This is a genomic window from Clostridium sp. AF50-3, from assembly GCF_003477445.1.
GTDB lineage: Bacteria > Bacillota > Clostridia > Lachnospirales > Lachnospiraceae > Otoolea > Otoolea fessa.
This window is the reverse complement of the sequence record NZ_QUDH01000001.1, coordinates 288,358-403,700: the sequence shown is the minus strand read 5'-3', so window position 1 is coordinate 403,700 and position 115,343 is coordinate 288,358. Positions and strand designations below refer to the sequence as shown.

105 protein-coding genes and 6 pseudogenes (3 of these 111 cut by a window edge) are annotated in these 115,343 nt (G+C 47.7%); 47 read left to right on the top strand and 64 right to left on the bottom strand.

The window, feature by feature from the left end:
- The 19 genes from DW085_RS01830 to DW085_RS01735 form a co-directional block, all read left to right on the top strand.
- On the top strand, positions 1–302 hold the 3' portion of the coding sequence (locus DW085_RS01830) for a hypothetical protein (protein WP_118490950.1). Its footprint begins 22 nt before the window's first position; the window shows 302 of its 324 coding nt (coding positions 23–324); its start codon lies beyond the left edge, outside the window; its stop codon occupies positions 300–302.
- Positions 303–365: 63 nt separating this feature from the next.
- Positions 366–839, top strand: coding sequence for a hypothetical protein (locus tag DW085_RS01825; RefSeq protein ID WP_118490948.1), 474 nt, complete (start codon positions 366–368; stop codon positions 837–839).
- 180 nt (positions 840–1,019) lie between these two features.
- A complete protein-coding gene (locus DW085_RS01820) occupies positions 1,020–1,937 on the top strand; it encodes a hypothetical protein (RefSeq protein WP_118490946.1) in 918 nt (305 codons plus the stop codon).
- 63 nt (positions 1,938–2,000) lie between these two features.
- The gene (locus tag DW085_RS01815) at positions 2,001–2,546 is read left to right on the top strand and encodes a hypothetical protein (protein ID WP_118490944.1); all 546 of its coding nucleotides are present in this window, start codon (positions 2,001–2,003) and stop codon (positions 2,544–2,546) included.
- Between the two features lie 15 nt (positions 2,547–2,561).
- Complete coding sequence (locus tag DW085_RS01810) at positions 2,562–3,020, top strand: hypothetical protein (protein WP_118490942.1); 459 nt, start codon at positions 2,562–2,564, stop codon at positions 3,018–3,020.
- On the top strand, positions 3,020–3,361 hold the full coding sequence (locus DW085_RS01805) for a hypothetical protein (RefSeq protein ID WP_118490941.1): 342 nt from the start codon (positions 3,020–3,022) through the stop codon (positions 3,359–3,361). Before DW085_RS01810 ends, DW085_RS01805 begins: the two co-directional genes overlap by 1 nt.
- Positions 3,361–4,587 carry a hypothetical protein gene (locus DW085_RS01800; RefSeq protein WP_118490939.1) on the top strand — a complete coding sequence of 409 codons (1,227 nt, stop codon included), beginning with the start codon at positions 3,361–3,363 and terminating at the stop codon, positions 4,585–4,587. The genes DW085_RS01805 and DW085_RS01800 overlap by 1 nt, the downstream gene beginning before the upstream one ends.
- 8 nt (positions 4,588–4,595) lie before the next feature.
- Positions 4,596–5,210 (top strand): hypothetical protein, encoded by a 615-nt coding sequence (locus DW085_RS01795; protein ID WP_118490937.1) that lies wholly within the window; start codon positions 4,596–4,598, stop codon positions 5,208–5,210.
- 5 nt (positions 5,211–5,215) lie between these two features.
- A complete protein-coding gene (locus DW085_RS01790; protein WP_118490935.1) occupies positions 5,216–5,956 on the top strand; it encodes a hypothetical protein in 741 nt (246 codons plus the stop codon).
- A gap of 431 nt (positions 5,957–6,387) precedes the next feature.
- Complete coding sequence (locus tag DW085_RS01780) at positions 6,388–6,801, top strand: hypothetical protein (protein WP_118490931.1); 414 nt, start codon at positions 6,388–6,390, stop codon at positions 6,799–6,801.
- 37 nt (positions 6,802–6,838) lie between these two features.
- Positions 6,839–7,159: a hypothetical protein gene (locus DW085_RS01775; RefSeq protein ID WP_118490929.1), complete on the top strand. Its 321-nt coding sequence runs from the start codon at positions 6,839–6,841 to the stop codon at positions 7,157–7,159.
- Between the two features lie 75 nt (positions 7,160–7,234).
- The gene (locus DW085_RS01770; protein ID WP_118490927.1) at positions 7,235–7,465 is read left to right on the top strand and encodes a hypothetical protein; all 231 of its coding nucleotides are present in this window, start codon (positions 7,235–7,237) and stop codon (positions 7,463–7,465) included.
- 1 nt (position 7,466) lies between these two features.
- Positions 7,467–7,907: a DUF1064 domain-containing protein gene (locus DW085_RS01765; RefSeq protein WP_118490925.1), complete on the top strand. Its 441-nt coding sequence runs from the start codon at positions 7,467–7,469 to the stop codon at positions 7,905–7,907.
- Positions 7,904–8,446, top strand: a complete 543-nt coding sequence (locus tag DW085_RS01760; RefSeq protein WP_118490923.1) for a hypothetical protein — start codon at positions 7,904–7,906, stop codon at positions 8,444–8,446. The genes DW085_RS01765 and DW085_RS01760 overlap by 4 nt, the downstream gene beginning before the upstream one ends.
- 51 nt (positions 8,447–8,497) lie before the next feature.
- Positions 8,498–9,028 (top strand): hypothetical protein, encoded by a 531-nt coding sequence (locus tag DW085_RS01755; protein ID WP_118490921.1) that lies wholly within the window; start codon positions 8,498–8,500, stop codon positions 9,026–9,028.
- A 12-nt stretch (positions 9,029–9,040) separates the two neighbouring features.
- Positions 9,041–10,978: a phage tail tape measure protein gene (locus tag DW085_RS01750; protein WP_118490919.1), complete on the top strand. Its 1,938-nt coding sequence runs from the start codon at positions 9,041–9,043 to the stop codon at positions 10,976–10,978.
- A gap of 367 nt (positions 10,979–11,345) precedes the next feature.
- Positions 11,346–12,272 carry a hypothetical protein gene (locus tag DW085_RS01745; RefSeq protein WP_118490917.1) on the top strand — a complete coding sequence of 309 codons (927 nt, stop codon included), beginning with the start codon at positions 11,346–11,348 and terminating at the stop codon, positions 12,270–12,272.
- A 4-nt stretch (positions 12,273–12,276) separates the two neighbouring features.
- Positions 12,277–12,678: a hypothetical protein gene (locus tag DW085_RS01740; protein ID WP_147353915.1), complete on the top strand. Its 402-nt coding sequence runs from the start codon at positions 12,277–12,279 to the stop codon at positions 12,676–12,678.
- A 719-nt stretch (positions 12,679–13,397) separates the two neighbouring features.
- Complete coding sequence (locus DW085_RS01735) at positions 13,398–13,892, top strand: hypothetical protein (RefSeq protein ID WP_118490913.1); 495 nt, start codon at positions 13,398–13,400, stop codon at positions 13,890–13,892.
- A 215-nt stretch (positions 13,893–14,107) separates the two neighbouring features.
- Here the strand turns inward: DW085_RS01735 and DW085_RS01730 are convergent, their stop codons facing one another.
- From DW085_RS01730 to DW085_RS01720, 3 genes are read right to left on the bottom strand one after another with little or no spacing between them, the layout of a single operon-like run.
- A complete protein-coding gene (locus DW085_RS01730) occupies positions 14,108–14,887 on the bottom strand; it encodes a hypothetical protein (RefSeq protein ID WP_118490911.1) in 780 nt (259 codons plus the stop codon).
- Positions 14,888–14,906: 19 nt separating this feature from the next.
- Positions 14,907–15,623: a DUF2513 domain-containing protein gene (locus tag DW085_RS01725; protein WP_118490909.1), complete on the bottom strand. Its 717-nt coding sequence runs from the start codon at positions 15,621–15,623 to the stop codon at positions 14,907–14,909.
- A complete protein-coding gene (locus DW085_RS01720; RefSeq protein ID WP_118490907.1) occupies positions 15,590–16,090 on the bottom strand; it encodes a hypothetical protein in 501 nt (166 codons plus the stop codon). Before DW085_RS01720 ends, DW085_RS01725 begins: the two co-directional genes overlap by 34 nt.
- 437 nt (positions 16,091–16,527) lie before the next feature.
- On the opposite strand from DW085_RS01720, the gene DW085_RS01715 reads away from it, so the two are divergent.
- The 4 genes from DW085_RS01715 (at position 16,528) to DW085_RS01700 (ending at position 24,290) form a co-directional block, all read left to right on the top strand.
- Positions 16,528–17,541: a hypothetical protein gene (locus tag DW085_RS01715; protein ID WP_118490905.1), complete on the top strand. Its 1,014-nt coding sequence runs from the start codon at positions 16,528–16,530 to the stop codon at positions 17,539–17,541.
- A gap of 427 nt (positions 17,542–17,968) precedes the next feature.
- Positions 17,969–22,969 (top strand): hypothetical protein, encoded by a 5,001-nt coding sequence (locus tag DW085_RS01710; RefSeq protein WP_118490903.1) that lies wholly within the window; start codon positions 17,969–17,971, stop codon positions 22,967–22,969.
- A 52-nt stretch (positions 22,970–23,021) separates the two neighbouring features.
- Positions 23,022–23,276: a hypothetical protein gene (locus tag DW085_RS01705; protein WP_118490901.1), complete on the top strand. Its 255-nt coding sequence runs from the start codon at positions 23,022–23,024 to the stop codon at positions 23,274–23,276.
- A gap of 15 nt (positions 23,277–23,291) precedes the next feature.
- Positions 23,292–24,290 carry a hypothetical protein gene (locus DW085_RS01700; protein WP_118490899.1) on the top strand — a complete coding sequence of 333 codons (999 nt, stop codon included), beginning with the start codon at positions 23,292–23,294 and terminating at the stop codon, positions 24,288–24,290.
- A gap of 2 nt (positions 24,291–24,292) precedes the next feature.
- Here DW085_RS01700 and DW085_RS01695 read toward each other — a convergent pair whose 3' ends face one another.
- Positions 24,293–24,574, bottom strand: coding sequence for a pyocin knob domain-containing protein (locus DW085_RS01695; RefSeq protein ID WP_118490898.1), 282 nt, complete (start codon positions 24,572–24,574; stop codon positions 24,293–24,295).
- A 53-nt stretch (positions 24,575–24,627) separates the two neighbouring features.
- Between DW085_RS01695 and DW085_RS01690 the strand changes: the two genes are divergently transcribed.
- The 10 genes from DW085_RS01690 to DW085_RS01650 all read left to right on the top strand — a co-directional run bounded on the left by DW085_RS01690 (position 24,628) and on the right by DW085_RS01650 (position 32,749).
- Positions 24,628–25,692: a hypothetical protein gene (locus DW085_RS01690; protein ID WP_118490896.1), complete on the top strand. Its 1,065-nt coding sequence runs from the start codon at positions 24,628–24,630 to the stop codon at positions 25,690–25,692.
- Positions 25,689–26,579, top strand: a complete 891-nt coding sequence (locus DW085_RS01685) for a hypothetical protein (protein WP_118490894.1) — start codon at positions 25,689–25,691, stop codon at positions 26,577–26,579. Before DW085_RS01690 ends, DW085_RS01685 begins: the two co-directional genes overlap by 4 nt.
- A 7-nt stretch (positions 26,580–26,586) precedes the next feature.
- Positions 26,587–26,970, top strand: a complete 384-nt coding sequence (locus tag DW085_RS01680; RefSeq protein WP_118490892.1) for a hypothetical protein — start codon at positions 26,587–26,589, stop codon at positions 26,968–26,970.
- Positions 26,970–27,755 (top strand): hypothetical protein, encoded by a 786-nt coding sequence (locus tag DW085_RS18875; protein ID WP_182430727.1) that lies wholly within the window; start codon positions 26,970–26,972, stop codon positions 27,753–27,755. Before DW085_RS01680 ends, DW085_RS18875 begins: the two co-directional genes overlap by 1 nt.
- A complete protein-coding gene (locus DW085_RS01675; RefSeq protein WP_118490890.1) occupies positions 27,658–28,146 on the top strand; it encodes a DUF5048 domain-containing protein in 489 nt (162 codons plus the stop codon). The genes DW085_RS18875 and DW085_RS01675 overlap by 98 nt, the downstream gene beginning before the upstream one ends.
- A gap of 8 nt (positions 28,147–28,154) precedes the next feature.
- Positions 28,155–28,820 (top strand): hypothetical protein, encoded by a 666-nt coding sequence (locus DW085_RS01670; RefSeq protein ID WP_118490888.1) that lies wholly within the window; start codon positions 28,155–28,157, stop codon positions 28,818–28,820.
- 14 nt (positions 28,821–28,834) lie between these two features.
- Positions 28,835–29,500, top strand: a complete 666-nt coding sequence (locus DW085_RS01665) for a hypothetical protein (RefSeq protein ID WP_118490886.1) — start codon at positions 28,835–28,837, stop codon at positions 29,498–29,500.
- Positions 29,500–30,336 (top strand): hypothetical protein, encoded by an 837-nt coding sequence (locus tag DW085_RS01660; protein ID WP_118490884.1) that lies wholly within the window; start codon positions 29,500–29,502, stop codon positions 30,334–30,336. The genes DW085_RS01665 and DW085_RS01660 overlap by 1 nt, the downstream gene beginning before the upstream one ends.
- A 23-nt stretch (positions 30,337–30,359) precedes the next feature.
- A complete protein-coding gene (locus DW085_RS01655; RefSeq protein ID WP_118490882.1) occupies positions 30,360–31,712 on the top strand; it encodes a hypothetical protein in 1,353 nt (450 codons plus the stop codon).
- Between the two features lie 80 nt (positions 31,713–31,792).
- Positions 31,793–32,749 carry a hypothetical protein gene (locus DW085_RS01650; RefSeq protein ID WP_118490880.1) on the top strand — a complete coding sequence of 319 codons (957 nt, stop codon included), beginning with the start codon at positions 31,793–31,795 and terminating at the stop codon, positions 32,747–32,749.
- A 108-nt stretch (positions 32,750–32,857) separates the two neighbouring features.
- Here DW085_RS01650 and DW085_RS01645 read toward each other — a convergent pair whose 3' ends face one another.
- Entirely contained in the window at positions 32,858–33,097 is a 240-nt protein-coding gene (locus tag DW085_RS01645) for a hypothetical protein (RefSeq protein ID WP_118490878.1), read from the bottom strand.
- Between the two features lie 23 nt (positions 33,098–33,120).
- On the bottom strand, positions 33,121–34,593 hold the full coding sequence (locus DW085_RS01640; RefSeq protein ID WP_118490876.1) for a hypothetical protein: 1,473 nt from the start codon (positions 34,591–34,593) through the stop codon (positions 33,121–33,123).
- A 221-nt stretch (positions 34,594–34,814) separates the two neighbouring features.
- Between DW085_RS01640 and DW085_RS01635 the strand changes: the two genes are divergently transcribed.
- Positions 34,815–35,729 (top strand): hypothetical protein, encoded by a 915-nt coding sequence (locus DW085_RS01635; protein ID WP_118490874.1) that lies wholly within the window; start codon positions 34,815–34,817, stop codon positions 35,727–35,729.
- Positions 35,730–36,012: 283 nt separating this feature from the next.
- On the opposite strand, the gene DW085_RS01630 is transcribed toward DW085_RS01635, so the two are convergent.
- Together DW085_RS01630 and DW085_RS01625 are read right to left on the bottom strand one after the other, a co-directional pair.
- Complete coding sequence (locus tag DW085_RS01630; RefSeq protein WP_147353913.1) at positions 36,013–36,480, bottom strand: hypothetical protein; 468 nt, start codon at positions 36,478–36,480, stop codon at positions 36,013–36,015.
- 342 nt (positions 36,481–36,822) lie between these two features.
- Positions 36,823–37,620, bottom strand: a complete 798-nt coding sequence (locus DW085_RS01625; RefSeq protein WP_118490870.1) for a tyrosine-type recombinase/integrase — start codon at positions 37,618–37,620, stop codon at positions 36,823–36,825.
- Positions 37,621–37,709: 89 nt separating this feature from the next.
- Between DW085_RS01625 and DW085_RS01620 the strand changes: the two genes are divergently transcribed.
- From DW085_RS01620 to DW085_RS19490, 5 genes are read left to right on the top strand one after another with little or no spacing between them, the layout of a single operon-like run.
- Positions 37,710–38,072: a hypothetical protein gene (locus DW085_RS01620; RefSeq protein WP_118490869.1), complete on the top strand. Its 363-nt coding sequence runs from the start codon at positions 37,710–37,712 to the stop codon at positions 38,070–38,072.
- Complete coding sequence (locus tag DW085_RS01615; protein ID WP_118490867.1) at positions 38,065–38,715, top strand: hypothetical protein; 651 nt, start codon at positions 38,065–38,067, stop codon at positions 38,713–38,715. The genes DW085_RS01620 and DW085_RS01615 overlap by 8 nt, the downstream gene beginning before the upstream one ends.
- Complete coding sequence (locus tag DW085_RS01610; RefSeq protein WP_243033886.1) at positions 38,675–39,115, top strand: putative ABC transporter permease; 441 nt, start codon at positions 38,675–38,677, stop codon at positions 39,113–39,115. The genes DW085_RS01615 and DW085_RS01610 overlap by 41 nt, the downstream gene beginning before the upstream one ends.
- Positions 39,116–39,124: 9 nt before the next feature.
- Positions 39,125–40,108 carry a CHAP domain-containing protein gene (locus tag DW085_RS01605; RefSeq protein ID WP_118490863.1) on the top strand — a complete coding sequence of 328 codons (984 nt, stop codon included), beginning with the start codon at positions 39,125–39,127 and terminating at the stop codon, positions 40,106–40,108.
- Between the two features lie 9 nt (positions 40,109–40,117).
- On the top strand, positions 40,118–40,741 hold the full coding sequence (locus DW085_RS19490; protein WP_243033885.1) for a histidine kinase dimerization/phosphoacceptor domain-containing protein: 624 nt from the start codon (positions 40,118–40,120) through the stop codon (positions 40,739–40,741).
- A 303-nt stretch (positions 40,742–41,044) separates the two neighbouring features.
- On the opposite strand, the pseudogene topA reads toward DW085_RS19490, so the two are convergent.
- From topA to DW085_RS01570, 6 genes and pseudogenes are all read right to left on the bottom strand, one after another.
- A pseudogene (topA, locus tag DW085_RS01595) lies at positions 41,045–43,113 on the bottom strand (type I DNA topoisomerase).
- A 9-nt stretch (positions 43,114–43,122) separates the two neighbouring features.
- Positions 43,123–44,355, bottom strand: coding sequence for a DNA-processing protein DprA (gene dprA, locus DW085_RS01590; protein ID WP_347474946.1), 1,233 nt, complete (start codon positions 44,353–44,355; stop codon positions 43,123–43,125).
- A gap of 102 nt (positions 44,356–44,457) precedes the next feature.
- Positions 44,458–46,101, bottom strand: coding sequence for a YifB family Mg chelatase-like AAA ATPase (locus tag DW085_RS01585; RefSeq protein ID WP_118490861.1), 1,644 nt, complete (start codon positions 46,099–46,101; stop codon positions 44,458–44,460).
- Positions 46,102–46,443: 342 nt separating this feature from the next.
- Positions 46,444–48,755, bottom strand: a pseudogene (locus DW085_RS01580) (molybdopterin cofactor-binding domain-containing protein).
- The gene (locus tag DW085_RS01575; protein ID WP_118491184.1) at positions 48,752–49,228 is read right to left on the bottom strand and encodes a 2Fe-2S iron-sulfur cluster-binding protein; all 477 of its coding nucleotides are present in this window, start codon (positions 49,226–49,228) and stop codon (positions 48,752–48,754) included. Before DW085_RS01575 ends, DW085_RS01580 begins: the two are co-directional and overlap by 4 nt.
- A gap of 59 nt (positions 49,229–49,287) precedes the next feature.
- Positions 49,288–50,151, bottom strand: coding sequence for an FAD binding domain-containing protein (locus DW085_RS01570; RefSeq protein ID WP_118490859.1), 864 nt, complete (start codon positions 50,149–50,151; stop codon positions 49,288–49,290).
- 148 nt (positions 50,152–50,299) lie between these two features.
- Here DW085_RS01570 and DW085_RS01565 point away from each other — a divergent pair, with 148 nt between their 5' ends.
- Positions 50,300–51,424: an NTP transferase domain-containing protein gene (locus tag DW085_RS01565; RefSeq protein ID WP_118490857.1), complete on the top strand. Its 1,125-nt coding sequence runs from the start codon at positions 50,300–50,302 to the stop codon at positions 51,422–51,424.
- 146 nt (positions 51,425–51,570) lie between these two features.
- On the opposite strand, the gene DW085_RS01560 is transcribed toward DW085_RS01565, so the two are convergent.
- The 4 genes from DW085_RS01560 to DW085_RS01545 all read right to left on the bottom strand — a co-directional run bounded on the left by DW085_RS01560 (position 51,571) and on the right by DW085_RS01545 (position 60,025).
- Positions 51,571–52,968: a nucleobase:cation symporter-2 family protein gene (locus DW085_RS01560; RefSeq protein WP_106999933.1), complete on the bottom strand. Its 1,398-nt coding sequence runs from the start codon at positions 52,966–52,968 to the stop codon at positions 51,571–51,573.
- A 145-nt stretch (positions 52,969–53,113) separates the two neighbouring features.
- Positions 53,114–54,037 carry an alpha/beta hydrolase gene (locus tag DW085_RS01555; protein ID WP_106999934.1) on the bottom strand — a complete coding sequence of 308 codons (924 nt, stop codon included), beginning with the start codon at positions 54,035–54,037 and terminating at the stop codon, positions 53,114–53,116.
- 287 nt (positions 54,038–54,324) lie between these two features.
- Positions 54,325–57,861 carry a pyruvate:ferredoxin (flavodoxin) oxidoreductase gene (gene nifJ, locus DW085_RS01550; protein WP_106999935.1) on the bottom strand — a complete coding sequence of 1,179 codons (3,537 nt, stop codon included), beginning with the start codon at positions 57,859–57,861 and terminating at the stop codon, positions 54,325–54,327.
- A 346-nt stretch (positions 57,862–58,207) separates the two neighbouring features.
- On the bottom strand, positions 58,208–60,025 hold the full coding sequence (locus DW085_RS01545) for a VanW family protein (RefSeq protein ID WP_243033884.1): 1,818 nt from the start codon (positions 60,023–60,025) through the stop codon (positions 58,208–58,210).
- Positions 60,026–60,356: 331 nt separating this feature from the next.
- Between DW085_RS01545 and DW085_RS01540 the strand changes: the two genes are divergently transcribed.
- On the top strand, positions 60,357–61,211 hold the full coding sequence (locus DW085_RS01540; protein ID WP_117795479.1) for a PHP domain-containing protein: 855 nt from the start codon (positions 60,357–60,359) through the stop codon (positions 61,209–61,211).
- Positions 61,212–61,319: 108 nt separating this feature from the next.
- On the opposite strand, the gene hemC is transcribed toward DW085_RS01540, so the two are convergent.
- The gene (hemC, locus tag DW085_RS01535) at positions 61,320–63,746 is read right to left on the bottom strand and encodes a hydroxymethylbilane synthase (RefSeq protein ID WP_243033883.1); all 2,427 of its coding nucleotides are present in this window, start codon (positions 63,744–63,746) and stop codon (positions 61,320–61,322) included.
- A gap of 25 nt (positions 63,747–63,771) precedes the next feature.
- Positions 63,772–64,254 (bottom strand): bifunctional precorrin-2 dehydrogenase/sirohydrochlorin ferrochelatase, encoded by a 483-nt coding sequence (locus tag DW085_RS01530; RefSeq protein WP_117795481.1) that lies wholly within the window; start codon positions 64,252–64,254, stop codon positions 63,772–63,774.
- A 493-nt stretch (positions 64,255–64,747) separates the two neighbouring features.
- Here DW085_RS01530 and DW085_RS01525 point away from each other — a divergent pair, with 493 nt between their 5' ends.
- Both DW085_RS01525 and DW085_RS01520 read left to right on the top strand, forming a co-directional pair.
- The gene (locus DW085_RS01525; RefSeq protein WP_022359554.1) at positions 64,748–65,005 is read left to right on the top strand and encodes a hypothetical protein; all 258 of its coding nucleotides are present in this window, start codon (positions 64,748–64,750) and stop codon (positions 65,003–65,005) included.
- A gap of 185 nt (positions 65,006–65,190) precedes the next feature.
- Positions 65,191–65,425, top strand: a pseudogene (locus DW085_RS01520) (polya polymerase).
- 202 nt (positions 65,426–65,627) lie between these two features.
- Here the strand turns inward: DW085_RS01520 and DW085_RS01515 are convergent.
- Complete coding sequence (locus tag DW085_RS01515; RefSeq protein ID WP_118490855.1) at positions 65,628–66,794, bottom strand: alanyl-tRNA editing protein; 1,167 nt, start codon at positions 66,792–66,794, stop codon at positions 65,628–65,630.
- A 207-nt stretch (positions 66,795–67,001) separates the two neighbouring features.
- Here DW085_RS01515 and DW085_RS01510 point away from each other — a divergent pair, with 207 nt between their 5' ends.
- Entirely contained in the window at positions 67,002–67,253 is a 252-nt protein-coding gene (locus DW085_RS01510) for a hypothetical protein (protein WP_022359551.1), read from the top strand.
- A gap of 82 nt (positions 67,254–67,335) precedes the next feature.
- On the opposite strand, the gene DW085_RS01505 is transcribed toward DW085_RS01510, so the two are convergent.
- The 13 genes and pseudogenes from DW085_RS01505 to DW085_RS01445 form a co-directional block, all read right to left on the bottom strand.
- Positions 67,336–67,971, bottom strand: a complete 636-nt coding sequence (locus DW085_RS01505; protein ID WP_118491181.1) for a precorrin-8X methylmutase — start codon at positions 67,969–67,971, stop codon at positions 67,336–67,338.
- Between the two features lie 16 nt (positions 67,972–67,987).
- A complete protein-coding gene (locus tag DW085_RS01500; protein ID WP_118490853.1) occupies positions 67,988–69,601 on the bottom strand; it encodes a cobyric acid synthase in 1,614 nt (537 codons plus the stop codon).
- A 148-nt stretch (positions 69,602–69,749) separates the two neighbouring features.
- On the bottom strand, positions 69,750–70,937 hold the full coding sequence (locus tag DW085_RS01495) for an aminotransferase class I/II-fold pyridoxal phosphate-dependent enzyme (RefSeq protein ID WP_118490851.1): 1,188 nt from the start codon (positions 70,935–70,937) through the stop codon (positions 69,750–69,752).
- A 152-nt stretch (positions 70,938–71,089) separates the two neighbouring features.
- On the bottom strand, positions 71,090–72,106 hold the full coding sequence (cbiB, locus tag DW085_RS01490; RefSeq protein WP_243033882.1) for an adenosylcobinamide-phosphate synthase CbiB: 1,017 nt from the start codon (positions 72,104–72,106) through the stop codon (positions 71,090–71,092).
- Between the two features lie 23 nt (positions 72,107–72,129).
- Complete coding sequence (locus DW085_RS01485; RefSeq protein ID WP_118490849.1) at positions 72,130–72,588, bottom strand: bifunctional adenosylcobinamide kinase/adenosylcobinamide-phosphate guanylyltransferase; 459 nt, start codon at positions 72,586–72,588, stop codon at positions 72,130–72,132.
- Positions 72,589–72,603: 15 nt separating this feature from the next.
- Positions 72,604–73,389, bottom strand: a complete 786-nt coding sequence (locus tag DW085_RS01480; protein ID WP_118490847.1) for an adenosylcobinamide-GDP ribazoletransferase — start codon at positions 73,387–73,389, stop codon at positions 72,604–72,606.
- Positions 73,390–73,460: 71 nt separating this feature from the next.
- Positions 73,461–74,102: a bifunctional adenosylcobinamide kinase/adenosylcobinamide-phosphate guanylyltransferase gene (locus DW085_RS01475; RefSeq protein WP_118490845.1), complete on the bottom strand. Its 642-nt coding sequence runs from the start codon at positions 74,100–74,102 to the stop codon at positions 73,461–73,463.
- A gap of 87 nt (positions 74,103–74,189) precedes the next feature.
- Entirely contained in the window at positions 74,190–75,332 is a 1,143-nt protein-coding gene (gene cobT / locus DW085_RS01470; protein WP_118490843.1) for a nicotinate-nucleotide--dimethylbenzimidazole phosphoribosyltransferase, read from the bottom strand.
- Positions 75,333–75,627: 295 nt separating this feature from the next.
- Positions 75,628–76,299 carry a TolC family protein gene (locus DW085_RS01465; protein WP_118490841.1) on the bottom strand — a complete coding sequence of 224 codons (672 nt, stop codon included), beginning with the start codon at positions 76,297–76,299 and terminating at the stop codon, positions 75,628–75,630.
- A gap of 11 nt (positions 76,300–76,310) precedes the next feature.
- A complete protein-coding gene (locus DW085_RS01460) occupies positions 76,311–76,988 on the bottom strand; it encodes a hypothetical protein (protein WP_118490839.1) in 678 nt (225 codons plus the stop codon).
- Positions 76,989–77,002: 14 nt separating this feature from the next.
- The gene (locus DW085_RS01455; protein WP_118490837.1) at positions 77,003–78,193 is read right to left on the bottom strand and encodes a TolC family protein; all 1,191 of its coding nucleotides are present in this window, start codon (positions 78,191–78,193) and stop codon (positions 77,003–77,005) included.
- A gap of 57 nt (positions 78,194–78,250) precedes the next feature.
- Positions 78,251–81,258: pseudogene (locus DW085_RS01450) on the bottom strand (efflux RND transporter permease subunit).
- A 19-nt stretch (positions 81,259–81,277) separates the two neighbouring features.
- Entirely contained in the window at positions 81,278–82,561 is a 1,284-nt protein-coding gene (locus DW085_RS01445; RefSeq protein ID WP_182430726.1) for an efflux RND transporter periplasmic adaptor subunit, read from the bottom strand.
- Positions 82,562–82,872: 311 nt separating this feature from the next.
- Here DW085_RS01445 and DW085_RS01440 point away from each other — a divergent pair, with 311 nt between their 5' ends.
- A complete protein-coding gene (locus DW085_RS01440) occupies positions 82,873–83,550 on the top strand; it encodes a response regulator transcription factor (protein WP_118490835.1) in 678 nt (225 codons plus the stop codon).
- Positions 83,547–84,614: a HAMP domain-containing sensor histidine kinase gene (locus tag DW085_RS01435; RefSeq protein ID WP_118490833.1), complete on the top strand. Its 1,068-nt coding sequence runs from the start codon at positions 83,547–83,549 to the stop codon at positions 84,612–84,614. Before DW085_RS01440 ends, DW085_RS01435 begins: the two co-directional genes overlap by 4 nt.
- Before the next feature lie 268 nt (positions 84,615–84,882).
- On the opposite strand, the gene DW085_RS01430 is transcribed toward DW085_RS01435, so the two are convergent.
- The 9 genes and pseudogenes from DW085_RS01430 to DW085_RS01390 all read right to left on the bottom strand — a co-directional run bounded on the left by DW085_RS01430 (position 84,883) and on the right by DW085_RS01390 (position 92,228).
- Positions 84,883–85,287: a GerW family sporulation protein gene (locus tag DW085_RS01430; protein WP_022360264.1), complete on the bottom strand. Its 405-nt coding sequence runs from the start codon at positions 85,285–85,287 to the stop codon at positions 84,883–84,885.
- 1 nt (position 85,288) lies between these two features.
- Complete coding sequence (locus tag DW085_RS01425) at positions 85,289–86,386, bottom strand: hypothetical protein (RefSeq protein ID WP_118490832.1); 1,098 nt, start codon at positions 86,384–86,386, stop codon at positions 85,289–85,291.
- Between the two features lie 122 nt (positions 86,387–86,508).
- The gene (locus DW085_RS01420) at positions 86,509–86,847 is read right to left on the bottom strand and encodes a hypothetical protein (protein ID WP_118490830.1); all 339 of its coding nucleotides are present in this window, start codon (positions 86,845–86,847) and stop codon (positions 86,509–86,511) included.
- Between the two features lie 103 nt (positions 86,848–86,950).
- Positions 86,951–88,204, bottom strand: a complete 1,254-nt coding sequence (locus tag DW085_RS01415) for a competence/damage-inducible protein A (protein ID WP_106999954.1) — start codon at positions 88,202–88,204, stop codon at positions 86,951–86,953.
- A 1-nt stretch (position 88,205) separates the two neighbouring features.
- Positions 88,206–88,748: a CDP-diacylglycerol--glycerol-3-phosphate 3-phosphatidyltransferase gene (pgsA, locus tag DW085_RS01410; RefSeq protein WP_118490828.1), complete on the bottom strand. Its 543-nt coding sequence runs from the start codon at positions 88,746–88,748 to the stop codon at positions 88,206–88,208.
- Positions 88,732–90,074 (bottom strand): annotated as a pseudogene (gene rimO / locus DW085_RS01405) (30S ribosomal protein S12 methylthiotransferase RimO). The gene pgsA and the pseudogene rimO overlap by 17 nt, the downstream one beginning before the upstream one ends.
- Before the next feature lie 274 nt (positions 90,075–90,348).
- Positions 90,349–90,603 carry a DNA-directed RNA polymerase subunit omega gene (gene rpoZ / locus DW085_RS01400; protein WP_022360270.1) on the bottom strand — a complete coding sequence of 85 codons (255 nt, stop codon included), beginning with the start codon at positions 90,601–90,603 and terminating at the stop codon, positions 90,349–90,351.
- Between the two features lie 17 nt (positions 90,604–90,620).
- Positions 90,621–91,241 carry a guanylate kinase gene (gene gmk, locus DW085_RS01395; protein WP_022360271.1) on the bottom strand — a complete coding sequence of 207 codons (621 nt, stop codon included), beginning with the start codon at positions 91,239–91,241 and terminating at the stop codon, positions 90,621–90,623.
- A 108-nt stretch (positions 91,242–91,349) separates the two neighbouring features.
- Positions 91,350–92,228, bottom strand: a complete 879-nt coding sequence (locus DW085_RS01390; protein WP_118490826.1) for a YicC/YloC family endoribonuclease — start codon at positions 92,226–92,228, stop codon at positions 91,350–91,352.
- A 143-nt stretch (positions 92,229–92,371) separates the two neighbouring features.
- Here DW085_RS01390 and DW085_RS01385 point away from each other — a divergent pair, with 143 nt between their 5' ends.
- Entirely contained in the window at positions 92,372–94,114 is a 1,743-nt protein-coding gene (locus DW085_RS01385; protein ID WP_118490824.1) for an NFACT RNA binding domain-containing protein, read from the top strand.
- Between the two features lie 109 nt (positions 94,115–94,223).
- On the opposite strand, the gene serS is transcribed toward DW085_RS01385, so the two are convergent.
- Positions 94,224–95,501: a serine--tRNA ligase gene (serS, locus tag DW085_RS01380; protein ID WP_022360274.1), complete on the bottom strand. Its 1,278-nt coding sequence runs from the start codon at positions 95,499–95,501 to the stop codon at positions 94,224–94,226.
- 280 nt (positions 95,502–95,781) lie between these two features.
- Positions 95,782–96,405, bottom strand: coding sequence for a PfkB family carbohydrate kinase (locus DW085_RS01375; RefSeq protein WP_243033881.1), 624 nt, complete (start codon positions 96,403–96,405; stop codon positions 95,782–95,784).
- Entirely contained in the window at positions 96,378–96,617 is a 240-nt protein-coding gene (locus DW085_RS19485) for a hypothetical protein (RefSeq protein ID WP_243033880.1), read from the bottom strand. The genes DW085_RS01375 and DW085_RS19485 overlap by 28 nt, the downstream gene beginning before the upstream one ends.
- A gap of 460 nt (positions 96,618–97,077) precedes the next feature.
- Positions 97,078–97,680 carry an ECF transporter S component gene (locus tag DW085_RS01370; protein ID WP_022360276.1) on the bottom strand — a complete coding sequence of 201 codons (603 nt, stop codon included), beginning with the start codon at positions 97,678–97,680 and terminating at the stop codon, positions 97,078–97,080.
- 117 nt (positions 97,681–97,797) lie between these two features.
- Positions 97,798–98,457, bottom strand: a complete 660-nt coding sequence (locus tag DW085_RS01365) for a thiamine diphosphokinase (protein WP_333491426.1) — start codon at positions 98,455–98,457, stop codon at positions 97,798–97,800.
- Positions 98,454–99,119 (bottom strand): ribulose-phosphate 3-epimerase, encoded by a 666-nt coding sequence (gene rpe / locus DW085_RS01360; protein ID WP_022360278.1) that lies wholly within the window; start codon positions 99,117–99,119, stop codon positions 98,454–98,456. The genes DW085_RS01365 and rpe overlap by 4 nt, the downstream gene beginning before the upstream one ends.
- Before the next feature lie 32 nt (positions 99,120–99,151).
- Complete coding sequence (gene rsgA, locus DW085_RS01355) at positions 99,152–100,045, bottom strand: ribosome small subunit-dependent GTPase A (protein WP_106999960.1); 894 nt, start codon at positions 100,043–100,045, stop codon at positions 99,152–99,154.
- Positions 100,046–100,070: 25 nt separating this feature from the next.
- The gene (locus DW085_RS01350; RefSeq protein WP_347474945.1) at positions 100,071–101,666 is read right to left on the bottom strand and encodes a PASTA domain-containing protein; all 1,596 of its coding nucleotides are present in this window, start codon (positions 101,664–101,666) and stop codon (positions 100,071–100,073) included.
- Positions 101,579–102,139, bottom strand: coding sequence for a protein kinase (locus DW085_RS20340; protein ID WP_347474944.1), 561 nt, complete (start codon positions 102,137–102,139; stop codon positions 101,579–101,581). The genes DW085_RS01350 and DW085_RS20340 overlap by 88 nt, the downstream gene beginning before the upstream one ends.
- Positions 102,094–102,315 (bottom strand): hypothetical protein, encoded by a 222-nt coding sequence (locus DW085_RS20335; protein ID WP_347474943.1) that lies wholly within the window; start codon positions 102,313–102,315, stop codon positions 102,094–102,096. The genes DW085_RS20340 and DW085_RS20335 overlap by 46 nt, the downstream gene beginning before the upstream one ends.
- Positions 102,312–103,058 (bottom strand): Stp1/IreP family PP2C-type Ser/Thr phosphatase, encoded by a 747-nt coding sequence (locus tag DW085_RS01345; RefSeq protein ID WP_118482172.1) that lies wholly within the window; start codon positions 103,056–103,058, stop codon positions 102,312–102,314. Before DW085_RS01345 ends, DW085_RS20335 begins: the two co-directional genes overlap by 4 nt.
- Positions 103,055–104,119 (bottom strand): 23S rRNA (adenine(2503)-C(2))-methyltransferase RlmN, encoded by a 1,065-nt coding sequence (gene rlmN, locus DW085_RS01340; protein ID WP_022358690.1) that lies wholly within the window; start codon positions 104,117–104,119, stop codon positions 103,055–103,057. Before rlmN ends, DW085_RS01345 begins: the two co-directional genes overlap by 4 nt.
- Positions 104,120–104,190: 71 nt before the next feature.
- Positions 104,191–105,522 (bottom strand): 16S rRNA (cytosine(967)-C(5))-methyltransferase RsmB, encoded by a 1,332-nt coding sequence (rsmB, locus tag DW085_RS01335; RefSeq protein ID WP_118490822.1) that lies wholly within the window; start codon positions 105,520–105,522, stop codon positions 104,191–104,193.
- Positions 105,515–106,224, bottom strand: a pseudogene (locus DW085_RS01330) (zinc metallopeptidase). The gene rsmB and the pseudogene DW085_RS01330 overlap by 8 nt, the downstream one beginning before the upstream one ends.
- Positions 106,225–106,290: 66 nt before the next feature.
- Entirely contained in the window at positions 106,291–107,235 is a 945-nt protein-coding gene (gene fmt, locus DW085_RS01325; RefSeq protein WP_106999965.1) for a methionyl-tRNA formyltransferase, read from the bottom strand.
- Positions 107,236–107,284: 49 nt separating this feature from the next.
- Positions 107,285–107,758 (bottom strand): peptide deformylase, encoded by a 474-nt coding sequence (gene def, locus DW085_RS01320; protein ID WP_022358693.1) that lies wholly within the window; start codon positions 107,756–107,758, stop codon positions 107,285–107,287.
- Between the two features lie 18 nt (positions 107,759–107,776).
- The gene (gene priA / locus DW085_RS01315) at positions 107,777–109,993 is read right to left on the bottom strand and encodes a primosomal protein N' (RefSeq protein ID WP_118490820.1); all 2,217 of its coding nucleotides are present in this window, start codon (positions 109,991–109,993) and stop codon (positions 107,777–107,779) included.
- A 161-nt stretch (positions 109,994–110,154) separates the two neighbouring features.
- Complete coding sequence (gene murF, locus DW085_RS01310; protein WP_117795534.1) at positions 110,155–111,564, bottom strand: UDP-N-acetylmuramoyl-tripeptide--D-alanyl-D-alanine ligase; 1,410 nt, start codon at positions 111,562–111,564, stop codon at positions 110,155–110,157.
- A gap of 18 nt (positions 111,565–111,582) precedes the next feature.
- Positions 111,583–113,046 carry a UDP-N-acetylmuramoyl-L-alanyl-D-glutamate--2,6-diaminopimelate ligase gene (locus tag DW085_RS01305; RefSeq protein ID WP_118490818.1) on the bottom strand — a complete coding sequence of 488 codons (1,464 nt, stop codon included), beginning with the start codon at positions 113,044–113,046 and terminating at the stop codon, positions 111,583–111,585.
- 42 nt (positions 113,047–113,088) lie between these two features.
- Positions 113,089–115,343: the 3' portion of a DNA translocase FtsK gene (locus DW085_RS01300; RefSeq protein ID WP_243033879.1), read on the bottom strand. It continues 25 nt past the right edge of the window; 2,255 of the gene's 2,280 nt are visible here — the last part of the coding sequence; the start codon falls outside the window, past its right edge — the gene reads right to left on this strand; the stop codon is at positions 113,089–113,091.
- Positions 115,311–115,343, bottom strand: partial view of a hypothetical protein gene (locus DW085_RS19480; RefSeq protein ID WP_243033878.1) — the final stretch only. The gene runs 267 nt beyond the window's last position; only the last 33 of its 300 coding nucleotides appear in the window; its start codon lies off the right edge, out of view; it ends in the stop codon at positions 115,311–115,313. The genes DW085_RS01300 and DW085_RS19480 overlap by 58 nt, the downstream gene beginning before the upstream one ends.

Here is a 115,343-nt window from a genome sequence, read left to right as displayed (position 1 = left end):
TCAAAGATTTCAAAGAAAATGCAGAGAAAAATGAGCTTCATTCCAAGAAAGAAACTCTTCTGGCAGATGAAAAATATTCTATGCTGGCAGACAATGAACAGTTCCAGGCGCTCGTCGCAGATATGGACAAGTATGATCTGACCGAGCTGGAAAATCGTGCAAAAATCATCAAGTGTGATTATGCCGATTCCATTAATGCGTTCAGTTTAAATGAGCCGAAAAATAAACCGGCGGGCAAAGTTGGCTATTCTCTGGAAAAGCCGAAAAGCACTGATAAGTATTATAAAACTTTATTCAAGTAAAGATCCCGATGAGAAGGGCGCTTAGGCGCTCTTTTTTATTGCAAAAAACAAGGAGGAAAAACAATGGCTACAAGCTTTTTGAATTTTGATACCAAACATACGGTATGCGAAAGCACAAAACTCAAAGCCACAATTGCCGGTCATATCTGGAATATCAAGATGGCGGCAGATGCCGACAATGGCATCATCGTTGGCAAGGGCGATTATGAGGCTCCGGAGTATTACAAGGAGGCTGCGGCTTCTGCTACTTTCGCCGGAAAGATTATTGGCAAGAGTTCTGCTGGTAAATACCTGGTAGAGGTTACGGCTGTCGGTGCTGGCGACGCGCTGGTTCTGCAGGTCCCGCTGATCTACGAGACATATACCACTGCAATGCAGCATGAGTCAAACTTCTACAACAAGAAAGACGATATTGTTCGTGCTTACGAGCTGTATGTGGGCGATGTATTTGCCATTTCTGAGGAGGGCTTCACTGGCACACCGGAGGTTGGCAAGACCGTTTCTGTTGCCGCTAAGAAGCTGAAGATTGGCGAGTAATTACGAAAGGAGTAATCACGAAATGAAAATCGTATTTAGCAATGAGAACACACGCAAAGTGTTCGCAGACAGAGATATTCATGAGTTTTCTCAGTTGATGTATGAACTGCTAAAGGCGTTACCAGGGATGGTCACAGCAAAGAGCAGTGCAACGATGAGATTAGAAAAGTATTTTATGACGTGTTGCAGGTTGCGCCGGGCTGTTCCCGCAAAGAGCTGCGCCGTGCTATCCGTAGACATAAAACAGACGTCTTCGAGGTTATCGAGGAGACCGTAGAGAATCTGCTTGTTTCGGGCTGGGGCGAGAATCCGTTCTTCAATGAGTTCGTCGAGATTAAATCTATGGCTCTGGGCGATACCAACGAGTTCTATGTGCCGGACGAGTCTATCTTGACTGTTTCAGAAGTTTCTGGTAATCATCACGATCTGTTCCGTCAGAGACTTGGCGAAGGAAGAACTTTCGCTGTAAAGACTTCCTGGTATGGGGTTAAAATCTATGCGGAATATGAGCTTTTTATGGCTGGCAAGGTTGACTGGGCTAACTTCGTTCAGAAAATCTACGAAGCATTCGATAAAAAGGTCAATGACATGGTATATGCCGCTGTTATGGCAGCAGGCAACAAGGTTCTTCCGACCAGCCAGTTTACTAAGACCGGTTCTCTGAACAAGGACACTCTGCTTACTCTGGTTGAGGATGTCCAGGCTGCTAACGGCGCCGAGGCTGTTATCATGGGTACAAAAGCGGCTCTGTCAAAACTGACTGCTTTATCTGACGTTTCCTGGATTTCCGATTCCATGAAACAGGAAAGACACACTACTGGTCGTCTGGCTCTCTGGGAGGGTGTTCGTCTGGTAGAGATCCCGCAGTCTTTTGCGCCGAATGATACCATGACAAAGCTGGTTGACAACAACAAGCTTCTGATTATGCCGGTTGCTGATAATAAGTTCGTCAAGATCTATGATGAGGGTGATGCACAGGTTCGCGAGATTAACGACAGTGCAACTAACATGGATATGACGATCGAATATGAGTACCAGCAAAAAATGGGTGTCGCTACTATCATTGGTAGACGCTTTGGCATGTACACAATCGAGTAATCGAAATACAGAGGAGTGGGCGGTCAACACCGCCCTCTTCTATTATAAAGGAGATTTTTGGAAATGGCTGTTACAAAGAAAAATACTGCCGCAGTGGTGGCAGAAAAGATTGCTACTACAGGGGCAGTTGCTCCGGTTGCAGAGGAAAAACCGGCAAAAGTATATAAAGCGGATTCATTCATCCCGTGCCGTTCTCTCACTCGCGGCGAGTTGATTTATGTCAGCAAGAAAACCGACAATACGTATCGTTGGAATGATTTTGGCGACGTAACTGAGGTTGAATATCAGGATCTTATGGGGCTGAGAGCTTCAAATTCTGGCTTCCTGTTCAAGCCGCTTTTTGTCATCGAAGACGAAGAACTTCTGGCTGATGCACGTTGGAAAGATGTCGAAGCACTGTATGAGAAAATTCAGGCGAATGATGTCGAAACTGTTTTGAATCTTCCATCTGATCGTTTTGATTCCGTGTTTGCTGGGTTGCCGGTAGGCATTCAGAACGCTGTAAAATCCGAGATTGCAACTCGTATGGAAGCTGGTACTTTTGATTCCATTCAGAAGATTAAGACCGTAGATCGTGTTTGCGGGACTGACTTGATCTGTCTGCTCTAATAACGGAGGTGTCGCATGACAACTTCCTACAAAACTGTGTTCGAAAGGTTTTTAGGCAGCATTGACGATCCGATGCTGTTGCGCCTAGACTACAACTCGTTGCTTGAATTTATAAGGGATTGGCTGCACGCAGCGGCGTCGAACCCTCGTTTTCGCCATAAATTTAAAACCTTTTCTATGGACGATGAACTCATGACAATCACCTATGAACTCAATTTCCCGGTTGATGATGAAGCCGATGAGGGGTTTGTGGTTGGCGTCCTATCTCTTGGCATGGTGATCCGCTGGATGGAGCCGAAGGTTAAGAGTGCAAAACAGCTTTCTATTGCTGTCGGTGAGGGAAAAGAAAAGGTGCTCGTGAACAACTATAAACAGTCTGTTCAGGAGTTGGCGGCAATGAAATCCGAACTGAAACAACTGATTAGTGATTATGGCTATCTCCACAATTCCTATATCAGTAGAGGAGAAACCTGATGGATTATCGTTATGGAACCTTTTCCGATGAACAGATGCGACAGGCTGCGCTGTTAATGCACAACGAAATTCATCGTCTTCTTTTATATAAGGATTCCCAGATTACCGAACTGATTTTTGCGGACGACGAGGAATTCTTCGCTCATTTCGAACGGTTATTGTACCGCTTTGGTGGCATGAACTCTATGTTTAATGAACCACCGCTTATGATTGCATTTATGTCTTCTCTCGAAGCCGCCTATCTGGAATGCAAAAAGCCGGATTTTCAGTTTAAGAGATTTCGGAAATTGATTCTGGACTGTCATGGCTATTTGAGGACAATGTTTGGGGAGGTGCGTTGATGCCATCGCTAGAAGCTTGCCGGGCGCTGTCATCTTTAAGCGGAACTACCGTTGGACAGGCGCTCAAAATTCAGTCTGATATGCTGATGGAATCCGAATGGGATACTGGTATTGGTTCAAAAGTGTGTTACCTCTACGACTACTTTCATGACGACCAGCCGGAAAAGAAGTGCCATATGAGTTACTTCCAGACCTCAAAAACCCGGATTGATGCTCGATTTATTGTGTCGCGTGATCAGTCTTATGACAAGGATCAGGTCGAATATTATCTGATGTTCCGCCCGTCGCAGAAAATTGAGTTTGAACCGGAAGATGATCTGTATTACTACGAGACCGATTATCGACTACGTTACATGGCAGATTTTCCAATTGGTCTGTATGTGGATATTCCTGATAATAAGGATGTATACCGACGCTGGCTTGTTCTGGGGCAGGAAATCAGCAATCAGTTTACCAAATATCTGATTCTTCCATGCAATTATCGCTTCATGTGGATCGAACAGGATGGCAACCGCCGAATTAAACGAAAAATGTGGGGCGTTTTGCGTGATCAAAGTTCTTACAATAGCGGTATCTGGCGCGACTATCTGTTTGCATCGGTTGAAAATCAGGAAAAACTCTGTCTGCCAATGAATTCAATTTCGGAAAAGGTTTTCTATACCCATGAAGACACGGGAAAAAATATGCGTATGATTGTCGGTACTCCTACGAAACACCCGAGTACCTGGATTGTCAGTAAGGTAGAAAATGCCAAGCCATTCGGCATACAGAAGCTTACTCTTTATCAAGATCTTTTCAATCCGGCGACCGATTATGTAGATCTGAAAACCGGCGAAATGTTTGCCGATTACCACGATGCATCGGTAGATCCAGAGGATGTTCCAGATCTTGTGATGGGAGAAATCTGCAAGATCACGGCGAGCACCAATGTTATTAAAATCGGCGGAAGCTATCGTCTCATCACCGCTACGTTTTATGACGCACACAATGAAGATACAACGGATAAGCATTCGTTGACATTGGAAAATTGGACGGCTGAGATTTCGCAGGGTACTTCCTGGGTCGAATGCGATACAGACTTGCTCATTACAAAAATACCAGATAATACATCGAATAAAATTCGGGTCAAGTTTTTAGGCGATCGAAGTTACATCGGTCAAAAGTTGAAATTGACCTGTAAAGATAAAAATACCGTGGGGGAAATTCTGTTTGAAATTATTGTATAGGAGGAGCTATGGAATTAAGCACAAAAAATGAGCTGTTGCAGAAACTCCGTTCCTATGCGACGGCTCCAGACGAGCACGGTATTCTTTGGAAAGAAAAAATCAAAAATAATCTCATGAATTGCCCTGAACTGCTATTTGCCTTAAACAATCCGGATTACGAAGATCAGCTTTTTGATGAACAAGGCAATATTATGTGGGACGGGGAATGGGACAGATATTTTGGTCCTTCATCCAGTATTCGCCCTTTCATCTTTTATCCGGCAACACAAACCGAGGTCCGTCATTACCTTTCTTACACCGTTTCTTTCGATTCGATTCCGAGTAAAAATAGGATTGAAAAGTATGCTGAAATTACTTTTAAAATTTATGTGGACGGACGCGATGGTTATGTTGGAGATGTCGGCGTTCCGCGTCACGATCTGATTGCTTCGATTATCCGCGAGCGATTCAACTGGTCTAATATCTTTGGCGTTCGCTGTAATCTTATCTCCTGTAAAGAAGGTTTATCCGATAACTTCTACATCACAAGCACTCTGGTTTTTCAGACGATTGCTTTTAACTCCATCGTAAACACTGTCAACGGCGAAACGCGGATCATTACTCACGACGCCTGGAAGGAGTGATTCAGATGGGTGATGCACTGGAATTTGATGAACTTCAAGCATATTTTGGCGAAGATTACGTCGTGACAGATAAAATTCGGGTTCACTCTCCTACCCTAGGCGACGTTATCAAATATGGGGAGCGGCGGTATTACTCGCTCCTCTATCTTCTGACAGCGATTCCGAGTGATATGAAAAGCTACCTTTTCGATGCCGGGATTGACTATGAAGAAATATCTGATTTCGATCTCTTCTGCTCACTGACGCGGGGATTGCCGCCTGAACGCACTTCTATTTTTCTGGACGGTGTAGATTTCTCTCACATGGAACTGTGTCAGTTTGAAAATGGCGAACGCGCGCTGGCAGATCCCGAAACCGGGACTGTTATCGACAAATTTGTTTATCTGAAAATCGTGACATTTCTCAGAAAAATTCATGGCTTAAAGCCGAAGGTCGAACACGCGGCGAATAAAACCACCAAGCGAATTCTAATTGAATTGGATCGCCAGAAGCATAAGAAAAAATCCAAAGAAGAATACACATCACAACTGAAACCCTTGATTTCTGCCATGATGCGGTATCCGGGGTTTAAGTATAAAAGCGCCGAGCTACGCGAATGCAGTCTATATGAATTTATGGACACTGTTCGGGGCGCACACATTTATGTTCAGTCTACCGCACTTCTGAAAGGAATGTATAGCGGCATGATTGACACAAGCAAAATCAATAAAAAACAATTCGACTGGGCTAGGGACTCCAACGAATAGGGGGTCCTTTTTTCGTGTCGAAAATAATCCAAAGGAGGAAAGAAAATGGCTGTTTTTGACATCAACAACTTTGCCATTGACCATGTACTGAGAGGTTTGATGGTTTCTCAGGCTGATGGTTCTGTTATGTGGTCTATCAACCAGATCACCGAGCCGTCTTTGAACCTGACTTCTGAGACATCTGAGGTTACTGACGTAATCGGTTCTACCATGCAACATTCAACCGTGCGAAGAAAGCCGAGTTTATCGCCAATAACTCTCTGTTTGATCTGGGACTGCTTGCAGCTCAGGGCGGTACAGAAAAGGTTGTTGCTACGGCGGAGTCCAAGATTGCCGCTCCGGTATTTGAGACCTTAACTGTTCCGTCAACCGTAACCAATCCGGTTGCTCTGAAACATACTCCGCTCTCAACACCGGCTGAGATCTATCGCTTGAAGGGCGACGGTACTCTGGGAGAGAAACTGCTTTACAGCGCTACAACCGGTGCTGGCAAGTTTACATACGACGAGAGTTCTCATAGCATCACATTCCCGACCGGTTCTGTTGCTGGTTCTCAGTATTTTGTTGTATATGACTATGAGACAGAAAGAGCGGTTTCTGTAAGCGGCGATGCTATCAACTTCCCGAAAGCTGGTAAGTTCATTATGGAGGTTCTGGGAACTGATGTTTGTGATCAGTCTACATTGATCCATGCTTATGTCATTTTTCCGAATGCAAAGCTGGATGCCAACGTAGATATATCCTTCGCGACCGATGGCAACCATCCGTTCACTATTCAGGCACAGCAGGCTTACTGCGATAAGGAGAAGAGACTGTTCCAGATCGTTGTTCCGGACGAAGAGTAAGGGGGATTTCCCCTCTCTTCTTTTATAGGAGGCAATTATGAATCTGAATAGAAAATGCTTTTTCTGTGGCACAAGATACCACTACTGCCCGTCTTGCCCGGATGATGAATTGAAGCCGGTCTGGCACGTTCTGTTCTGTAAGGAAACTTGCAAGCAGATGGACAAGATCTTGTCTGACCACACTTTCAAAAAGATCGCGGATGCCGAAGCCTATGCGGCTCTGTCTGCTTTGACCTACGATCTTGATAAAATTGACAACCCGGATAATGTCCGGCACATCAAGGAGATTCTTGCGTCACATAAGACGAAAAAAACACCTCAGAAGACTCCGGATGCGACTGCGTCCGAGAAGCAATAGTGGATGAAAATTTTTTAGGACATATCTACTATCACACAATTTGGCGGATATGTCCTTTTTTTACTAGGGAGCGAAATGGAAAATAAAATCAAATCAAAATTAAGAAATGTTGAATATAACGCGAGCGAAGCTATTCGAATTCTTGATCCGTTTCAAGCGGCGCTGTATTGGAACCATGATGTTGAGCCGCTGGACATTTACCCCAGCCGGGACTTCAAAACTCAGAAGGCGTTGATCGTATTTGTGTTCCGTCGCAGCGAGACAAAAGAGGTCTTCGATCTCTGGTGTAAAAGGGAATTAAAATAGCATGGCGCAGCGAAGTAAATATAACGTAAGTAAAAATACTGCCAGCCGAACATATGAGGGGATCGTGTTTGATTCTGCAATGGAAATGCACTATTACCGCGATATCGTAATCCCGGGACTGAAATCCGGGGAGATTGTTTCGGTGGAAATGCAGAAGCCGTTCGAGTTGCAGCCCAAATTTATCTACAATGGGAAAACCATCCGTAAGGTTGAATATGTTGCCGACTTTGTGTTGGCATTCAAAGATGGAACGTCGCAGGTGGTCGATGTTAAGGGGATGGCTGATGCGGTTGCTTTATTAAAGAGAAAAATGTTTTGGTATCGCTATCCAGATCTGGATTATGTGTGGATGACCGAATCGAAAATAGATGGCGGCTGGCTGCCGTATGAGAATGTTCAGGCGGCGCGGAAAGCCAGAAGGAAGGAAAGGAATTTGAAATGACAGTTTTAGATTTTGTATCAAATTATGAGCAGTTGACCAACCCGGAACTCAAAGAAAAATTTCTAAGCAGCAATTTAAAGGTAAAGTCCTACCTGCCGGTCACGCAGAAGATTTTCCTGGCTGAAACGATTTGTAAGCATTCTATGTGGGATAAGGATGAAAAGTGTATTGAAATTAATTCCCCGGTAAGATCCATCCTGACCGCCCGTGCTATCATCTCGGCTTATACCGATTTAACTGGCACGACCGAGTCTTGGTGCGACGAATATGATGCGCTCTCCCGCTCTGGGCTGATGCGCGCGATCATGAGCCAGATTCCAGAACTTGAACTAGCTGAATTTCATTCTATCGTAAACATGACCTGTTGCGACACCATTACCAACTTCACCGAGCCGCATAATTTTATTTCACACAAAATCAGCGAGCTAAAAGAAACTTTCGTAAGGGTGTTTGAGCCGTTGGTATCCGCCGTAAAGACGTATATTGAAAAGGCTGACACATCAGAAGATAATACCGATACCACTGACGTCGCAGAGTAAATATTAGGTTCCGGAGCGGTCAAATGCTCCGGGATCATTTCAAGGAGGCATATGGGAAAACTCAAAATCAATAAAAGTGCTTTGAACCGTGCCATTGACTCTGCCGCCGATAAAGCGACACAGAAACTTATCTCCGCCGGGGATAAAGCACAAAAGGAGATACGAAAAAAATACACAGAGAACTGGTTTCTAAATAAATCGGATACGATGAGTTCCGCCTTACGGTACAAACATCGAATTCGAAAGCACCATGACAAGACGGTGATTTCATTCAATTCTTATGTTGATATGGGAAGTTTTTCCGCGAACGTCCTCGCAAACGACCGTTCTATTTATGAATGGAAAGAACGATATGGGGCGGGCATTGACCCGCCTGCATATCTTCTGGACTTACAATGGAATCAGGGAATTCACGGTCTTCCGGCGGTTTGGACAAGACCGAATTATCGTTTTGGACAAATGGCAAACGGCGTTCAGAAATACTGGTATAATCCTTATTTTAATCAGGGTGTCCCAATGAGCGCCTATGTTCGTTCTGGTTTCGCAAGTGAGTGGGAAAATACAGTTCTATCTTATTTATAAAAGGAGGGAAGCATGGCAAATCAGGTTGCCAGTTTGACGGCTACAATAACCGTCGATAAGGGAAATCTGCAGAAGGAGGTTTTGCAGGAGTTTTCAAGCGCTCAACAGACCCTCGATGGTAAAAATCTTAAAGTCAAGATTATTGGTGATACATCAGAAATCGAAAAGGCAATTAAAAAGCTTGAAAACCTGAGAAAAAGTGGTGTCAAGGTTAAATTTGACACCTCTTCCGGCGGAAATTCTGGCGGTAAATCATCGAATAATGCCTCACCCGGAAATTCAAAAATTTCCAAAGAACTTCGCGACAATCTTGCCAAAGAACTTCGTCTTACTAAAGAAATAGCGTCCGTAAAGGAAAAAATGGCGAAGACGAATGATTCAAATGTGATTGCGGCAAATGAGAAGCGAATCGAGCAGCTTGAAAGAGAACGTATTGGAGTTCAAAAGCTTATTGCTAAAACTAACGAACAGTACGATGCTCAAGCTAGGATAGCGAAGCTTAACTCTGTTGCCGAGACCAGTCAATCCAAGTTAAAAACCGTCTATACTGAACGGGCAGGTAAGTTATATAGTGAAGCCCAGGCTTTACAGGAAAAATATAAAAATATTCCAGAAGGAAGTCGCACTTCAAACTATTCGGCAAATCTTACGGCAATAAATGGGCTTGTCGCGAATTTAGAGAAAATCCAAGGTATTGAAATCATTTCTAATGCAGAGATGTCGAAGGTTAGACAATTTGCGGTCGAGCTTCAGAAGGTGAAGAAAAACCTTCCCGATTCGAAGGGTTCAAAAGCCGTTTCTCGTATAAACCTTATCGACTCCATCTCAGAGTACCAAAGCAAAAACACCCGTCTTACTGCGGATTTTCAAAAGAAATTGGATGACCTAAAAGCGTCTATCCGTTCTCTCGGCGCCGATGCCGATGTCTCACAACTTGCCAGTGAATTCGGCAATCTGAAAGTTAAAATTCATGAAGCTGGTCTGGAAGGACGCTCTTTCGCCGATGTTATGAAGGAGAAAATTTGGTCGCAGTTTTCCGGGCAGCTTGCCAATCTCTTCTCGTTCCAGCAGATGTTTCAGTATATGCGCGAAGGCATTGATGTAGTTCATGACTTGGACAATGCTTATGTTGAAATGCTGAAAGTTTCCAATGATGCTTTAAGTTCATTGCAGCAGTATAAACTTGAAAGCTTCTCTCGTGCCGATGAAGTTGGTACAACTGGCGAAAAGTTGATGAATTCTACGGCGGATTGGATGCGAATTGGTGAGAGCCTAGAAAAAGCCGCCGCTTCTGCAAAGACCACGAATAAATTATTGAATGTGTCTGAGTTCACAGATGTCAACGAAGCCACCGAAGCGATGGTTTCTATGTCACAGGCATATGATACTCTGAGCAAAGATGATATTGTTGATAAACTGAATAATGTTGGTAACAACTTCTCTATCTCGACTCAGGGGTTGGCTGAGGGTCTACAGAGATCGGCAAGCGCATTGAAAACCGCAGGAAATGATATGGACTCTGCCATCGCTCTGATGACTGCCGGTAATGCCGTTGTACAGGATCCTACATCTGTCGGTGCAGGTTTGAGAACAATCGCGCTTCGTTTAACCGGAACAAAAGAGGGCGCACAGTCTTTACAAGATTCCGGCGAAGATATTGATGGTATGATCACTACAGTCTCCAAACTGCGGGATACTATCAAATCTGCGACGGCTGTGGCTTCCAATGGCTTTAAAGGTTTCGATATTTTCGATAAGAACGGAAACTATAAATCTACCTATGAGAATTTATTGGGGATTTCACAGGTATACAAAGAAATTGTTGAGACTGACGCTAAAACCGGAAGTAATAATAAGAACTTGCTTCTTGAAACAATAGCAGGTGAACTTTTGCCTGGAGGATGCGAAAGCATTTCTCATAGAACATATTTAACTGCAAGGGCAGCCTAAAATTTCATGCCACAATATAGGGGAAACCACTATATGAAGGATTAAAAAGTTGAAAATGTAACAATGGCTTGTTTGCAACGAAGCACCCTAACGTATCCCGTGGACCACACGGTACTTTAGCCGAGGGTGAACGCTCAACGATCATCCCCACGTCGGGATCTGGAAATGTCCTCGGACTATCAAATAAGGGTGGAAATCCCGAATATCCAGATCATTAGGAGTACGACCCAACCGCAAATGGGGTCGGTGAAAACCCGTTAAATGGAAAAGGTATGAGTCCTAACGTAAAGTCGAGGATTTAAAACATGATCTGTGCTCTGTCGAAAGATGGAGAAATAAATATTATGTAATCTCATTTAAGGAGTGCATGAGAAATACTTGGACCTGTGATGAACTAATTTTTATCCGAAACAATTATAAAACCATGAGTGATAGTGAAATTTCTGCTCATTTAAAAACGCATAGTGAAACATCAGTTGCTACAAAGCGTAAGCGAATGGGGTTATGCCGCGAAAAATTAAAGCATAGCTTTTCAGATGTTTTGCTTGCATTTTCTAAAACCAATTATGAGCTGTTGTCAGATTCAAGCGATTTTAAAGATACGGCTACGAATTCATTAAAATACATCTGTCCCAAGCATAGAGATAAGGGTGTTCAAATAATTAGCTTAGGACATCTTGAAAATGGACGCGGGTGTTATTGGTGTGGTCGAGAAAAAACAGAATCGGCGCGAAAAACTGGCTTGACTTTAGAAAAAATCGAAGCCGATAAAGCACTTTGTGAACAAAAAAATTTTCAATACATAGAAACGACTCGATTAAATGGGAAAATCACTATCACCTTTATCTGTAATTTACATCCTAACGCTGGTATTCAATATATGCGGCGTAGTAATATGGTCAGAAATATTGATGCTGGATGTAAGCATTGTCTTGAAAAGACGAAATATCGGTTTTCAAAGGGCGAACGTCGTATCGAAGACTATTTGAAAAAGAAGGGGTATGATTATATAATGCAGTATGCTTTTGATGACTGCAGAGATAAAATTCCTCTTCCTTTTGATTTCTATATTACATCAAAAAATATTCTAGTGGAATATGATGGAGAGCATCATTTTAGACCGGTGAATTTCAATGGTATTTCAGATGAGGAGGCGCTTGCCAATCATCAGAACACATTGAAACATGATGCCATGAAAAATGATTACTGTTCCAAAAACCAGCTTCCTCTAATCAGAATCCCTTACACAGATTATAATAACATTGAAAGTATATTAGACAAACAGATTACATAATAAATTGGCGAGAGCTTGCGACTCTTGTTTAATTGAACAGAAAAATCGTGCAAATATCGCTGCTTCTATCTTGGAAAATCCGTCGCTGTTGGAAAAGGCTTATAAATCTTCCAAATATGACTCAAAAGATTCCGCGCAGCAAGAGCTTGACCGTTACCTTGATAGTATTGACGGTCGGCTTACCAAACTTCAAAACCATGCTGATAAATTTTGGAATGCGTTTCTTAATACTGGCTCTGTGAAAAATGGTATCTCACTGATTGATGGCTTTGTTAATCGTGTGACGACGTTAGTTTCAAAATTTGGTGCTCTTCCGACAATTCTCGGTTCAATGGGTGCAGCATTAACTCTTCAAGACGTAGGTAGGGCAAAAAGTTGTCCCTCAGAATATGCCTACATAGTATAGTCTTCGGTGCGAAGTGCCGTTCTTTATATTATCCTCCGTGAGATACACGGTTGAATTTGCAGATATGGCAACCCTCTGCATATGGTTGCTTCTTTTAGTGTTTAGAGAACTTGGATGCGTGTAAACCTCCGGCTACTCTCCCATTCCGGCGACGGGGTGCGGATCGTGACAATGCCGAAACTCACGCTACGAGCAGACGACAGCGCAGAAATGCACAAGTCTTTTAAGGCGGAAACTCTTTGAGTGCTAGTCTCATCGACTGCCAGGGCAAGCGGCAGCGGGTGAAATTCCCGATGCTGTAATGAACAGTCAGGACTTTGCCGAGCATAGCGGTTAGTAAACACAGCAGGGATTTGCCTCTGTCTTCTATGTGGTTTGACCCCAGCCGTAGGGGTTGCAAAAGCGGCGAAAGAACATTTGTTCTGAAAAATACGTTGATTTCTCTGACAATTTGATGTATGATCTTATATATCAAAAAAACGGAGGAATTTTATTATGAGTACAAAAGGCAACGATTCGACGCGCGGAACCTTTTCTTCGGAATTAGTAAAGGTCCCTGTTAGAAATCACGGAGAGAAGAGTGATCGGCGCAAAACGAATGGAGGTGCAGGAAAATCGAACAGTTCACAGAATTAATATCAAATCTGCCAACGCTTTTTCAGTATATTGTTCCCGGAAGTGTCGCCGTTGTTATTTTTCGTCGGGTACGAAGTCATGTGATGCCAGAGAGCAATGTCCTGATTCCGGGATGCTTGGTAAGTTATTTGCTTATTGCGATGGTTAGAGTTATGTATATCATCTTAGGCATTGAGTTTAGAAATGGCTCTGCGGCAGCATCACTCACTGCAACATTAATTGGAATCATCATGACCATTGCTATTATTGCCATATTGGAATCTGGACGCTTTAATCACGCGTTTGCCAAGATAACAAAGGGGACTCTGCACGAAGATGCCTTAAAAGACAATCTCGATTATGAAAATGGTACTACTCTTCGGGTTTATTTGAACAATGAAGATTACTACCTGGTAGGTGCATTTTGTTATAAAGAGGATATTGGAGACGACCGCTGGCTGGTTCTCGCCGCATATACAAAGTTCATCTGCGACGATGCCGGAGACGCTAATGTATACAATGGGGCGGATTATGAGGGCAAGGCTTTTGAGCGAATTATGGTCAGAATGTCAGACGTCAAACATATAGAAATTTTCTAATGGAGGTGTTTATGAAAAATCGACCTATTCCAGATAACCGAATAGTTCTCGTCAAGGCGCAGGATTTACCGGAATTCATCAGTTCCTTCAATGAGAACAAAATTTCTAAGGAACTTTTGGCATCTTGCCGGAAAGCCGGAAAATTGTTTAGACATAATAAATAAAATCGTCGAAATAAAACACGGGAGGACGGTTCTCCACTCTCCCGCTTTTCTTTACACATCCAGCAACATTTCGCCAAGCTCTTTGAAAGCATCATACGAAACCCAGTTCGGGTAATCTCTATACTTTTCCTCGAAAACACTCTGGACTCTTTTCAAATATTCCCCGGAGCTTTCGTGCGCGGCGGCAAATTCGGCTATGCAATCCTGAACCTTTTTACTGTGAAGCCGTGAATTGTTTGCAACAAGAATAACCGCATTTTGAATATGCGGGTGTGCTATGGTTTCATACAGCGTGATCCAATCGTCCGCGTCACCAGTCAGATTCGTGGCTCTTTCATAAAGATCGCCCAGCTCCGCTATCGACTTATAGCAGGATTCATAAATGGTGCAAGAATTGTAATGTGCATAAAATTCTCCCCATTGCCGGTAGCCCAGATTCGTGCATAGCTCATCAATGTTATGTGAACTATGCTCAATTTCACTGAGGTCTAGCATCGTCCCGATGAGATCTATATCTTTGCAATGATATAATTCGTGCTTGATAACCGATTCGGCAAATCGGGTGTTGTCGGGGTTGTCCTTATACAAAAACAAGGGAATCGCCTGATAAAATAAAATGTCGTATCCGGGTGGATCGTAGCTTACCCGCTTGACCTCACCGAAACGCGGCTCATTATGTATCGCGACGTCCCTGATATGGTTCTGATCGGCGCCGATTTCGGCACAATACTCTTCGATTTTTCTTTTAAAATCAAGGCAAAATTCGGCATCCGACGGAAAGCCGCAAAGCTCGCCGATGGATTTCGCGCCTTTTTGGATTGTGATATTCATTGTTCCTCCGTGTCTCTTATTACGCCCAAGGGATGAAACTCATTATCTTGTCTATAATCTCTGGTCTGGTGGCGATGTTTTTGATTATCTCGAATGCGATCGTGCTAAGGGTGGCAATCGACATTGATCCGATTTTCGCGGCGCCTTTCTTGGTTGCCTCCCAGATTTTCGGTTCGCGGACTCTATTCAGAAATTCGAAGCCGTCCCATGTTATATCGTCAACATATCCAACTGCAATATATCTCTGACTATTAAGACTAACGCCAGTTAAATGAATATACCCTGCTTCGTACAGCTTTTCTATGGTATATTTAACTTCTTCTTCCGTATACTTTGGCAATTCCTGTGCGAGTGCTCCTATGCCTATCTTTTTATGTGTCATATCTGTCGTACCTTTTGCGTATGATAGATTTTCTTCTAAGTACAGCAATAAATCTCTTATACAATCGGCATTTAACGTCATAATTGTTCTCCTTTCGAAAGTAGGTGTAAAATGGAAACTAAAACTGAAAATAAAATCATAAAAGCCTGTCAAAAATATGATGACTGCTCCCATCCGACTAATGGTAAGCCAACGGATGAAGATCTTGAATATATCAGCTATTTTTGTTTCGAGCTGGCAAAAAGCATCATTGAAGAAACTAGCGATTGGTTTGCCAAACGGCTTGCACAGGTGCTTCTTGGCTTCATTGATTGCGAAGTTTAAAAGTCGCTCCCGCAATCCTCGCAATGCCATTGCTTCATCGCCTTCCTCATACCCAGCGGTCCAAACAGCGCCACACCGCCAGCTTTTGTGACTGCCGAAATCTTCTTAATTCTGGGTGAACCGCAGATCGGGCAGCGAGGAGTGTACTTTGCCCGGCGATCCCATTCGATTTGCTGCTTTCTTAGGTATTCTTCGTGTTCTTTGGCATTTTTTTCTTTGAGTTTTTTATCATCCTCAATCCACTTCTGCTCCTTTTCGAGCCGGTGCTGGTAAGCTTCTTCGGAAAAATCCGGATCTGTCTCTCGCAGGAACGGGATGAAAGACTCCTCTTCTATTTTTCGGCGCTCTTCATAGGTGAGTTTGAACCACTCATCGTTTTGAAGACCATAGTCTTTGTCGCTCCATTCCGTCGGAGTATCCTTTACAGTTCTCGTTTTACAATAATAGCATTTTCCAAAAAGCGTGCTCTTTCTTCCTCCACATCTAATACAATACATAGTGCTACCTCCCCATTTGTCTTTAAACACATTTTATCATTGTTAAAATATATTTACAAGTTGTATGTTGTTTTCAAACGACAGCATATTTTCTGATAAGTTCGATATTCAAATCTCGGAATGATAAATTCACAGCGGGTGGCGTATCCATTGGAGATTGGAAAACTATTCTGAAAAACAGTTTCGATGCGGGTGCAAATGAGAAGGGTGTCTCAAATAAAATTGGCACTTTCTTCTCTTCTATCGGTTCCGGCTATAAAGATACCCGGAAAAATGAACTCGTCTCCGTTTTCCAGAAATTACAGGAAGGCGCGAAAAATGCGGGCGAAAGCCTGACCTCTTATATTGATAAACAGGGCAAGGTTGATGCACAGATCCGCGAATTTGTTCACAACACCGATGAGGCTGGACAATCGGCGGAGAATTTTGGCGCACAGTTGGAGTCTACTGTCGGCATAGGTACACAGCTCGGCGGCGTCATGAAGTCTCTTGGCGCGGCGGCTCTGAATATGGGCGTTTCTTTCTTGGCAGGCATGGCGATCAGTGCTGTCATCAAAGCGTATGATAATTATGTAAACCGCGTCAAATACGCTAAAGAAGCCTTGCAAAATTCTCTGGACGCATACGATAGCGCAGGGAACGAGGTTAAGGATCTGACTCAGCAGCTTAAAGAGTGTGAAGCTCAGATGCGCGAGCTAGAAGGTACGAATGGCATTACCATTGTCAGCGATGAACAATATCAGCGTTTGAAGGAGACGAAAGCTGAACTGGAAGCCCAGCTTAAAATCAAGCAGGCAGAACAACAGATTGCGGCAATGCAGGCTGCCAACGACGCCCGCGATCTGTATAGACAGGGTTTTGATTCTGGAGTAGATGATTCAACGGGTGGTGCTTCCGCTCATAGAGATCCATATGCTCAGGATCATGGTCCAGCAGCTAACGAAAGACAGAGTCCAGACAAGGCTCTGAATGAAGCGATTGCAGATTATAACGAGAAAGCGTCGGCAAAGAAAGATGTTGACGCAGACCTCCTCAAAGTCTCTGATGAGATGAATAAGATGACTGATAAGCAGTCGTCCGCATATGGTAAGCTTGTTGAGCAGTACAATGATTTGATGGATCAGTCGAAGGAGTATTCGAGCCAACTTGCTGATTCGGCTCAGAATATACAGGGATTATACAGCGCTGTTGAACAAGTTATAAACGGCTACGATGTCTACATGGCTGCCGGAGGACAGTTGCTTCCCTATGAGCAAATTATTTATAATAGCTTAAAGAAAAGTTCAGATGGTTTCTTAGATTTTGCAGATTCATTAGGAGTTGCGACCGATGCCGAGGAAGAGAATGCCCTCGCGGCGGTGGGACTTGCGCGGTCGTATACAATGTCCTCTAGTGATATGGACACGCTCAAACTGAGGTTGATGAGGTCTGCTCTTCCTATGAATCTCTAAACGCGGCTCTGACGGCTCAGACCACTGGCAAATCTGTTACGCTGACGGATGATCTGAAACAGTATGCGAATTGCCTGGAATACACCAATGGCGTAATGCAACTTAATACGGAGCGGGTACGTGAACTTGCCAAGCGAAAGCCGATGATAAGCTGGCAACCATCGCGGCGTATGAAGAGCAGGAACGCTACCAGTACAGTCAGAATAGTGTCACCATTGAAAAGTACATCGCGGCTCTGGGCGATAAAAAACAAGCGATCGTAGATGGTATTACAGTCACCAAGGACACGATTGATGCTCTTCGTCGCGATAATGAGCAGATTGCGCTTAATGCCAAAAACTATGAACTTCTCTCCTCTCAGATTCGACAGGCAACCGGTGACTACCAAGCATGGCTCGCAGGTCAAAATGCGCCGACACAGGGAACGATGTTTACCGATGCTGGAAACGCGATTAAAGCGGTCATGGAAGGTTTGGCAAACGGTAAGGTTGGTACAGAGAAATTCAAATCTGCGGTTGGATTTATTGTCCCGGACGATATTGACTCCGAGGACAAAGCCGCAGTTAAAAAATATGTTGAAAAGCTGAAACGATATCTAGCAGATAACGGTAGCGGTGTTTCAAACTTTATCAATGATGCGGTAAAGAAAGGGTTGATGACCGGAAGTGCCGCAAAGGGCGCGGATATTGTTGAAGGTACAAGAATTCAGGATTTCGTTGATAAGTTGGGGCTGACCGAAGAGGTTGTCCGGGCAATTTTCGGCGAGCTGGAAACCTACGGCTCAAAATTTGATTGGTCCTTGGAAGGATTAGAAGATCTGGACGACGCCCTGTTCGAGGCGCGCACTCAGTATGATAACCTGCGGAATGATTTGGAAAAGCAGGGAATCAAAGTTGACGTAGACGACACTGATGTTAAGAACGCGGAAACGGCGCTGAAAAAACTGAGTCAGTACGGAAATGTTGACCTGACAAATCGACCGCAAATTTCTGCAGATAAGATGCAGGCGGCTGGCTACACTGATTTCAAGGATGGCGACGTAGCGACCACCTACACCGCCAGCGATTTTGTATGGCGTGGTGGCAAGGACGATGGCAGTTATGTCATGGTTCACTACACTCCTATCATGCCAAACGGCGAAGTATTGTCTCCAGAAGCTTTACATGAGTATTTGAATGAGACGCTTGCTAAGTCGGAAGATATGCTGACAGCCGATAAGATCGAAAACGGCGGCAAAGGTATTCTCATGAAAGTCGATACTGGGCTTACTCATGAGGAATCCGCGAACTACCGGGATAACGGCGTGGCATCCGACGCGATAGAGAACATGATCGCACAGGCTGATACATGGGATGAAAAGGTCCATAATTATCAGGCGACGTTCTACCAACTCATCGATCAGGACTTGAAGAGAATTTCTGCGGAATTTGGCGAAGCCAGCGACCAAATGCAGACATTGAGCCAGCAGCGCTATGAAATGTTTAATCAGACATATTCCGATACTGATTTCCAGCAGTTGAAGCAGGAATACGAACTGGCGCAGAAATATGCCGATCTGAAAGTGCAGGCTCGTGATATAAGCGTTCGAAATACCGACGGAAAGAGTTGGGCTGCCCTGCAAGACGTTCAACAGCAAATGTATGATATTGCCGATGAACTTTCAAAGACTTACGGGCTTGACATTAATGCTGACGGCGCAGAACAGGTTATTGGCGACTTAAAAGAGCAGATGCTTTCTCTGTCCGGTCTGAGTAGTATCAATATTGACATCATAGACGAGCAGGCGAAGAAGGAACTCCAAGATTTGCAGTCGCAGTTAGATCGGGTCAATGAACGACTGAGTCATGAAAATATAAAGGGTTCCAACTATTATTATAAACTGCTTGACGACAAGAGTAATTTAGAAGAACAGGTCAAGAATAAGCAAGACGAAATTGACATGATTGCCACGCTGAAAGTTACTCTGGATGAAAGCGTACAGGATGCTCAGGATAAAAAGGACGAGCTGACTTCCGACAAGGAGTTCAACCTTACGGCGAATACGTCGCAGGCGGAAGCCGCGTTGAAGCGTGTTAAAGCACTCCTCGACGGCATCATGACCCAACAATCTGTCACGATGGCAAATATCGGTCTGACTTCTGGCGGAACCGAACCGAAACCAGCCAAGGCGGCTGGAGATCCATACGTCCCGAAAACTGAAACAGCGCTTATTGGCGAGCTGGGACCAGAGATTGTTGTTGACCCGAAAAACGGCTCTTGGCGTACATACGGCGATAACGGTGCTGAGTTTGCTACTCTTCCGAAAGGTGCTATTGTCTTCGATGCTAAAAAGTCGAAAGCTCTGTTGGAACGCGGCTTTGTCAATGGTCGCGGTACAGCTTATGCGGCGGGTACGGCTTATCCGGGTGGTGGTATTGTAAGTGGACATACTGAAGGTATTACCACATACGGTAAAGACAGTATTTCCGAATACAATAAACAGCTTGCCAAGAACGCGAAAGCTACCAAGGATTCTGCCAAGGCGGCGAAGGATGCGGCAAAAGCCGAATCTAATTTAACCGACTGGATTGAGCGTCGGATCAAATTGCTTGATGAACAGAAATCCCGGATGTCAAACATCTCCTCTAACACCTTTACTCAGTATTTCGGTTTACCAGCCGATCAGTTGCAGGAAATTAGCGATTTATTCGCGACGGATCCTACCTCTGACACTTACTGGCAAGGCATGGTTAAGTTGGGCGAGCTTGCGACCTCTACTGGAAAATCGGTGCAGGAATTATATGATATTATTCAAAGTGGAGCTTTCGAACAATCGCGTGAAAATGCCATCTTAACATCGCTGGATATTCAGAAAGAAAAATTAGCCACACTCAAGGACGGATTACAGACTTATAAGGATACCTATGAGAGTTTCGCGGCAAAATTACCAGACGGCTACCGAGATAAAATCGAGCATGGCGCTAATTCTGTTGAAGCGTTTGCCAAAGAAACCGGCGGCAAAGATTCGAAATCGGGCAGCGACACCCTCTCACAAAGTATTCAGGACGCGATTACTTGGTACGACAAATACCAGGGTGCCATCGCTGATGCCGAGGATGCCGAGCGTGAGTATTATAAAACCGTTGAAGAGCTTCATAACAACCGGCTGACCGCTCTTGCGAAAGAAGCCGCACAGCTTGAAAATAATAACAGCCTCGTCCAGAAAAGCATCGATCTGGCAAAGGCTTCCGGACATGTTGTTGGCGCATCCTCTTATAAGAAGCTGATCTCTAACACTTCCGGTCAAATTTCAAATAAGCGTAGCGAAATTTCTGAACGTGAAAGCGAACTAGAAGATCTTGTTGCCAAAGCCAAAGAGCAAGGTAAGGACATTACTGGAACCGAGGAATATCAGAGTTTAAAAGAAAATATTTCCAAGGCAAAGGGCGAGCTTATCGATCTGAAAAAGTCACAAGCTGAATACAACAAGCAGTTGAAAGAAATGCCGATAACCAATATGTCCACGGTTATCGGTATGTACAAGGATATTTCGACTGCGATTCAGAACTGGGGCGCAGAATTGGAGGCTTCCGGCACAACTTTAAGCGCCGACTATTACCAAGAGCTTATCAAGAATGGTTCTACCATCATCGACCAGTATAAAGAGCAGTCCCGCGTCATTCAAGACGTCATGGACAGTTATCAAGTCGGCTCTGACAACTGGAATGAATTGTACGGTCAGCTTCAAAGTGTCAATTCAGAAATGTCGAGTATGGTGCAGAATCTTAAAAAGTGGAATGAGGAAATGCTCAAGATCCCACTGGATAAGATAAATACCTACTCTTCTGATTTAAACACGGTTAAAGAAGCACTGACAGATTTACAGAAGGACTATACGACTGTTATCAGTGCGGCGACGACGGCGATCGAAGACCAGACTAAGGCTATTCAGGATCAACAAAAGGAGTTTCAGAAGTCTATTGAAAAGCAGAAAGAGGCTATCCAAGACAAAATTGATCTGCTGGACAAACAGAATACAAAACTCCAGTTGCAGCAAGAGCTTGAACAGGCTGTTTATAATTTACACGTTGCTACCACACAGAAAACCGAGGCGGTAATACGAAACGGTCAGAAAGTGTATGAGGCAAATGCGGATAAGATTCGCAACGCCCAGAAATCGGTGCAGGATGCGACGTTTAATATTACAAAGAACAACTTGCAGGAACAGCTCGATGCGTTGAACGATCAACTCGACGATTACAACGATAAGGTTGAAGAACAGATTGATGCCCTTGACAAAATCAAGGAAAAGTGGTCTGAGATCGCGGAAAATGTTCAGAAGGCGCAGGATGCTGCGGTTGCCAATCAGTATCTCGGCGACGGCTGGAAGGATAAGATTCTTTCCGGCAAGGACGATGATATTTACACCTCATTCAAGCAACTGTACGAGAAAAATGCCGATCAGATTCAGGCATATGAGAAACAGATTGATTCTACTGAAAAAATCTATAATCTCCTGAATGAATATATTACGGCGTATAAATCCGGACAGATCAGCTTTGAGGCGGCTCAGGCAGGTGTGCAAGGACTCCTCGCGCAACTCAACCAGAACATGACCGCAGTCGGCAATCTGGATAATGTATTGAAATATATGCAAACGACGACCGGCGCGGTTGGGGCGACTGCAGAACAGGTGCTTGCCGGTATCCAGGCTGACCTTTCAAAATCTGCTGACAGCCTCCTCTCTTCTTTGACTCAGTATCAGAAAAACGCTGGACTAATCTCAGAATATACTTCTAGTTGGCAACAGCTTACGGATAATGTTTCCGAGATGTTGAAAGTCTTGAAGCAGGTTCGGAATAATCTGAAAAATATCAAGCGTAAGAGCGACGATGAGGACGAGGAAGAGGAGTTTGACGAAGAGGAAACGACTAGCAAACCGAGCAGTTCGTCTTCAAACTCTTCCGGCGGCAGTTCATCTTCCAGCTCTTCATCTTCTTCAAAGCCGAGTGGTCCCGCATCCGATCCGGATTTAAAAAATCGCAAGCACAACGAAGCCACAGGTCCCGCAAAAGAGATCGAGGATAAGAAAAAGAAGTATCACAGTGGATTGGAAGTCGGCACAGTTGGTGAATCCGGCGGTGCTTCCGATACTGACGCGAAACTTAAATTGCTTGGTCTGCGACGTCTTGAGCCAGATGAGGTCCCGGCACTTCTACAGATTGGCGAGCAGGTTATCAATGAGCCTCAGCGTGAAATGGTTCTGTCCAATATGAAATCAGCATTTGATGCTGGCGCGCAACGGGCTATTCGAAACACGTCTCAAAATGTAGTTGTCACGATCGATAAGATTGTCATGCCGGATGTTACTGATGCGGACGGTTTTGCACGGGATTTATACAAGAACATCGAGTCTTCGTTCTCTCAGCAATTTTCAAAAACTAGATAGTTTCATGGCGGCTCTGCTCATCACGGGGTCGCCATATTTCTTTGGAGGTATCATGGAAAACCAAACAATCATAAATAAACTTGTCGCAACGATACTCTCCTACGCGCAGAAATTGATTGACAAGGCAGCATTTGACCGCACATTTCGAGCGCGAATCACAAGCATTATCAGCGACGGAAAGTATCAAATAGAATGGAAAGGCGCGAAATATACCGTCAAGAGTTCGCAGACTCATGCTGTCGGCGACTGGGTATGGATCTGCGCGCCGATGAATAAATGGGAGGAATTATTTATTCTTTCCGCATAATCAGAAGGAGAAAATATGTCTATTTATCATAACGGGCAGAAAATCGCTGGCTATACAAGTGGACGAAATTCTGCAATTTTAAGCAATGTTACTCTCCTGCCGGGGGAATTTAAAACGCAGGAAGATGGAACATATATGTGTACACTTGATAATACTCTGGTTTTAGATGAAAGTATCGTGGATGTATATTTTGCATCAAGTAGTCAAAAGGCTGGAAGCAAAGCTAATATCTGGGTGTCTTCTGCTGCTGGCAAGATTTATTTTCATGCGAAAAAGGTTCCAACACAAGGGTTGGTTGCAGAAACTATCCGTATCGTAAACCCATCTCAGGACGATTCATATAACGCAGATCAAAGTGCTGCTATTACTGGATTACAACAGCCAGCCTTTGAAGATTATAATGGAATTTATCCTACTACTACAGATACGAATCATACAGATGTAGATACTTCTAAATTACCAAATTATACAGAAACCCCTGAAAATGATGAACCTCTCAATTATATTATTCCCTCTCTTGGAAAAGTAAAATCAAAAAATCCATTGGCAACTGTACTTGAAGGTGTCAAAGGAGCATTGAGTTGGAGCGCATTTTTGATTAGTAATTTGAAAGCTAATGTGACAAAATTACAGACTGATTTGACCAAGTTACAGGCTGATTTAACTTCCCATATTTCAGATTATGAGAACAAACTTTCAAAAGTTAATAAAACCACGGACTATATTAAATCTTCATATAAAAAACGTACTGATGGTAGCGTGAGTAATGGACATGGATTTAATGAATTTATTGTACAAGGACAATACAATGTTGCAAGTAATGCTGGAACAGGTCAAGGCAATCCTCATGACGGTTATTGTTACGGCATATTACTCGTTTTTGTTAATACAGGAGATAAATATAATGGGCGAGATAACTGGCTATGGCAAATTTTTCTTCAAACGGATACGACTATTTTGCAAAGAACCAAGATTAATGATGCGGCGTGGTCTACATGGAAACAGATTGATTAATTTTAAACAGATTTATATTCCTTCCAATTTTGCCACTTCTCAATTGAACCTCCAAGCAAGGTCGAAACTCCGGCTCTTAAATAAAAATGTCCACTATTACTATATGAAAATGCCATTTGAACAACTGTATCGTAACCGCCAGCAATTACCAGCATTTGTCCATATGATAGATCTGAATTTGGAAAATTAGTATAATCACTAGATGCGTTTAACCTATAAAATCCGCTTTTGACAACATTATTAAGATCAGTTCCTTTTGGTATAATAGCCTTTATATTACTCATGTTCTCATAATCTGAATTTTACACACAAAATATTATAAAAAGGAGGTGTTAAATTGGTAGCACAAATACATCCTATTGAGCCTTTTGACGCCTCTAAGGGGGCGACAATAAATTTCACTTGGAATGGCAACCAGATTAGATATGTTCATTGTATCATTAAAGAAAACGATAGCGGCGAAACCGTATATGATGAAACTGTCGAAAACATGAAGCAACAGTATAATGTGCCAAGCGACTCTACTCTTTTGAACGGAAAGTATTATGTTGCTTACATTACTGTACTCGATGTAGATCATATCGAATCCGAGCAGCAGGCAATTGGAACGCCATTCTACTGTTTCTCTACGCCAAATTTTTCCTTGTCGGTTCAGGAAAACGCCATCGTGCGAGCGTCTGCTTATTCCGTTTCTGCCATATACTCGCAAACTGAGGATGAGCCACTAGACTCATATCGTATTATGTTATACGATCACGCAAAAAAAGTCCTCCAGGATTCCGGTTCGATCTACGACACAACATCGCTACAATATATCGTATCCGGATTGGAAAATGCCAAGCAATATTATGTTCGATCCATCGGCGTTACGTTGCATGGCATGAACATTGATACCGGATTTATTCCCTTTTCTGTATCTTATAACCAAGCCCAAGTCTTCTCTCCGCTTGAATCCAATAATATGCCCGATATCGGTGCAATAGAAATCAAATCAAACATTATCTCCACACAGGCGACATCGGAAAAGCCCGTTGATTTTCTGGATGGAGAGCGAGTCGATCTACGCGACAACTCTATCGCATACGATGTTGGTTTTGAAATTGAAGGCGATCATTCTTCTATCTATCTTTTTGAAAAACCAAATTTAAACACGTCGCTGGTAAGATTTTTTGGGGAACAGACAGAAGCCATGATTGTATATCGCGAGGGCGCATTTTCCGACTCTGATGGCAAGAAGGCTTATTTTGAACTCCGAGTAAAGGCGGGCGGCAGGTTTTACGTGCTTATGAGTAACTATGTGGACATCCCCAGCGACGATCAGCAATTTTCTCTGTTGGTCAATCGCGAAGGGAATTTATATGAAGTGAAAGCTGTATTGGTTAAGAAAAGAGGTACCGCATGATTCTGGGAAGATCCTTTGCCGGGGAGCCATCAACTCTCTCATCGACGCTCCCTGCTGCCGACACAATCGAACGGTTGACACTGGAAAATGCGATTTATGACGAGACATACGTTTCCGTCGCAATAACCAAGCCTGATAATTTTGACGGTTCTATTCCTAGCATTTGGACTTTTGATACCCGTCTGCACGCTGTTTTTGCTGGCGATCTTTATGGCGGCAATGTAAGCTTCACAGAGTCTATTGTCGAATCAGTTCGTATTAAAAAAAGAACCAAAAAAGACAACCGCTTCCAAACCATTTATGAAAAGAAAATTAAGACCAATGAGGATTTTGAAATTCACATCACTGACTATTTGGAGCCTGTCGGCGAAGTGGAATATGCTTACGTCCCGGTTATTTCCGGCGGTGAGAGCAAATATATCATAAGTAGTGTTTGTTCTTCTTTTGACAAATACTTTATGTGTGAGCGCGATGTTTCCTACCCGCTCATGATGGATATGGATTTCTCCCGAACCTTAAACCAGCAAGTCGGTACGGTGGAAACTTGGGGGCGGCAGCGTCCGGTCATCATTAAGAATGGAAACCTTAAATACTATTCTGGCGACATCGAATGTACTTTTGCCGATATATCGAAGTGCATGATTGACTGGGATAATGCCTGGAATTACCGAAATACCATTAATAATTTCTTAACAAATGGAAAGCCAAAGGTTTTCAAAGACTTTGAGGGTAATATTTATATGATTGCGGTCACTTCCAGTCCTTCGGAGTCGCATGATTATTGGAACCATGTCACAACGAAATTTTCGGTAACAGAATGCGGCGATGCCTATGCAACCGGCGATCTGTATGACAATGGTTTTATCGACGTGGATGTAGATCGGTAGGTGAAACATGGCATATACAGCAACTCAAGCCGATCTTAACATCTTGCGTCAGGGTGAGCAGGAAGTTTTTCTCAAGGTCGAGCTTTTAAACAGTAATTTTAAGGTTATTGACTCTCTGACCGGAAACATCAAGAGCGATACTTACTCTGTGGATTCCGAAAGTATCCAACGTCGCAGCTACAAAGCGGATATTGTGGTTACTGACGACAGCTTTCAGATTGGGCGCGACAAAAAAATATGGCTGGATAAGCGTATTCGTGTTTTCTATGGCGTTTACTCTTTGCGCGAGCGGCAGATCTTATGGTATCGGCTCGGAGTCTTCGCCTACACGACACTCAACTATTCCTACAGTGCTTCTGAACGGCTGCTCTCTGTTACCTGCCTGATTTGATGGCTCTGTATGACGGCACTTTGAACGGGGAACTGAGCGGCTACGGTTCTTCTCATGTGGGTGATACAACTCAAAATATCACGGCTCATGGTTTGTTGATTCCTGCGGGCGAAGACATGAGGCAAAGTATCATCGCGACGTTAAAGGATGCTGGAATCACGCGATATGTCATCGAAGACATGAACTATGTGATTCCGTATGATTTGGAATTTGACACCGGTGTGACCTACGCAGACGTTTGGACAAAAATCCGCGATCTGTATGATTCATGGGAGTTTTTCTTTGACGTAGATGGAACTTTTGTTTGGCGTAAGGTCCCCACTTGTTTAGAAGATCCTATTGTTCTCGACAATGAGCTGATGCGGAGCATTGTGACAGAAACCGAGTCTACTAACGTTGATTTTACCAGTATATACAATGTAACCGAAGTTTGGGGCAAGGTTTTGGAGTTAAGTAACAGCGACCGCTACGCCGAAATGTCTACCTACGCAGACAATGTTTACCATATCACACTGGCAAATCTTGAAAAATGGAGCGACATTGATAATCTCACACAGATCGGTATTAAAATCTGCTCTGATAATCTAGCGAATCCCCAGTTTTCGGTCAATGACTGCTCTCCTATTCCGATTTATGATGGAAACCAAAAACCGCTTACTGCCGGGGTGTTAAAGGCAGACACGATTTATGTTTTCCGGTATCGACGGCTCAATGCGCTGGATTGCCGAGACGTTGGAGGCAGGGCTGTTTCTGCTTGGACAATATCAGTGCCACGGTGTCTATGAGGAGAAATCCGCGGACTGCCCGTATAGCACAACGAATCTGGGATATATCATCAAAAGATCTGTAGACTATTCTAACCTCAGCGACGATGCAGCGTGCTACAACCAGGCTGAATATCTGACCTATAAGAGCACCGCCATGCTCGACACAATTAGTTTGAAAACTTTGGTTATTCCCTGGCTGGATGTAAACATGAAAGTCGAATATGTGCCGTATAGCCTTGAAGATAAAAACATGGATATGCGTCGTGTGGAATCAAAGAAAAAGTATCAGTATATAGTAAAATCCTTTAGCTGGTCAACCGGCGACGGGACAATGAGTTTGGTCCTCTACCGTTTTTCAGAGGACTTTTCTTTTGTTTATAACAAGAAAAATAACACTACAACAAGATAGGAGGAATCATGTCTCTTAATCAAGAACAAGGGATTTATGAAGAATATCCTCGTTCGCAATTTCCGGGCAAAGTAGATAACTGGGCGAATAAGCAGGACATCCCGGTTACTATGCAGCCGATCGTAGCCCAGTATCAAGAAGCTTGGGACAATATGGACATCGCGACAATTGAAACTTTGCGATCGAAATACCCACAAATTATGCCATGTCTGTTTACTGCCGATGACATAAACAAGATTTCCGACGGACTTAAAGCAACCCAACAATTCTTCAAAGATGATGTTGAAACTTATTTGAAGAAAATTGCTCAATATAAGGTAGGAATTGTGGATGAGCCGTCCAGCGAAGGTGAAAAGAAAACTTCTACATATTCTGCCGAGAAAATTGAACAACTAACCGGCATTACTGTCGGAGAAAACATTATTATTCCGACCTCTGATTGGCAAACGGTTGAGCGCGAAGATGGCTTTAAATATAAATGGACTTATTCGAATGACAAGGTTCTGCAAACAGATCGGGTCATGGCATGGTTCGACAATGCTTCTATGATTCCAGCATCTAAGGCAAGCGTTTCTATTGATGATAATAGTGACGAGCATACCATTTCATTTATCTCTGTCAAAATCCCCAAAAAGGATTTGAATATTAGGTTACTTAAAATTTATCGTGAATAAGAAAGGAGGGTGAAATGTTTGAGGTTTTGGTTCAGAATGATAATACCGTCGCGGTAGTCAAGCGTCAACGAATTATGCAAAATTCTAAACTGCTTGATGTTTTGCAAATTATTATCCCGCGACTGTACGACGAACTTGATATGTCTCGATACGTCGCACGGCTAGAATACCTAACACCTATCAGCCATAATCACGGATTTGTTGAATTGGAAATTGCAGACGCGGAATATAAAACCGATTATATTCTGTATAAACTGAAAATCGACACCAATCTCACATCGGAAGTCGGAAATGTTGAATTTGCGATGACATTCATAGATGTCGATATGGATGAAGATGGCACTGTAGAAACAATCGTTCGAAAAACGGATACGTTCATTATGCCAATTATTCCAGTTTCAAATTGGTTTGTCGCATCCAATTCGGCTTTAACGGCATTAGATCAACGTATTGCTGCGACTCAACAGGTAGTTAAAGCTATGGCAGATCTTCAAAATAGTTTAGTACAAGACAAACTAGACGACATCGTTTTAGACACAGATTCCAGCACTATTTATGGAACGTCTGGTGGGGTTAAGAAGGGAACCGGCATCAAAGTCAGTGACCTTGGCGATGCGATTGCCAATGACACAGCCGATGGCATGGTTCTTGTCAATACTTATGAGGAGGACGGCGAATAATGGCTTCTGCAAAAAATACACACAGAGCCAAATTCTCCTATGTTAAACGCAGTGATATTGAGCGGCTGATTGCAGCCGGGCAGATCGATGCAAATGACATCGTTTATACAAATGACACTCATGAGAATATTTTTATTGGCTCTGATTTATCCATTCATCCAATTCAATCTAAAATCTATCGGTTCTCAGATATTTCCACAGCAGAATCAGAATTGAATATTGCGACGGATACCTATGAGGGGCAGATTGTTGCCATTTTAACCAATGATACATATGTTGCGTATATTGTCAACAAGCGCGGCGATGCATATTATGTTTCAAAACTTGATGAGGGCAATGCCGATGTTAATTACGATGCGTTAGGTAATCGCCCTATTTACAATTTAGTTGGCACGCTAGATAAGTTTGTTATCGTCTCGGAATTATCCGACGGTGTATACAAAATTCGAGGGCAATATAAGATTTGTCTGGGCGACGCAACAGTTTATTCGTCTGCTAATGATAATTTCTTTTTGGTAGGGCATTCGGATGGCGTGGCAACGATTCGCAAAATCACTTCTTCTGACATCTTTGATTACACGGTTATGGATAATGCCATCGCTTCTGAATCTAGCATTCCAACAAAGAAATGGCTCGCAGAGCAAAAATATGCAACCGAATCTTATGTGGACGCAAAGCTCGCGGCGATGAACTTCATAACAAAAGAAGAAGTCTCCGATTATGTTGCCGATGCGATTTCAAAAAATCTGGAATCACTCATAGATCAACAGATTGAAACTAAGCTAAATGAACGTCTCACTTCTGCTGAGGCTTCAGATATTACTAATTTATTTTAAATTTTCCAAAGGAGGAAATATTTATGGCAAACACAACAAAAATCACCCTTATTACTCTTGAAAACCAGCGGTTATATGATGGTTTGATTAAAAAGTATATCGGTACACAAATTTCCAATGCTACAAAAAGTTCTTTGAAATCCGTGTCTATCAACGGTAATACATTAAAATTCTATACGGAAGCCAAGCCATCAGCCGAGAGTGTTGCAGCATTTACCATTGAGTTACCAGAAACCGATCTCAGCGACTTTATGCATCTGATTAAAAATGCAACCGCTGGTGATGTTATTATCGCTAATGCCAATGGTTCTGTTGCTGATGGTGGCGTTAAACTGGCTGATCTGGCTAAGTCTGCTGATGTAACCAAAGAAATTGGGGACGCTAAGACAGAGTTGAACAAAAAGGTAGAAGCCAACACTACTGCTATTGCTAAACTGAATGGCGCAGAGGATGCGGAAGGTTCCGTAGCAAAGGCTGTTAAGGATGCAAAAGACGCATTACAGACGCAGATTACAGCTAATAAAAAGGTGTTGGATAAACTTGATGGCGCTGATACCGTTAATGGTTCTGTAAAGAAACAGGTTAAAGATGCCAAGGCTGCTGTTGAGGCAAAGATTGGCAATCTTGAAGGTTTAACAACTACTGCAAAAAATGATCTTGTAGGCGCAGTAAACGAAAACAAGGCTGCAATTGATTCTGCAAAAACCGCTGGTGAAATCACAGTTGATACTGCCACAACTACTGAGGGTATGGCTAAGTCTTATACAATCAAACAGGGTGGCAAGGCTGTAGCAACCATTGATATTCCGAAAGATATGGTTGTTAAATCTGGTGTGGTTCAGGAAAATCCAAAAGGTCAGGAAGCAGGTACATATTTAGTTCTTACTCTGGCTAATGCTACAGAAGACACCATTTATATTAATGTTGGTAAACTGGTAGATATTTATTCTGTAAAAGCTAACGCAACTCAGATTCAGCTTGCTATTGATTCTTCTACAAGAGAAATCAGCGCAACTATCGTAGCTGGTTCTGTAGGCACTGCTGAGTTAGCTGATGGTGCTGTTGTAACAGCTAAAATTGCTGATGGTAATGTAACCAAAGCTAAATTAGCAAAGACTGTTCAGGATTCTCTGAATAAAGCTGACAGTGCTCTTCAGGAGGCTGATGTTGCCACTCTGAGAACTGATGTTGCAGCAAACAAGGCTTCTCTGGCTGAAGGTGGTGCTACCGCTAATGCTATCAAAGCTAATAAAGAAGCTGCCGCTAAAGCACAGGGCGATGCAAATGCATTGGCTACCAGAGTTAAAAACCTTGAATCCGTAGAGTATGTAGAGGCTACAGAAGCAGAGATTAAGGCAATGTTCCCGACTGCTTAATTTAAGTGAATTTTATTTTTAATTAGGTCTGTGAGGATGAAATATTCCTCATGGACTTTTTAAAATTATGGAGGTATTAAATGAAGCTGATTAATTTTATTAGTCCTGGGAAATTGAAGCTTTTTCTCGCAGAATGTAAAAAAATATTTGCTCCTATTTCTCATATTCACAAAACTTCTGATATTGAGAATTTAGATGAGAATTTAAATAACAAATATGATAAAACGGCTGTTCAAACACAAGGTACTGTTCTTGCTGCACCATCGTATAAGGACGGCATTGCAGATTTTAGAAAACTAACAAAAGAAGATATTGGTCTTGGGGACGTAGCTCAAATTGTTCATCTTACTAAAGCGGAATATAAGGAATTAGAAAAAAAAGGTCAATTGAATCCAGATATAGATTATGCTACCACCGATGAATCAGATAATATTACCGATTCTTCCGTACAACTTTGGAATACTTCATCTTCTCTCGCGCAACAAGGTAAATATCTCTCCTATTCGGATCAGAATGGTGGTAAATACTTATCTCTTATGAATAGCAGTGATAATACCGCTGTAGCTCACGCAAAACTTATGGATGGGGAATCTGGTGAGGGAATGGATGTAGACGCGGATAAAGTAAAAACTGTGGACTCAAAAGGGATTCTTGTTGAAGCATTAGGTGAAACCACGGCACAGGCTTTGATTGATGAAGTTGCAAAAAGAGTGATAGATCTTACTGGTAGAATGTCTACTACTGAAAATGGACTGCAAAGTGCTAATGATGCCATTACTTCGTTAAATAGCGACTTGCCCGGAAGAGCAAAAATAGCAAACATTTCTTCGCTTGCCAGCATCGGCGATATATTTAAAACATATAGCAAAAATGGCAGTATCCCTGTGATTGGAATTATAAACTGGGATACAACTCTAGCTCCGGATCGAAATGTTACTATTGCCTTTATTTGGAATTATCTGATAGTGGCAATCAGTTCTAGTGGATGTATTTATACCGCTAGTCCAAATGCAGCCACGTGGCAAAAGAGAAACTAAAAACCATTTTCACGGGGCGCGAAAATGATGGGATATATCTAAAATTGCTATTTTATTGTATAAAATAAGAAGCTGCCGAATATTATTTCAAACAGCTTCTTACCATTATTATCTCTTAACGAATATTCCTTTTATGTTTACTTTTTCTCGTTCTTCTAGTTCAAATTTTTTTACAAATTGCAAATCTTCCTGCCATTTGCTAATTGCAACTTCATATTTTGATTGAGTTTTTCTGGTTTGGATGAGCCAGTTTAAGAAGCTAATCAGGTCATGTATTTCAACTGTTTTGTTTTGCAAAGCGGTTCCTAAAATCTGTTGTCTTTCTTCGGCTGGTAAGTTCAACTCCATTCCCACCGAGTATCCCATTGCATTCAAAACAGATTGACTTTTATAACAGAATGCTTCGCCGTTTTTTTGTTGCTTATATCGCTCTCATTATATACGGCGCATAGTGGCGTTCCGTGTTTGAGCATTTCCTTATAATCCTCATTGAAGCAATAATATCTGTTACATTCTGAGCAATATCCAACATATATCTCATATTCGATCTGTTTGTTATCGTCGCTGAGAAGATAAACAATACCTCTTAGCGGTTCGATATAATGGTCGTGGCAAATCATAGAACGTGCGGTTACAATCACATCGGTGTGACTAATCACTTTTTTATTTAGTTCAGAAATAAATTTGTCATTCTCCTCGTCAACTCTATGCGAGTCGATTGTTTGAGCTAGGACAACGGCTTTCTTATCGCACTTCACATCGTCTCTATTTTTATATGCATCTCTGAAGCAAGTTCCTAGTCCACCTTCGCGATTTCTGATATACAGGTCTGTGCCGCTATATGTTACCGGTTTTCCGGATGCCGACCATACCACTTCCATATCATTTGAGATATTCTCCTGAAGATCAGACTTGTTTTTAAGTCCACCGTTTATATGTAAGAACACTTCTGTCCGTTCATAAAATGTATGGTATTTAACAGTTTCATTATCATCGAATTTTTCCCATCGCAATAATCTTTGTCTTGTTGCGGTAAGCAGCTTATCGATCCAGATTCTATATCTACTATCACTAAGCGGCAGGTCTTGAATCAAGCCATCATCCATCCACGATCGACTTAGTTCTTTTTCAAATATCTTTTCGAAAATACCGTTGCAATCTGATGCTAATAAAAATTCTGTTGGCGAAACAGAGATCATATCACTAAAATAATATGTACGAGCATATGGATATATTTCCTTTTTGTAGCCTTCTTTATATTCTTGTGTAATCGTTATGGACGTTTTTAAATATAAGTTATATATCCAGCGGTCTTCGCCAGTTCTCTTCTTGGATAAAATATAAGAAGAACCTTGTAGAGTTGGTATTACATAGTCGTCTATAGTTTCTATCTTTTTATATTCGGCTATTTCTGTGGAAAAGTTAATACTATCTACTCTTCCGTCGTCGCTAAAAGTCAGAAAAGGGTTTTCTAAATATGACGAAGACATTAACTTGGCATATTTTTCTACAGTCTTTTGTGGCTCTCTGAAAAATTCTCGGCTTGAACATTCTAATGAAACAGCAAAGTATTCTATTGCATTTTCAATCGGTAAAATTGTATTGAATGACTGCGACAAATCATATGCCTCTTCATTTTGTTCCGCAATTTCTAGTAGTATCTGTAAAAAATTTACATTCTTCTCTATACACTTTAACAATATATTTCCAATTAAGTGATTTTTTTTATGGTAATTGGTGTATTTATTCAGTTTTTTTTCAATTAATGGACACATCTTTCCGTTATGCTTCTGTCCACACGCGAGACAAGCTCTGTTTGTGTAGGAAATGTTTTGTTTAGCCATATTCAATCCCCCTAATCATTTGATATCAACAACTTTATTTTACATTTAGACATATGGAATATCAAGCGCTTTGTTCCTAACTCTTGAAACAAATCCTCTACTCTCCCGTTATAGGAAGACACAAGGATTTCATAATAAATTTCTGAGCGGATAAAGAATGACCTTTGTCTGCTTTTTTATTACCTAAAACCTTATTAAATTCAACACAAGGAGGACTTTAAATGATAGGATCTACAAATTTAAGCGGTGGTGGCGGTGTCGGCTCCGATGAATTGACTGCTACCGCCGCGAATGTACTCGAAGAAACTACATATGTCGGCGCGGATACTGATGACGAGCTGGCAGAAGGTACAATGCAACATCTCACCAACCGCGCTACGATTACTCATACAGCAGAAAACGCCACGAAAGTAATCGAGGGTGATGCAGCTTTTACATCTATTAACAGCGATGGAACGGCGCGTGCAGAAATTAGATATAATGGCACTGAAGGATTTATTACTCCTAATACATTATTCGCCGTACCACAGGGAGATATGGCTACTGCTGGTGGATTGACTGCCGAGAAATTATTAGAAGGACAAAGTGCATTTGGAATCGCTGGTGCTGCCACTTCTGATGCGACTGCGATAGCAAATCAAATTTCAAGTGGAAAAATTGCTTATGTCAAAGGTTCTAAGATTACAGGTACTCTTGCAGAACGTGGACAAGCTCAATTTGGTAGATTTGGACAGGGCAATGGATATGTAGCCATCAATGCACTTCCAGAGGGCATTTATCGGTCAAATGGAGCTGCTTGGGCACCAGAGGCACGTATCGCAACCTCAACATTAGCAAGCGGAATTGGGCTTAATGCCAGTGTTATTAAGAAGGGTGTTTCCATATTGGGTATTACGGGAAGTTATGAGGGTTATTATTCTGGTAATGGAACTATATATAATCGTGGTTCTTGGGGCAGTGGATATAACATTGGATGGTTTACTTCGTATGTTCAGGGTATTAATGACTCTGGTGGAGTTTCAATTACGCAACAACAAACTTCTATTGCTATTACTACAAAAAATAAATACAGACAATCAACTGAAGCAGTTGATATTGGAAAAAAAAAAATTAATCGTGGGAAATCCATGGAATAACTTAACTGTCATCATGTTCTCGAAGAGAAACGTTAATTGCACATTAGAAGCTAAAATATATAACAGCTCTGGAAGTATAATTGCTCAATCTGGTCAAGTTGCTGATGGCACAGAAAAAACTATCTCAATAAACCTTTCTAATATAAACACAAGTTTTTATATTCGTCTGGAAAATAAATATGTTAGTAGTTCTTCTTACTACTATAGTGAAGATTTTACAATATTAAAAATACAACTATCTTAATTAGTTGAAAGATATACTTGAAATATAGATACAACTATCTTAATTAGTTGAAAGATATACTTGAAATATAGATACAGATTTTATACTACTTCCAAAAACATTACCAACAGATATATAAATCCAATAAATTTCCAGAAAAAGAAGATATATCACAAATACAAACACCATTTCCTGATATAACCTCAGAATTGCCCCAGTATGCTTCGGCTTTATATGATGATATATATACTTCATTATTTTAGTAGAAACTCCACCGCCGATTCTAGCCCACATTTCGACATTACCATATATTTTTAAGTAATTCCAACCAGAAAGATTTTGAATATTATTAAATCGTATTATAATATCTCCCTTATATAACTTAGAACCTTGTATAGAGGAACCAAAAGAAACAGAACCATAAGCAGTGTGGTTGCTCATTATACTAATCCCCGATTGTCCACCACCATAAGAACCATTATTGAATAGATAAAGTGGGTTGCTTACATATCCTTCAAAACTTCCCATAATACCCATTATCTAAATAGCACATTCAGGAACATATGTTCTGTAAAATTCTTGACAACTTAACTAGCCTGTATTATGATATATTTAAAATCATAACGCAGGAGGATCGAATAACGTATGAGAACATCGCACCAAATAAAGAATTGTTCTAAATGCGGTCAAGTATATATAAATTCTACGGGACAGAACCTTTGTCCAAATTGCAGAATAAAATATTATCAACCAAATTACAACAGACACCCCATCAAACGCACAGAATTAGTCCTAGAACGCGGCAAAATACTCTCATTGAATATTTTTACGTCTAACGAATAAATCCCTCAAATAAGGCATTCTGAGAGCTTACCATGTCACTACCCTGTCTATGATTGCCCTTTGTTCGGTTGATGTCTTTCTGAGATATATTCTGGTTGTATCAATGTTTTCATGCCCCATCAAATCCGCAAGTAAAGCTAAATCATTATGTTTATCCAAAAAATTCTTAGCATATCTGTGCCGGAATGAATGCGGATATACTACTTTGGTTGACACTTTTGATTTTTCAGCATATCTTTTAATCTGCTGTGCCAATCCACGCGTTGTAATTTGATTCCCAAAACGGTTCAGAAAAATAAAGCCACTCCTTCTTCCTGTCTTTTCAATCCATATCAATGCTTCTTTTTGAAGTTTTGCTGGAATAAAAATTCTGCGGAGTTTGCCACCTTTGGTATATAAATCCACATATCCCATCTCGACATTCTCGCCCTTAAACCTAACAAGTTCACTAACACGCGCACCTGTCGCAGCCATGAACCAAATCGCAAAATACCATTGTTTGTTCTCCATTTTCTTAAATTTGCGTTTTAAATAGATATAATCAGCGTTACTGATTACATTCTCAAGAAATGTCTTGCGCTGGATTCGAACGGTCTTTAATCTGAGCTTTTCTTTTCCAAGATACTGTAAATACTTATTGATTCCCAAAATTCTGACGTTGACAGTGCTGGGCGCATAATGCTCCATTAAATACTCTTTGTATGATAAAAGATTGGTCTTATTTACTTCTGGATAATGTCTATCAAAATAATTTGCCGTCCAAACATAGTTCTGGATTGTGCTGTCGGTTAAATTTTCTCTTCTTAAAAATGTCTCGTATTTCATAAATGATATTCTCCTTTTTCTTCCGTATATCATTTATGTTCTCTTATTCTCATTGCAATGTAGGCGAATCGCGCCAGAAAGGAAACCATATGAAAATTTATGTTAATGAACGATATGAAATTGTGGATGTAAATACCACAACTGATGAAACCCTGAAAGAATACGAAATTTCCGATGAACAGTTTAAAGGAAAATGCATCGGATTTATTCGCGGCTATAAATATGAACCAGTTTGGAAAATTGCCATTGATCCTGAGACGAACCTGCCACAGGTCGATGAAGAAGGTAATCAGGTTTATGAACTGGATGAAGATGGAAACAAAATCAACGCTGGATGGAGTTTGTATCCGTACTGGGATTATAACCAGCTCTGTCAGATGCAGCTTGAATACGAAAATAAACAACTTGTGCTGGCTATGGCAAATATGATTGGAGGCGTTGCAAATGATTAATGATATGCAAAAAAAGATTCTGGTAAAAGCAATCGAAATCGGTGTGGAAAGTGGTGAGAATGCGCTGGAAATTTTGAAGTCTTATCCAAACCTATCCATCGCAGAGAAACAGGAAATTGGCAAAGAAGTTGGCATTGAATACTCTCCTACTCTTGCGGAGGCTCTGACGGAGAAAATCGCGGAATTATCTAGTGCTTGCAATAAAGCCATTGAGGACGGTGTAACAATTCAAATTAACGGAGTAGATGAGCATTTTTCTTATGGTATCGCATCTGGAGATCAGAGTAACATTGATTCCTTGTTTCTAATGGCAAAAACGAGCGGCTTGTCTCAGCCATATCACTGCTCTGGCGGTGGCTCTTGTAAGCTGTATACCCCGGAGCAGATGTCGGCTATTTACGTTGCAGAAAAGATGAATACGACAGCGCAGACTACTTACTTCAATCAGTTAAAGGAAATGATTACTGATACCTATAAATCTGAGAACGATGTCGATGTTGTTCTTGGTATTACATGGGGAACGCCTCTGAGCGGCAAATATCTCGATAACTACAATTTGATCATGGCACAGAGTAACCTTATCGTAAAGGCGGTGACGAAAAATGAGTCAAAGGATGCAGAAAACACTGAAGTTACTGCTTAAATATGGTTTCTTATACTGTGTAGGTGGGAGTATTTATTATGGCATAGAAATCTTGTGGCGCGGTTTCAGCCATTGGACGATGTTTTGTCTGGCTGGAATGTGTTTTATTTTTGCTGGACTTTTGAATGAGATTGAATCCTGGGAAACACCGTTCTGGCGGCAGGTTCTGCAGGCTTGGGCTTTTGCGCTCGCGGGGGAATTCGTCTGCGGCTGCGTCGTCAACCTCTGGCTTGGATGGGACATCTGGGACTACACCGGACTTCCATTCAATCTGTTGGGGCAGATCTGCTTGCCATATGCGCTGCTCTGGTTTCCGCTGGTAGTCATCGCGATTATTCTGGATGATTACCTGCGATTTTGGTTTTTCGGGGAGGAACAGCCCCATTATAAGATGTTCTAAGGAGAAAAGATGAATACATACTATTCTGTTCTTGCCGCGATTGATGCGGTAATTAATATTGCCCTGGCAGAGGTCGGCTATCTGGAAAAGGCTTCCGGCGTCGATCTATACGACAAAACTGCCAATGCGGGCGACAAAAACTACACGAAATATGGATATGAAATGAATAAGCTGTATCCGGCAGTCATGGATTATCCGGCATATTGGTGCGATTGCTTTGTGGATTGGTGCTTTTATAAGGCTTTCGGCGTCTGCAATGCCAAAAAAGTGCTTGGCGGGGATTTCGACGACTACACCGTAGCATCGGCTCAGTTGTTCAAAAATAAGGGTGCTTGGCACACGTCGCGACCACAAAGAGGCGACCAGGTGTTCTTCACCAACGGCACACGGATCTGTCACACTGGGCTTGTCTACGCCGTGGACTCAAAATATGTCTACACCATCGAAGGAAATACCTCTGACGGATCTGCGGTGATTCGTAATGGCGGCGCCGTTTGCAAGAAAAAATACGCACTTTCAAACCATCGTATTGTAGGCTACGGTAGACCGTTCTATAGCCTTGCCGTCGCAGAAGGCAGTCAGTTGTCTACCTTCGACATTAAAACCGGCGCAGGCGGCGTCCTGGTGCGTGTAGATGGAGGGTTAAACATTCGCTCATTTCCAGTTTCAGGTTCGGTTGTCGGGACCTTGAGCAATGGCACGGCGGTGTATCCGACCAAGAAAACCTTTGCTTCTAACGGCGATCCGTGGTATTATCTGCCAGACAAAGGTTGGATTTCAGCCAAATACCTTGACGGCGGCTGGGTCTACGAGTCTTCGATTGCATCAGCGCGGAAATGGTGGTACATCCATAAGGGCTATTCCTGCACAACGAATGGGATTGAGGTAATCGGCGGACAGATTTACGCGTTCGACAGCGACGGCTATATGTACGAGAACGAATCTGTTCTTGCATATGCCGACGGCGGCGGCGTTATAAAACTGAAAGCTTGAGGTGATTAAATGGATGCAATACGTGAGTTGTTAGAATTTGATTTTGTGACGTGGGTACTCGGCGCCTTCATCGTGATGTCGGGAGTAACTGCGGCAGTAAATATCATCGGGAAGTTTTCGGAGATTGTTGGTAGACCGTTTAAATGGTGGTCTGCCAGAAACAAGGATCATGATTCGTTGGGGCAGACGATAAGTGCTCTGGCGGCGTTGCAGGCGCTTCATGAGAAAGACGCGGCGGAGAATAGAGAACGCGACGAAGAATTGCAGAAGCAGGTTGCGGCGTTGATGAAAGAAGTACGAGAATATACTGCTACAACAAAACAAGATCTGAACCGATTTGCAGAAAACCGGATGCATGATCGTCAGCAAAGCCTTGAAATTCAGAAAAGCTTAACCGGCTCCATCGACTCTCTGATGACCGGCGTCCGGGAATTGCTGGGGCACGAAATCGATCAGTGTTATGAACGATATGTCAATCTTGGCGGCGTGCCGGAATCTGAGGCGGCAGAATTTGACAGTATTTATGAGGCATACCGGGAACTGCGCGGAAATCACGGCAGAGAAATTAAATACGGATATGTTAAGAAAAACTTACCGATCCTGCCGGTATCGACGAAATTGCGGGAAGAATAAATTTTAAGGGATAGTTGGCTGCGGCTAGCTATCCCATTTTTTACACCCAAAAAAGGCGCAACATGAGGCTTAATATGGCTCAATTATTGCGCTTGTTTTCTGATTTATTCATTTTTTTTTGATTGTTTCTACATAAGGCTTTTCAATTTTCATGTACCAATCATGTACCATCTGGTGTATTCTAGTGTAGATTTATAACGATTTACGTGAACCCATGCTATTCCTCTCAGCCCCTTGTATATCAAGGGATTCAAGAGATTTATATGACATTTTGGCAACCATCACAAAACCCCGGTTGAAAAATTATGAGTTTTTTACAAAACCGCAGGCTTCGTTAGAACAAAGAAGCTTATTTCCCTTTTCGAGCATAATATGTCCACATTTCGGACACATTTCTTTTGACGGTTTCTGCCAGGTCATAAAATCGCAGTCCGGGTTATTTTCGCAGCCGTAATATCTTCTGCCCTTTTTCGATTTACGGATGACAATCTCACCACCGCATTTCGGGCACTTCACGCCGATCTTTTCCAGGTACGGCTTCGTGTTTTTACAGTCTGGGAATCCCGGGCAGGCAAGGAATTTGCCGTGCGGGCCATACTTAATTACCATGTTGCGCCCGCACTGGTCACAGATCACATCCGTCACCTCGTCAGCAATCTTGACGCTCTCAAGCGTCTTCTCCGCTTCTTTAACCGCCTTGTCAAGATCCGGATAAAAGTTTTCGATAACGGTCTTCCAGCCGATCGTGCCGTCCCCGATGCTGTCGAGCAGGTACTCCATATTTGCCGTAAACTGCAAATCGACGATGGATGGGAACGCCTTCTTCATCATCCGGTTGACTACCTCGCCAAGCTCCGTCACATAGAGGTTCTTATTTTCCTTCGCTACATAGCGGCGCGCGATGATTGTCGTGATGGTCGGTGCATAGGTACTTGGCCGTCCGATGCCCTGCTCTTCCAGCGCCTTGACGAGCGACGCCTCTGTATAATGTGCCGGTGGTTGTGTAAAATGCTGTGCCGGTTCTAACTGGTTTAAATCCAGCTTCATGCCTGCTTCCAGCGACTCGTTCAGAACGCCGTCGGTCTCCTTATCCTCGTCCTGTGAATAGACGGACATGAAGCCGTCAAATTTGATTTTGGACGCCGAAAGGGTGAAAAGCTCCTCTCCGGCTGCTACCTTGACGGAGGTTGTCTCGTAAACCGCCGGGCGCATCCGGCTCGCCGTGAAGCGCTTCCAGATAAGCTGGTACAGACGGAACTGGTCTCTGGAAAGCTGTTCTTTTACCTGTACCGGCGTCAGTGTAATGTCGGTCGGACGGATCGCCTCGTGTGCGTCCTGGATCTTGGCGTCTGATTTTGCCGCCGCCGGCGCCTCGGACACGTAACTTGCCCCAAACTGGTCGCCGATATAGCTTCTCGCCGCCGCATCTGCCTCTGCCGCGATGCGGGTGGAATCGGTACGCAGGTAGGTGATCAGACCGATTGTGCCGCGTCCCTTGATATCCACGCCCTCATAGAGCTGCTGGGCAAGGCGCATCGTCTTCTGCGTTGAGAAATTCAGCGTCTTGGATGCCTCCTGCTGCAGCGTACTGGTCGTAAACGGGATCGGCGCCTTCTTCACGCGTTCGCCCAGCTTCACATCGCGCACTTCGTACTCACAGCCCTCCAGACGCTTCATAAGCGCCTCCACTTCCTCTTTGCTGTGAATTGCCTTCCTGCCGTCCTTATCGCCGTAATAATGGGCGGTCAGCTTCTTTCTGGAGCCATGTACGTGGAGCTGTGCATCCAGCGTCCAGTATTCTTCCGGTATAAACGCATTGATCTCTTCCTCACGGTCGCAGATCATACGCAGCGCGACCGACTGCACACGACCGGCGCTGAGTCCTCTCTTGACCTTCGCCCAGAGAAGCGGCTGATGAGGTAACCCACCATACGGTCAAGCATACGTCTCGCCTGCTGTGCATCCACCAGATTTTCATCGATGGCACGCGGCTCTTTTAAAGATGCCTTGACGGCGTTTTTTGTAATCTCATTGAAACTGATACGGTAAACCTTTTTATCTTTCTGTTCATCCAGCTTTAATGCTTTCATCAGGTGCCAGGAGATCGCCTCTCCCTCGCGGTCCGGGTCAGTTGCGAGATAAATCTTATCCGCTTTTTTAACCTCTTTACGAAGACGCGCCAACACATCGCCCTTTCCCCGGATGGTGATATACTTCGGCTCATATCCATGCTCTACGTCCACTCCCAGCGTGCTCTTAGGGAGGTCGCGCACATGACCGCCGGAGGCGTCCACCTCATAGTTGGAACCCAAAAATTTTTTAATTGTCTTGACTTTCGCCGGAGACTCTACAATAACCAGATTTTTTGCCATAACAGACCTCTATACAATCTTCCTAACGTAATATTGATTCATTGGCTGCAGGATCAATCCCTGCATTTCCAGATTCAAAAGCGCAGTCATGCATTCCCCTGCTGTCACCCCACAGCTTTTCATGACCGCTTCCAGATGTTTCGGTTGTGAATCTAGGCAACTATACACCATTTTTTCCGACTTGGCAAGTGCATTTACTGATTTTATTGTTTTTTTACAAGAATTTTTACATTTTATATGGAAGAAATCCAACACATCCTCCGGTTTCGTCACGATCCCCGCTCCCTGTGCAATCAGCCGGTTGCAGCCCTCACTGAGCGGATCGATGCGCCGTCCCGGCAGCGCAAATACCTCTTTTCCCTGCTCCAGCGCCAGATCCGCCGTAATCAGGGAGCCGCTTCTTTTTCGTGCTTCCACGACCAGCACCAGGTCGGAAAGTCCGCTGATGATCCGGTTCCGGATTGGAAAATGGGATGCCGTCGGCGGTACACCCGGTCCATATTCTGACAATATGCCGCCTTGTTCACGGATGCGCGCATGCAGCCGGATGCCGGATGGCGGATAACAGGTGTCAATCCCACAGCCCATCACGGCATACGTCAGTCCGCCGCCATCCATCGCGCCCTTATGCCCCGCCTGATCGATCCCCAGCGCCATGCCGCTCACTACCTGCACGCCATTTTCTGCCAGAATCCGGCCGAAATACTCTGCCTCCTGTCGTCCATACGGCGTACAGCTGCGCGCCCCGATGACTGCCGCGGATGGTTTCGCATCTTCTGGAAGCGTTCCACGCACAAACAGCCACATCGGTTTATCATAGATATGCATCAGGCGCTTCGGATATGCCGCCTCACCGCACAGAATGAAACGTACCCCCTGTTTCTCCAGCCTATCGTATTCTTCCACGCGCTGTTTGAAGAGCAAAACCGCTTCCTCCAGCCCCTTTTTCACAGCCTTTCCGAGAAAGGAACATATAAACGGATCCAGTTTCTTCCTATTATATAAAACCCGCTCATAGATTCTCTCAAAACTGCCGCAGGATTCATATAATTTAGCCGCCGTCACCGCGCCGATTCCATCCACCCGCGATAGCCAGTAGGCATGGATGCGCTCACGGTCGGAATACTGCATATTTTCTGTCAGAGGCACTTTTTTATGTGGCGGTTCCTGTGTTTTTCCATATAGTTCCTGCATAGAAAGCTGAGCATTCTGTACATTGCTCTCTTCTTTTCCTATTTCCATATCTTTCCCCCTATATATGTCAGATCGGCTGCCTTTTACCTTATAACAATTACAACCCTTGTTAAACTTTTTATTCTTTCAATCTTTTAGACATGCTTCTTTTCAGAGACTCCCCCAATATTTTTTTTCAAAACTCCGGAATCCTATCGCCTCCGCCAACTGCGTCCGCCCGATCTCCGCCTGTCCATCCAGATCGGCAAGTGTGCGCGCTACTTTTAAAATCTTTCCGTGTCCCCTGGCACTGATTCCCTGCTGCCGTTCGACCTTTTCCAAAAATACCGCATCTTCCCCGGATAGACAGCAATACTCTTCGATCTGGCGGCGGGTCATCTGGCTGTTGTAGGAGATAGATTCGTCTGCAAACCTCTTTTCCTGTCGAGCGCGCGCCTCCATGACGCGGGCGCGCATGACAGCGGAGGAATTCCTCTGCTCTGTCTGTGGAAAACTCCCCTCATCTATGCTCTTCTCTGCAGCCATCATCCCCAAATCCTGCCGCGGTACTTCCACCCCAATATCGATCCGATCTAAAAATGGTCCCGAAACGCGGTTCAGATACCGGCGAATCTGGGTTGGAGTACAACGGCATTTTCCCAAATCTGGGAAAAAACCGCATTTGCAGGGATTCATCGCCGCCGCAATCATCGTTTTTGCCGGAAATACAACCGTCTGGTTGAGACGGGAAACCGTGATGCTTCCTTCCTCCATCGGCTGACGCAGCAGATCCAAAATTTTCGGCTGAAACTCCGTTAACTCATCTAAAAAGAGAGTTCCATAACTAGCGAGTGAGATCTCCCCGGGCTTCGGATTTCGTCCTCCGCCCGCCATCGCCTGGGCGGTCGTGCTGTGATGCGGGCTGCGGAACGGACGCTGCAAAACCAGCGGTGTGTCTGGCTTCAGGAGACCGCAGATACTGTATATCTTCGAAACTTCAATGCTTTCCTCCAGCGTAAGCGGCGGCAAAATTGTCGGAATACGCCGAGCTGCCATCGTTTTTCCCGTTCCAGCCGGTCCGATATAGAGAATGTTGTGACGCCCCGCTGCTGCCGCCTCGGTTGCCTGCCGCACCAGCGGAAGTCCGACGATCTCATCAAAATCGACGTCAAATTCTTCCTGTCCCGCCTGAAACAGATCTGGTGTGAACCATTGTCCGTGAATCTGTTCCGGATGCTGCAGGCAAGCCGTCAGCGCTTTCACATCCCGGACTCCGACGATCTCGATTCCATCCACAGCCCGTCCCTCCTGTACATTCTCTTCGGATAGAAAAACCCGTTTCATTCCGCAGCGGCGCGCTTCATAGACCATCGAGAGAACACCGGTCAACGGCTTGATGCTGCCGTCCAAACCCAGTTCACCCATAAACGCCCATTGGTCCCAATCCGGTGCAGAATTGTTCTCCTCATCTTCCACCCCATCCATTTCCGGGCAGGTTTCATCCGTCTTTCTTATTTTTGCCTTTTCACCCTGTTCCCACAAGCACCTCAAAATTCCTGCCGCGATCGCCAGATCACACCCCGTTCCCTCTTTCCGCACCCCGGCTGGCGATAAATTGACCGTGATCCGCTTAGGCGGCAGGCAAAACCCCGCATTCCGAAGTGCGGTCCGAACGCGCTCCTGCGCCTCCCGCACCTCCTCCGCCAGGTAGCCCACCATGACAAAACTCGGCAATCCGTTGCTCACATCAACCTCCACCGTGATCCGGTAGCCATCGATGCCGCGGGTGCTGAAACTGTTTATTTTACTGAACATATATTTCCCCCTATTATTGATTTTTTACCTTGCCTTGTATTTTTCATATCATACAGGCTTAAAATTTGAATGTTTTTAACGATATACTGAGATAAAAGAGATTCTACTTGAATTTGATTTGAAATTAAAATAAATAGATTTGAATCATGAAATCAGATTTACCAGACCTAAAATAGATATTCACTCTTTCATTATATATAGACCTGCGGCAGAATGCAAGCCAAAACAGCTTAGAACTATGACACTAATTAATTGACATTGTGCGCACACAAAAACAAAACGCTGCAGCAAAATGCTAACATATAACATTCTGCTGCAGCGTTTTGTTTTTAATCTATCTCTTTAAATAAAATCTTCTCCCAGCTTCTCTGCCGCCGCGCGTGCAATCTGCTCCGGCGTGATCGGAAGCTCATAAAATCGTTTTCCGACTGCATTGTACACTGCATCGGCAATTGCCGGAAGCGGCGTGTTGATAACGATCTCACCGATCGACTTCGCTCCGAACGGACCAGATGGCTCATAACTGCTCTCAAATTCGACGTTTAAATGTCCATAGTCAATCCGGGTCGGAATCTTATACTGCATCAGGGAATTTTCACGCACACCCCCCTGTGCATTGCGGGTAATATTTTCCGTCAGCGCCATGCCGATTCCCTGCATCAGACCGCCCTCAACCTGCAGGCGGGACAGATTCGGATTGATCGGTGTACCGCAGTCTACCGCTGCCGCATAATTAATAACGCTGGTTTCGCCTGTCTCCATATCAATCTCAAGCTCAACCGCACCTGCCATAAACGGAGGCGGGGAAATGTGGGCGGTTCTCGACTCGGTTACCTCCAGCGGAATTTCATGCCCGTACATGGACGCCGTTGCGATATCAGCCAGAGCGATCTTCTTCGTCTCATCCCCGGCTTTTTCGGTTGTGAATACCTCTTTTCCGTCAAATTCCACTGCATCCGCCGGGACGCCCAGAAGTTCTGCACCCAGTTTACAGATCTGCTCACGCAGGCGCAACGCACACCGTTCGGTCGCTTTTCCGGTCAGATAGGTCGTACTCGATGCATAAGAACCTGAGTCATACGGGGATGAATCCGTGTCCGCGCCCAGCACCGTGATCGCGTCGATTGGGCATTCCAGCACTTCCGCCGCAATCTGCGCCAGAATCGTGTCACAGCCGGTTCCCATATCTGCCGCTCCGAGCGACAATGTATAGAACCCTTCGTCGTTGACTTTGAGACGGCACTTCCGACATCCATCGCCGTGATTGCCGATCCCTGCATCGCCATACCCATGCCGACGCTGCGGACCTTGCCATTGCCCATGTCACGCACCGGATATTTGTCTTCCCAGCCGATCATCTCACGCACTTTTTTTACACAGCGGTCGAGTGCGCAGCTTGTATTAACCTGATTATAATATGCTGGCATCAGATCGCCCTCTTTAACCATGTTTTTCAGGCGGATCTCAAAGCGATCCATCTGAATCTGGTCTGCCAGCTCATTGACCGCCGACTCGATCGCGAAAAGTCCCTGTGTCGCACCATAGCCACGGTACGCGCCTGCCGACATGATATTCGTATAGACAACATCGCTGATAAAGCGGAATGCTTCAACACTTCCATACAACGGGATCGATTTGTGTCCTGACAGTCCAACGGTTGTCGGTCCATGCTCGCCGTAAGCACCGGTATTGGACAATGTGTAAAGATCGATGCCGCGGATCGTGCCGTCCTTCATCGCGCCCAGACGCACATGCATCTCCATCTCATGGCGCGGCGAAGACGCCGTCTGTGCCTCCATCCGGCTATAAATCAGCTTCGACGGTTTTTTCGTCATCCAGGTAACGAATGCCGGATAGACTTCACAGACCGCCGTCTGCTTCGCACCAAACCCCCCGCCGATTCTCGGCTTGCTCACGCGCACCATCGACTTCGGGATATGAAGCGCATTTGCCACGATTCTGCGGCAGTGGAACACGATCTGCGTGGAACTTAAAATATTTAATCTTCCGTAGGTATCGATCGAACAATAGGTACGGAATGTCTCCATCATCGTCTGCTGGCACGGCTTTGTGTGGTATACATGATCAATCACGATGTCGCAGTCCTTTAAAACCGCCTCGACATCCCCGTTGCCGCACTCATCGTGCGCGCAGAGGTTGCGCTTGTTGTCTGCGCCGACCGGAGCAAGACTCTCCCAGTTGTCCTCTGGGTGAACCAGGATCGGGTTGTCCTTTGACGTATGGAAATCCAGAACCGGCTCTAAGACTTCATACTGTACCTTGATCAGGCGGAGTGCTTTATCGACACATTTTTCATCTTTTCCTGCTACAATCGCCACGATATCGCCCTGAAAACGGACATGGCGGTCGATCAGGAGACGGTCATACGGGCTCGCCTCCGGGTATGTCTGCCCCGCCTGTGTGTAGCGCTTTGCATCCTGCGGCACATCCTCCCAGGTATAAATTGCCTCGATGCCCGGAACTTTCATTGCGATCGCGGTGTTGATCGTTTTTACCATCGCATTCGCATACGGGGAACGCAGAAGTTTGACGATCAGGCAGTCCTGCGGCGCCAGATCATCCACGTAAACCGGCTGTCCGGTTACCAGCTGCATCGCATCTTTTTTTCGTACAGAAGTATTGACTACTCTCATTCTGCCGCCTCCTTCTGTTTTTCTCTCTTCCAGTCTAAAAATGCCAGAATGCCGCGAAGCTGTCCTTCATAACCGGAACAGCGGCACAGGTTTCCTGCCAGATATTCGCGGATTTCATTCTCCTCCGGGAACTCTTTTTCCCGGAACAGCGCCAGCGCATTCATGATAAAGCCCGGATTACAGAAGCCGCACTGTTCGGCTCCCTGATCGGCAATGAATGCGCCAAATTCTTTTGCCTCCTCCTGGAGTCCTTCCAGCGTCGTCACGCTGTGACCGTCCGCCCGCGCCGCCAGCACGGAACAGGAAAGCACTGGTTTTTCATCCAGAAATACGGTACAGAGTCCGCAGTTTGCCGTCTCGCAGCCGCGCTTGACACTGTAACAGCCCTGACTGCGTACCAGATCAATCAGAAGCGTATCCGGTTCAATCTCCGGGGAAATCTTCGTTCCATTTAGAGTAATCGTTATCTGCATCATATGTGAATCTCCTAATATTCATACTGTTATACGATCATTTTATTGTCCTATTTCGTTTAGCACTTTTCCAGCACACGCACCGCCCGCTTTATCAGAACACCGGTTAAATGTTTCCGGTATTCAGCGCTGCCGCGCATATTTGAAGACGTCTGAACCTGATCACGGATCCACTTTGCAAGACAGACTGCTTTCTTCCCGGTCTGCGTCTTGTCCTGCTTTTCTCTGGTATCGGCATCCGCATCTGCTTTTGTTTCAGCCTTTTGCTTTTCCTCTATAAGCGCCTGTATTGTCTCCGCTGATGCCTCGAACAACACAGCACGCCCCGGACGCGCACCGATGCTAAAACGATATGCTCCATCCGCCCGTTTCGCCGCTGCACAGGTCAGCACTGGAAAATCAGTCTGCGTATTCCGCACGGACTGGTAGTGATATACGGCTTTGTCTTTATGGACAATTAATTTGACTAAAATGTCCCGGCCGCCGATCTGTTTTGCAAATTCCACCAACGGCATCCGTCCAGCTTTGTAAAGTTCCACTTCGGTGTCCATCGCCAGGAACATCGTCAGGACATCTGAAAATCCAAATCTGCCATAGATACTGCCTCCGACTGTCGCCAGGTTCCGAAGCTGCACGCCGACGATATGGCGCACCGACTCGCGCATGGCACCGTCTGTGTATGCCGCCAATCCCGGATGTTCTTCCAGCTGGCGCAGGGTAACCATCGCGCCAATCTCAAACGCATCCTCTGTCTCCTCTATCTGATCCAGCCCCAGCCCTGAAATATCAATCGCGGTTCCTACATTGCCCCGGCTCATCTTCAGCCAGATCATACCGCCTATCACCCGGTTCGCTTTTTTCTGATTCAGCTCCCAGGCTTCCTCCAGGCTTTCTACCCGTTTATATTCTCGAATCGTCATCATAGGTTTTTCCTCTTTTTCATCTATTTCTTAAATAACAAAATTATCCTTCTTTTATTATAGCATAAAACATGGTATAATTCCGTTGTTATTTTTAAAATACAACGAGACCCCTTTTTCCAGAAAAGATTAGGAGGATTTGACAAAAACTATGAAACCATCCATCCGTACCTACCTCTGCAACGACGAAAACCATCGTTTCTTTGGCGAAGGTCCTCGTCAGCTTCTTCATGCCATCGATGAAACCGGATCGCTCCGCTCCGCCGCTCTGTCCATGAATATGGCGTATACAAAAGCACTTCGGATTATCCGCTCCGCCGAAGCCACGCTTGGATTTCCACTGACCGTCCGCACCACCGGCGGAAAAGGCGGCGGAGGCAGCCAGATGACGGCGGAGGCGAGGGAGTTTCTAGCTAAGTATGAGGCATATCGGGATGCATGTACGGAGAGTGGGAAACAGTTATATGAAGAATTTTTTTGCAGGCGGAAATCTGTTTTTTTCTCTTCTGGAACACAAACGTCCTCTTTCACTTGTTTGCAAAATTCAAACGATGTCCGGATCGCCTGCATCATCATGGCCTCCGGTCTTGGAAAACGTTTCGGCTCGAACAAGCTCATGGCTTCGTTCCACGGTGCTCCGCTCATCCACTCGGTTCTGAATGTGATCGGTTCTGTTCCGCTCTTTGCCGATCGTCTCGTTGTGACGCGCTCCCGGGAGGTTCACGATTACTGTCAGTCCCTGGGAATTCCGGTGCTGATTCATACACTTCCCAATCGGAACGAGGCGCTCTGCCTGGGACTTACACACATGTTAAAAAGGCACCCGGATTTATCAGGCTGTCTCTTTGCACTCGGCGATCAGCCGCTTCTGCGTCCACGGACACTGGAACGGATATGCCGGCGCTATCTCGAATGCAAAATATCACCAGGTCACTCTGAATCTGTTTTCCCAGATTCTGATTTTTCCATTTTGAAATCAAAATTGCCTCAGAATTCAGGAATTGCAGAAAAATCACCGATTGTACAGCTCTGCAGCATCCAAATGACGGCTTCTCCCGAACCTTCCGTCTCAACCACCGTCGGAAGCCCGATTCTCTTCGACCGGGCATATTTTGACGAACTGCTCCATCTGCCGGAAAAAGCTGGCGGAAGCCATGTTCTCCGCCAGCATCCAGACGTTGTCCAGTATGTGACTGCCGAAGTGCCGGAGGAATTGATGGATGTAGACACGCCGGAGGAGCTCAAACGCCTGGAGAATCTGGTAACAATCGAATAAAACTATAAGGACTGACATCACACATGCAGCATGATGCCAGTCCCTTTTTATCAATCTACGTATCACTTTCAGCCATACATTCCATATTTTATAGATGGATCTTATATTTTTATGTACCTATGACCTTTTTCTAATCTTCCTATTTCTTACGCCTCATCCTTCGGCAGCAGCACATTCAGGATAATCGCCATGAAAGCTGCCGGAACGATACCAGATCCGCCGAATACAAGCTGAATTGCTTCCGGCATCTTGGAAAGGATGGTTGCATGTGCACCCATGCCGTAACCAACACCCAGTGCAACAGAGACGATGGTCAGGTTGCGTGAAGTCATCTTCTCTTTCGTGATAAGCTGAATACCGCTAACTACGATCGAAGAGAACATCATAACCGCTGCGCCTCCCAGTACCGACTGCGGCATGATCGAAACGATCGCACCCAGCTTCGGAATCAGACCGCACAGAATCAGGAATACCGCGCCGGTTGCAAGTGCCATGCGGTTGACTACCTTTGTCATTGTAACCAGACCTACGTTCTGGCTGAACGAAGTGTTCGGAAGAACACCGAACAGCGCCGCAATACTGGAACCAAGTCCATCGCAGATAACGCCGCCGGAAAGCTCTTTATCGGTCGCCTCACGGTCCATACCGCCCTCAACGACACCGGAAATATCTCCGACCGTCTCAACAGCGGTTACAATAAACATGATAAGAACCGGCAAAATTGCGCGCATATCAAAGACAATTTTAACCGGGACGATCGGCGGAATGCTGATCCAGCTCGCCTGTGCTACCTTATCCCAGTTTAATACCCATGCTTTGGTATATTCGGTTCCGTCCGCTGCAATGCCCGTGTGCGGAAGCACCAGACCCATGATGAATGCTACAGCATAACCGGCAATAATTCCGACCAGAATCGAGGAGGAACTTAAATATCCCTTCGTTCCGTGCTTCACTGCCAGAATCACAATCAGGACAAAAATAGCAAGCAGCATATTTTCCATGGAACCAAAGTCCTGCGCCGAGCTGCCGCCGCCGAAGGAATTGACGCCGACCCCGATCAATGACAGACCAATCGAAAGAACGACCGTACCTGTTACGACCGACGGGAAAAATCGGCGAAGCGGCTTTAAGAAGCATCCAAGCACACTCTCGAACAGACCGCCGATGATCGAAGCACCCATAATGGCGCCGTACGCTAAAATACCGCCGCCCATCGTAGCCGCCACGCTGTTGAATACACCGATGAAACCAGAGCTGGTTCCCATGATAATCGGAACCTTGCCGCCGACCGGACCAACCGAAAATAACTGCAGCAGCGTGATCAGTCCCGCCACCAACATCGCATTCTGCAGAAGCTCGATCTGCAGCTGTGCCAGATCGTTTCCGCCCGTGATACCACAGGCGCCTGTGATGATCAGAAGTGGTGTCAGGTTACCGACAAACATCGCAAGCACGTGCTGCAGTCCCAGCGGAATCGCCTGTTTCAACGGCATCTTCGCCTCAAACTCATAGGCAGGTCCCGTAAATTTCTTTTCATTTTCCATAGATTTTCTCTCCCTGTACCCAATTTAAAACTACCTTTTTACACAGTTTCCAAAACATTCTCAATTATAAAAAAAAGCATATGAACTGTAAAGATTGTTTTTTCATTTGTATATTATTTTTCATTAAGTAAGTTATAAGTATTACTTATAATTTACTTACCCAGTCCACAATATCACCAAATACCTCTTCCCGGTTGATCTCATGAAACAGTTCATGCCTTGCCCCCGGATAAAGTTGCATCGCCACATTGGTACATCCGGTTTCTTGCAGATCTTCCATCGCGCGCCGCACACCGCGTCCGCCTTCTCCGACCGGGTCCTCCTCTCCCGATATCAGCAGAATCGGCAGATTTTTCGGAATTCCATCAAAGCCTCTCTTCCGCTTCAAATCCAGCATGACCTGGAAAAAATCGACGAATGCCCCATCGGTAAATAAAAACTGACAGTATGGATCCGCCTCGTATTTTTCATCCTCCTCCGTCACGCGCGACAGCCATTGATGTTCCGTTTTTCCTTTTTCAAAATAGCGGTTATAGCTTCCAAGAACCAGCTGGTGCAGCCGCTCATTTCGTCCATTTCTTCCTTCCAGCCACGCTGCCGCTGCCACGACGGTTCCGCCCAGCCACAAAAGTGGTTCCGGCTGGCTTCCGGTTCCCATGAAAATTGCGCCGTCCAGCCATTCTCCATAATGCGTGATAAAACGGCGTCCAAAAAACGAACCCATGCTGTGCCCCAGAAGAATATGCGGAATGCCCTGAAACTTGTGTTTCGCAAAACGTGCCACCTGCGCCATCGCACCGTTCACGCGGCGGACACCATTTTTCTCCGCGAACTCGCCCAATTCCCCTGGTTTTGCTGTCCGTCCATGTCCCGGATGATCGTGCCCGATGACCGCAATCCCCGCCCGGTTCATCGCCTGTGCAAATTCTTCGTATCTGCCAATGTGCTCGATCATACCGTGCGCCACCTGAATGACCGCCCACGGTGTTTCCTCCGGCTCCCAGCAGATGCCATGGATTCTGCCGCTCCCATCCTGAAATGGAATATAAAAATCTTTGCCCTGTGCCATCCTGATTTCCCCGCTTTCTAAATGCTATATCGAATTATCTCTCTCAACATTGCCTGAAATATTTTTTATTTTCCTGTTTTATTGAAGCATATAATTTTCAGATCCTTTTCATATACAGGATACCACAAAAACACTCTATTATACAATTTTCCCCCCTAAAAAAGAATGTGCCTTGTTGTGTAATAGGGAATTCCCTATTACACAACAAAAGCTCCATCTTTCGACGGAGCTTCTGCAGTCATACGTTTTATATATCGTATGTCATATATTCATGAATCAGTGATTCATTAGTTGTTTGTATACAGAGTAACGAGCTTGTTCAGGTACTGGTATCTAGCCTTTGCCTCTTCCTCGTTCTTTGCATCCAGCGCGCCGGCTCTATCCGGATTCTTCAGAGCCAGAGATGCGTAACGAACCTCACCCTTTAAGAATGCCTGGTAGTCACCTGTCGGTGCCTTGCTGTCCAGAGTGAACTTCTTGTCCTCTGCAGCCGGATTGTAACGGAAGTTGTGCCAGTAACCGCACTCTACCGCCAGTTTCTCCTCGGTCTGAGCCTTGTCCATACCTTTCTTGATACCGTGGTTGATACACGGAGCATAAGCAATGACTAAGGACGGACCCGGATATGCCTCTGCCTCAGCGATTGCCTTAACAGTCTGAGCATAATCAGCACCCATGGAGATCTGGGCAACGTATACATAGCCGTAGCTCATAGCGATGGAAGCAAGATCTTTCTTCTTCACATCTTTACCACCTGCTGCAAACTGTGCAACTGCACCGGTCGGAGTTGCCTTAGAGGACTGTCCGCCTGTGTTGGAGTAAACCTCGGTATCATATACCATGATGTTGATATCCTTGCCGGAAGCAAGTACGTGGTCAACACCGCCGAAACCGATATCGTAAGCCCAACCGTCGCCACCGAATACCCACTGGGATTTCTTAGCGAGGAAGTCTTTGTTCTTCACAATATCCTTGCAGTTCGGGCAGTCGATGCCGTCCAGAGCCTCTACCAGCTTGTCGGTAGCTGCGCCGTTCAATGCACCGATTCCGTAAGTATCCAGCCACTCTTTGCAAGCTGCTTTCACTTCATCGGTCGCCTGTTCTGCCGCCATCACAGCCTCAACCTTACCCTTTAAGCCGTCACGGATTGCGTTCTGAGCCAGAAGCATACCATAACCGAACTCTGCGTTGTCCTCGAACAGGGAGTTGTCCCAAGCCGGACCCTTGCCAGCCTTGTTCATGGTGTAAGGTGTGGACGGTGAAGAGTTGCCCCAGATAGAGGAGCATCCGGTTGCGTTGGCAATGTACATACGATCGCCGAACAGCTGAGTAATCAGTTTTGCGTACGGAGTCTCGCCGCATCCTGCACAAGCGCCGGAGAACTCAAGTAACGGCTGTTTGAACTGGCTTCCCTTAACGGTTGTCTCTTTATATTTATCAATGACATCCTGTTTGATCGGAAGTGTCTGACCGTAGTCATAACCCTTCTGAGCCTCCAGATTCTTGTCAAGACTTACCATCGTAAGTGCTTTCTCACCCTTCTTGCCCGGGCAGACATTTGCACAGGAACCACATCCGGTACAATCCAGGGAAGAAATAGTCATCACGAACTTGTACTGCGGCATACCTGTAAGCGGCAGTGTCTTTGTTCCTTCTGGAGCGGCAGCAGCCTCTTCCTCGGTCATCGCGATCGGGCGGATAACTGCGTGCGGGCACACATAAGAACAGAAGTTACACTGGATACAGTTGTCCGGATTCCAAACCGGTACATTGACTGCGATACCACGTTTCTCGTATGCAGCGGAACCAGACGGAGTTGTACCATCTACATAATCGGTAAATGCAGATACCGGCAGGTTGTTACCCTCCTGAGCATTGACAGCAGCCTGAACGGTGTTGACAAACTTAACAACGTCTGCTCTTCCCTCGGTTGCGTGAGTCATCTCAAGTCCCTCGTCCTCGCCGTTCTTCCAGCTTTCCGGAACCTGAATCTCTACAACGTTCTGAGCGCCTGCATCGATAGCAGCCCAGTTTTTCTTAACAACATCTTCGCCCTTACGACCGTAGGTTGCCTTTGCAGCAGCCTTCATCAGTTCGATCGCTCTCTCCTCCGGAATAATATTTGCCAGCTTGAAGAATGCGGACTGAAGGATGGTATTGATACGGGTCGGACCCATACCGGTCTCGATACCCAGTTTAACACCGTCGATGGTGTAGAATTTAATCTTGTGGTCAGCGATGAACTTCTTAACCTGTCCCGGTAAGTGCTGCTCCAGCTCTTCCATGTTCCACGGGCAGTTTAACAGGAATGTACCGCCGTCAACCAGTTCCTGAACCATGTTGTACTTACGGATGTAAGCCGGGTTGTGACAGGCAACGAAGTTTGCCTTGTGGATCAGGTAGGTGGATTTGATCGGTTTATGACCGAAACGAAGGTGGGACATTGTAACACCACCAGATTTCTTGGAGTCATAATCGAAGTAAGCCTGTGCGTACATATCGGTATTATCGCCGATGATCTTGATAGAGTTCTTGTTTGCACCTACAGTACCGTCGGCACCAAGACCCCAGAACTTACAGTTTACAGTTCCTTCCGGAGTGGTAACAAGCGGTGCGCCAAGCTCCAGGGAAAGGTTGGTAACATCATCTACGATACCGATGGTGAACTGCTTCTTGGTTGTGTTCTCATATACAGCTACGATCTGAGCCGGTGTGGTATCCTTGGAACCAAGTCCGTAACGACCTGTGAAGATCGGAGTCTGATCGAATTTTGTACCCTTTAATGCTGCTACTACATCAAGGTAAAGCGGCTCGCCAAGGGAACCTGGCTCTTTGGTGCGGTCTAATACGGAAATCTGCTTAACTGTATCCGGAATAGCGTCTACCAGTGCACTGGCTACGAACGGACGGTACAGGCGAACCTTTACAACGCCGACTTTCTTTCCAGCTGCTACGAGGTAATCGATCGTCTCCTCGATGGTATCGTTGACAGAACCCATTGCGATGATAACGTGCTCTGCATCCGGAGCGCCATAGTAGTTGAACAGCTTGTAGTCTGTGCCAATCTTCTCATTGACCTTGTCCATGTATTCCTGAACAATCGCCGGAAGTGCATCGTAGTACGGGTTGCAAGCCTCTCTTACCTGGAAGAAGATATCCGGGTTCTGAGCAGAACCGCGCTGACACGGGTGGTTCGGGTTCAGTGCATTCTTACGGAATGCATCGATTGCATCCATATCTGCCATATCTTTCAGATCTTCATAATCCCAGGTCTCGATCTTCTGAATCTCATGGGATGTACGGAAACCATCAAAGAAGTTAATGAATGGAATCTTGCCCTTGATGGATGCCAGATGTGCAACCGGGGTTAAATCCATAACTTCCTGTACACTGGATTCACACAGCATCGCGCAGCCTGTCTGACGGCACGCATAAATATCAGAATGGTCACCAAAGATGGATAACGCATGGCTGGCCAGTGCACGAGCAGAAACATTAAATACGCCCGGGAGCTGCTCACCTGCAATTTTGTATAAGTTCGGGATCATCAGAAGCAGACCCTGGGAAGCGGTGTAGGTGGTTGTCAGCGCACCTGCTGCCAGAGATCCGTGTACTGCACCTGCTGCACCTGCCTCAGACTGCATCTCTGTAATCTGAACTGTGTGGCCGAAAATATTGGTTCTTCCGTCTGTTGCCCATTCATCGGTAGCCTCAGCCATCGGAGAAGAAGGGGTAATCGGATAGATAGCTGCCACGTCGGTGTATGCGTAAGAAGCATGCGCTGCTGCGTGGTTTCCATCCATGGTTTTCATCTTTCTTGCCATAATGAATATTCCTCCTATTGATAGTGAATGTATTCAGTAATAAATCTCCCCAAATAGATTGTCCTGGAAATTTACCTGATAATATTATAACAAATTCTCGTCAAAATGCAAATAAATTTGATTTATATCCGGTATTATTTTTCGAACAATTACAAAAAAGCTGTCTACTGTTTTTTCAGATAGTCGGTAAAATCACAAAATATGGAAAAAAACACCGCCAGACGAAGAAAGACTCTCCATCCAGCGGTGCTTTTCATTCAAATGCCGCTTGAATGCCCTTTTATCATTCATTTTTGCAATCTATCTTACAGCACTTTCTATATTTCACCTTAGTTTTGCCTTGGTTTTAATTGCTTCCAGGTCCATTTGCTTCCACAACCGGGTTCGTTTCCTCTGGCTCTGGAGTTGTCTCCTGTGGTCCTTCGTTGGATGCCGCCGCTGTCGTGGTCGGAGCTTTTGTCTCGCCGTCAGGGCTGGACGGTGCCGCTGTGGTTGTCTCATGTGCCGCTGTGCTCTCATTAGCTGCATTTGTCTCAGCTGCGGTGCTCTCTGCTGCCGCCGTTGTCTCCGTTGCGTTGGTCGCTACAGTAGCGGAACTGTTACGTTTGATTTGCGCTGCCTTTCCACGATAGCTGCTATTGTGAAAAAATTCACGACTCACTTCTTTATCATTCTCATAGGTAACCAGATCCGTGGACCAGCGGCTGCCCGGAGTCGCTGCCTTTGTCTGCACTTCCTGACCCGGCTGCAGGGAACCATCCTCGGTATAAACCGCAGACGGCGGATCAATCTCGCCTGTCTTCTCAGAAGACATACGAATCTTGACACCCTCTTTCAGAATCGGAACTCCATACAGTGCGATCGTCAGTTTTCGATCAGATGCGCTGAAGCTTGCCTTGATAGCCAGCGGATATTCCGAGTTGTTGACGAACTTGAAGTCCGGTCCGCCGTAGCTGACTGCCGCATCCTCGCCCGGTGTAACGTAGGACGGCTCGTAGCTGTGTGCGTGGCGCTCCGTACTTTTAAGCCCCGCAAATACAACCGCGTTATATAAGGTCGAAGATACCTGGCAGACGCCGCCGCCTGGCTCCTGGACAACCTCGCCATTTAAGTATGCGGTTGCCGGCTTGTAGCCTTTTTCTTCGGTTCTCGCACCGGTCGTATTGTTAAAGGAAAATTCCTGTCCTGGTTTGACAATCGTTCCGTTTAACGCTGCGACCGCCAGACGGATATTCTCGTTTCGGTTGCTGTTGGAGGTCGTCGTGGTTGTGTAGGTGGACATTGTCTTGTACTTATCCTGTACCGACGAATCCGCTGCGACTTCCTTCGTCTCTGCGGTCAGAACGGCATCAAACTCTTTCTTGTCAATCGCATCGACCATCGCCTGTGCCAGCTTGTCCTGATCGATGACAAGTCCCTTGGTGCCCTCGCTGAACTCAAACTTGCCCGTTTCCTTATTGTAACCGGAGATACCGCCGCTCTTGGCTGCCATGTTCCAGTTTCCGGCAATCAGTGCTGCCTCTGCCTTGGCATCCTCGATCATATTTTCCGTGTTGACTTCATATGTCTCACCCGGTTTCAGATCACTTGCATAGATCTCCTCGAGAAGCTGATCAACTTTATCCGCCATCAGATTGGTGACGTCGGCCTCTTTGTCCTCGTATTTGACCTTCATCTTCCAGTCAAATGAATCAAGGATCGCCTTGCGCGCCTCCTCCTGCGTCATTCCGTAAATATTGACGCCGTTGACGGTCACCGCTCCATCTGCCACGGTACTCTCCTGTACGGCATCCGATTCGGTCGCCCCGCCTGCCGCGCTGCCCCCACCGCACCCGCGGGAGGCAATCGCCGCTATCAGGATAACCGCCAGGACACCGATCACGATCAAAAGGATCTGTGTAATATCCAGACGGTTTCTTCTCTTCTTTTTATAACGCCCGGAAGTATGCCCACTCCGACCGGCTGCCGCCCGGTTCATCGCAGTATCCCGGCGTCCCGTGCTTGTGTGCGCGGCTGTACTTTTTGTATGGCTGGATGTTTCGGACGACGAACGATGCCCGGTACTACTATGTCCGGCACGGCTGTACGAACTCAGCGTTCCACCCTCCAATCCTCTATGTTCAAAATTCCTTCCTCCTGAAGAATTTCTGTTGTACTCACTCATTTTCCATCACCTGTCCGTCTTTTCCATGAAATTTTATTATATGTGTTTATTTGAAAATATCCCTGCTACAGTATAGCACAATTCCAGGAAAATAAAATAACATAATTCTTAAAATAACTTATAAATTTTTTTGATCCCCACAACCGTTTCCTGGTACAAATTTCCACAGCCGCTCTGTTTTTTGTATAACGCTTCTTCTTTCAAATATATCTGATGTAAACAATCATTTTTGTTCCCATTTACACACTGGCAAACTGCAGCGGGTATCTGCCGCATACTTGACTTTTCCATCTAATGCGGGTAGTCTTACAGCAGAAGGAGGTCTGCATCTATGCAGTTAATTGATTTACACGTTCATTCTACTGCTTCGGACGGCACACTCACGCCCACCGAAGTGACAAAGCTGGCGCTCCAATGCGGTCTGACCGCCTATGCGCTGACAGATCATGATACAGTTGACGGCGTTGCGGAAGCCATGCAGGCAGCCGAGAACACCTCCCTGACTGTCATTCCCGGTGCCGAATTTTCCAGTCCTTATGAAGGAAAAGAAATCCATATTCTGGGGCTCTATCTGAACCCGCACTGCCCGGAACTTTTATCTGCACTGCGGCAGGTCCGCGAGATCCGCAACCGGCGCAATGAAGAGCTTCTCGCTTTATTTCAGGCAGATGGATTTCCCATTAAATATGAAGATTTAATTCACGGAAATGAACACACTGTCATCACCCGTGCCCATTTTGCACGCGCACTGCTTGAAAAAGGCTGTGTCACTTCGGTCAGCCAGGCATTTGATAAATACCTCGGGGACGGCAAAAAATATTACCGCCCGAAGCAGATGATTGAGCCGGAGGAAGCGATCCGCCTGATCCGTGTAGCTGGCGGTTTACCAGCGCTCGCACATCCTCTCCAGTATAAACTTGGCTGGAAAAAGACCGAGCAGCTTCTCTCCTATTTAAAAGAAGCCGGAATGATGGGCATCGAGGTTTATTATTCCTCACACTCTCAATCCGACAGTCTTCATTTACGTGAAATAGCTTCCCGTCTCGGTCTGGTTTCCACCGGCGGTTCCGATTTTCACGGTGCCAACAAACCAGATATCCATCTTGGAAGCGGCTACGGCGGTCTGCGGGTTTCTGCACTGTTGCTGGACAACATAAAAGCCCGGTTACAGCAGAAAAACAGCTAAAATGCTGATTTACCCGCTCACGCTTCTATCGGTTCCGTATGTTCAGGCATTTACAATCTATATGAAAACTTCTTCATGAACCTGCTGAACAGACGTCTGTTTATATGTTTACATATGATAGAGCGCCTGCTCAATCCCTTCTTCCGAGACGGACTCCGCCAGTACGGCTTTCATTCCCGCCGCGCTGGCGGTTTTTTCTGTCTTTTCTCCGATACAGACGGCTGTAAATCCGTTCAATGTCTCCTTATCCGGCTGTAAAATATCCAGGAATCCCTGTACCGTCGATCCGCTCGTAAACGTGACCGCATCGATCGCGCCCTCTTTTAGGAGTTCACGGATGCGCTCTGCAAGAGGCGATTCCTCCGGCGTGATCGTATCGTAAAGTGTCACATCCATATAGGATATTCCGGCAGCTTCAAATGCCTGCGTCAGTTCCGGCGAACCATGTCTGGCGCGCAGGATGCATACGCGTTCGTTCTGCTTCACCTGTTTTGCCAGCCCTTTTCCGAGATCTGCCGCATAAAAGCGCTCCGGAATATAATCTGGGTAAATGCCGTGTTCCCGACAGACGGACGCGGTTCCCTCGCCGATCACAGCAAAACGCAGATGGGAAAGGCTCCTGAAATCTTTCTGCATCTGGTTCAAAAGCGCAAAGAAATATTGCGCCCCTGCCGGACTCGTGAGCACCAGCCAGTGATACGATTCCAGATTACGAACCAGTTCATACAGTTTTTCTTTATCCACTGTGCCAGCATCCGCTTTTTCTGATTTTTTCCAGACCGGTTTTAACTCAATCGTCGGAAATTCCAGCACCTCCGCTCCGGCATCGCGCAGATGTTCCGCCAGCTTCTGGCTGCGCTCCTTCGGGCGGGTAATCACGATCCGTTTTCCTGCCAACGGCTTTTCTTCTCTCCATGCACACGTATCAGCAAGCGCACAGACCTCCCCGATCACAAGGATGGCAGGCGCCTTGACGCCCTGACGCACACCTTCTTCCGGAAGTGTCTGCAGGGTTGCGCGGATCATTCTCTGGGACGCAAGGGTTCCGTTCATCAGAAATGCCGCCGGCGTCTCCGGTTTCATTCCCGCACTCAGAAGCCCTTCACAGATCCTCGGCGCATTCGCAACACTCATCAGAAAAATTAAGGTGCCGCCGACCCGAGCAAGTGCCTCAAAATCCAGAGCCGGCATGCCCTCCATACGATGTCCGGTAATTACATGAAACGATCCCGCCAATCCTCGGTGCGTCACCGGGATGCCAAAATATGCCGGAACTGCCAGGCTGGAGCTGATACCCGGAACCACCTCAAACGGGATCTGATGTTTCTTTAAAAATTCAGCTTCTTCGCCGCCGCGTCCAAAGACGAACGGATCCCCGCCCTTGAGGCGCACGATCGTTCCGCCCTTTTTCGCTTCCTCTAATAAAATTTCTAAGATTTCTTCCTGCTTCTTCGAATGGCGTCCACTCCGTTTACCAACGTCAATTTTCCGCGTGTGCTCCGGAATCCAGCCCAGTACCGCGTCGCCTGCCAAAGCGTCGTAGACGACGGCATCCGCCTGCTCCAGAAGTTCTCTGCCGCGCAGGGTAAAAAGCCCTGCATCGCCAGGGCCCGAGCCGATAAGGTAGACTTTCCCCAGCGGAGACAGTGCAGGCTTTCCCGATAACTGTTCCGCCAATTTTCTTCCAAGCTCCGCTGCTTTCTCTGCATCGCCCTCAATGGAACCAATACGGACTTCTCCCGTTTCTTCCTTATAATAAAGACCTCGCAGCTTGATTTTTCCATTTTCAAGCACCGCCGAAGCTGCCGTCGGCGACGAACATCCGCCTCCAAGCGTGGCGACAAAGCCCTGTTCTGCCCTGGTTAAAACCGCAGACTCCTCAGAGTGAACCATTTTCACAAAAGGGATCTCCCGGTCACGCCGTCCCTGGATTGCCAGAATGCCCTGTCCTGCTGACGGGATCATTTCCTCCACAGAAAAATAATGGCTGATGCGATCTGCAAATCCCAGGCGAATCAGCCCCGCCGCTGCCAGAATCAGCGCATCATATTCGCCAGAATCAAGTTTTCGCAAACGCGTGTTCAGGTTGCCGCGGATCCCCCTAAATTCTGCATCCGGGAATAATCTCTGCCCCTGTAGGACGCGGCGGCGGCTGGAAGTTCCGATTACCGGGTGTGCCGGAAGCTCGGATAAGCCTTCACGCAGAACCAGCACATCGCGGCAATCTTCGCGCTCTAAAAGCGCCAGCACCGGCAGCTCCTCCGGCGGACAGAGCGGCATATCTTTTAAGGAATGAACTGTCAGCTCGCACCGCCCTTCATAAAGCGCCTGATCCAGCTCTTTTACAAACAATCCCCTGCCGCCAACCGCATCAAGTGGACGGTCAAGCACCTTGTCTCCCGTCGTTTTCATCGTGATCAATTCAAATCCTGTCTCCGGACAGACATTCTGCATCGCTGCGATCGCCATCTTTGACTGAACAACTGCCAGCGCACTGTCGCGGCTGCCTACGCGGATCCTATTTTTATCTGTCAATTTTTAATCTCCTCTATAAAATATATTAAGTATCTTCTACCTCTGCCTCCGCCAGCACGCGGCGTACTTCTTTTGCCACACGATGCGTCAATCCCGGATCCGCTCCGCCAGAAATCAATCCGGCTGTCAGTTCTCTGCCCTGGGCGATCGCCGGGAAATAAAACTCTGACTGACTTTTATCGGAAGCCATATTAAACCAGACGGAATGGCTCGACGCATCCTCCTTGATCCGTGCATCCGTCCCCGTCTGTCCGGTCGCTGCCAGCGCCATAAAAAAGTTTTTTTCCTGCCAGATCGTATCTCGAACTTCCTCATAGGTTTGTTCAATCAGACGGATTTTCCGTGAATCCGCCAGCTTCCGTATCTCTTCCGAAGTGTTCGGTGCAATCACCGTGATTGCTGCGCCAAATTTTTCCAGCACGCCGACCCGCCTCGATGCCACACTTCCAGCTCCCACAACCAGCACCTGCCGATCTGTCATATCTATAAAAATCGGAAAATAGGACATTTCTCTTCTCCCACTATTTTCGTTTGGTAACTGTTCAGTGCCTTCACAGTCACGCGCAATAAATCCGCAGACCTACTGAACAGTTACTTCGTTTGTTTCTATACCGCCGGAATTGAGTTCATCTCTTCAAAACCGTATTTCCGTATTATTATAAGGTTTCACGTTTTATAAATCAAGCATGAGGCAGACCTATTTTTCATTTTAGAACCTCTTTTGTTTCTGTTCACGGGTAGGCACTTTTGGAACCGAAAGTGCCGTAAGAAAACGTGGTGGCAGCAGGAATTTGCCGTATTGAAATGCGAAGCCACGGCAAATTCCGTTACTTTTTACGTATGCGTGTACAGTAACCCTCTTTTATTAATACCCGTATACGTAAAAGTAATCCTTGTTTTGTCTTGCCAGAACGATGCAGATTTTGTATACTTATAACACATTTAAATTCAATACAATGAGTATAAAAAGATTGACTAATACCAATAAAGGAGTTACAACGATGGAAGAATTTTACAAAGCAATCGAAGACAAGATCAAAGCTTCCGGCTATCCGGGCGAGGTAAACGGCGAGGATATCTACAACGACATCTGCGATCAGATGGAGGAAAAAGAAAATGGAACCTATCTGTTTCTCTCCAAAAAAGACAATGGCGTCGTATTTGAATACAAGGTAGACATTCTGGATGAGTCCTTCAATCTCTCCTATGTTCATATTACCGCAAATAACGACACGTTTCATATTGATTTTGACAATTAATAGACAATCTTTTCTTGGACATCCCTGTATTTTTGACATACAGGGATATTTTTTTAAGGATTTTTTTGGAAAATGTGAGCATTGCGCCCTTTATAGAGGTCTGTTATAATTATCATTGTTAAAAGATTGACGAAATTATAAACTGCACACAGGGTTGTGTGCCAATCCATGAAGGAGGGCTAAATATGAAAATCCAGAATATTTCCGATGTAAACACATTTTTTAAAGTAATTGATTCCTGCAAAGGAACCGTCGAGCTGGTTTCCCCGGAGCGACCGCATCAACCTGAAATCCAAGCTGTCCCAGTATCTGTCGATGGCAAATATTTTTTCCAATGGCTATATCAAAGAGCTGGAGCTGGTTGCTTATGAGAAAGAGGACTTAGACCGACTGATTAAATTTATGTATCAGGGGGAGTAAGCTCTCTTCTGAGGTGTACACGGTATGTACCTTGCCGTTGTATAAAAAAATGTTTGAATGATACGATAGAAACTGTATAAAAAAGCTTCCTGGCTGCATGGCAGATTGGCTCTGCTGCACAGGAAGCTTTTTTCCGTTTTATGAATCTAAGTCAAACCGTTTCTCATACTTCACGCAGTAAACACGCAAACCTTCTAAACAGCTACGCTTCTATCCGCGCCAGCTCTTGAAAGACTTTTTCAATTTCTTCCCGCGACGCCCGGAATGTTCCCTGCACCATCTGGGTGCTCCCGCCGCCGCGTCCCTGCAGACGGGCGTTTAATTCTTTTCCGAATGCACGCATATCACGGCCGAGGCTTCCGGCTGTGTAGTTATAACCTGACGCATCATCGCCAGAGCACACCAGCACGGTCTCTCCTTTTTCCTGTTCCAATAGCAGATTTGCAAACTGACGCACCAGAACTGGCGTCATGCCCTGCTCAAATACAGTCAGCGCTTTCTGCCCCTGCGGATAGACGTCTGCCTGCATGGTGAGAATGCGCTGCCAGAGGCGGTTGATCTCACCGTCCTTGCGCCCGCTCTCCTCTTTCAGATGGCTGACCGCCTCCGCCGCCTTCTCCGGTTTTGCAGAAAGCAGGTTAGAGATCGTCTGCATCTGCTCCGTCTTCGCCTCAAAATTCTCCAGCGCACGGTCACCACAGAGCATGGAGAAACGCACGCCGCCCTTGTAATTCATCAGGGAAAGCACCTTGATCACGCCGATCTCTCCCGTGTAATCCACGTGTGTGCCGCAGCAGGCACAGATATCCGCCCCCGGAATCTCTACGATGCGAACCTGACCGGTCAGCTCTTTCTTGCTGCGGTAATCGATGGTTTTCAATTCCTCCTCACCCGGATATGTCACCTGTACCGGAAGATTCGCCCAGACAACCGCATTTGCCTTCTTCTCGATTTCCTTTAACTGTTCCCAGTTAAGCGGACCATTCAGATCGACCGTCACTTCATCGTGTCCCATATGAAATCCGACATTATCATATCCGTATGCGGCATGAATCAGCCCCGATATGATATGTTCTCCCGTATGTTGCTGCATGTTGGAAAAACGCTGTTCCCAGTCGATGGCCGCGTGAACGGTGCTTCCCACCTCCAGCGACGCGTCCGTCTCATGAACAACCACGCCATGTTTCTCCTCCACATGTGTCACGTGCACTTCCCCGATCCGTCCGGTGTCCGACGGCTGTCCGCCGCCCTCCGGGTAAAATCCGGTCTGGGAAAGTTCCACCTCAAATCCGTGCTTTGCCGGACGGCAGGCGGTGACGATGGCATCAAATTCTTTTACATACGGTGTCTGATAATATAACGGTTCCATTTTCATTCCTCTTTTCATTTCGTTGTACAATGTTCTGTGACAAATCGTTATGGATAAACATCCATGTCGATCCGCCCGGTTATCTCGATTATTTCAACAAAAAATTTATAGTAAAATATTTCCGTCCTAATTTTCCTGATTTATGGAAACTGTGGCAAGCTGCCCCTCATATGATGAAGTGTATAGAAAATCTCGGAGGACATAACCATGAGTGATTTAGCGGCTACCAACTGCGGTTGCGGATGTGATAACAACGGAGGAAGCTGCGGCTGTAATTGTGGCTGTGGATGCGGCGGTTTCGGCAACAACAACTGTCTCTTCCTGATTCTGATTCTGCTGTGCTGCGGCGGATGTGGCGGCGGATGCTTTGATCACGGATGCGGCGGCAACAACTGCGACTGCCTGATCTGGATCCTGCTTCTGTGCTGCTGCTGTGGCGGCGGTGGCTTTGGCTGCTGATAAACATCCGCCCATATCCCGCATATCTTTTGAGAATGCATCCATGTACATTTTAATACCCCAGATTTAACACCATCACATCTTATTTGCGCGTCAACTGATAAATCAATGCATTGCAGATCGCGGCGGCTACATTGCTGCCGCCCTTTCTGCCTCTTGCCACAATATAAGGAGTGTCCGGCAGGGATATAATCAATTCCTTGGACGGCACGACATTGACAAAGCCGACCGGCACGCCGATGATGAGCTTCGGGTGAATTTTTCCCTCCTGAATCAACTCGTACAGACGCACCAGCGCGGTCGGTGCATTCCCAACTGCAAAAATACAGTCTTTTCCCATTTCTGCCGCCTTGTCCATGCTGGCAACCGCACGGGTGGTCCCGGACGCTGCCGCTTTCTTCGCGACATCCTCGTCCGCCATAAAACAGTAGACCTCACCGCCCAGCGACGCAAGCGCGCGCTTGTTGATGCCGGATTTTCCCATATTCGTATCAGTCACGATGCACGCCCCATTTTTCAGGGCTTCCAACGCCCTATCGACTGCGCCCGCTGAAAATACAAGCGAATCTGCGTACTCAAAGTCGGCTGTCGTGTGAATCACGCGTTTCACAATTGGTGCTTCTTTCTCCGGAAATGTCCGTTCCCCCAGCTCCTCGGTGATAATCTCAAAACTTCTCGCCTCGATCTCCGACGGCAATACCTGACTGAGTTCTTTCATTTTTTCATCCATCTATCTACACTCCCTTTTCCAGAATCCGGTAAATTGCTTCCATATCCAAGTACTTCCGCATCGTGTCTGCCAGCCGGTTGTACTGCTCTTCCCGGTATTTCTCATAATCAAACGATAATCCGCCGACTTCCGGCTCCATTCCTTTTTCTTTCATCAGCGCACAGACAATCGTCTTCGCCACCTCTGCCTTGTCAAAAATGCCGTGGACATAAGTGCCGTAGAGGTTGTCCCGGCAGCAGCCATCCTGTTTTTCAGTGTGGTTTCCCGCCTGTTCTTCCCTAAGTTTCAATAAACTATGATTTACGGCTTTTTCCTGCTCCTTGATCACGTTCTTAACAATATTACCGCCGACAGATGATGTCTCTCCCATATGTATTTCATATCCTTCCGCCTCCATCCCCGAAAGCCCGGAAAAGATACCGCTGACCGTCCCGAAACATCCCTTGACCTGCGTCCTGGTCTTTTCTTCCTGAAACTGTGTCTGTAACGGCAGAAGTCCCATACCGGAGATCGTACGCCCAGGCACACCCGCCTCGGTTCCTTCCTGATCTGACAGCGTCTGTCCCATCATCTGATAGCCGCCGCAGATGCCCCAGATCGGCGTTCCTCCGGCTGCTTTCTTTAAAACTGCCGCTTCCAGACCATTCTGCCGCATCCAGAGCAGATCCTCGATCGTATTCTTCGTTCCCGGAAGAACAATCAGATCCGGTCGTCCCAGCTCAGACAGGCGGCTCACATAACGCACCGAAACGCCGGGGATCGGGTCAAAGACGTTCAGATCAGTGAAATTGGATAAACGCGGAAAGCGGATGGCTGCAATGTTGATCCATGCCTCTACATGTTTTTCAGATGACTCGTTTTCCTGTTTAAGGGTATTATTCCGCCCTGTGGATGAAAGGCGGCTGCTTAAGCTATCCTCGTCCTCGATATCCACGTCCATGTACGGAACGACGCCGACCACCGGAATCTTGCATAATTTCTCGATCATCTCAACACCTGGATCCAGGATCGTCTTATCGCCGCGGAATTTGTTGATGATAAGCCCCTTTACCATCGCCTGTTCATCCGGTTCCAGAAGCGCTACCGTTCCATAGAGCTGTGCAAACACGCCACCCCGGTCGATGTCCCCGGCAAGCAGCACTGGCGCACCCGCCATGCGCGCCATTCCCATGTTCACGATATCATCCGATTTTAAGTTGATCTCCGCCGGGCTGCCGGCGCCCTCAATCACGATGATATCGTACTGTTCGGACAAGTGCTGAAACGCTTTCTTGATTTCCGGGATTAGCTGCTTTTTATACTTGAAATATTCCTTCGCGGGCATTGTGCCGATCGGGACACCGCGCACGATCACCTGAGAACCGACATCGCTGGATGGCTTTAAGAGAATCGGATTCATGTCCACCGATGGCTCACAGCCCGCCGCCTGCGCCTGCACTACCTGTGCGCGTCCCATTTCCAATCCCTCGCTGGTAATATAGGAGTTCAGCGCCATATTCTGCGATTTAAACGGCGCCACGCGGTAGCCGTCCTGCCTGAAAATCCGGCAGAGTCCCGCCGCCAGCAGGCTTTTTCCCGCATTGGACATCGTTCCCTGTATCATGATTGCTTTTGCCACGGTGAAATCCTCCTTATTTTTGAGTGTCTTACCAAATAATGGTTGCTCAAAGCTATTTAATTCGAAGCTATTTTGTGCTTAACCGAAACTATTTTTCTGCCATTTGTCCTTTCAAATGACAGAGATTATTTTATGGTTTCGTTTTATATTACAAATTCACATCGTGTTTTTCTTCAGATTGTACCTCTTTCAAAATATTTATCAACCTTTCATTTTCTCCCCGGTTCCGCACCGCCACCCGGTAATAATGACGGTTCAGCCCTTCAAAATTCTCACAGGCGCGAATCAAAATGCCATGCTCTAAACATCCCTGTTTGTAATCGCGCGAATCCTCATCCGGCGAACGGAACAACAGATAATTTGTCTGGGACGGATAAACGATAAATCCCAGTTCTTCCAGTTTTTCCGCCAGCCGCGGACGTTCCGTCTGCAAAGATTTAACCGTCCATTCCAGCAGATTTCCTTCTGAATGATCCGCCAGTACCACAAATGCCGCCACCCCGCCCGCCTGTGCCGGAGCCGAGACACTCCACGGCTGGCGGAACTTCTCGAGGCGTTCCCGGAGTCCGGCATTGGGGATGATGCCATAGCCCAGGCGAAGGCCTGCCATTGAGCAGATTTTGGTCAAGGCATTTAAGAGGATAACGTGATCTCCAACACCATTTAACAAATTTCCAACAAACGAACCTTCTCTCCGTGTATCCAAAAACCACTGAAAACACTCGTCCAGCATAAGCCAGGTATGTGTTTCCCGGCAGACCTGTGCCAACTTTTCCAGTTCGGTGGCTGAAATAGCGCGCCCTGTCGGGTTATTGGGATTTCCGAGAATCAAAATTTTTTCCCAGACGTCTTCATGTTTAGAGGATAAAGTTGGGACCGAAGCTATCTTCGATGCATCCCCGGAGCCATCGAAAAGCATGGCATACAATTCTTCTCTCGCATTCTCCAAGGAAAATCTATTTTCTTCCTTTAAATGAAGCCACCGGATCTCGCAGCCGCACATCCGAAGCGCCTGCTCATACTCCGAAAATCCCGGTGCCAGCAAAATCGCCTGTTTGGGCCGAATCGCTGAGACAACTGCATATAAAATATCCGAAGCACCGTTTCCAAACACGAGCCAGTCCTCCGGAATCGGCGTGCCGTCTGCCTCATAAAAAGCAGCCGCTGCACGCCGCAGCTTCCGGCATAAAGCATCCGGATATTGTTCCCAAGCAGCCGCCGATGCCATCACAGCATCACGGACAGCCTGCGGCATTCCAAGACGATTTGTATTGACTGAAAAATCTAACTCTACGGCTGCATCACCGTAAATATCGCCGCCGTGCGTGTATGGCATAGATGCTTCCTCCCTGTTGTTTCCTCTTTTTTGTGTATTCTTTATCTGGTTACTCTTTCTTTCGTTCTGTTTTTGATATTTTTATCTGTTTGATTGCTTCATTATTTGGATTTTTTGACTTTTTTATATTCTTCTTTGTTAAAATTCCCTTATCAAAACAAAATCACGGCCCGCATCACCAGTGCCAGAAGTCCCATGATTCCCGCCGCTCCATACATCAGGCGGTTGACACGGCGGATGTCCTGCGGTTCAATCGGGTGTATCTCATCACCGATATATGGCTTCGGAACTAACTTGCCGAAATACCAGGCATCGCCCGCCAGTCGCAAGCCCAGCGCGCCGGCGCATGCCGACTCGGTCTGCGCGGAATTGGGGCTTTTGTGGTTCCGGCGATCACGCCGCCAAATACGGTAAGCATTCTTTCCGTCATATCGTAAAAGGTATGCAGATACTATCAATAAAAGCGCTGCCAGACGCGACGGAATCAGGTTTACCAGATCGTCCAGCTTTGCTGCCGCGCGTCCAAAATGCAGATATTTGTCATTTTTATATCCGACCATCGAATCCATCGTGTTGACTGCCTTGTACAGCCAGCCAAGAAGCGGACCTCCGATCGCCAGATAAAACAAAGGCGCAATCACTCCATCCGACGCATTTTCCGCTACCGTCTCAACTGCCGCCCGTGCGATCCCCGCCTCTGAAAGAGGTTTCGTATCGCGCCCGACAATCATCGACACTGCATAGCGGGCTCCCTCGGTCTCTCCCGCCTCCAGCTTCCGGCAGACCGCCATGCTCTCATCCCGCAGGGAGCGCGCCGCCAGCAGATAGTAAGTCATGACCGCCTCGACTACTGTCTGAATCCAGATGCCGCCCAGATGGGAAATCCAGAGGATTCCGCCTGCCACACTGCCTGTCACAAGCAGCACCAGACACACAAAAAGAACGCCCGCGCGGCGTTCCCCCCGTTCCGTTGCATGCTTTTTTCCAGCTGGACGCAAATATTTTTCCAGCCACACAATCAGATTTCCGATCGCCCGGACCGGATGCGGCATCGAATGCGGATCACCCAGGCACAGATCCAGAAGATAACCTGCCAGAATCGCAGCTAAGTGATATCCGACCATTCTACCTTCTATCATTCCTGTCAATACTTTACTGATTGCTGTCATTTTGTCTACTCCCAACTATTCTTTTATTTGATCCGCATTCCCAGACCGCAGATAACCCGGTGCACTTCCTCCGAATATGCGGCGATCCGCTGGCAAATGCGCCCGTCTGTCTCCCGATAATCGCGCTCAAATGCTTCCATCGGCACAATGCCGCAGCCGATTTCATCCGCCGTCACGAATGCATCCGGATTTTCCTGCATCAGGCGTTCTGCAAACACGTATGGATCGCGCCCAGCTTCCATCTCACGCCTCACAAACAGTTCAAAATGCGTGATCAGATCCGCCTGCATGATCGTCTGTTCGTCCGTTTCTAATCTCCCATCCGCGATGCGTGCCGTAACTCTACACGCTTCTGGATTTTTTGATCGATTCAGAACGGTGGATAAGTCTTTTGTTTCCCTCCGTTCCAAAGTACGTTTTTCCCACAATTTCATCGCATACGCTGTCTTTCCTTGTTCCCTGCCGCCAATTATAAAAATCATTCTGCTTTTCCTCGCTTAAAAATTCAAAAACCGCAGGCACGTACCTGCCAGCCGCATCGCCGCCAGCACCAGCACCACATTCCGCTCACAGCTCTGCAGAAAATGCCCTGCCAGATCGCCGTTGATGCCGCCAAATTCCCGCATGGAAAAACGATAATAACAAACGAAAGTCGCAAGTGCTGTTAAGGCTGCCAGAGCGCCGCGCAGATGTCCCCAGTAAATCATCCAGCTGATCGCCAACACTGCTAAAACTGCCATACTCACGCGAACAACCTTTGTCTCGGCACTTCTGGAAAATTCAGCGGCAAGCCCGTCCTTTTTCGCCTTTGGAAATGCCACCACCGAATAGCCACTGCAGGCGCGTTCCAGCATAAGCGCCCCCGGCAGCAGCCACACATCTGCTCCCACAAGCTCAGAAACTGCCCCCGCATAGAGAAGCAGGTACAGCCCCAGACCGATGATCGCAAACGCCCCCGTATGGGGATCTTTTAAAATCGCCAGCTTTTTTTTCCGCTCGCCGTAGGAATGGCGCGCATCCGTCACATCGAGATACCCGTCCATATGGATTCCACCGGTAATCAATAGTGGAACCGCCGTCAACAGGCAGGTCCGGAACAGAACTCCAGCACCCAAAATTTCACAGAGCGCAAACGTGGCTATCTCTACCGCCCCGATCACCGCCCCGATCAGCGGAAAAAAACAAAGCGCATAGCGCATCCGCTCTTCCGTCCAGTCCATGCGCGGCATCGGAATGCGCGAATACATGGAAAATGCAATGACAAAACTTCCTATCAGATTCAATCTTCGATCCCCCTGACTCTATTCTGGCAACCATAACTTTAGCAGGCATTCCACTCTGTTCCACTCACTGACTACCCTACATCTTTTGTCCTTTCATCGGCTGCAAAAACAGGTGTTGACACCGCAATCGGAATTCCATACACCACTTCCGTCACCGAATCCGCCATCTGTCCCAGTTCCCGGTTGATCCGTCCCAGAAGCTCTATGTACCGCTCCGATTCCAGATCATACGTCACACCGTCCGAAAAGATCTCATTCGTTACAATGATAAGGTCATGGCACTGGTTTTGCAAGTGTTTTATTCCTTGCAGAATCCGCTCTTGCGCACCATTTTCCTGAGCATAAAATTCATTGAGGACAAGGTTGGACATACATTCAAGGAGAAGCACTGGTTTTTGTGCCACTCGGCAGGACTCCCAGCGCTTCAAACTATCGTTTTCCTGTTCAGCGTCCAAACCAGCCGAATTGGACTCTTTGAATCTCTCCTCTAATTCTAATGTTTCTAACCCCGTATACCGCTCAATCGTCTCAAACCCTTTTGCCGCGCGCATCCGCCGATGGCGCTCCACCCGTTTTCTGCCTTCATCATCCCAAATCCGCATCGTCGCCAGATACCAGAGTGTCCCACCGTTCCCGTTCCGGCACTGCACGGCAGTCTGTTCGGCATATTCGGACTTGCCGCTGCCACTGCCGCCTGTAACTATATATAACATCGTTCATTTATCCTCTTTTTCACTGAATTGCAGCAGTTTCCATGCTTTAAAAACATACGCAAAAAATGTTTTAATCCGTATATCTCATCACACCAGCGGCTTATATTCCTCTATTTCCATCTCCGCAAACGTATCCATATCCCGGTAAATGGACAGCGCCATATCCAGCAGTGGAAACAGCGCCAGCGCCCCTGTACCTTCTCCGAGTCGAAGTCCCGCCTGGATAGCCGGAATTACTCCTATCAAATCAAGCAGCCAGATAGACGCCGGTTCCGCCGATACATGGGCTGCCAGCATATAGTCCGTCGCTGCCGGTGCAATTCTTCCAGCAGCTGCCGCCGCAGCTGCCGCGATAACCCCGTCAATCACAACCGGAACATGATAGATGGCACCGCCCAAAAAAGCACCTGCCATCGCCGCCAGATCGAATCCGCCTACCTTTTGCAATACCTCCATGCCATCCATGGGATCCGGGTGATGCAGTCCGATTCCACGCCGGATTGCCTCCGTTTTCCGTTTCAATCCAGCCGAATCTAAACCCGCCCCAGCTCCAGTGACAAGTTCTGGATCCTTTTGCAGCAGAACCGATGCGACCGCACTGCTGGTCGTCGTATTGCCGATCCCCATTTCACCCACTGCAGACAAGCGGTACCCCTGCTCCTTCAGCACACGCACCGCATCGATTCCCGTCAAAATGGCTGTCAACACCTCCTGGCGCGTCATCGCTGCTGCTTTTGTAAAATTGGAAGTTCCACGGCGGATTTTCCGTTCCGTTAGGGGATGAAGTTCTCCCCGATGTTCTACCTCACAGGCAATTCCCATATCGATCGGAAACACATCTGTCTCTGCCTTTTCTGCCATCAGGCAGGAACAGCTCCTCCCGCGTGTCATATTCGAAACAACTGCCGCCGTAACCTCCTGCCCGGTCTGTGATACTCCTTCTTCGACTACCCCATTATCTGCGCAAAAAATTAAAAGCGCACGCTTGGAGAAGTCTGGCACTTCCTCCCCCTGCGCTGCCGCCGCCCGCACAATATCTTCCTCCAGGACTCCCAGACTGCCAAGCGGTTTTGCCACATGCCCCCAATGCTTTTCTGCCTGCTCCCGGATTGTCTTGTCCGCTGGTACAATCTGTTTCTTAATCTGGTCAAACCGTATTTCCAGCTCTTTTTCCGAAAAATGCCGAAAATCTTCCAGGGATTCCAATGTCTTCATATTCTCCTGCTGCATCTATATGTTCCTCCCGTTTTCGTTTCCGCCCTTTTCCATGGGTCCGTGAACGGGCGTACCCTTTCAGTCTATCGTTTACCGGTTCAAAATTCCGCCTATGATTGTACCATTGACCGGAACAATACGCAAATACAAATTTGTTCTCACACCGAAAGCATGAAAACAGTAACAAAACGACACCCCCATCCGGCAGTGCCGTTTTTTTCAAACCCATCTTATAAAATTCCATTTCACGTATCCATACAAAACATACGATCTTAGGAAACGCAATCATTTAATCCTCACGCAACCCCTTTCAACATCCACTCATACGCATCATACGCCGTCCGCAGGGAAATCTCGCAGTCTCTAGTTCTGCTTTTTTCTGCAGATAAGACGCCTCACCCTGTAAATACGTTGCTTTATTAATCGCACCGGACTGATACTTAATCTGGGTGGCGCTGTATGTTTTTTCGGCAGACTGGTAGGCTGCCTGCGCCGCGTCGCGTTCTAGGCTTAATGCCGCTATCTCAGCGTACTGCTCATCCGCTGAGGCGCTTGCGGCGCTCTCGGCTTCCTCGATCTGCTGGTGGCGCAGCTTGCGCGCCGCATCTCCAGTTGCGGAGGATCGTCTGGCTGATTTGACACTGGAACTTGCAACGACAGCTGCCGCGCGGTCCGCATCCAGATTCATAGAAGCCAGTTCCGTTGCCGATACGGCTGGAATTTCCCCCAGCGTAATAGAAGTTCCGCTCTTTCCAAGTAAAATAGCAAGCTGGCGCAGCGCCTTATTTGCCTGATCAGTCGTGGATTGTAATGCTGTCTGGGCGCTTAGCAGGTTTTTCTGCGCCTGCAATAAGTCTGTCTCCGTGCAAAGCCCCGCTGCCAGCTCCCGCTCTTTGCGATCTGCCTGCGCCTGATAGTTCTCTGCCGTCTTGGCAGCCGCCTCCACCTCGTCCTGAAGCTGCCGGCAGGTGCCCCACTGGATCTGTGCGGTCTTTACGACCTGCCAGACCGTCCGGTTTCTGGACGCACGCTTGACGCCGAATCTAAGGAAGTGAGCGACTTTTTATACTGCTTCGCTGCCATCGACAGCGTTTGTGCATTTCGCTCATAGGTGCCGATCAGTACCTCATCTCCGCCCGCATCTTCGAGCTCATCTGCTTTATAGTTCATATCCCGGGCACCGGAAATCATCGCATCGTAGGCTTCCTGGTAGACGGCAAGGCTGTCCTGATAACTGTAATCGGCGCTGACAGCCGTTCCATTGCCGCGCCGCACCAGCGCTTCCAGTTCCCCGTACTCTATCACAGAATCCGCGAGCTGTTCCTCCGTATAGGAGCCGGACTGGCTGGCGATCGTGTTGTCTGCGCTGTTTTCGGTTATGCTGCCATCTTCCAGCGCCGGACCATCTGCCTCGCTGTCTGAATCACTTTCTGTGCCGGAAATCAAAGGCGTTTTCGCCGCCTGCGCCGGGCTCGATACAAGAATACAAGCCGCCAGGGCAATTCCGATCGAACGACCCAATCTGCTTTTTCCGATTCGTTTCACATTATGACCGTCCAGATGCACATCCAAAGCACTTGCACCGCTTCGGTCTCTTTCTTGCCCCTTGCGCATCTTTTGCTCTGTCCCAGCTTCCGCATTCATCCATTTTCCTTTCAGATTTCGCATCATCCGCCCACCCCTTTCTACTGCGTGGACGCCAGGCCGTCCACCGCCCACTGGTAGGCAAACTGCGCCTGGAGAAGCGACATGGCTGCCGTCTCTTTTGCCACGGATGCCGATTCATAGGAATAGGTTGCGCTCTGGTATGCGTTCTGGCTGATAAGTCCGGCTGCCAGCTTGCGGTCGTTGGTCTGTTTCGTCTTTTCTTCTAATTCAAGGCTGCGTTTTGCCTGTTCATACTGTGCCTCAGACAGCTTCAGATTCTGATATGCCGACTGGACATTCGATTTAACTGCCTCCTTCCCGCTGGTCAGAGTCGTCTGGTACTGCTCTTTGAGGGTACTCGTCATCGCGTTGCTGACCTGACGCGCCAGAATCTTTAACTGATAATTATTCTCCTGCGCCTTCGCAATGTCCTCTTCGAGGTTGACCGATGCACTCATCTGTTCCTGCGGGTCCGGTAATGCACCGATTTCTACTGATGCGCCATATTTCCATCCAAGCATCTGGCACAGGGATTCCTTCGTCGATGCAATATTGCTCTCTGCCGTCGTGATGGACGCCTGCGCCTTTAAAAGAGTCTCCTTGGCATCCAGCACATCCGTCTGGGTCGCGCTTCCGGATGAAAGCTTTAAGTTTGCCGTCTCATAGTCTTTTTCTGCCTTGGACACCTGGTTCTGCACACTCTTTAAGTTTTCCTGGGCATTCCAGTACTGGATCATCAGGTTCTGCGCCTGCTGTACCAGTGATTTTTCGGTCTGCGAGTAACCCCACGCCTTGACATTCGCATCATCGACATTATTGTCACCCTGCTCACGCATCTGGGTCGCGGAAGCCTCGCTTCTCTGTGCTGCTGCCAGTGCGGAACCATAATTCGCATCATCTGAATCCGGGTACTCGATACTGCTCTCGATCTCATCTGCCGTATCATAATAATCCTGCGCGATCTCATTGCTGTTCTTGCCCTGATAATCCTTGTACTCGATCCGGTTCTTCTCCACCGTGCTGTTGTACTCATGGATCAAGTCAGCAATCTCATCAAACTCGAGCTTATCATCCTGCAGCGAAGCCCATTTTTCTGTGGAATATGCAAATTGCGGGCTGGCTGCCAACACCTGGACCGGCGCACCTGCCACCAGAAAAAGCCCCAGTGAGCAGGCTGCTGCACCGGCCGCAATCCGATGCTTCAGACATATTTTTTTATTTCGATTCATGTATGTCACTCCATTCCGATATATCTGATTTTAACAATTATCCTATTCTGTTTCCAATTAATCTATGTCCGGTATCTCTTCCTTTGGTTTCCGGCTCAGTAATGCGTAATATACTGGGACCATGAAGAGCGCGACAATCACACCTGCGCTCAGACCGCCGATATCTACGATCGCCAGACCCTGTGTTGTGGAACCGCTGCTTCCGATTGCCAGTGCCATCGGGATCATCGCGAGGATGGTTGTCATACTTGTCATCAGAATCGGTCGGATACGGGTCGCACCTGCCTCGATGAGCGCTGTCCGCAGATCCATCGTGGAGCGATACTGGTTGACCGTATCCACGTAGAGAATACCGTTATTTACAACAGTTCCGACCAGAATCAGGAAGCCAAGCAGGGACGTCATACTGATGCTGACGCCGGTCAGCTTCAGTAATCCGAAGGAACCAACCAAACTGAACGGGATGGTCGTCATAACCATGATGGAAAACTTCACAGACTCAAACTGTGCCGCCATGACAACGAATACCAGGAAGACTGCAATCGCAATCGCGCGGTACAGGGAGCTGAACTCACTCTTCATCATACGGTCACGGCTGCTCTGCCCAATGCTGATTGTACCGCTTAAGTTCGGAGTAATTACCTCACTGTTGATTTGCTGCTGTACATTATCACCGGTGTAATCGGCAGAGATTGTGATCTCATATGCACCGTCGGTTCTGGAAATCGAAGCCGGACTGTCCTCAAATACGACATTTGCCACATCGGTCAGTGCCACCTTCTGTCCGTTTGTTCCCGTCAAAATAATATCTTTTATGTTATCAACTGTCTCGTACTCGCCCTCCGGATACTCAACCGTTACCGTAATGTCCTCGCCGTCAATTTTAAGTGTCGTCGCGTCGATACCGCTCAACATCTGGTTGATCGTCGTTCCGATACTGGAAGCCGTGAGTCCATACGCCTTTGCCATAACTGGATCAATCTTCAGGGTAATGATCGGTGCATTATTCTCAATACTGGAATGGATGTTGATGACATCCGTTCTTGCTGTCATTTCCTTGACAATCTTATCACTAACTTCTTTTAATTCATCATACTGCGTGCCGTGAAGAATCACTTCATAGCCGCGCTGTCTTCCCATGAAGCTCATGGAAGTCGATGCCGATACGTCGATCGTACAGTTTGCAATGTTATCCATCTCTTTCTGCCACTGATCGGCTACATCGTCTGTTTTCATGGTACGGTCATCTTTCAGATAGGCACTGATCTCGCCGCTGTCTCCGTTGTAACGCAGCATGTACGAATCAACCTGGTCGCTCGCGGAAACAATCGCCTCCGCTTCTGCCAGTGCCTCCTCGATCTTTTCCTGTTTCAGCCCCGGACGCGTCTCTATGCTGACGCTGACCGTACCGGTATCATCCGATGTCATCAGCTCCGTCTGCATTCCGCTCGCCAGAATTACCGTCAGTACAAGTACCAGAACCGAAAATCCCATAACCATCGCCTTGTGGTTTAACAGACGGTCCATGATGCCGCGGTACCATTTCTGTAAACGTTCAATCGGACGTCCCATCAGGGCGCGCTTCGCCTCGCTCGGTTTATAGAACAGATAACACAGTGGAACCACCGTCATCGCAGAAAGCAGGGACGCCGACATACAGAACACGATCGTGAATCCCAGCGGCTTGAACATCTGTCCGGTCATACCGTTTAAGAATGCCAGCGGCAGGAATACGACACAGGTCGTGATCGTCGAACCGATGATCGAATTGATGACAATGCCGGTTCCGTGAAGCGCTGCTGAAAAATAGCCAAGCGCCCCCTTGTCTTCCTGCTCCGCCGTTGCACGGAAACAGCTCTCCAGTACAACGATCGAGTTATCGACCATCATGCCGACGCCGAGTACCAGCGCACTCATCGTGATAACGTTCAACGAAAATCCTGCCATCGTGATCGCAATCAAGGACATCAAAATCGAAGTCGGAATGGAACTTCCGACGATCAAGGACGCCTTATAATCGCCAAAGAACAGGAAAATGATGAGCATGGAGATGATAACCGCCAGAACCATTGTCTCTGCTACGTCTTTTAAGGAATCAAGAATCGTGTCAGATGTATCATTTGCAACCGAGATCGTCAGATCCGAATCATCTGCCATCAATTCTTCAATTTTCTCTTTTACAGCCGAGGACACTTCCATATCTGTGCTGTCCTGCTGCTTCTGAATCGAAACGGAGATCGTCTCCTGACCGTTGTAACGGGAAATGCCGCCCCGGTCTTTCGTTGCCTCATACACATTTGCCACATCCGACAGAGAAATAATCTGTCCTGCCGGCGTCTTGATTGGAATATCCTGCAGCTCATTTACCTGTTCTGTTTTTAAGGAGGTAGTAACGGAAAGCTCCAGGTTTCCGGCATCTGCCTCACCCGACGGGGATGCCACGTTTGCATCGTTAATCGCACTCGCAACATCCTGCATGGTCAGATTGTACTGATCCATTTTTTCAGACTGTAATTCAATGCTGACGTACTTAGAAGAACCGCCTCGCGTCTCAATATTTGCAATTGAAGAAATTCGCTCTAATTCAGGTACTATCTTCTGATCCACATAATCGTAGAGGTTTGTCTGCGTCTTATGTGCAATCGAAAGCATCATGCTGTCTCCTTGATTGGAGTTCATCGACATAACGCTCGGTTCCACATCATCCGGAAGCGCCCGCTGGATATTGTCCAGTTTCTGCTTTAAGTTGTCATACGCCTCATCCATATCGGTGCCGTAATCGTACTGAAGCATGATCATCGAACGTCCATCGCTCGATGTGGAGGAAATCGTGTCCACGCCTTCCATCGTGCCGATCGCCTCCTCGATCGTTCGGTTACCAGCTCGCTGATATCCTCCGGTCCTGCGCCTGAATAATTTGCCATGATAATCAGCATCGGCGTCTCCATATCCGGCATCTGCTCCAGCTTTGCCGAAAAGACCGATGAAATGCCGAATACAACCAGACACAACAGAGCCATGACAGTAGTAACCGGATGTTTCAGGATATATTTCGTTACTCCCATGTCTTACATTCCTCCTGTCCTACTGTTTCTGTCCATTTTTTGCATCTTTCGGAGCACCTGCACCACCCGCAGGCTGATCGTTTCCGCCATCTGCCGGAGCGCCCGCTTTCTGTCCATTTTCAGAGCCTGCCGGGGCATCGGCTTTCTGGTTTCCAGCTTCATCCGCTGCTGCCGCATCTGTTTCTTCACCCTTTAAGTTAACAGTTGAACCCTCATAAAGCTGGGAGCTCCATGTACTGATGACGAGATCCTCTGCCGTCAGCCCGGACTTGATCTCCGCCAGCTCCGTATTATAAAGCCCCACCTCGACTTCCACTTTATGTACCGTTCCGTCCTGGTAAACATAGACATTTCCAACGCCGTTATCATAGTAGATCGCATCTACCGGCACGGTCATGACATTCTCTGCACGCTCAGAAGTTACTGTTACCTTGACAGTACTTCCCGTTGAAAGGCTGTTCGCCTCCGGCAGCTCTGCCTTTATCTTAAACAGACCGTTGCTCTCGTCCGCCATGCTGCTGACATCGGTAATCACACCATCATAAGTCGTTCCATCTTTTACAATCGTCATCGCGTCGCCCTGGTTTAAGTTGCTCATAACACGCTCGGATACGTAGAACGATACCCGTTTATCTCCCTCACCGGAGATAACGCAGAGCTGCGCCTGCTGGTTGACATGATCATATACATCAATATCCATCGTCTCAATCTTGCCGGAGATCGGTGCGGTCACGGAACTGTATTCCACCTGGCGATCGTAGTTTAATTTTGCCGATTCATAATTTAACTGTGCCGTCTTCGCCTGGTTCTGATACTGCTCCCATTCCTGATCAGAAATATCTCCTCCCTGATAAAGAAGCTGCATACGGCTTAAATTGCTCTGTGCCTCGGTCAGGTTAACAGAGGCGGAGTCCATCGCATTTTTCGCCGTCTCAACCTGTTCGGTATTGATCGTACAGAGAAGCTGACCCGCTGTCACCATATCACCGACGCTGACGTTGACGCCCGTCACATCGCCGGATGCCTTCGCATAGACATAGACAACGTCCGATGCCTCGACAGTACCGGATGTGCTGGTTGTCCGCTCGATTGTTCCGCTCTTTGGATTCTCAGCCGCAACCGTCGCCACATTGTCCATCTGCGTGTCCTGCATACCGCCCGGACCGCCGCCTGGACCTCCTTTGCTGCCGCCCTTGAAACGCATAAAAAGCGCCGTAAGTACGATCACCACCACCACCGCGATGATGGCTGTTTTCTTTTTATTCTGCTTTGCCGCTTCCATCAGAGAAGATAGTTTACTCATTTCGCATATTCCTTTCTGGTTTTTCCTAATTGTCCCTAGTATAACATCCCATTTTTAAACGAGTTTCAACTACATATAAACTGAATGTAAACGAACCATGAAAAAAATGTGTTGCACCGTTCACAATCAGTTTAAACTTATGTGGTATAATATGAGTACTTAGTGAGGTCTTTTCGAACTTAGTGCGAGTCATACCTAAGTCCTTAATGAAGCCGAGCCGAAGGTGAGAGCTGAATTTAGTACTTATGGTATACTATGAGTATTTATGATATTACATCTTTTTAATTGAATTATAGGGAGGATTTACGGATATGTTTCACATTCTCGTGGTAGAAGATGATGCGAAACTGCGTTCCCTGTTCTGCACGGTACTCACCAACAATGGTTATCTGGCGCTTCCGGCAGAAAGCGGCGAAAAAGCATTATCTCTTTTAGATTCTGAATATGTAGATCTCATTATTTCGGATATTATGATGCCCGGAATGGACGGATATGAACTAATTGATCACCTGCGGACGAGTGGATTTACGATGCCGATCCTGATTATCACCGCCAAAGAGCGCTTCGAAGACAAACAGCGCGGCTTTCAGGCAGGCACGGATGACTACATGGTGAAGCCGATCGATGTCAATGAGATGCTTCTGCGGGTTGGCGCCCTGCTTAAACGCGCCAAGATCGCAACGGAGCACCGGATTGTCTGCCAAAATACGATTCTAGACTACGATGCACTGACGGTCACGGTCAACGGGCAGGAGACGCTTCTGCCGCAGAAAGAATTTTATCTTCTATATAAATTACTTTCTTATCCAAATAAGATTTTCACGAGGCAGCAGCTCATGGACGAAATCTGGGGGCTTGACTCGACAACCGATGAACGGATGGTCGATGTGCATGTCAACCGGCTGCGCGAACGGTTTAAAAACTGCGATGATTTTATCATCATGACCGTGCGGGGTCTCGGCTATAAGGCGGTGAAAACAGAAGCATGATCAGCAAGAACTTTACCAAATATTTCCAGATTCCACTCTACTGGCTGACCCTCCTGGTCTTTTTCTTCCTGGTGTCCTCGTTGATACCGATGCTGACCGGATATTTTGTCTCGCTGCTCACAAGCGGAACAGATAAACACGAAGTTTTTCGGATTTTCGGTCCGAATTTTCCGCGCCTGATGTCATTTTTGAGCAGCCTTGCGTTCAGTATCGCGCTGTCGCTGTTCCTCTGGTCGAAAATCCTCCGCCCGATCGGTTCCATAAGCCTTGCCGCTAAGCAGGTAGCAGACGGAGACTTTTCTGTTCATGTGCCAAATTCGAAGTCTTTACAGGCGATCTGTGAACTAACCGACAATTTTAACCGTATGGTGCAGGAGTTAAACAGCATCGAATCGCTGCGAAATGATTTCGTGACCACGGTTTCCCATGAGTTCAAGACACCGCTCGCCGCCATCGAGGGCTATGCGACATTGCTGCAGGATCCATCTCTCTCAGAGGCGGACCGGAATGAATACACGCGCATCATCATCGACAGCACGCGCCAGCTCACCACGATGACCGGCAACATTCTTCTGCTTTCCCGCCTGGAAAAGCAGGAGATCGTGACTGGCCGCACGACGTTCAGCCTCGACGAACAAATCCGTCAGGCGATTCTTCTGCTGGAACCGCTCTGGGAGAAAAAGCATCTGAATCTCGACATTGATCTGACGGCGTGCAAATTTTACGGCAACTGTGAGATGCTGCAGCAGGTCTGGATCAATCTCCTGCAAAATGCCATCAAATTCACTCCGGCTGGCGGTATGCTTTCTGCCAAACTCGTCATCACAGGAGATAAGGTGCGCATCTCCATCCGCGATACCGGCGTCGGCATGGATGACGCCACGATGAAACGGATCTTTGAAAAATTTTACAGCAGGAACTCTGATCCCAATGAAAAGGGCAACGGGCTGGGACTTTCCATCACGAAACGGATCATCGACCTGATGCACGGTACCATCGAGGTATCCAGCCAGGTGGACGAGGGTAGCTGCTTTACAGTGATTCTGCCGCTTGAAAAAGCATAGAATCTCATCGGCAAAACATATTGTACCCGACAATCATCAGAGAAATGGCGATGCTGACCCATAGAAAATTCTTTGGGAAAATGAGCACCAGGGTCATGCCAAATCCCATTGAAAAAAGGACTAAACCAAATAAACGCTTCATAGAATGATACCTCTCTGAAATGTCTGTTTTCAAAAGAAGTTAAATAGCAGGCGATCATTGCCAGAGACATCTGACATTCGGTCGTGTGCTATGATCATTCTATGAAGCGTTTTGATTTTAATTTCTTTATTTCTTCTCTTCCATCTCGCCCGCCATCTTCTCAGCTGTCTGCATCGTCTCCGCATCGATCGGTCCGGTGCTTCCGCCGACAAATTTATTGACGAGATCCGGTGCCATGTCGAGAACCTTGGTCAATGCATCCTGATGCTTGATATTGACCACCTTCGTCATGCCATTCTGAATGACCAGCACCGCGCTCGGCGTCATCTTGGCGCTCATGCCGCCCGCATTCTTCTCTTTCGCCGACTGACCAAACGCGCCCGCCGCCATGCCGCAGGTTACATCCACGAGTGGAAGTATAATCGCATCGCCAACTGTCACCGGCTCTCCCACGACTGTCTTCGTCGTGACGAACTCATCCATACCCTGAAATAATGCACCGATTGTCGATGCAAACTGATTGTCTGCCATATTATCTTCCTCCTCGGTTTCTATATTTATAAACCTGTGTCCGTACATTCTTATCCATCCAGATCCGAAGCGCCATCAATGCCAGCACGCCAATCTGGACTCTGCCCCGGAACGAAAGCTCCCCGTCCAGCGCATTTGCATCCATGACCGGAGTCAAATCAATCTTTTTTCCGTAAAATGGATACAAAAAAGCCGCCACACTCAAAAGTTGTCCCATCAAATAAGGATCCTCCACGCCAAACGTAACCTGCCCGGACAGCTTTCTGGGAAATATATGCCGCAAAACTCGCATGAGCTGGCGTTTGATCAGGCGAAATGACTTCTGATTTTCTTCATTTTCTATAAATGCAAGGACGGATTGACGTTTGTGCTCCAGGTTGTTGATTCGGGTAAGCAGCTTTGAGAGGGATTGCCGCAGGACGCTCCATTTTTGTTTGAACCAGCTAATGATTCTATGAAGGAACGATTCACGCTTTTCCTGGCTGGGATTTGATTTTAATTCATTCTTTGCCCGATGCGTTTCTCCTTCTGCCTCGGACACTCCCGCCTCCTTCACATCTGGAAATGCATCTGCATTCTTCACAGCTGGAGACATTTCCGCCTCCCTCTGCGCACTCCGTCTCTTCACCGCCTCCTCCAGCAGCCTGGCAGTTTCCTCCGCTTTCTCGATCGCGGCGTCTGTCTTCTCCGATGCTGCTTCCGCCCGCAAAATCAGTTCACCGGTGTCTAAATCACCATCCTCTGTTTTCTCCTGCGCATTTACAAATTCCAGCTCATCCGAATCGGCTGCCTGCGTGCCTTCCCGCACACGCCCAGATTCCGTATCTTTCTCTTCACTCTCACTCCCGAAAATCCGGAATCCAAACAACTTAACCGCATATCGAAGCCCATTTTCATAAGCAATCCGCAGCGACACCGCATGAAGCAGCCAATGGATATGCAGATGCACACCAAAATCCTTGATACTGTGGTAGCTTCCGTTCCCCCGGTATCGAATCGGGACAAATAAAACCGCCAGCAGGCACAGAAACAACAGTCCCAGAATGACAAGAAGCAGGATTCCGAGTATTTTCAAGATTATGAACAAAATATGCAGCAATCCATCCCCTCCCACTTCTTATTCTTTCATTGACAAATTCATGTATCAGCTCTGTATCATATGATGTTAGGGTCAAAAGACATTTTCAGTCCAAAAAAACTTCATCAAAGGCTGCAAAATACTTACCTCTTTTTCCTCAGCCTGTCTTCCTTCTCTCTCAGATACGTCTTCACATCAAATCCACCCGTCTCGCGGTACGTCTCATCCACAATCTGCCCCACCGTCTCCACGGCATCCTGGTAGCCCGCGCCGACCCCTACGATCAGCAGATCCGCCTGCTCCCGGTAATAATTCTGCCGGAGCACATAGGCAGGCAGGATATCAAGCAGGTTGTGTCCGCCTGAGGCAGGCGTGATCACGTGAACGCCCGGCTGTACCTTTCCGAGGCGGAGTTTCTGTAGAATCGAAAAACGATGCTTTTTAGCAGTTTCTCCCAGATACAGATATTTATACCAAATCATCGTCCCCGCCTCCTAAAAAAGGAGAGCCCGATCCATGGCGCTCTAAAAACAGCACATTTCCGGCTATTTCTCCCCGCCTGTCAGCTCTCCCTCCTTTACATGATCAATCTTTTTTATAATTCTTAATAATCGACCGTCTCAGCAGATCCAGCGCCTGAATCACCGTCTGCTCACGCACCTTCTCGCGATTTCCGCGGAAATGGTATTCCTCTACTTTGACTTTATCCTTCATATAACATGCGATATAGACGAGTCCCACCGGTTTCTCCTCGGTTCCGCCGTCCGGTCCGGCGATGCCGGTCACAGCGATACAGGCATCCGCATCCGTCGTAAATACACCGCCTGCAGCCATCTCACGCGCCGTCTGTTCGCTGACCGCGCCGTATTTTTTCAGGGTCGCCTTGCTGACGCCCAGGATCTTTTTCTTTGCCTTGTTGGAATACGTCACGTATCCCTCGTTAAAGACCTCTGAAGCCCCCGGCACGTTGACGATGCGTCCGGCGATCAGACCGCCTGTGCAGGACTCTGCGGTTGTCACAGTCAGGTCGTATTTCTTTAAGAGGCGGACAACGACATCCTCCAGATTCTCATGCTCATCCGTCGTGTAAACCGCATTACCGAACCGTTTCTTGATCTCTTTGATAACCGGTTTTAACAGCTGTTTTGCCGCGTCTTCGCTCTCGGCTCTCGCGGTCACGCGCAGATGTACTTCTTTCGTCTTTGCATAGGTCGCAATCGTCGGGTTCGTCTGCTGGTCGATGAGATCGAGAAGCATTTCCTCCACCTTGCTCTCCCCGTATCCGCAGATTTTGAGCATCTGGGAATAGATCACACAGTCAGATCGTTTCTGAATATAAGCACAAACCTGATCTTCCACCATCGGATACAGTTCGTTCGGCGGTCCCGGAAGAAGAATCGCGGTCTTACCGTTTTTCTCCAGGGCAAGTCCCGGAGCTGTGCCGTTTGTGTTGGAAAATACCACCGCGCCCTCCGGCACCAGCGCCTGACGCCAGTTGCTATCCGGAATATCGGTGCGCTTGCGCTGCCGGTACCAGTCCTCCAGATGTGCCCGCACCTCCGGATCCTCGACTAACGGCATTCCCATCAGCTCCGCGCAGACATCCTTCGTGATATCATCCTCCGTCGGTCCCAGACCGCCGCCGATGATAACGAGATCGGCTCTTGAGAGCGCCGTCCGGAAGACTTCTGTCATGCGCTCCCGGTTGTCCCCTACCGTCGTCTGGTAATAGACGTTAAGCCCCAGCTTTGCACACGTTTCCGATAAATACTGCGCATTGGTATTGACGATATTGCCAAGCAGCAGCTCTGTTCCTACCGAGATCAGTTCGACTATCATATCAGATACTCCCTTCTGTCAGTATTTTATGATTCTTGTAAATATAATCAACAAGTGACACAATCGTCAGCACCAGCGCGATCCAGACACAGATCGTCGTGACAAACGCAAGCGCCGGAATATCCAGAATCAACAACACCACCGATACCATCTGAAACGTCGTCTTAAATTTGCCCCAATAGCTGGCGGCGATGACAACTCCGTTGTCCGAGGCGATCAGACGGAATCCGCTGATGATAAACTCCCGGCTGATGATGATGATAACCATCCAGGCTGGAAGCGCGTTCAGCTCAATCAGGCAGATGAGCGCCGAGCACACTAGAAGCTTGTCCGCGAGCGGATCCATAAATTTTCCAAAGTTCGTAACCAGATTGTACTTTCTGGCAATCTTTCCATCCAGAAGATCGGTCAGGCTGGCTATGATAAACAGTGCCAGCGCAATCATACGGAAGGTATAGTTTTCACCATTCTGCCAGAGAAAGAAAAACACAAAAAACGGAATCATGATGACGCGAAGCGTCGTAAGCTTATTCGGTAAATTCATCAGCCAACTCTCCTATCAAATCATATTCGAGTGCTCCCGTTACGCGGACACGGCAGAAATCGCCGGACATCAGCGGAACATCCGCATTGACAAAAATCAAACCATCTACGTTCGGCGCGTCCTTATAGGTACGTCCCACGAAAGCATTCTCGTCTGCCACTTTTCCCTCGATCATAACCTCAAGCACACGGTCTTTCATATCCTCGGCTTTCTCAAAGGCAATCTCCTGCTGCAGCTCCATGATCTCGTCGCGGCGGTCTTCCTTGACCTCCTGCGGTACCTGATCCGGATATCCGGCTGCCGGTGTGTCCTCTTCTGCAGAGTATGCAAACACGCCCAAGCGGTCAAATTCCATCTCATCGACGAACCGCATCAGTTCCTCATGATCCTCCTGTGTCTCACCCGGGAAACCGGAAATTAAGGTCGTGCGGAGTGCAATATCTGGGATCTCTTCCCGCAGATGCGCGATCCGCTCCCGAAGCTCCGCCTGATTCGTGCGGCGTCCCATCCGCTTGAGAACGGCATCGCTCGCGTGCTGGATCGGAATATCCAGGTAATGACAGACTTTTTCTTCCGTCTTGATCGCCTGAATCAACTCCTCGGTGATCTCCTCCGGATAACAGTACTGGATACGGATCCATTCGATTCCATCGATCTGTGCCAGTTCATGTAAAAGTTTCGGCAGGGTCTTCTCTCCATACAAATCCACGCCGTAAAGCGTCGTCTCCTGTGCGACAAGAATCAGTTCCTTCACACCCTGATCCGCAAGCTCCTTTGCCTCTGCGAGAAGCTGCTCCATCGGCACACTGCGTACGGTCCACGCAGGGACGGGATAATACAATAGGTACACCGTTTGTTACAGCCCTCGGAAATCTTTAAAAAAGCATAATGTCCGCCGGTCGTCACCAGACGTTTGCTCCGCATCTTCGTCTCCGGAAGTTCGGACAAATCGTGGAAATCAGATACCCTCTCACCCTTCAGCGCCTTCGCCAGCACCTTGCTGACCTCATCATAGCTGGTCGTACCGAGAATACCGTCCACCTCCGGCACCTCCTGCAGGATCTCTTCCTTGTAACGCTGTGCCATACAGCCGCTGACTAAGAGCGCCTTGCAGGTTCCGCTCTTTTTGTACTCTGCCATCTCTAAGATGGTGTTGACACTCTCCTCCTTGGCATCGTTGATAAAGCAGCAAGTATTGACCAGAATGACATCTGCCTCCTGCTCGTCATCGGTAAACGTGTACCCGTCCTGGCTCAGCGAACCCAGCATACGCTCTGCATCAACCAGGTTTTTATCGCAGCCAAGGGATATACAAAGTAATTTCATTCAATTCTCTCCTAATACCATATTTAAAAAATTTCTGTAACCATAATCGATTTGAACCGTCACAAAAATTCTATATCGTAACTGTTCAGTACCTTCACAGTCACGCGCAAAAATCCATTAAAAATTGCCTACGGCAATGGGATTTTTGCCTGCTGGCCCATGTTTTCGTACGGTCAGCGCAGTAGATGCGCAGACCTACTGAACAGTTACTCTATATCTAAGAAAAGACCATCTCCATGTACATAATGAACACGGGACGGTCTTCTGTCACCTTTTAGACCTCTTCCTCCGGGGAATCGTTCTCTGCTACAATTTTAACCTTAGAATGGTACAGCTCGTCGATCGCGATCGAAAGCGGTTTTCTTCCATTCTCAATGACCAGTGCCTCATCACCGGCGATCAGCTGTCTTGCACGCTTTGCAGTCGCAATTACGATGGAGTAACGGCTCTGAATCAGCGGTTCTTTCCCCGGCTCAGCCTCTTTGTTTACAACATTAATTAAGTCAAGATATGACGGACGCAGCATCATAATACATCTTTCTCCTTTCAGAATTGCTTCATCTCTTCTTTTATTTTTTCAATCAAAGTCTTGTGATTTTCTGTTCTGGCATGCATCGCCTGAATCAGTGCGTGCATTTCTTCTACACAGCGGTCTACCTCATCATTCACCAGAATGAAATCGTAGTCATCCATCTGCTTGGACTCCTCTGCTGCTCTCGAAAGCCGTGCGGCAATCTTCTCCGGTGTCTCGGTTCCACGACCTGCCAGCCGGTTTCTAAGCTCCCCGGCACTCGGCGGCGTGACAAAAATGAGAACTGCCTCCGGGAATTTCTTCTTGATTTTCAGGGCACCCTGAATCTCAATCTCCAAAAGAACATCCTTGCCCGCTTTCAGGTTGGAAAACACATACTCCTTCGGTGTGCCGTAATAGTTTCCGACATACTGGGCGTATTCGACCAGCTCATCGTGTTCGATCATCTGTTCGAACTCTTCCCGGGTCTTAAAGAAATACTCTCTTCCATCAACCTCGCCCTCGCGCGGTGCGCGGGTGGTCGCGGAGATGGAAAGGGCATAATTGTCATACCGCTCCAGCAATGCACGCATCAATGTTCCCTTGCCTGCCCCTGAAAATCCGGATATAACTGCCAGTACTCCCTGATTATCCATATATTTCGCCTGCTTTCTAAATTCTATCTATTATTACAATATTTCATATTCTCCGTATTTTCACCGCCAACGGCAGCTTTCCGTGAATACCTCTTCCAGCATGATCGGCTATTCAATATTCTGAATCTGCTCTCTGACTTTCTCGATCTCTGTCTTGAGTGCAATCGCACAATCGGAAACCTCCAGATCGTTTGCCTTGGAAAGAATCGTATTCGCCTCGCGGTTCATCTCCTGTGCAATGAAATCCAGCTTACGTCCAACGCTTCCGCCCGCCGTCAGCTCCTTGCGGGTCGCCTCGATGTGGCTTCTCAGGCGGACCGTCTCCTCATCGGTGCAGATCTTATCTGCAAAAATCACAACCTCTGCCGCAATCCGGCCTTCATCGACGCTGCTTCCTTCCAGAAGCTCTTTCACCTTATCTTCCAGTTTCGCCCGGTATTCTTCCACGATCTTCGGGGAACGTTCTTCAATCTGATCGACCAGCGTTATCATATAGTCCAGCTTGCCAAGCAGATCCTGCTTCAGATTCTCACCCTCGCGTGTGCGTGTCTCGACAAATTTCTCTGCCGCCTCGCCGATCGCCTTTTCGAGAATCTGCCACATATGCTCCTCGTCCTCCGGCACCTGTTCCATCGTAAAGACCTCCGGACACCGTGCAAGACGCATCACCGTCGCGTCATTCGGAATCCCAAGCTCGTCCGCCATCTGACGGAAATAATCCATATACTCGCCGGCCAGGGAACGATTGTACTTTAAGGACATCTTCTCATCCGTATAATCTTCATAGGAAATAAAGACATCTACCTTTCCCCGCTGAATGTATTTCTTGAGCTGCGCGCGAATCGCCGCCTCAAAGTAATTAAATTTCTTCGGCATCTTAATGCTGAGATCCAAGTAACGGTGGTTTACCGCCTTCATCTCCACAGAAATCTTATATTCATCCGTTGCCATCTCGCATCGGCCAAATCCAGTCATACTTTTAAGCATAGTGACGCCTCTCTCTTTCATCCATAGATAATGGTATTATAATGCAAATCGCCGCAAGCGTCAACCGAATTTAAAAGTGATTGTTTTTCGTGTCTTCTTTCATTATAATAGTAGATACTACACAAATAAAGGAGCACCAAACCATGGCATTTGACGGAATTGTAATCGCAAACCTGGTTAAGGAGTTTAGTGACGCGCTTACCGGCGGCAAGATCGCAAAGATCACGCAGACCGAGCGCGATGAACTTCTTTTTACCATAAAGAACTTCCGGGAGACGAAACGGCTTCTTCTCTCGGTCAACGCAAGTCTTCCTCTGGCATATCTGACGGATACCAACAAGCAGGGACCGATGACTGCCCCGAATTTCTGCATGCTGCTTCGCAAGCACATCGGAAGCGGACGCATCGTGTCGGTCAGCCAGCCGGGTCTGGAACGCTGTATTCATTTTGAGATCGAACATCTGGACGAGATGGGTGACCTCTGCCGCAAGCTGCTTATCGTCGAACTGATGGGAAAATACAGCAATATCATTTTCTGCAGCCCTGACGGCACGATCCTCGACAGTATCAAACATATCTCCGTGCAGGTCAGCTCCGTGCGCGAGGTTCTGCCGGGACGGCAATATTTCCTCCCGCAGACGGTCGCGAAGCAGGATCCGCTGACTGCATCTGCCGATGATTTCGCCGCCATTCTGGCACAGTCACCGGCACCGGCAGGAAAAGCCATTTACACGAATTTCACCGGTATCAGCCCGGTCATGGCAGAAGAATTCTGCTATGAGGCATCGATCGATGCCGACCGCCCCGCATCGGAACTGAATGAGCTGGAGCGCACGCACCTCGGGCACACGCTGGAACTGGCAATGGAATCCATCAAAAATGGACAGTTCTCGCCCTGCATCGTATACCGTGAAGATGAGCCAATGGAATTTGCCGCTCTCCCATTGGCCTCGTTCCCGCCGGAATATCAGGTCGAACACTTTGATTCGATCAGTAAAGTGCTGGAGACCTACTATGCTTCCAAGAACGTCATCACACGAATCCGCCAGAAATCCTCGGATCTGCGCCGGATCGTCCAGACTGCCCTGGAGCGCAATTATAAAAAATACGATTTGCAGCAGAAACAGTTAAAGGACACCGAAAAACGGGATAAATACAAGCTCTACGGCGAGCTGTTAAACACCTACGGTTATGAGCTGACCGGCGGCGAAAAAGAACTTGTCTGCACGAACTACTATACAGGAAAAGAGGTCAAGATCCCGCTTGACCCGCAGCTGACCGCCCGCGAAAATTCGCAGAAGTATTTTGACAAATATGGAAAACTCAAACGTACTTTCGAGGCTCAGAGCCAGCTCATTGAGGAGACGAAGCAGGAGATCGAGCACCTCGAATCCATCAGTACCTCCCTCGATATTGCCTTAAAGGAGGAAGATCTGACCCAGATTAAGCAGGAGTTGACGGAATATGGCTTCATCAAAAAGCACGGTCCGGCTGGAAAGAAAGTGAAAATCACAAGCCGTCCATTCCACTACCTTTCCTCCGACGGATTCCATATCTACGTCGGCAAAAACAACTACCAGAATGAGGAGCTGACCTTCAAGATCGCGACTGGAAATGACTGGTGGTTCCACGCAAAAGGAATTCCGGGTTCCCATGTCATTGTGAAATCCGAAGGAAAAGAGCTTCCGGACCGCACCTTCGAGGAAGCTGCCGGGCTGGCTGCCTACTATTCCAAGGGACGGGAAAATGAAAAAGTTGAGATCGATTATGTACAGAAAAAGCAGGTCAAAAAAGTAGCGGGCGCTGCTCCGGGATTTGTGATTTATCATACGAATTATTCGATGATGGCGACGCCGTCGAATCAGCTGGAAGAACTGCCATCATAATGCCGCCTGAAAAAAGACAATGTCTATATTTCTGCAATTCACAATGAGTCCAGTAAAAAACGCCACAGGCACACAACCCATGGCGTTTTTTTACTGGACTCAAATGAACTTAGCGAATCTCGCTCTTACCACCCATATACGGACGCAGAACCTCCGGAATGCGGACAGAACCGTCTGCCTGCAGGTTGTTCTCTAAGAATGCGATCAGCATACGCGGCGGAGCTACTACAGTGTTGTTCAAGGTGTGTGCAAAGTATTTGCCGTCTTTGCCGTTGACACGGATCTTCAGACGTCTTGCCTGTGCATCACCTAAGTTGGAGCAGCTTCCAACCTCGAAATATTTCTTCTGACGCGGGGACCATGCCTCTACATCAACGGATTTTACTTTCAGATCAGCCAGGTCTCCGGAGCAGCACTCCAGAGTACGAACCGGAATATCCATGGAACGGAACAGGTCCACGGTGTTCTTCCACAGTTTGTCATACCACATCTTGCTGTCTTCCGGTTTGCAGACTACGATCATTTCCTGTTTCTCAAACTGGTGGATGCGGTATACGCCTCTCTCCTCGATGCCGTGAGCGCCCTTCTCTTTACGGAAACACGGAGAATAGCTGGTCAGTGTCTTCGGAAGCTCTTCCTCCGGAACTACGGTATCAATGAATTTACCGATCATAGAGTGCTCGCTGGTACCGATCAGGTAAAGATCCTCGCCCTCGATCTTGTACATCATCGCATCCATCTCATCGAAACTCATAACGCCGGTTACAACATTGCTGCGGATCATGAACGGCGGGATACAGTAGGTAAATCCACGGTCAATCATGAAATCTCTTGCATATGCGATAACAGCAGAATGAAGTCTTGCGATATCGCCCATCAGGTAATAGAAACCATTTCCAGCTACCTTTCTGGCACTGTCCAGATCGATGCCGTTAAATTTCTCCATAATCTCGGTGTGGTACGGGATCTCAAAATCCGGTACAACCGGCTCGCCGAAGCGCTCGATCTCTACGTTCTCGCTGTCGTCTTTACCGATCGGAACACTCGGATCAATGATGTTCGGGATGGTCATCATAATCTTTAAGATGCGCTCGCCAAGATCCTTCTCCTGCTCTTCCAGCTCAGACAGGCGGGCAGACTGCTCTGCTACCTGTTTCTTCAGTTCTTCTGCTTCCTCTTTCTTTCCCTGACCCATCAGAGCGCCGATCTGTTTTGCAATCTTGTTCTTGTTCGCACGCAGATCGTCTGCTTCCTTCTTCGCTGCACGGTTCTTGGCATCCAGCTCAATCACCTCATCTACCAGCGGAATTTTCTTGTCCTGGAACTTATTTTTAATATTCTGCTTTACAATGTCAGGATTTTCTCTGACGAATTTAAGATCTAACATATCTTCCTCCTACTGTTATGCAATTAACTGCACGAAAACTAGTTATAATTATACTACAACTTTGTACGAATGAAAAGCCCTGTTTCAAGAGTTCCTCTGTTCGTTACTGTTCACGCATACGTGAACAGTAGCGGAATTTGCCGTGGCTTCGCATTTAAATACGGCAAATTCCTGCTGCCACCACGTTTTCTTACGGCACTTTCGGTCCCAAAAGTGCCTACCCGTGAACTGTAACCTCTGTTCTTCTTGATACAAAACAGGATAGACTGCCCCATTATATTTAACTCAACTTCGTCAAATAGGACAGACACGCCTCCAGGCACAGTCCGTCCTGCTCCGGGGCACCAAGTTCTTCTGTCTTTTCCACACATTTTTTTGTAAAAGCTGCGGCCCGTCTGACGGCTTCCTCCATCGGCACACCTCGCACCATGCTGGCACCGATGACTGCTGCAAAGACATCCCCGGTTCCGTGGTAATTGCCCGCCACAAATTTAGTTGCATGAAAGACCGGATCCTTGCCGCGCTCATGGATCACGTTGAGGATCTGTTTGCCCTTGACCACGCCTGTCAAAATGACTGACCGCGCGCCCAAAAGGTGAAGCTTCCAGGTCAGATCTGAGAGCTTGCGCTTACTCCATCCATTTTCCTGATACAGCGTGTCCGTCAGGGCACAGGCCTCAGTCAGATTTGGCGTGACAACGTCCGCATACTGCATCAGCTCCCGCATCGCCTCGATCAGATCCTCGTCACAGACGCTGTAGAGATGTCCGTGGTCGCCCATCGTCGGATCTACCAAAACCTGCGTATTTTCCCGTTTGAAATCCCGGATAAAATCTGCCACGATCGACGCCTGTCTGGCAGAACCTAAGAATCCAGTCATGATTCCGTCCATCTCAAATCCCATCTTCCGCCACGGCTCCAGGTATGCCTCCATCCGATCGTATAATCATCCATATAGCATTCCGGATATCCCGCGTGATTGGACAGCACCGCCGTTACCACCGGACAGCACTGTACCTTGAGGGCGCTGATAACCGGCATCGCCGCCGTCAGCGAACAGCGCCCGTAGCCTGACAGGTCATTTAAAACTGCTATTTTCTTCTGCATTCCTTCCATGTATACTTTTTCCTCATTTTCTTAATTTTAAGATACCAGGGTCAAAAGGTCAAAAGTTCGACGCAAGCTTGCTTGCAGGAGAATTTTTGACCTTGGGACCCGCCAAAAACATGAGTAAGTAGCCATTTTTCAAAGAAAAATGAGCGAATTACGAATGTTTTCGAAGATTGCGGGAGCATATAGTGCGGAGCATCTGGTATCAGAGGGGTCAAAACGTCTTTTGACCCCAACATCATTTTAAGCAACTTTATAATCTAACATATTCTCGCGGCAGATACGACTGCCTGCAGCATGATTCTGGTTTCTACAAGCGTGTATCTATGCATTTGTGTTTCATAAGCCGTACACTCCAATGACGCAACAAGGAGACTGCGCCCGGACAGATGTTTTTCCCATTCTGCCCAATCACAGTCTCCTGTATGTATTTCATTTTAATTCTTCTCGACTGAGATAAATTGCCTTATGCTCTCGCTTCTACAGACAATGCATCCAGAAAACCTGCCTTGCGGAGTGCCGGACGAACTGCCATATATATAACAACAGACGCAATCGTAGATGTCACCGCATTGATCGAAGTCGCTGCGATATTCCATGCAAGTGTGAGCTCTGCCGCCGGTTTACCAATGATCCAGAGTTTATAATAATATCCGATCAGCGGATCTGCAATGACGTTGAATAAAAGACCTGCCACCGCTGCTGCAATCGTAAAACCAAGGATGTGGTTCTTATCGGTGCTCCGGTCAATCTTGCCCAGACGATGTGCTACGAATCCGGCGATCAGTCCGATGCAGAGTTTGCAGATAAATGTCTTCGGTGCATATACAATATAAACCGGATCGAGAAGGTCACCTATCGTCATGCCGATAGCACCTCCCAAACCGCCGTAAAAGCCGCCGACTAAGAGTGCCCCGATGACACAGACTGCATTTCCCAGATGAATGGAAGTTGCATCGCCGCCCGGAAGTGTGATCTTCACCTGTCCGTATGTAAATACGACATAGGAGAGAGCTGCCAGCAGACCGACCATCGCGATCTTGTAAGCCTGATTTGATTTGTTTGCCATGATGTTTCATCCTCCCTTGTTATTGGACTCATCATAGCACAATCTTGTCCCCTGAAAAACATACAGTTTTTATCATTTTAAACAGGTCAGTTTTAACTTGCCACTTTTTTATCCGAATTAATCATGTGCCTCCACGCACAAAAGGACGCCTCTCTCCAGCTCCAGAATGCCCTCTTCCCGTTTGAGTTCATTGCTGATGCAGAGACTCGTCCCCAGCCCGATCGTCCGCCGCTGGAGCGGGTATTTAAATCCCCGCAGCGTCAGTCCCTCGACAGTCTCGGTCATCGGCAGGAACGAAATGTATTTTCCATACACCTCTTCCCGGTGAAATACCTTATGCCCGCCCAGAAGATACAGGCGGTTGCGGGCATCATAAATATTCACTTCCATTCCCTGGCAGAAAAACTGATACATCAGCTGGATATTGCCGATGGCGTGATCCATACGGCCGCCCAGCGCCCCCAGGATATCAACTGCCTCACAGCCCTGGCGCGCCGCCGTCAAAAGCGCCAGCTCCGTATCCGTCTCATCCTTCTCCGGTTTATGGATCTCAAATTCGATGTCCGGCTGGTTCTGATATTCTTCCAGAACCTTTTTGTCCACCGTGTCCAGATCGCCGACCACCGCATTCGGAGAAATATGCAGCGGGCGCAGAACCTCCAGCCCCGCATCTGCCGCAATTACATAGTCATACGAGCGCTGTGAGAGAAAATCTTTCGCAAACGCAATATCAATCGTTCCGCCTGTCACAATCAAACAACGCTTCATCTTCATCATCCCTGTTCAAATTCCTGAAAAATATTTAAAAATGTTTTTACATTCCCAGCCGGGTTTCCCTTAAATACGGCGCTTCCCGCCACGATCACATCGGCTCCTGCCTCTAATACCGTCCGCACATTGTCCGGCGTGATTCCTCCGTCCACCTCAATGCGGGTGGAAAGTCCCCTCTCGCTGCACATTGCGCGCAGCTTCTTGATTTTTTCTACCGTATATGGAATAAATTTCTGACCGCCAAATCCCGGGTTGACCGTCATCAGAAGAACCATGTCCACCTCCGGCAAAATAACATCCAGTGTCTCGACCGGGGTCGCCGGATTTAACGCTACACCTGTTTGCAGCCCTGCCTCACGGATCTGCGCGATCGTGCGGTCCAGATGAAGACAGGCTTCCTGATGCACACAGATCAGATCCGCCCCCGCTTTTTTGATATCCTCTACGTAACGTCCCGGTTCTTCCACCATCATGTGTACGTCAAACACACGATCCGTCACCGGGCGCAGGCTCTTAATTACCGGCATTCCAAAGGAGATACTCGGCACAAACGCGCCATCCATCACATCCAGATGGATGTACTGTGCGCCTGCCTTGTCCACCTCAGCGACCTGCTCTCCCAGCTTCGTAAAATCTGCCCCCAGAATCGAAGGTGATAATATAATCATGGTTCTTTCCTCCCATTTTTTGTATAATATCCTCAACGGCTGCTTCTGCCGTATTTCTTTTTCTCTTTTAATTCCTGATACATCAAACGGTAATTGTCATACCGGCTCTGCCCGATCTTATGCTCCTGCACCGCCGTCTTGACGCCGCATTCGCGCTCGCCAATGTGGACACAGCCTAAGAAACGGCATTCATCCTCATATGCCTCAAATTCCGGGAAAAAGTCCTTGAGCGCCTCCGGCTCCAAATCCTCGATATAGAGAGAACTGAATCCCGGCGTATCCATCATATAGGTGCTCTCTTCCACGAAAAACAGTTCTGAATGGCGCGTCGTATGTTTGCCCCGGCGGATCTTCTCACTGATACCGCCCGTTTCCATCTGTGCCTCCGGCTGGATAAAGTTCGTGATCGACGATTTTCCGACACCCGAAGGTCCTGCTAAGACCGTTGTTTTCCCAATGATCAACCGATGAAACTCCTCCAGCCCTGATTTTTCGTAGGTGCTGATAAAATGCACCGGATAGCCCGCCGGTTCATAGATCGCACGCAGCTTCTCCTGCTCGGCTGCATCAACCAGATCGATCTTGTTGAAACAGATGCTGACCGGAACTTCCTGCCGTTCCATCATGACGAGGAAGCGGTCGAGAAGGTTTAAATTTGGCATCGGATCGGTGATGGCAAAAACCACCACCGCCTGATCAACATTTGAAACCGCCGGGCGGATCAGACGGTTTTTACGAGGAAGGATCTCATCGAGATTGCCTGTCGCCTTCTCCTCATCGAGAACACTGATCTCCACGTCATCGCCTACCAGCGGCTTGATGCCGCGATTTCGGAAAATTCCCTTTGCACGGCATTCATATACCTTTCCAATACCGTCGTGTACATAATAGAAACCGCCGATCCCTTTAATTATCTTTCCCTGCATACCTGTACCTTACAACTACCTCTTATTAATTATCTGAAACTTCCACAAATTCAAGCTGATACGTTTTTAGAACCCGATCGTTCGTCAGATCGAGGATCTGCAGCTCACCTGTCTGCACACCGTCCGCTCCCTCGATATTATAATGAATCGGAAGCGTGATATCGCCGCCGATCTCCCTCGGTTCCATGACCGTCTTAGTCACAGTATTGCCGGCAATCGTCTGCTTCATCACAATACTGACGCGGATATGCGTATCTCCGGAACTTGGTCCAAACAGTTCACTCATCTGGAATTCATCGTTGATCGCCGCCACATAGCGGGTTCCTTTTCCCAGACTGACTGTATAGCCAATGGCACTTCCCTCCGGTGTATCTGTTTTCTCCAGGACATCCTGACTGATGATCTTGCCCTTTGCCACTTCTGAACTCTTCGCTTCCTTGCGCTCGCCAAGCCCTAATCCGACCGCTTCCAGAACAACTTTTGCATTTTCCTCTGAAAGCCCTGTAATCCTCGGCATCGGTACCGTCGGTACGTTCGGACCTGTGCTGACATACAGCGTCACCGTACCGCCTGGATCCACGCTGGACGGGCTGTACCGGATCACTATACCGGAGGCAACCGTATCGCTGCTCTCTTTCTGCACTACTACGGTCAGTTTATTTTCTTCTGCCAGAAGCGTCTCTGCATCCTCGCCGGACATCTCTTCCAGTCCAAGTTTCGTCAAATCTATTGCCTCATTGCCTTCTCCGATCGTGACGATAACTTCCGTCTGTTTCGAGACAACCGTGCCGCTGGCAATACTCTGACCGATGACCTTCCCCTTTTCAGAGGTTTCCGACTTTTCATATTCATAACGGATTTTCAACGACTGCTTTTCCAATGCTGTCTTCGCCTCATCCTCCGTCATGCCGTCCAGAGGCGGAACCCTGCACTCCGTTGATTCCAGACTCTCGCTCTCAGACGCCTCCGAAGAAGCTTCAACGGTCGTCTTCGGATGCTTCTGACTACCAGATCCCAGATTAAAGATGCCTGTCAACTTCGCAGCAATGACAATCACAACCACCACAATCAATACGGCTGCACCGATTCCAATCATCGTAAGCAGGCGCTCCATCTGCGGATTGACATCCTCGCTGTCTTCTTCTATACGGCGTCCCTTCCGTCTACGGTCTGGGCGCCTTGAGGTTTCTTCCTCATAGACATCCGTCTCTTCTTCCTGCCAACCTTCTATCTCGTTCTCCGACGGTTCCGGCTCTTTCCAGACTACCTCACCACGTTCATTTTCTGTCGGAACCGGTCCGGTCTTTTCACTCACTGCCGGATGTTCCATCGTCTGTTCCAGATTTCGATTTCTCTGTGCCTCCATCTGGCGGTTCAGTTCCTCTGCCCCGCGCACGACTGTCGGGGAATTTTCATCAAATTCCGGTTCTTTTTTCAGGAAATCATCGTTTGGATCCACCAGCGCATGGCGCAGATCCGCGATCAGCTCATACGCATTCTGGTAACGGCGTTCCGGCTTTTTTTTGGTACATTTTAAAATAATGCGGTCCAGGCTTGCCGACACCTCCGGGTTGATGCGGCTCGGCGGCTGCACCGGTTCTTCCAAATGCGCCAGTGCCACTGAAACCGGGTTATCCCCGTCAAACGGAAGTTTCCTGTTAGCATCTCATACATCGTGATTCCCAGTGAATACAGATCGCTTCGTCCGTCGCTATAATTTCCTTTTGCCTGCTCCGGCGAGATATAATGCACGGAACCGACCGCATTGACCCCGATCGTCTGGGACGATACAGCTCTGGCAATACCGAAATCCGCCACCTTCACCTTGCCGTCACGCGAGATAATCATATTCTGCGGTTTGATGTCCCGGTGCACAATATGCTGGTCATGTGCCGCTGCCAGCCCCTGCGCTACCTGGATGGCAATTCCAATCGTTTCTTTAACGCCCAGATGACCTTTCTTGAGAATGTAGCTTTTCAGCGTGATTCCCTCGATGAGTTCCATGACGATATAATGAAGACTGCCCTCATCCACAACGTCATAAACACTCACAATATTTGGATGGGAAAGCCCTGCCGCCGCCTGCGCCTCCATCTTGAATTTGCTGACGAAATTCGCATCCTGCTGTACTCATCCTTTAAAACCTTGATCGCCACCAGACGGTTCAGAGTGTGGCATTTTGCCTGATACACCTCTGACATGCCGCCCGTACCAATCAGTGAGAGGATCTCATAGCGATCCTGCAGATAGGTTCCCGGTTTCAGCATCATGATTCTCTCACCTCCTTGATCTGCGGGTCAATCAATATGACCGCGATATTATCTTTCCCGCCGTTCTGGTTTGCGAGCGCCGTGAGCGCCCTTGCCTTGGTGTCCAGGGTTCCCGGCAGAAGCACCATCCGGTAAATTGCTGAATTATCCACCATATTGGTTAACCCGTCCGAACACAGCAGTACGTAATCGCCCGGGTTCAGTGAAACCTCAAAGAAATCCGGCTCCACATGCCCACCGATCCCGACTGCGCGGGTAATGATATTTTTCTTCGTCTCATATTCCCGGCTGCCGCGGCTCATCTGTCCCAGCGAGACCATCGCCTCCACGTAGGAATGATCCCGGGTAATCTGATGAATGCCGGAGCGCTCAATCCGGTAGAGACGGCTGTCCCCCACGTTTGCCACATAGAGTGTATTTCCCTGAATTGAAGCCGCTACCAGCGTTGTTCCCATGCCGGCAAGCTCCTCGCGCTCACAGGAAAGGGTATAAAGTTCCTGATTGACTGCCTCGATCCCCTTTCGAAGCGCCGCGACCGGCTCATTCTCACCACTCTCTTTGATATATTCCGGCATATGCTCGATCAGATAGCGCGAAGCAAAATCTCCCGCCTGATGACCGCCCATTCCGTCCGCCACGACAAACAGGTTGGAAAGTTCTCCCACCGGCTCCGTGCTGGCAAACTGAGCATCCTGATTGACCTTACGCGTTTTTCCGATATCCGTCAGTGCGTATGCTTTCATTTGACTGCCGCACCTTCTTTCTCCTGCTCTTTATCCATATAGCTCTTCCGGAGCTGTCCGCAGGCACCGTCTATGTCGCGCCCCATCTCGCGCCGGATTGTCACATTGATTCCCTTGGATTCCAGACATCCCTTAAATGCTTCGATCGCTTTCCGTCCCGACTGTACATAAGAGCGCTCCTTGATCGGATTGACCGGAATCAGATTCACATGCCCGTGCTGATCCTGAATCAGCGCCGCCAGCTCGCGCGCCTCGTCCAGATTGTCGTTGACTCCCTGCACCAGGCTGTACTCAAACGTCATGCGGCGTCCCGTTTTTTCAAAATAGTAATGACAGGCCGCCAATACATCCTTTAACGCATATGTACGCGCGATCGGCATCAGGCTCTTCCGCACCTCGTCATTCGGCGCATGCAGAGAAAGTGCCAGCGTGATGGTCAGTCCCTGATCTGCCAGCTCCCGGATCTTCGGAACCAGCCCACAGGTGGAAACCGTCACATTCCGCTGACTGATATGCAGTCCGCCTTCCTCCGTCAAAAGATGGATAAAGCGGATCAGGTTATCGTAATTGTCCAGCGGTTCACCCGATCCCATCACAACCACGTTGGAAACGCGTTCGCCTGTATCGCGCTGAATCTGATAAATCTGGTCCAGCATCTCCGACGGGCGCAGGTTCCGTTCCAGGCCGTCCAGGGTCGAAGCACAGAAACGGCAGCCCATCCGACACCCCACCTGCGAGGAAATACAAACGGAATTTCCATGCTTATAACGCATCAGGACACTCTCGATGACATTGCCGTCCGCGAGGCGGAACAGGTACTTGCGGGTTCCATCGATCTGCGAAATCTGCACCCGTACCTTTTCCAGCGATACATACTCGCACGCGTCCTGCAGCTTCTGCCGGAGTACCTTGGAAAGGTTTGTCATATCGTCAAAGGAAGATGCCAGTTTTTCATGCATCCACTGATAGATCTGGGCGGTCCGGAATGGTTTTTCACCCAGACTCACCAAAAAGGCACGCAGTTCCTCCTGCGTCATTGATTTTATATCCTGCTTTTCCATATCGGACTGCCTCCCTCTCTCCTATATGCACTCTCGGAGTCTTTCCTGTATTCATACGCTGTTCCGTCCAGTTATCCTTTTCTTTTCATCACAGAGATGAAAAATCCATCACACGGATGAACGCCCGGATAGAGCTGGATGTATCCCTCTTTCAGGCTGTCTTCCTGAAAATCAATCCCCAGACGACCACTGATATCAACCGGCTCAAATGGATATTCGTTTAAAAACCATGCCCGGTTTTCATCATTTTCCAGACGGTTGACCGTGCAGGTGCTGTAAACCAGCACTCCACCCGGCTTCACGTACTGCCAGACCACCGACAGCATCTGCCGCTGCAATGCAGCCAGGTCCCGGATTCCGTCCATTGAAGCGTTGTATTTGATATCCGGCTTGCGTCCGATAATGCCAAGTCCTGAACACGGCAGATCGGCAATGACCACATCCGCTTTCTGCTCCATCGAAGCATCGAATTCACACGCATTCCAGGCGCAGGCAGAGACGTTTGTACAGCCGCTGCGGGCAATATTCTCCTTGATCAAAGATACCTTGTAATCACTCACATCCCGGATCTCAACCTGTCCAGTTCCGTGCAGCAGATCCGCCGCATGAAGCCCTTTTCCACCCGGTGCCCCACAGACATCGAGTACAAAATCACCCTCTTTAATACCCGCCGCATCACCTGCCAGCGACGAACTCAGGTCCTGAATCCGGATTAGTCCTTCGCGGAACGCATCCAGACTCTCTGGATAGTCCACTCCCGTCAGACGGTAAACGCCGCTTCCCGTCGCTGTCTCCTCTGCCGTCACGCCCTGGGCGGACAGGGAGGCAAGAATCTCTTCTTTCCCTGCACGGCTCTCGGCAAACCGCACCATAAACGGACGTTTCTCCAGACCAGCCTGTGCCATCCTGTGCGTCGTCTCTGCCCCATAGTTTTCCTCCCAGAGAGATAAAATCCAGTCCGGCATTGAATACCGCACTGAATCATCCGGGAAGGTCAGTTTGCCTTTTCCACGCACCACAGAACGCAACACACCATTTACAAAGCCGGAAAGTCCGGAAAATCCGCGTTTTTTCGCAAGGCGCACCGCCTCATTGCACGCCGCCGAATCCGGTACACGGTCCATATAATAAATCTGGTACACGCTCATCCGCAGAAGTGTGCGGATAAACGGTTTCATCTTATGAACTTTTGTTTTGGAATATGCGTTGATAATATAATCAATCTGGATTTTATACTCCACCGTCCCGTCCACAATCCGTTTTAAAAACGAGCGGTCTGATTTCTCCAGATACTGATATTTAGAAAGAGCCTGAAAAAGGGCCAGATGTGTATACTGTCCCTTTTCCAGAATCTCAGTCAAAATTTCTGCCGCTATTTCACGCAGCGCAGTTCCATCAGTCATCGCGTCGTCCTCCAAATAATATAATCAGACGCAGAAGCTGTAAAATCGAACCAGCCGCCGCTGCCACATACGTCAGTGCCGCCGCACCAAGCACCTGTTTGGTATATCCAACTTCTTCCCCGCGAAGAATCCCTGTTGAATCAAGCAGACGTACCGCACGCGCGGATGCATTGAACTCAACCGGAAGCGTCACCAGCTGGAACAGCACCGACAAGGAAAATAAAAGAATTCCAAGTGAAACGATCGGAGATCCCATGCCGCCGATCAGGACACCAATCAGGATCATAGGCAGGAAAGCTGTGCGCCGATGTTGACCACCGGCACCATTGAACCGCGCAGGCGCAGCGGAACATACTCAGATGCATCCTGCATCGCATGTCCGCACTCATGCGCCGCAACACCGATCGCCGCGACCGAAGTAGAACCATATACACTCTCAGATAAATTCACGGTCTTGGTCCGCGGATCATAGTGGTCGGTCAGACTGCCTGCCACCTGGCGGATCTGGACATCATAGATGCCCTGTGAATTTAAAAGCTGTCTCGCCGCCTCGGCTCCCGTCATGCCAGTCATGCTCCGGACTCTTGAAAACCGCGCGTAGGTGCTTTTTACCTTCGCAGATGCCCCTAATGACAGAAATATACCAATTAATACCAGAATCATCGTCGGATCAAACATACTGTAATATCCATATCCGTACATATCACTCCAACTCCTTTCAAACGCCTGGCTGCCTGTAGCAGTTCAGTTCCTGCTGAAGCATTCATTTTATCCGAGCTTTACTCCCGTTTCCACCGGATATCCGCGTAAAAATGCCGCCGTATCCATCCGCTTCTTGCCTTCCAGCTGAAGTTCCCGGATCGTGAGAAGCCCTTTGCCGGTCTGGACAGAGAATGCATCTTTACCGACACGTACCACCTGTCCGAATGTCTCCGGTGACGGTCTTCCCGCCGCATCTTCCTCGACATCCGCCGACCAGATTTTCAGGGTTTTTCCTTCAAATTTTGTATAAGCGCTCGGCCATGGATTTAAGCCGCGGATCAGGCGCTCAATCACTGCCGCATCCATCGACCAGTCGATCTGCCCCATCGACTTATCGAGCATTGTCACATGGGTTGCCTCTGCCTCATCTTGTTTAACCGGATGCAGGATTCCTGCCTCCGCTTTCTCAAGTGTGGAGAGAATCAGCTTTCCTCCCGCAAGGCTCAAGCGGTCAAACAGGCTGCCGCCTGTCTCTTTCGGATCCAGGCGTACTTCCACGGTATCCAGGATATCTCCGGTGTCCAGACCGACATCCATCTGCATCGTCGTCACACCGCTGACCTCATCGCCATTGATGACCGCCCACTGGATCGGGGCTGCCCCACGGTATTTTGGCAGAAGCGACGCATGGATGTTGATACAGCCGTATTTCGGCAGGTTCAGAATCCGCTCCGGCAGAATCTGGCCAAATGCAATCACGACGATCACGTCCGGCTGAATCTTCGTCAATTCCTCAAAAAATGCCTCATCCTTGCGGACACGCACCGGCTGATACACCGGGATTCCATATTCCAGCGCTTTTTCCTTGACAGGCGGCATTGCCATCGCCTTGCCGCGTCCCTTCGGCTTATCTGGCTGTGTCACCACCGCCGCTACTTCATGCCGGCTCTGATAGAGCGCTTCCAGTGTCGGAACTGCAAAATCCGGTGTTCCCATAAATACGATCTTCATATCTGCCTGTCACCCCACTCTTGTTTCTCTCTCATTCTGCCAATGTGCTTTATTCTTCCTCTGCCGCTACATCCTCTAACGGACCTTCTACCAACTCCACATACAGATGTCCGTGCAGATGATCGCACTCATGGCAAATCGCACGTGCCAGGAAATCATCTGCTTCCAGGACAAACTCTTCCATTTTTTCGTTCAGCGCGCGTACCTTTACATGGCTCGGACGGGTTACCAGACCAGCCTTGCCCGGAACGCTTAAGCAGCCTTCCTGACCAGTCTGGCTGCCGGACATTTCCTCGATGACCGGATTGATCAGGACATACTGGTTGCCGTCCTCCACGTCGATTACTACGATCTGTTTGCGGATACCGACCTGCGGTGCTGCCAGACCCACGCCGCCGGCTGAATACATCGTGTCAAACATATCCTCTATCAGTTCAAGTGTGTGATCGGTTACCTCCGTCACTGCCTTACACTCTTTTTTCAGTACCTCATCGCCAATAGTTCTAATTGATCGGATTGCCATTTTATACACTCTTCCTCTCTATGATATATCGTATTGAATCTGGACCGCCTGCCATTTTGTATCTGCGGCAGCCAGGGTTTCAATCTGACCCCTGATTTGATCCAGTATAGCACATTTTTCACACTTTATATATAAAATTTTTCTGTAGATGTCATTAACTTTGTATACCGGTGCCGGAACCGGACCGATACACTCGGCACTTTCGCGCAGCCGCCGCGCCGCCATTTCCGCACATTCATCCAGCACCGCCTCATCGCCGCAGGCAAAATAAACCGCAGCCATCTGGCAGACTGGGGGATAATGAAGCAGCCTCCGGTAATTGATCTCATGGCTGTAAAACAGCTCATAATTCTGCGCCGCTGCCGCCTGCACGGCATAGTGTTCCGGCCGGTATGTCTGGATGACCACATCGCCGGGTTTCCCGGCGCGTCCCGCTCTGCCAGCCGCCTGCGTCAGAAGCTGGAACGTCCGCTCCGCGCTGCGGTAATCCGGCGTATTTAAGGAAAGATCCGCCGCCAGAATTCCGACCAGCGTCACTCCTGGAAAATCATGCCCTTTTACAATCATCTGCGTGCCGATCAGGATATCTGCCTCACGATTTGCAAATGCCTCCAGAATCGCTTCATGTCCGCCTTTTTTTGCCGTTGTATCCGCATCCATCCGCAGGATCCTCGCATCCGGAAACCGAATTTTCGTAAATTCTTCCATCTTCTGCGTTCCGGCCCCAAACCCGGCAATATACGGTGATCCGCAGGACGGACACTGCTTCATCAGTGGAATCGTATAGCCGCAGTAATGACAGACCAGACGGTTCTTCCCGTGTAGTGTCAGGGAAACATCACAATGCGGACAGGTCACCGCCTTTCCGCAGGAACGACAGGAAACAAAATTGGAATAGCCGCGCCGGTTCATAAAAAGCATCGCCTGCTCGCCACGTGCGAGTCTCTCTGTCAACATTGCATCCAATGACCGGCTGAACACCGATTTATTGCCTGCCTGCATCTCCGCACGCATATCAGCGATCTGTACCTTCGGCAGGATACTTCCCGCCACTGCCCGGTGATGCAGGGGCAGAAGCACATATTCACCATTCTGAGCCCGCAGATACGATTCCAGAGAAGGAGTCGCTGAGCCCAAGACCAGCGAAGCCCCGGAAAGCCGGGCGCGCTCCGCCGCTACCTCCCTTGCATGATAGCGCGGCATCGTCTCGCTCTTATAGGCGCCCTCATGTTCCTCGTCGATCAGAATCAGTCCCAGATTGGAAAATGGGGCAAACAGCGCCGACCGCGGTCCGATCATCACGGAAACCTCGCCCCGCGCCGCCCGTTCCCACTGATCATAGCGTTCTCCCGCAGAGAGACGGGAATTCAGAATCGCGATCTGATCGCCAAATCGCCGGTAAAACCGCATCACCGTCTGATATGTCAGCGAAATTTCCGGGATCAGCAGAATCACCTGCTTTCCATCTCGCAGGACACGCGCCATCAGCTCCATGTAGACTTCGGTCTTTCCACTTCCCGTAACGCCGTGAATCAGATACGTTTCACGTTTCCCCGTCTCATAATCCTCACAGAAACGGTCAACCGCCGCCTGCTGCTCTTCATTGAGATGCACGGTCTGTCCGGCTGGACGCGGCAGTTTTGCATGGTTTAACCCGCGTTCCTCACGGGAAACTTTCACTGAAAGCTGTCCCTGTTCCTCCATCGGGCGGATCGCCGCCAGGGTCAGGTCAAGCTCCCGTCGGGCAAATTCCATCGGAATATCCAGATTGTCCCGGAATGCCTCAAGGAGCCTCACCCGCGCCTTATAATGCCGCTTCTGTGCCGCCAGGATTGCCGCTTCCAGCTCTTCCTGGTTTAAAAGACAATGCAGCGTCTTTTTCTCGCGCGGTTTTATCTTTTCCTTGACGGGAAGTACGGTTTTGAGCGTCTGGTTCATCGTCGCGCCATAACGTTCCCGCATCCACCACGCCAGACGGATAAGCTGAGATTGCACCGACATACTGCCCGGTGCGATCCCAGCTATCTCCTTGATGCGGGATGGGTCATACTCCGCCGTATTTCCCATTCCCACCACATATCCAGTCCGAAGTGAATTACCCTTTCCAAACGGTACCGTCACGCACGTTCCCGCCGTAATCTCCTCCGCCAGATGCGTCGGAATCCGGTACTGAAACGGGCGATCCACCTTCTCATGGGATATATCTATAATAATATCCGCGTATTGATACGCCATGATTCCTTCTCTTTCTATTTCTAATTCAAGTCGAACGTCCGTGAGACTTGGCGCGTGATTCTGGTCAGCGAAGCTGACATATTCTTTACAGAATCACTATGCATCCTCGCGGAGCGTTTATCTCAGTCGGAGAATGGACTCCCACTGAGACAAACTTGCTATTACTTACCACCTGAAGAGGTGGGAGTCTTCTCGACTGAGATAAACCTCGCTGCCGTCTCCCCCAGCTTCATACTGTTGGAACCCTTGAACAGGACTGCATCTCCCTCACCGATCTGTGCATCCAGCCAGTCAAGCATATCTTCTTTTTCGTCCTCTTCAAACGAAACGACATGCAGATCCGGTTTGACTTTCTTTGCTCCCTCGGCGATCGCCTGCGCCAATTCGCCATATACAACCAGGATATCGACCGGTTTTTCCGCCAGAAACGCACCAACTTCACGGTGGAACTGAATCGTATTCTCTCCCAGTTCCTTCATATCTGCCAGAACCGCAATTCTGCGTCCTGCCGGCAGGGAAGAAAGCACACCTATCGCCGCTTTCATCGAATCCGGGCTTGCATTGTAGGTATCGTCCACGATCGTATAACCATTTTTATGATAAATCTGCTGACGGTTCTTGAACCCGCCAAATTCAAGCAGCTTTTCCGCTGCATCGGCAAGCGGCACACCGTAGGCATCCGCAACCGCCAGGGCAGCCAGCGCATTCATGACATTGTGCTCGCCCATAACAGTCAGCTTCACCGGGACGCGCACCTCGCCGTGTACCATCGTAAAGGACGGAAATCCATCCGGATATGAAAGATCCTCGGCGCGGTAGTCGTTATCTGCTCCAAGTCCATAACGGACGGTATGGCAGCCTGCTTTTGCATGCACGGTGGAAAGCATATCATTATCTCCATTTACAAACAGGATTCCGCCTGCCTTCATACCGTCCTGGATATGCAGCTTTTCTTTTAAGATATTCTCGCGAGAGCCCAGATTCTCAATATGCGTCACACCGATATTCGTCATGACTGCCGAATCCACCGCCGCAATCTCCGCGATCACCGCCATCTCGCCCGGCTCACTCATTCCCAGTTCCAGCACGCCGATCTCATCATTCTCAGAAATCTCCGAGATCGTGAGCGGCACACCGATCTGGCTGTTGTGGTTTGCCGGTGTCTTGAATGTCTTATATTTCGCTGAAAGCGCCGCCGCCACCATTTCGCGCGTCGTCGTCTTTCCCACGCTGCCGGTGATACCAACTAACGGGATAGAAAGGCGTGCCCGCAGGCAGCGCCCGATCGTCTGCAATGCCAGTTTCGTATCTTTCACCTGGATCAGCGCGCCGTGAAAGCCCTCCGGTGCCGCCTCATGCTCCGAAGTCAGTGCGGCTGCCGCCCCATTGTCCATCGCCTGAACCAGGAAACGATGCGCGTCTGATTTCTCCCCGATCAGCGGAACAAACAGATCCGCCCCGCGCATACTCCGGGAATCAATGCTGATGTGTTTTAACTCTGTATCTGCATCTCCGCAGAGCAGTGTTCCCGACACTGCTTCCACGATATGTCTGACTGTAATATGGTCCATATTTTGCCTCCAAATTGATTACATATGCAGCTTCTTCACCGTCTCCTGCACTACTTCCCGATCAAGAAAATGATAGCGCACGCCCTCGATCTCCTGATAATCCTCATGCCCTTTTCCGATGATCGCGATGATATCGCCATCTTCCGCATGGGACAAGCTGTACTCAATCGCTTCGCGGCGATCCGGGATTTCAACGTATTTGCCGTCGGTTTTTGCAAGTCCGACCTTGATATCTGCCAGAATATCTTCCACTTTCTCAAAGCGGGAATTATCCGCCGTGATGATCGACAGATCTGCCAGCTTTCCGCCAATCTCTCCCATCGAGTACCGGCGATCCCGCGCCCGGTTGCCGCCGCATCCGAAGACGCAGACGAGACGCTTCGGCTTGTAGTCGCGCAGCGTCAGAAGAAGACTTTCCATGCTGACCGCATTGTGGGCGTAGTCAACGATCACGGTGCACTTTGCTGATTTATATACAATCTCCATCCGTCCATCGACCTGGATATGTTCCAGCGCATGGCAGACTTTCTCCTTCGGCAGGTCAAAGAAGCTGCACACGCCCGCTGCCGCCAGCGCATTGTCCACGTTAAATTTGCCCGGAATGCCAACGCGCAGATCGCTCTCATATCGTCCATGCGTCTGAAATTCGATGCCCACGAAATCATGTTCACGCACATAGCGAATGTCATCCGCTGTAAAATCAGCCGCCTGTTCCAATGAAAAGGTCAGGATCTTTGCTGTCGCCCCTTCTACGATCGCATCAAAGTGCGGATCATCGCGGTTGACGAGCGCAGTCCGGCAGTTTTTCAAAAGCTGCTTTTTATAGTAAAGATATTCTTCAAAACTTGCATGTTCATTCGGACCAATATGATCATTGGAAATATTCAGGAAAATTCCATAATCAAAGAAAAGTCCGTCTACCCGGTGCATCAGGTAGCTTTGGGAAGAAACCTCCATCACGACGTAACGGCAGCCCTCTTCCACCATTCTTGCAAAATATTCTTGCAAAATATAAGATTCCGGCGTCGTATTCTTGGTCGGATAATGATTCTCACCGATCACAGCGCCGTTCGTTCCGATGAGACCCGTCTTCTGTCCGGCTGCCTCCAGAATCGCCTTAATCATATAAGTAGTAGTCGTCTTTCCCTTCGTGCCGGTCACACCGATCGCCGTCATCTTCCGCGCCGGATAATCAAAACGTGCCGCCGAAAGAAGCGATAGCGCGTTCCGTCCATTCTCCACTTGAATGACCGTCACGTTCTCAGGCGCCTCAACCGGATGCTCGACCACCAGAACCGGCGCGCCCTTTTCAACCACATCCGGGATAAAGGTGTGCGAATCGACGTTTGCCCCGCGCATACACACAAACACCGTCCCCGGCGCCGCCTTTCTTGAATCGTAGACCACCTCGTCAACCTCCGTCTCCAGGCTGCCCTGCAATAATGTATACGGCAATTCTTTCAGCCAGCTTTTAAGCTTCATAGGATACCTCCTGATTTTGATATTTTATAATGATTCCGCTTTTTAATATCCTTCTTCCATCATGTTTTCAAACTGCTCCATGCTCATCAGCACCTTACGCGGCTTCGTGCCTTCTTCCTCACCGACCACGCCTGCATCTGCAAGCTGATCCATGATACGCGCGGCACGGTTGAAGCCAATCTTAAACATACGCTGCAGCATGCCGATGGATGCTTTGTCTTTCTCAATAATAAATTTACCTGCCTGTGCAAAATAGGCATCGCGCTCACCGCCGCCAAAGCCCGCATCCATCGCCGTCGAACGGATCTTGGACTCAACCTCGGCGCTGTACTCTGCGGTCAGCCCCTCCTGTTTCAAAAATCCGACCACATCCGAAACCTCATTGTCGGACACAAACGCGCCCTGTACACGCTGCGGTTTCTGATAGCCCGACGGATAGAACAGCATATCGCCCTTTCCGAGCAGTTTCTCCGCGCCGTTCATATCAATAATGGTACGGGAATCCACTCCGGAAGAGACGGAAAAAGCAATTCTCGACGGAATATTTGCCTTGATCACACCGGTGATGACATTGACCGATGGTCGCTGCGTCGCAATCACCAGATGAATGCCCGCTGCACGCGCCAGCTGGGCCAGACGACAGATCGAATCTTCTACTTCGCCCGGCGCTACCATCATCAGATCGGCAAGCTCATCCACGATAATGATGATCTGCGGCAGTTTCTCCGGTTTCTTCGGATCGTCGATATCCGCGATCGACTCAACCTTGGCATTGAAACCCTTAAGATCGCGCACGCCGTATTTTGCAAACTTCTGGTAACGGTCGGTCATCTCTGCCACCGCCCAGTTGAGGGCGCCGGACGCCTTTTTCGGGTCGGTCACAACCGGAATCAGAAGATGCGGAATACCGTTGTATACACTTAACTCAACCACCTTGGGGTCGATCATGATGAGCTTGACCTCGCTCGGCTTCGCTTTATAAATCACACTCATGATCAGCGTATTGATGCAGACTGATTTACCCGATCCGGTCGCACCCGCGATCAGAAGATGCGGCATCTTCGCAATGTCGCTGACAACCGTCTGACCTGCGATATCTTTTCCGACCGCGAATGCCAGCCGGGACGGATATTTCTTAAATGCCTCTGACTCCAGCAGATCGCGCAGCAGAACCACATGGTTCTCCTTGTTCGGAACCTCGATACCGACCGCCGCCTTGCCAGGAATCGGTGCCTCGATACGGATGTCCGCCGCTGCCAGATTTAACTTGATATCATCCGCCAGCGCTACAATCTTGCTGACCTTGACCCCCTGCTCCGGGTGAAGCTCATAGCGGGTAACCGTCGGTCCACAGCTGATGTTTGTAACCGTCACGCCCACGCCGAAGTTCTGGAGCGTCTGCTGCAGCTTGATCGCTGTCTCCCGGTACTCCTGATCCGAGAAATCGGTCTGTCCCGTACCGCGTTTTAAAAGTGTCAATGGCGGGAATATGTATTCTTTCTGGATCTTCTTTTCTTCCTCTTCCTTGCGCTCGATCTGCTCTGGAACCGTCAGTTCCTCAACTGGAAGTGCTTTTCGTTCTTCCCGTTTCTGCTCCAGTTTTTTCTGTATCGCCTCTGTATCTGTCTCGATCACCTTTCCGGATGCGGTCACGACCGTTTTGGAATCCTCCGGGACAAAGAAACTGCCCTTTGTCTCGCCCCGCTCTGATTCCAGCGTCTTATAATAGCCATCGATTGGTTCGGAATCCGTTTCCCCAGATATAGGTTCGTTCCATTCATCCTCATTTCCCATCGAAACGGTTTCCCACTCGTTTTCCGATGGCTCAAAGACATCCTGATGCCCTAAATCTGTATGAACCTCCTCTGCGGTCAAACCGGACGCCGCCTCCGCAGCCGGTTTCTCCCGTGTCTCTACCGGATAATAGCCTGGACCTTTCCGGCTCTCGCTGCCAGCAAATTCTTCCATCGTCCGGGTATCACGGCGTACATACAGGCGTTTCAGAAGCTGGTCGCTCGCACTGTCCTCTGTCTCTGCAGGCTCCTCTGCAAATTCTGTCTCCTTTACTGCCCGCGCCGTCTCGCGCTCCGATTCTTCCTGAAACTGGGATTCTGAACCAGCGTATGCATATGTATCCTGCTCCGATTCCACCGGCTCTTCTTCATGCTCCATCGGCTCTTCTTCATACTCCATCGGTTCTGGTTCTACCGCTCCGCCACCGTGGAATATCTGCCCGCGAAATACATCTGCCGGATTCTCCTTCTCTACTCCCTGTCCGGAATCCTGTGCAGATTTTT

Excerpts from the sequence above, each read along its gene's own strand:
- DW085_RS01825 (WP_118490948.1), top strand. The coding sequence starts at position 366 with ATGGCTACAAGCTTTTTGAATTTTGATACCAAACATACGGTATGCGAA.
- DW085_RS01815 (WP_118490944.1), top strand. The coding sequence starts at position 2,001 with ATGGCTGTTACAAAGAAAAATACTGCCGCAGTGGTGGCAGAAAAGATT.
- DW085_RS01810 (WP_118490942.1), top strand. The coding sequence starts at position 2,562 with ATGACAACTTCCTACAAAACTGTGTTCGAAAGGTTTTTAGGCAGCATT.
- DW085_RS01805 (WP_118490941.1), top strand. The coding sequence starts at position 3,020 with ATGGATTATCGTTATGGAACCTTTTCCGATGAACAGATGCGACAGGCT.
- DW085_RS01800 (WP_118490939.1), top strand. The coding sequence starts at position 3,361 with ATGCCATCGCTAGAAGCTTGCCGGGCGCTGTCATCTTTAAGCGGAACT.
- DW085_RS01795 (WP_118490937.1), top strand. The coding sequence starts at position 4,596 with ATGGAATTAAGCACAAAAAATGAGCTGTTGCAGAAACTCCGTTCCTAT.
- DW085_RS01790 (WP_118490935.1), top strand. The coding sequence starts at position 5,216 with ATGGGTGATGCACTGGAATTTGATGAACTTCAAGCATATTTTGGCGAA.
- DW085_RS01775 (WP_118490929.1), top strand. The coding sequence starts at position 6,839 with ATGAATCTGAATAGAAAATGCTTTTTCTGTGGCACAAGATACCACTAC.
- DW085_RS01770 (WP_118490927.1), top strand. The coding sequence starts at position 7,235 with ATGGAAAATAAAATCAAATCAAAATTAAGAAATGTTGAATATAACGCG.
- DW085_RS01765 (WP_118490925.1), top strand. The coding sequence starts at position 7,467 with ATGGCGCAGCGAAGTAAATATAACGTAAGTAAAAATACTGCCAGCCGA.
- DW085_RS01760 (WP_118490923.1), top strand. The coding sequence starts at position 7,904 with ATGACAGTTTTAGATTTTGTATCAAATTATGAGCAGTTGACCAACCCG.
- DW085_RS01755 (WP_118490921.1), top strand. The coding sequence starts at position 8,498 with ATGGGAAAACTCAAAATCAATAAAAGTGCTTTGAACCGTGCCATTGAC.
- DW085_RS01750 (WP_118490919.1), top strand. The coding sequence starts at position 9,041 with ATGGCAAATCAGGTTGCCAGTTTGACGGCTACAATAACCGTCGATAAG.
- DW085_RS01745 (WP_118490917.1), top strand. The coding sequence starts at position 11,346 with ATGAGAAATACTTGGACCTGTGATGAACTAATTTTTATCCGAAACAAT.
- DW085_RS01735 (WP_118490913.1), top strand. The coding sequence starts at position 13,398 with ATGCCAGAGAGCAATGTCCTGATTCCGGGATGCTTGGTAAGTTATTTG.
- DW085_RS01730 (WP_118490911.1), bottom strand. The coding sequence starts at position 14,887 with ATGAATATCACAATCCAAAAAGGCGCGAAATCCATCGGCGAGCTTTGC.
- DW085_RS01725 (WP_118490909.1), bottom strand. The coding sequence starts at position 15,623 with ATGGCATTGCGAGGATTGCGGGAGCGACTTTTAAACTTCGCAATCAAT.
- DW085_RS01720 (WP_118490907.1), bottom strand. The coding sequence starts at position 16,090 with ATGTATTGTATTAGATGTGGAGGAAGAAAGAGCACGCTTTTTGGAAAA.
- DW085_RS01710 (WP_118490903.1), top strand. The coding sequence starts at position 17,969 with ATGTTTACCGATGCTGGAAACGCGATTAAAGCGGTCATGGAAGGTTTG.
- DW085_RS01705 (WP_118490901.1), top strand. The coding sequence starts at position 23,022 with ATGGAAAACCAAACAATCATAAATAAACTTGTCGCAACGATACTCTCC.
- DW085_RS01700 (WP_118490899.1), top strand. The coding sequence starts at position 23,292 with ATGTCTATTTATCATAACGGGCAGAAAATCGCTGGCTATACAAGTGGA.
- DW085_RS01695 (WP_118490898.1), bottom strand. The coding sequence starts at position 24,574 with ATGAGTAATATAAAGGCTATTATACCAAAAGGAACTGATCTTAATAAT.
- DW085_RS01685 (WP_118490894.1), top strand. The coding sequence starts at position 25,689 with ATGATTCTGGGAAGATCCTTTGCCGGGGAGCCATCAACTCTCTCATCG.
- DW085_RS01680 (WP_118490892.1), top strand. The coding sequence starts at position 26,587 with ATGGCATATACAGCAACTCAAGCCGATCTTAACATCTTGCGTCAGGGT.
- DW085_RS18875 (WP_182430727.1), top strand. The coding sequence starts at position 26,970 with ATGGCTCTGTATGACGGCACTTTGAACGGGGAACTGAGCGGCTACGGT.
- DW085_RS01675 (WP_118490890.1), top strand. The coding sequence starts at position 27,658 with ATGTTTTCCGGTATCGACGGCTCAATGCGCTGGATTGCCGAGACGTTG.
- DW085_RS01670 (WP_118490888.1), top strand. The coding sequence starts at position 28,155 with ATGTCTCTTAATCAAGAACAAGGGATTTATGAAGAATATCCTCGTTCG.
- DW085_RS01665 (WP_118490886.1), top strand. The coding sequence starts at position 28,835 with ATGTTTGAGGTTTTGGTTCAGAATGATAATACCGTCGCGGTAGTCAAG.
- DW085_RS01660 (WP_118490884.1), top strand. The coding sequence starts at position 29,500 with ATGGCTTCTGCAAAAAATACACACAGAGCCAAATTCTCCTATGTTAAA.
- DW085_RS01655 (WP_118490882.1), top strand. The coding sequence starts at position 30,360 with ATGGCAAACACAACAAAAATCACCCTTATTACTCTTGAAAACCAGCGG.
- DW085_RS01650 (WP_118490880.1), top strand. The coding sequence starts at position 31,793 with ATGAAGCTGATTAATTTTATTAGTCCTGGGAAATTGAAGCTTTTTCTC.
- DW085_RS01645 (WP_118490878.1), bottom strand. The coding sequence starts at position 33,097 with ATGGAGTTGAACTTACCAGCCGAAGAAAGACAACAGATTTTAGGAACC.
- DW085_RS01640 (WP_118490876.1), bottom strand. The coding sequence starts at position 34,593 with ATGGCTAAACAAAACATTTCCTACACAAACAGAGCTTGTCTCGCGTGT.
- DW085_RS01635 (WP_118490874.1), top strand. The coding sequence starts at position 34,815 with ATGATAGGATCTACAAATTTAAGCGGTGGTGGCGGTGTCGGCTCCGAT.
- DW085_RS01630 (WP_147353913.1), bottom strand. The coding sequence starts at position 36,480 with ATGGGAAGTTTTGAAGGATATGTAAGCAACCCACTTTATCTATTCAAT.
- DW085_RS01625 (WP_118490870.1), bottom strand. The coding sequence starts at position 37,620 with ATGAAATACGAGACATTTTTAAGAAGAGAAAATTTAACCGACAGCACA.
- DW085_RS01620 (WP_118490869.1), top strand. The coding sequence starts at position 37,710 with ATGAAAATTTATGTTAATGAACGATATGAAATTGTGGATGTAAATACC.
- DW085_RS01615 (WP_118490867.1), top strand. The coding sequence starts at position 38,065 with ATGATTAATGATATGCAAAAAAAGATTCTGGTAAAAGCAATCGAAATC.
- DW085_RS01610 (WP_243033886.1), top strand. The coding sequence starts at position 38,675 with ATGAGTCAAAGGATGCAGAAAACACTGAAGTTACTGCTTAAATATGGT.
- DW085_RS01605 (WP_118490863.1), top strand. The coding sequence starts at position 39,125 with ATGAATACATACTATTCTGTTCTTGCCGCGATTGATGCGGTAATTAAT.
- DW085_RS19490 (WP_243033885.1), top strand. The coding sequence starts at position 40,118 with ATGGATGCAATACGTGAGTTGTTAGAATTTGATTTTGTGACGTGGGTA.
- dprA (WP_347474946.1), bottom strand. The coding sequence starts at position 44,355 with ATGGAAATAGGAAAAGAAGAGAGCAATGTACAGAATGCTCAGCTTTCT.
- DW085_RS01585 (WP_118490861.1), bottom strand. The coding sequence starts at position 46,101 with ATGTTCAGTAAAATAAACAGTTTCAGCACCCGCGGCATCGATGGCTAC.
- DW085_RS01575 (WP_118491184.1), bottom strand. The coding sequence starts at position 49,228 with ATGCAGATAACGATTACTCTAAATGGAACGAAGATTTCCCCGGAGATT.
- DW085_RS01570 (WP_118490859.1), bottom strand. The coding sequence starts at position 50,151 with ATGATGACGATTCGAGAATATAAACGGGTAGAAAGCCTGGAGGAAGCC.
- DW085_RS01565 (WP_118490857.1), top strand. The coding sequence starts at position 50,300 with ATGAAACCATCCATCCGTACCTACCTCTGCAACGACGAAAACCATCGT.
- DW085_RS01560 (WP_106999933.1), bottom strand. The coding sequence starts at position 52,968 with ATGGAAAATGAAAAGAAATTTACGGGACCTGCCTATGAGTTTGAGGCG.
- DW085_RS01555 (WP_106999934.1), bottom strand. The coding sequence starts at position 54,037 with ATGGCACAGGGCAAAGATTTTTATATTCCATTTCAGGATGGGAGCGGC.
- nifJ (WP_106999935.1), bottom strand. The coding sequence starts at position 57,861 with ATGGCAAGAAAGATGAAAACCATGGATGGAAACCACGCAGCAGCGCAT.
- DW085_RS01545 (WP_243033884.1), bottom strand. The coding sequence starts at position 60,025 with ATGAGTGAGTACAACAGAAATTCTTCAGGAGGAAGGAATTTTGAACAT.
- DW085_RS01540 (WP_117795479.1), top strand. The coding sequence starts at position 60,357 with ATGCAGTTAATTGATTTACACGTTCATTCTACTGCTTCGGACGGCACA.
- DW085_RS01530 (WP_117795481.1), bottom strand. The coding sequence starts at position 64,254 with ATGTCCTATTTTCCGATTTTTATAGATATGACAGATCGGCAGGTGCTG.
- DW085_RS01525 (WP_022359554.1), top strand. The coding sequence starts at position 64,748 with ATGGAAGAATTTTACAAAGCAATCGAAGACAAGATCAAAGCTTCCGGC.
- DW085_RS01515 (WP_118490855.1), bottom strand. The coding sequence starts at position 66,794 with ATGGAACCGTTATATTATCAGACACCGTATGTAAAAGAATTTGATGCC.
- DW085_RS01510 (WP_022359551.1), top strand. The coding sequence starts at position 67,002 with ATGAGTGATTTAGCGGCTACCAACTGCGGTTGCGGATGTGATAACAAC.
- DW085_RS01505 (WP_118491181.1), bottom strand. The coding sequence starts at position 67,971 with ATGAAAGAACTCAGTCAGGTATTGCCGTCGGAGATCGAGGCGAGAAGT.
- DW085_RS01495 (WP_118490851.1), bottom strand. The coding sequence starts at position 70,937 with ATGCCATACACGCACGGCGGCGATATTTACGGTGATGCAGCCGTAGAG.
- cbiB (WP_243033882.1), bottom strand. The coding sequence starts at position 72,106 with ATGACAGCAATCAGTAAAGTATTGACAGGAATGATAGAAGGTAGAATG.
- DW085_RS01485 (WP_118490849.1), bottom strand. The coding sequence starts at position 72,588 with ATGATTTTTATAATTGGCGGCAGGGAACAAGGAAAGACAGCGTATGCG.
- DW085_RS01475 (WP_118490845.1), bottom strand. The coding sequence starts at position 74,102 with ATGTTATATATAGTTACAGGCGGCAGTGGCAGCGGCAAGTCCGAATAT.
- cobT (WP_118490843.1), bottom strand. The coding sequence starts at position 75,332 with ATGCAGCAGGAGAATATGAAGACATTGGAATCCCTGGAAGATTTTCGG.
- DW085_RS01460 (WP_118490839.1), bottom strand. The coding sequence starts at position 76,988 with ATGATGCGAAATCTGAAAGGAAAATGGATGAATGCGGAAGCTGGGACA.
- DW085_RS01455 (WP_118490837.1), bottom strand. The coding sequence starts at position 78,193 with ATGAATCGAAATAAAAAAATATGTCTGAAGCATCGGATTGCGGCCGGT.
- DW085_RS01445 (WP_182430726.1), bottom strand. The coding sequence starts at position 82,561 with ATGAGTAAACTATCTTCTCTGATGGAAGCGGCAAAGCAGAATAAAAAG.
- DW085_RS01440 (WP_118490835.1), top strand. The coding sequence starts at position 82,873 with ATGTTTCACATTCTCGTGGTAGAAGATGATGCGAAACTGCGTTCCCTG.
- DW085_RS01435 (WP_118490833.1), top strand. The coding sequence starts at position 83,547 with ATGATCAGCAAGAACTTTACCAAATATTTCCAGATTCCACTCTACTGG.
- DW085_RS01430 (WP_022360264.1), bottom strand. The coding sequence starts at position 85,287 with ATGGCAGACAATCAGTTTGCATCGACAATCGGTGCATTATTTCAGGGT.
- DW085_RS01420 (WP_118490830.1), bottom strand. The coding sequence starts at position 86,847 with ATGATTTGGTATAAATATCTGTATCTGGGAGAAACTGCTAAAAAGCAT.
- DW085_RS01415 (WP_106999954.1), bottom strand. The coding sequence starts at position 88,204 with ATGATAGTCGAACTGATCTCGGTAGGAACAGAGCTGCTGCTTGGCAAT.
- pgsA (WP_118490828.1), bottom strand. The coding sequence starts at position 88,748 with ATGAATTTACCGAATAAGCTTACGACGCTTCGCGTCATCATGATTCCG.
- rpoZ (WP_022360270.1), bottom strand. The coding sequence starts at position 90,603 with ATGATGCTGCGTCCGTCATATCTTGACTTAATTAATGTTGTAAACAAA.
- gmk (WP_022360271.1), bottom strand. The coding sequence starts at position 91,241 with ATGGATAATCAGGGAGTACTGGCAGTTATATCCGGATTTTCAGGGGCA.
- DW085_RS01390 (WP_118490826.1), bottom strand. The coding sequence starts at position 92,228 with ATGCTTAAAAGTATGACTGGATTTGGCCGATGCGAGATGGCAACGGAT.
- DW085_RS01385 (WP_118490824.1), top strand. The coding sequence starts at position 92,372 with ATGGCATTTGACGGAATTGTAATCGCAAACCTGGTTAAGGAGTTTAGT.
- serS (WP_022360274.1), bottom strand. The coding sequence starts at position 95,501 with ATGTTAGATCTTAAATTCGTCAGAGAAAATCCTGACATTGTAAAGCAG.
- DW085_RS01375 (WP_243033881.1), bottom strand. The coding sequence starts at position 96,405 with ATGGGATTTGAGATGGACGGAATCATGACTGGATTCTTAGGTTCTGCC.
- DW085_RS19485 (WP_243033880.1), bottom strand. The coding sequence starts at position 96,617 with ATGGAAGGAATGCAGAAGAAAATAGCAGTTTTAAATGACCTGTCAGGC.
- DW085_RS01370 (WP_022360276.1), bottom strand. The coding sequence starts at position 97,680 with ATGGCAAACAAATCAAATCAGGCTTACAAGATCGCGATGGTCGGTCTG.
- DW085_RS01365 (WP_333491426.1), bottom strand. The coding sequence starts at position 98,457 with ATGATGAAGATGAAGCGTTGTTTGATTGTGACAGGCGGAACGATTGAT.
- rpe (WP_022360278.1), bottom strand. The coding sequence starts at position 99,119 with ATGATTATATTATCACCTTCGATTCTGGGGGCAGATTTTACGAAGCTG.
- rsgA (WP_106999960.1), bottom strand. The coding sequence starts at position 100,045 with ATGCAGGGAAAGATAATTAAAGGGATCGGCGGTTTCTATTATGTACAC.
- DW085_RS20340 (WP_347474944.1), bottom strand. The coding sequence starts at position 102,139 with ATGGAGGCGCAGGCGGCGGCAGGGCTTTCCCATCCAAATATTGTGAGT.
- DW085_RS20335 (WP_347474943.1), bottom strand. The coding sequence starts at position 102,315 with ATGATGCTGAAACCGGGAACCTATCTGCAGGATCGCTATGAGATCCTC.
- DW085_RS01345 (WP_118482172.1), bottom strand. The coding sequence starts at position 103,058 with ATGAAAGCATACGCACTGACGGATATCGGAAAAACGCGTAAGGTCAAT.
- rlmN (WP_022358690.1), bottom strand. The coding sequence starts at position 104,119 with ATGGAAAAGCAGGATATAAAATCAATGACGCAGGAGGAACTGCGTGCC.
- rsmB (WP_118490822.1), bottom strand. The coding sequence starts at position 105,522 with ATGACTGATGGAACTGCGCTGCGTGAAATAGCGGCAGAAATTTTGACT.
- fmt (WP_106999965.1), bottom strand. The coding sequence starts at position 107,235 with ATGAAGATCGTATTTATGGGAACACCGGATTTTGCAGTTCCGACACTG.
- def (WP_022358693.1), bottom strand. The coding sequence starts at position 107,758 with ATGGCAATCCGATCAATTAGAACTATTGGCGATGAGGTACTGAAAAAA.
- priA (WP_118490820.1), bottom strand. The coding sequence starts at position 109,993 with ATGGCGTATCAATACGCGGATATTATTATAGATATATCCCATGAGAAG.
- murF (WP_117795534.1), bottom strand. The coding sequence starts at position 111,564 with ATGGACCATATTACAGTCAGACATATCGTGGAAGCAGTGTCGGGAACA.
- DW085_RS01305 (WP_118490818.1), bottom strand. The coding sequence starts at position 113,046 with ATGAAGCTTAAAAGCTGGCTGAAAGAATTGCCGTATACATTATTGCAG.